The 81934-nt window shown below is 68.5% G+C and carries 75 protein-coding genes; 39 read left to right on the plus strand and 36 right to left on the minus strand.

What is annotated here, in order from left to right:
- The 3 genes from QQK43_RS10965 to QQK43_RS10975 all read left to right on the plus strand — a co-directional run.
- The coding region (locus QQK43_RS10965) for a LysR substrate-binding domain-containing protein (RefSeq protein WP_284307785.1) at nt 1-440 on the plus strand (440 nt) is incomplete at its 5' end.
- Nucleotides 441-647: 207 nt separating this feature from the next.
- Complete coding sequence (locus tag QQK43_RS10970; protein ID WP_284307786.1) at nt 648-1742, plus strand: 3-deoxy-7-phosphoheptulonate synthase; 1095 nt, start codon at nt 648-650, stop codon at nt 1740-1742.
- Between the two features lie 105 nt (nt 1743-1847).
- Nucleotides 1848-2666 (plus strand): SDR family NAD(P)-dependent oxidoreductase, encoded by an 819-nt coding sequence (locus QQK43_RS10975; RefSeq protein ID WP_284307787.1) that lies wholly within the window; start codon nt 1848-1850, stop codon nt 2664-2666.
- A gap of 21 nt (nt 2667-2687) precedes the next feature.
- Here QQK43_RS10975 and QQK43_RS10980 read toward each other — a convergent pair whose 3' ends face one another.
- Together QQK43_RS10980 and QQK43_RS10985 are read right to left on the minus strand one after the other, a co-directional pair.
- Nucleotides 2688-4388, minus strand: a complete 1701-nt coding sequence (locus tag QQK43_RS10980) for an ABC1 kinase family protein (protein ID WP_284307788.1) — start codon at nt 4386-4388, stop codon at nt 2688-2690.
- A 153-nt stretch (nt 4389-4541) separates the two neighbouring features.
- Nucleotides 4542-6035 carry a M48 family metalloprotease gene (locus tag QQK43_RS10985; protein ID WP_284307790.1) on the minus strand — a complete coding sequence of 498 codons (1494 nt, stop codon included), beginning with the start codon at nt 6033-6035 and terminating at the stop codon, nt 4542-4544.
- A gap of 101 nt (nt 6036-6136) precedes the next feature.
- Here QQK43_RS10985 and QQK43_RS10990 point away from each other — a divergent pair, with 101 nt between their 5' ends.
- The 4 genes from QQK43_RS10990 (at nt 6137) to QQK43_RS11005 (ending at nt 9142) form a co-directional block, all read left to right on the plus strand.
- On the plus strand, nt 6137-6322 hold the full coding sequence (locus tag QQK43_RS10990; protein WP_284307791.1) for a hypothetical protein: 186 nt from the start codon (nt 6137-6139) through the stop codon (nt 6320-6322).
- Between the two features lie 180 nt (nt 6323-6502).
- Nucleotides 6503-7342 (plus strand): undecaprenyl-diphosphate phosphatase, encoded by an 840-nt coding sequence (locus tag QQK43_RS10995; RefSeq protein WP_284307792.1) that lies wholly within the window; start codon nt 6503-6505, stop codon nt 7340-7342.
- Between the two features lie 10 nt (nt 7343-7352).
- A complete protein-coding gene (locus tag QQK43_RS11000; RefSeq protein WP_234266300.1) occupies nt 7353-8681 on the plus strand; it encodes a hemolysin family protein in 1329 nt (442 codons plus the stop codon).
- Nucleotides 8681-9142, plus strand: coding sequence for a hypothetical protein (locus tag QQK43_RS11005; RefSeq protein WP_284307793.1), 462 nt, complete (start codon nt 8681-8683; stop codon nt 9140-9142). Before QQK43_RS11000 ends, QQK43_RS11005 begins: the two co-directional genes overlap by 1 nt.
- A gap of 10 nt (nt 9143-9152) precedes the next feature.
- On the opposite strand, the gene minE is transcribed toward QQK43_RS11005, so the two are convergent.
- The 10 genes from minE to QQK43_RS11055 form a co-directional block, all read right to left on the minus strand.
- Nucleotides 9153-9413 (minus strand): cell division topological specificity factor MinE, encoded by a 261-nt coding sequence (gene minE, locus QQK43_RS11010; RefSeq protein WP_234266302.1) that lies wholly within the window; start codon nt 9411-9413, stop codon nt 9153-9155.
- 2 nt (nt 9414-9415) lie between these two features.
- Complete coding sequence (gene minD / locus QQK43_RS11015) at nt 9416-10231, minus strand: septum site-determining protein MinD (RefSeq protein ID WP_284307794.1); 816 nt, start codon at nt 10229-10231, stop codon at nt 9416-9418.
- Between the two features lie 50 nt (nt 10232-10281).
- A complete protein-coding gene (gene minC, locus QQK43_RS11020) occupies nt 10282-11061 on the minus strand; it encodes a septum site-determining protein MinC (protein WP_234266304.1) in 780 nt (259 codons plus the stop codon).
- Nucleotides 11062-11534: 473 nt separating this feature from the next.
- Complete coding sequence (locus QQK43_RS11025) at nt 11535-14210, minus strand: bifunctional acetate--CoA ligase family protein/GNAT family N-acetyltransferase (RefSeq protein ID WP_284307795.1); 2676 nt, start codon at nt 14208-14210, stop codon at nt 11535-11537.
- 266 nt (nt 14211-14476) lie between these two features.
- The gene (locus tag QQK43_RS11030) at nt 14477-15166 is read right to left on the minus strand and encodes a glycosyltransferase family 32 protein (RefSeq protein ID WP_284307796.1); all 690 of its coding nucleotides are present in this window, start codon (nt 15164-15166) and stop codon (nt 14477-14479) included.
- 5 nt (nt 15167-15171) lie between these two features.
- Entirely contained in the window at nt 15172-15825 is a 654-nt protein-coding gene (locus QQK43_RS11035; protein WP_234266307.1) for a glycosyltransferase family 32 protein, read from the minus strand.
- 109 nt (nt 15826-15934) lie between these two features.
- Nucleotides 15935-17149: a 5-demethoxyubiquinol-8 5-hydroxylase UbiM gene (ubiM, locus tag QQK43_RS11040; protein WP_284307798.1), complete on the minus strand. Its 1215-nt coding sequence runs from the start codon at nt 17147-17149 to the stop codon at nt 15935-15937.
- A 132-nt stretch (nt 17150-17281) separates the two neighbouring features.
- The gene (locus QQK43_RS11045) at nt 17282-17890 is read right to left on the minus strand and encodes a Spy/CpxP family protein refolding chaperone (protein WP_284307799.1); all 609 of its coding nucleotides are present in this window, start codon (nt 17888-17890) and stop codon (nt 17282-17284) included.
- Between the two features lie 128 nt (nt 17891-18018).
- The gene (gene cueR / locus QQK43_RS11050; RefSeq protein WP_284307801.1) at nt 18019-18522 is read right to left on the minus strand and encodes a Cu(I)-responsive transcriptional regulator; all 504 of its coding nucleotides are present in this window, start codon (nt 18520-18522) and stop codon (nt 18019-18021) included.
- A complete protein-coding gene (locus QQK43_RS11055) occupies nt 18519-18719 on the minus strand; it encodes a heavy-metal-associated domain-containing protein (RefSeq protein WP_234266311.1) in 201 nt (66 codons plus the stop codon). Before QQK43_RS11055 ends, cueR begins: the two co-directional genes overlap by 4 nt.
- Nucleotides 18720-18841: 122 nt before the next feature.
- Here QQK43_RS11055 and QQK43_RS11060 point away from each other — a divergent pair, with 122 nt between their 5' ends.
- The 4 genes from QQK43_RS11060 to QQK43_RS11075 all read left to right on the plus strand — a co-directional run bounded on the left by QQK43_RS11060 (nt 18842) and on the right by QQK43_RS11075 (nt 23642).
- A complete protein-coding gene (locus QQK43_RS11060; protein ID WP_284307804.1) occupies nt 18842-21178 on the plus strand; it encodes a heavy metal translocating P-type ATPase in 2337 nt (778 codons plus the stop codon).
- 125 nt (nt 21179-21303) lie between these two features.
- On the plus strand, nt 21304-21900 hold the full coding sequence (locus QQK43_RS11065; protein ID WP_234266313.1) for a hemerythrin domain-containing protein: 597 nt from the start codon (nt 21304-21306) through the stop codon (nt 21898-21900).
- Between the two features lie 101 nt (nt 21901-22001).
- Nucleotides 22002-22388 (plus strand): hypothetical protein, encoded by a 387-nt coding sequence (locus QQK43_RS11070; RefSeq protein WP_284307805.1) that lies wholly within the window; start codon nt 22002-22004, stop codon nt 22386-22388.
- Between the two features lie 192 nt (nt 22389-22580).
- On the plus strand, nt 22581-23642 hold the full coding sequence (locus QQK43_RS11075) for a PfkB family carbohydrate kinase (protein ID WP_284307806.1): 1062 nt from the start codon (nt 22581-22583) through the stop codon (nt 23640-23642).
- Nucleotides 23643-23680: 38 nt separating this feature from the next.
- Here the strand turns inward: QQK43_RS11075 and QQK43_RS11080 are convergent, their stop codons facing one another.
- The gene (locus tag QQK43_RS11080) at nt 23681-24289 is read right to left on the minus strand and encodes a LysE family translocator (RefSeq protein ID WP_284307807.1); all 609 of its coding nucleotides are present in this window, start codon (nt 24287-24289) and stop codon (nt 23681-23683) included.
- An 18-nt stretch (nt 24290-24307) separates the two neighbouring features.
- Nucleotides 24308-25891 (minus strand): YadA-like family protein, encoded by a 1584-nt coding sequence (locus QQK43_RS11085; RefSeq protein ID WP_284307808.1) that lies wholly within the window; start codon nt 25889-25891, stop codon nt 24308-24310.
- Between the two features lie 422 nt (nt 25892-26313).
- Between QQK43_RS11085 and QQK43_RS11090 the strand changes: the two genes are divergently transcribed.
- Nucleotides 26314-27096, plus strand: coding sequence for a GntR family transcriptional regulator (locus tag QQK43_RS11090; protein WP_284307809.1), 783 nt, complete (start codon nt 26314-26316; stop codon nt 27094-27096).
- An 18-nt stretch (nt 27097-27114) separates the two neighbouring features.
- Here QQK43_RS11090 and QQK43_RS11095 read toward each other — a convergent pair whose 3' ends face one another.
- Nucleotides 27115-27411 (minus strand): SemiSWEET transporter, encoded by a 297-nt coding sequence (locus QQK43_RS11095; RefSeq protein WP_284307810.1) that lies wholly within the window; start codon nt 27409-27411, stop codon nt 27115-27117.
- Between the two features lie 72 nt (nt 27412-27483).
- The gene (gene gstA / locus QQK43_RS11100) at nt 27484-28095 is read right to left on the minus strand and encodes a glutathione transferase GstA (protein WP_284307811.1); all 612 of its coding nucleotides are present in this window, start codon (nt 28093-28095) and stop codon (nt 27484-27486) included.
- Between the two features lie 176 nt (nt 28096-28271).
- On the opposite strand from gstA, the gene speB reads away from it, so the two are divergent.
- Together speB and QQK43_RS11110 are read left to right on the plus strand one after the other, a co-directional pair.
- Nucleotides 28272-29204 carry an agmatinase gene (speB, locus tag QQK43_RS11105; protein WP_284307812.1) on the plus strand — a complete coding sequence of 311 codons (933 nt, stop codon included), beginning with the start codon at nt 28272-28274 and terminating at the stop codon, nt 29202-29204.
- Between the two features lie 11 nt (nt 29205-29215).
- Complete coding sequence (locus tag QQK43_RS11110; RefSeq protein ID WP_284307813.1) at nt 29216-30532, plus strand: NAD(P)/FAD-dependent oxidoreductase; 1317 nt, start codon at nt 29216-29218, stop codon at nt 30530-30532.
- Between the two features lie 501 nt (nt 30533-31033).
- Here QQK43_RS11110 and QQK43_RS11115 read toward each other — a convergent pair.
- From QQK43_RS11115 to QQK43_RS11140, 6 genes are all read right to left on the minus strand, one after another.
- Nucleotides 31034-31462: a hypothetical protein gene (locus QQK43_RS11115; protein WP_284307814.1), complete on the minus strand. Its 429-nt coding sequence runs from the start codon at nt 31460-31462 to the stop codon at nt 31034-31036.
- The gene (locus tag QQK43_RS11120; RefSeq protein WP_284307815.1) at nt 31459-31701 is read right to left on the minus strand and encodes a hypothetical protein; all 243 of its coding nucleotides are present in this window, start codon (nt 31699-31701) and stop codon (nt 31459-31461) included. The genes QQK43_RS11115 and QQK43_RS11120 overlap by 4 nt, the downstream gene beginning before the upstream one ends.
- Nucleotides 31702-32228: 527 nt before the next feature.
- A complete protein-coding gene (locus QQK43_RS11125) occupies nt 32229-33236 on the minus strand; it encodes an ABC transporter ATP-binding protein (protein WP_284307816.1) in 1008 nt (335 codons plus the stop codon).
- Complete coding sequence (locus tag QQK43_RS11130; RefSeq protein WP_284307817.1) at nt 33229-34848, minus strand: ABC transporter permease; 1620 nt, start codon at nt 34846-34848, stop codon at nt 33229-33231. Before QQK43_RS11130 ends, QQK43_RS11125 begins: the two co-directional genes overlap by 8 nt.
- A 73-nt stretch (nt 34849-34921) precedes the next feature.
- Entirely contained in the window at nt 34922-35938 is a 1017-nt protein-coding gene (locus tag QQK43_RS11135; protein WP_284307818.1) for an extracellular solute-binding protein, read from the minus strand.
- A gap of 31 nt (nt 35939-35969) precedes the next feature.
- Nucleotides 35970-38147: a TonB-dependent receptor domain-containing protein gene (locus QQK43_RS11140; RefSeq protein ID WP_284307819.1), complete on the minus strand. Its 2178-nt coding sequence runs from the start codon at nt 38145-38147 to the stop codon at nt 35970-35972.
- 302 nt (nt 38148-38449) lie between these two features.
- Here QQK43_RS11140 and copM point away from each other — a divergent pair, with 302 nt between their 5' ends.
- Nucleotides 38450-38851, plus strand: a complete 402-nt coding sequence (copM, locus tag QQK43_RS11145; protein WP_234266319.1) for a CopM family metallochaperone — start codon at nt 38450-38452, stop codon at nt 38849-38851.
- A gap of 13 nt (nt 38852-38864) precedes the next feature.
- Here copM and pdxR read toward each other — a convergent pair whose 3' ends face one another.
- Nucleotides 38865-40349 (minus strand): MocR-like pyridoxine biosynthesis transcription factor PdxR, encoded by a 1485-nt coding sequence (pdxR, locus tag QQK43_RS11150; RefSeq protein WP_234266320.1) that lies wholly within the window; start codon nt 40347-40349, stop codon nt 38865-38867.
- Between the two features lie 154 nt (nt 40350-40503).
- Between pdxR and QQK43_RS11155 the strand changes: the two genes are divergently transcribed.
- From QQK43_RS11155 to QQK43_RS11200, 10 genes are all read left to right on the plus strand, one after another.
- Complete coding sequence (locus QQK43_RS11155) at nt 40504-41304, plus strand: gamma-glutamyl-gamma-aminobutyrate hydrolase family protein (protein WP_234266321.1); 801 nt, start codon at nt 40504-40506, stop codon at nt 41302-41304.
- A 66-nt stretch (nt 41305-41370) separates the two neighbouring features.
- A complete protein-coding gene (locus QQK43_RS11160; protein WP_234266322.1) occupies nt 41371-42732 on the plus strand; it encodes a glutamine synthetase family protein in 1362 nt (453 codons plus the stop codon).
- A gap of 123 nt (nt 42733-42855) precedes the next feature.
- Entirely contained in the window at nt 42856-44295 is a 1440-nt protein-coding gene (locus QQK43_RS11165) for an aspartate aminotransferase family protein (RefSeq protein ID WP_284307822.1), read from the plus strand.
- Nucleotides 44296-44443: 148 nt separating this feature from the next.
- Entirely contained in the window at nt 44444-45613 is a 1170-nt protein-coding gene (locus QQK43_RS11170; RefSeq protein WP_234266355.1) for an extracellular solute-binding protein, read from the plus strand.
- A gap of 83 nt (nt 45614-45696) precedes the next feature.
- Entirely contained in the window at nt 45697-46791 is a 1095-nt protein-coding gene (locus QQK43_RS11175; protein WP_284307823.1) for an ABC transporter ATP-binding protein, read from the plus strand.
- 129 nt (nt 46792-46920) lie between these two features.
- On the plus strand, nt 46921-47841 hold the full coding sequence (locus tag QQK43_RS11180) for an ABC transporter permease (RefSeq protein WP_284307824.1): 921 nt from the start codon (nt 46921-46923) through the stop codon (nt 47839-47841).
- Nucleotides 47838-48701 (plus strand): ABC transporter permease, encoded by an 864-nt coding sequence (locus QQK43_RS11185; RefSeq protein WP_284307825.1) that lies wholly within the window; start codon nt 47838-47840, stop codon nt 48699-48701. The genes QQK43_RS11180 and QQK43_RS11185 overlap by 4 nt, the downstream gene beginning before the upstream one ends.
- Before the next feature lie 157 nt (nt 48702-48858).
- Complete coding sequence (locus QQK43_RS11190; protein ID WP_284307826.1) at nt 48859-50337, plus strand: aldehyde dehydrogenase; 1479 nt, start codon at nt 48859-48861, stop codon at nt 50335-50337.
- Nucleotides 50338-50469: 132 nt separating this feature from the next.
- On the plus strand, nt 50470-51756 hold the full coding sequence (gabT, locus tag QQK43_RS11195) for a 4-aminobutyrate--2-oxoglutarate transaminase (protein ID WP_284307856.1): 1287 nt from the start codon (nt 50470-50472) through the stop codon (nt 51754-51756).
- A 65-nt stretch (nt 51757-51821) separates the two neighbouring features.
- Nucleotides 51822-53162, plus strand: a complete 1341-nt coding sequence (locus tag QQK43_RS11200; RefSeq protein WP_284307827.1) for a type III glutamate--ammonia ligase — start codon at nt 51822-51824, stop codon at nt 53160-53162.
- Nucleotides 53163-53246: 84 nt separating this feature from the next.
- Here QQK43_RS11200 and QQK43_RS11205 read toward each other — a convergent pair whose 3' ends face one another.
- From QQK43_RS11205 to QQK43_RS11215, 3 genes are all read right to left on the minus strand, one after another.
- Nucleotides 53247-54020: a class II aldolase/adducin family protein gene (locus QQK43_RS11205; RefSeq protein WP_234266329.1), complete on the minus strand. Its 774-nt coding sequence runs from the start codon at nt 54018-54020 to the stop codon at nt 53247-53249.
- A 202-nt stretch (nt 54021-54222) separates the two neighbouring features.
- Complete coding sequence (locus tag QQK43_RS11210) at nt 54223-54411, minus strand: YgaP family membrane protein (protein ID WP_284307828.1); 189 nt, start codon at nt 54409-54411, stop codon at nt 54223-54225.
- A 173-nt stretch (nt 54412-54584) separates the two neighbouring features.
- On the minus strand, nt 54585-55250 hold the full coding sequence (locus QQK43_RS11215; RefSeq protein WP_284307830.1) for a Crp/Fnr family transcriptional regulator: 666 nt from the start codon (nt 55248-55250) through the stop codon (nt 54585-54587).
- A gap of 151 nt (nt 55251-55401) precedes the next feature.
- Here QQK43_RS11215 and QQK43_RS11220 point away from each other — a divergent pair, with 151 nt between their 5' ends.
- The 3 genes from QQK43_RS11220 to QQK43_RS11230 all read left to right on the plus strand — a co-directional run bounded on the left by QQK43_RS11220 (nt 55402) and on the right by QQK43_RS11230 (nt 57225).
- Nucleotides 55402-55956, plus strand: a complete 555-nt coding sequence (locus QQK43_RS11220) for a cytochrome b (RefSeq protein WP_284307832.1) — start codon at nt 55402-55404, stop codon at nt 55954-55956.
- Nucleotides 55957-55981: 25 nt separating this feature from the next.
- On the plus strand, nt 55982-56548 hold the full coding sequence (locus tag QQK43_RS11225; protein ID WP_284307857.1) for a YceI family protein: 567 nt from the start codon (nt 55982-55984) through the stop codon (nt 56546-56548).
- Nucleotides 56549-56652: 104 nt separating this feature from the next.
- Nucleotides 56653-57225 carry a YceI family protein gene (locus tag QQK43_RS11230; RefSeq protein ID WP_234266334.1) on the plus strand — a complete coding sequence of 191 codons (573 nt, stop codon included), beginning with the start codon at nt 56653-56655 and terminating at the stop codon, nt 57223-57225.
- A 174-nt stretch (nt 57226-57399) separates the two neighbouring features.
- Here the strand turns inward: QQK43_RS11230 and QQK43_RS11235 are convergent, their stop codons facing one another.
- A complete protein-coding gene (locus QQK43_RS11235; RefSeq protein ID WP_284307833.1) occupies nt 57400-57672 on the minus strand; it encodes a YkgJ family cysteine cluster protein in 273 nt (90 codons plus the stop codon).
- 51 nt (nt 57673-57723) lie between these two features.
- Between QQK43_RS11235 and mprF the strand changes: the two genes are divergently transcribed.
- A complete protein-coding gene (mprF, locus tag QQK43_RS11240) occupies nt 57724-60318 on the plus strand; it encodes a bifunctional lysylphosphatidylglycerol flippase/synthetase MprF (protein WP_284307834.1) in 2595 nt (864 codons plus the stop codon).
- Nucleotides 60315-61709, plus strand: coding sequence for an AcvB/VirJ family lysyl-phosphatidylglycerol hydrolase (locus QQK43_RS11245; protein WP_284307835.1), 1395 nt, complete (start codon nt 60315-60317; stop codon nt 61707-61709). The genes mprF and QQK43_RS11245 overlap by 4 nt, the downstream gene beginning before the upstream one ends.
- Nucleotides 61710-61735: 26 nt before the next feature.
- On the opposite strand, the gene QQK43_RS11250 is transcribed toward QQK43_RS11245, so the two are convergent.
- The 5 genes from QQK43_RS11250 to QQK43_RS11270 are packed head-to-tail and all read right to left on the minus strand — an operon-like array spanning nt 61736 to nt 65107.
- Nucleotides 61736-62326, minus strand: coding sequence for an NADPH-dependent FMN reductase (locus QQK43_RS11250; protein WP_284307837.1), 591 nt, complete (start codon nt 62324-62326; stop codon nt 61736-61738).
- Nucleotides 62327-62371: 45 nt separating this feature from the next.
- Nucleotides 62372-63007 (minus strand): LysE family translocator, encoded by a 636-nt coding sequence (locus tag QQK43_RS11255; protein WP_284307839.1) that lies wholly within the window; start codon nt 63005-63007, stop codon nt 62372-62374.
- The gene (locus tag QQK43_RS11260; protein WP_284307840.1) at nt 63004-63549 is read right to left on the minus strand and encodes an anthrone oxygenase family protein; all 546 of its coding nucleotides are present in this window, start codon (nt 63547-63549) and stop codon (nt 63004-63006) included. Before QQK43_RS11260 ends, QQK43_RS11255 begins: the two co-directional genes overlap by 4 nt.
- A gap of 13 nt (nt 63550-63562) precedes the next feature.
- Nucleotides 63563-64465 (minus strand): DUF6920 family protein, encoded by a 903-nt coding sequence (locus QQK43_RS11265; RefSeq protein WP_234266341.1) that lies wholly within the window; start codon nt 64463-64465, stop codon nt 63563-63565.
- A 54-nt stretch (nt 64466-64519) separates the two neighbouring features.
- Nucleotides 64520-65107 (minus strand): Crp/Fnr family transcriptional regulator, encoded by a 588-nt coding sequence (locus QQK43_RS11270; protein WP_284307841.1) that lies wholly within the window; start codon nt 65105-65107, stop codon nt 64520-64522.
- A gap of 135 nt (nt 65108-65242) precedes the next feature.
- On the opposite strand from QQK43_RS11270, the gene mnmG reads away from it, so the two are divergent.
- The 6 genes from mnmG (at nt 65243) to QQK43_RS11300 (ending at nt 71401) form a co-directional block, all read left to right on the plus strand.
- Entirely contained in the window at nt 65243-67240 is a 1998-nt protein-coding gene (gene mnmG / locus QQK43_RS11275) for a tRNA uridine-5-carboxymethylaminomethyl(34) synthesis enzyme MnmG (RefSeq protein ID WP_284307843.1), read from the plus strand.
- The gene (rsmG, locus tag QQK43_RS11280; RefSeq protein WP_284307844.1) at nt 67237-68013 is read left to right on the plus strand and encodes a 16S rRNA (guanine(527)-N(7))-methyltransferase RsmG; all 777 of its coding nucleotides are present in this window, start codon (nt 67237-67239) and stop codon (nt 68011-68013) included. Before mnmG ends, rsmG begins: the two co-directional genes overlap by 4 nt.
- Before the next feature lie 486 nt (nt 68014-68499).
- The gene (locus QQK43_RS11285) at nt 68500-69114 is read left to right on the plus strand and encodes a LysE family transporter (protein WP_284307845.1); all 615 of its coding nucleotides are present in this window, start codon (nt 68500-68502) and stop codon (nt 69112-69114) included.
- A 20-nt stretch (nt 69115-69134) separates the two neighbouring features.
- Nucleotides 69135-69905 (plus strand): ParA family protein, encoded by a 771-nt coding sequence (locus QQK43_RS11290; protein ID WP_234266346.1) that lies wholly within the window; start codon nt 69135-69137, stop codon nt 69903-69905.
- 24 nt (nt 69906-69929) lie between these two features.
- Nucleotides 69930-70478, plus strand: coding sequence for an RBBP9/YdeN family alpha/beta hydrolase (locus tag QQK43_RS11295; protein WP_234266347.1), 549 nt, complete (start codon nt 69930-69932; stop codon nt 70476-70478).
- A 2-nt stretch (nt 70479-70480) separates the two neighbouring features.
- Nucleotides 70481-71401 carry a ParB/RepB/Spo0J family partition protein gene (locus QQK43_RS11300; RefSeq protein ID WP_284307847.1) on the plus strand — a complete coding sequence of 307 codons (921 nt, stop codon included), beginning with the start codon at nt 70481-70483 and terminating at the stop codon, nt 71399-71401.
- A 111-nt stretch (nt 71402-71512) separates the two neighbouring features.
- Here the strand turns inward: QQK43_RS11300 and QQK43_RS11305 are convergent, their stop codons facing one another.
- The 3 genes from QQK43_RS11305 to QQK43_RS11315 all read right to left on the minus strand — a co-directional run bounded on the left by QQK43_RS11305 (nt 71513) and on the right by QQK43_RS11315 (nt 75819).
- On the minus strand, nt 71513-72355 hold the full coding sequence (locus QQK43_RS11305) for a CsgG/HfaB family protein (protein WP_234266349.1): 843 nt from the start codon (nt 72353-72355) through the stop codon (nt 71513-71515).
- Between the two features lie 72 nt (nt 72356-72427).
- Nucleotides 72428-73030, minus strand: coding sequence for an SEL1-like repeat protein (locus tag QQK43_RS11310; protein ID WP_284307849.1), 603 nt, complete (start codon nt 73028-73030; stop codon nt 72428-72430).
- 125 nt (nt 73031-73155) lie between these two features.
- Nucleotides 73156-75819: a YadA-like family protein gene (locus QQK43_RS11315; RefSeq protein ID WP_284307850.1), complete on the minus strand. Its 2664-nt coding sequence runs from the start codon at nt 75817-75819 to the stop codon at nt 73156-73158.
- A gap of 108 nt (nt 75820-75927) precedes the next feature.
- Between QQK43_RS11315 and QQK43_RS11320 the strand changes: the two genes are divergently transcribed.
- The gene (locus QQK43_RS11320; RefSeq protein WP_284307851.1) at nt 75928-79407 is read left to right on the plus strand and encodes an ATP-binding protein; all 3480 of its coding nucleotides are present in this window, start codon (nt 75928-75930) and stop codon (nt 79405-79407) included.
- On the opposite strand, the gene QQK43_RS11325 is transcribed toward QQK43_RS11320, so the two are convergent.
- Nucleotides 79399-80823 (minus strand): FAD-binding oxidoreductase, encoded by a 1425-nt coding sequence (locus QQK43_RS11325; RefSeq protein WP_284307852.1) that lies wholly within the window; start codon nt 80821-80823, stop codon nt 79399-79401. The two genes, QQK43_RS11320 and QQK43_RS11325, sit on opposite strands and share 9 nt — an antisense overlap.
- Before the next feature lie 110 nt (nt 80824-80933).
- Between QQK43_RS11325 and QQK43_RS11330 the strand changes: the two genes are divergently transcribed.
- Complete coding sequence (locus QQK43_RS11330) at nt 80934-81497, plus strand: cob(I)yrinic acid a,c-diamide adenosyltransferase (RefSeq protein WP_284307854.1); 564 nt, start codon at nt 80934-80936, stop codon at nt 81495-81497.
- Complete coding sequence (locus QQK43_RS11335) at nt 81494-81844, plus strand: hypothetical protein (protein ID WP_284307855.1); 351 nt, start codon at nt 81494-81496, stop codon at nt 81842-81844. The genes QQK43_RS11330 and QQK43_RS11335 overlap by 4 nt, the downstream gene beginning before the upstream one ends.
- Nucleotides 81845-81934: the final 90 nt, after the last annotated feature.

Consider the following 81934-nt stretch of genomic DNA (forward strand, 5'->3'; position numbering starts at 1 on the left):
GCCGGCTGGGCGCGCTGCGCTGGTGGATCTGCGCCAGCCCGGCCTGGATCGCGGCGCACGGCCCGGTGGCGCACCCGGACGCGCTGCTGGGGCACGCCTGGCTGGGCTTCGTGCGCGAGCGCCCCTGGCTGCGCCTGGACATGACCGGGCCCGACGGCGCCGCGCGCGAACTGCGCATCGAACCGCGCCTGTCGAGCAACAACCAGCTGTCGATCCAGCAGATGTGCGCCGCGGGCCTGGGGCCGGCGCTGCTGGGCAGTGCCGACGCCCACGACGACGTTGCCGCCGGCCACCTGGTCCGCCTGCTGCCCGAATGGACGCTGCCGGCGCTCGACATCAGCGCCGTGACCCCGCAACGCGACACCCAGCCGGCCAAGGTGCGGCTGGCGGTCCAGGCGCTGCAGGCGTATCTGCAGAACCTCGCTGGCGTGGAAAGCTGACAGGCCGCGGAGGCTCCGGGTTGAGGCCGGCAACCTCTGTGTCGCCAAAGAGCGCGCCGCGACGCCCGAAGGGAAGTTCAAAGTCCAGGGCACCCGTGGAACCGGCTCTGCCGGGCCACAGGGTGCGTCCCCCTCCAAGCGTCTGAAAGACGCGCCAGAGAGGGGGAAGCCGCCTCCGGCGGCGCAGGGGGTGGACAATCCACCCCCATGCCCCACGTCCACACCGCCCCCCCGCCGTCCACCCACGACACCACCCGCATCGACGATCTGCGCATTGGCGCGGTGCGTCCGCTGATCACCCCCGCGCTGCTGCAGGAATGGCTGCCCACGCCGCCGGCCACGCAGCAACTGGTCGAGACCAGCCGCGCCGCGCTCGCGCGCGTGCTGCACGGCCAGGACGACCGCCTGATCGTGGTCGTGGGGCCGTGCTCCATCCACGATCACGGCCAGGCCATGGACTACGCCCGGCGCCTGAAGGAACAGGCCGACGCGCTGGCCGACGAGCTGCTGGTCGTGATGCGCGTGTACTTCGAAAAGCCGCGCACCACCGTGGGCTGGAAGGGCTACATCAACGACCCGCACCTGGACGGCAGTTTCGCCATCAACGAAGGGCTGGAGCTGGCGCGCCAACTGCTGCTGGACGTGCTCGATGTCGGTCTGCCGGTGGGCACCGAGTTCCTCGACCTGCTCTCGCCGCAGTTCATCTCCGACCTGGTGAGCTGGGGCGCCATCGGCGCGCGCACCACCGAAAGCCAGAGCCACCGCCAGCTGGCCAGCGGCCTGAGCTGCCCGGTGGGCTTCAAGAACGGCACCGACGGCGGCATCAAGGTGGCGGCCGACGCCATCGTCGCGGCCCAGTCGGCCCACGCCTTCATGGGCATGACCAAGATGGGTCAGGCGGCCATTTTTGAAACCCGCGGCAACGCCGACTGCCACGTCATCCTGCGGGGCGGCAAAGCGCCCAACTACAGCGCCGCCGATGTGCAGGCCACGTGCGAACTGCTGGCCAAGGCCGGCCTGCGCGAGCAGGTGATGATCGACCTCTCGCACGCCAACAGCAGCAAACAGCACCGCAAACAGATCGAGGTGGCCACCGACGTGGCGGCACAGATCGCGGCCGGCGACGCGCGCATCACCGGCGTGATGATCGAAAGTCACCTCGAAGAAGGCCGCCAGGACATCGTGCCCGGCCAGCCGTTGCAGCCCGGCGTGAGCGTGACCGATGCCTGCATCAGCTTCGCGCAGACCGTGCCCGTGCTGCAAGGCCTGGCCGCGGCGGTGCGCGCACGTCGCCAGCGCTGAGCGTCCCCCACCGTCCCCCTGTCAGGACCGACAGGGGTGGCGCCCCGTCGGGTGGAAGGACTGCGCACAATGCCGCGCGATCCATACCAAACAGACAGGGAAACCATGCGCCAGACCACCGACACCTCTTCATGCCTGCAAGGCCGGACCGCCCTCGTGACCGGGGGCGCCCGGGGTCTGGGCGCCGGCATGGCCCAGGCCCTGGCTGCGGCCGGTGCGGCCGTGATGATCGGTGACCTGCTCGAAACCGAGGGCCGGCAGATGGCCGATCTGCTGCGCGAAACGGGCGCGCGTGCCGCCTTCGTGCACCTGGACGTGACCGACGAGGCCCACTGGCTGGCGGCCGTGGCCAACACGCACAGCCAGCTGGGCGGCTTCGACATCCTGATCAACAACGCCGGCGTGGAAGAAACGGCGCTGCTCACCGAGCTCGACCCCGAGGCGCTGCGCCGCATGCTCGACGTGAACGTGCTGGGCACGGCGCTCGGGCTCAAGCACGCGCTGCGCGCGATGCGGCCCGGCGGCCTGGCGGGGCAGGGCGGCGCGGTGGTCAACGTGGCCTCGGTGGCGGCCACCATCGCCTTCCCCGGCATCGCCGGCTATTCGGCCACCAAATCGGCGGTGGACCGGCTCACCCGCGTGGCCGCCATGGAGTCCGGCCGGCTCGGCCACGGCGTGCGCGTGAACGCGATCTACCCCGGCCTGGTGCCCACCAACATGGGCCAGAAGCTGGCCGCCGATGTGGTGGACGCCGGCCTGTTCCTGTCGGTCGACGCCGCGGTGGGTGCCATCGTGCAGCAGACCCCGCTGGGCCGCCTGGGCACGGTCGCCGACATGGCCGACGCGGTGGTGTTCCTGTGTTCGGACGCGGCGCGCTTCATCACCGGCGCCGGGCTGCCGGTGGACGGCGGCATGGGCATGTGACGCCTACGACCGACCCGCGGATCAGTCGCCGCCGATGTCCTTGCCGCGGCTGCTGCGCCAGATGGCCCGCACCAGCCACAGCCCGCCGATGAAGGCGCTGCTGAAGCCCAGGAAGCCGAAGGCCGGCAGGCCGAACAGTGTCGGGCCGCCCTGCACGGTCATCACGATGGACGAGCCGATGATGAGCGCGGCGATCACCAGCGCCATGGCCATGCGGTTGGCCGCGCGGTCGATCTGGTCGCCCACACGCCGCAGGTGGGTGACGTCGATGCCCACGTGCAACCGCCCGCGCCGCGCATTGCGCAGCAACCGCGTGATGTCGGCCGGCAACTGCTCGGCCACCGACAGCGTGCGCCGCAGGGTCTGCCAGGCGCGGTGGGCCAGCACGCGGGGCTGGTAGCGTTCGCGCAGCACCTGCTTGAGCAGGGGCAGCGCCTCGCTGGTCATGTGGAAGTCCGGGTCGAGTCCGCGGCCCATGCCTTCGAGCGTGATGAAGGCCTTGATCAGCAGCGCCAGGTCGGACGGCAGGCCCAGCTGGTGACCGCGCAGGATCGCCGTCACGTCGGCCAGCATCTGACCGAGGTTGAGTTCGGCCAGGGGCGCGCCGTGGTACTGGTCGACGAAGGCCTCGATCTCGGTCTCCAGCAGGCCGAGGTTGACCCCGTGATCGTCGCCGGCCCAGTCGAGCAGCACGTCGGCCACGGTCTGGGGATGGCGCTCGACCAGGCCCATGAGCAGTTGCAGCAGTTCGTCGCGCCGGCGTTCGGACAGGCGCCCGACCATGCCGAAGTCGATGAAGGCGATGCGGTTGCCATCGAGGTAGATCACGTTACCGGGGTGTGGGTCGGCGTGGTAGAGGCCGTCCTGCACGATCATCTTGAGCACGGCCTGGGCACCGCGCTGGGCCAGTACCTGGCGGTCCAGCCCCCGGGCGTCCAGCTCGCCGAGGTCCTTGCCCGCCACGCCGGTCACGCAGTCCTGCACGTTCACCCGGGCGCTGGTGTGCGCCCAGTGCACCCTGGGCACCACGATCCAGGGCAGGGCCGCCATGTTGGCCGCGATGCGCTCGGCGTTGCGGCATTCGCTGGCCAGATCGAGTTCGCGCTGGAGCGAACGCGCCAGCTCGCGCACCAGTTGCTGGGGCCGGTAGGGCTTGAGCGCGGGCATCTCGGCTTCGGCCACCGCGGCCAGGCGCTGCATGAGTCGCAGGTCGGCTTCGATGATGCGGTCGATGCCCGGCCGCCGGATCTTGACCACCACCTCGGTGCCGTCGTGCAGCGTGGCGCGGTGCACCTGGGCGATGCTGGCCGCCGCCAGCGGCTCGGTCTCGAAGTGCGCGAACACCGTTTCGGGCTCCCCGCCCAGGTCTTCGCGCAACTGGGGTCGCAGCAGTTCGAATGGCAAGGCGGGCACATTGCTGTGCAGTTTTTCGAATTCGGCGATGTATTCGGGGCCGAACAGATCGGCCCGCCCGGCCAGGATCTGGCCCAGCTTGACGAAGGTGGGGCCCAGCTCTTCCAGCGCCAGCCGCAGCTGCACGGGCGGCTCGATCCGGGCCAGGTCGGCCGCATGGTCCCACTTGAGCGCGTGGCCCGCCCGCTCCAGCGAGTCGGCCAGTCCCAGCCGGCGCACGCTGTCGCCAAAGCCGTGCCGGATGAGCACGCCCAGAATCTGGTTCAGGCGCCCCATGTCACGGGCCGCGCCAAGGGTTTCGATCAGCATGAATCGATGATAGCGAGCCCTTCGGGGGGCAGCGATCCGCGCCAGCGGCGGAGCGTGGGGGCTACAGGAATCCAGCGCCGGGCCGCTCCCAAGCTGGATTCGCGCCCCCTCGGGGGCAGCGACCCGCGCCAGCGGCGGCGCGTGGGGGCTACTTCATTCCACCACCACCGTCTTGACCAGCCGGCCCGCCGGCGGATCGGCCTGGCCGTAGGTGCCGTTGATGAGCTGCAGCCGTTCGCGGGACACCGCCGCGCGCCGCGCCAGCTCGGCAAAACCGCCGGCCGGCAGGGCCACGGTGCGGATCTGCCAGGGGCGCGCCTGCTGCCGGTCGGCAGCGCTGAGTGCGCGGAAGCTCTTTTCCGCCGCCATCATGCCGGCGGCCTGCCGTTGCAGGGCATCGGCGCTGGCCGCAAGATAGAGCAGCGCGTAGGTGGCGTTCTTCGGCCCGCTGACCAGGGTCACGTCCACGCCCTGCGACTGGCCGTTCGGCAACCGGGCGGTGCCGGAAAAATGGGTCGCTGCCAACCCGTTGATCTGCCCGCGCGTGGTTTTGCCGTTCTGCGGATTGAAGAGCTTGCGCAGCATCTCGTCGTGGGTGGTGCCGGCGTCCCGGGGCACACCGACCAGGCGCAGGGCCGCATCACCTTGCGGGCTGACGATGTTCAGCGCATCGCTGCCATTGACCAGCCGCCAGCCGGGCGGGGCGGTCAGGGCGAAGCCCAGGGGCACATGGTAGAAGTCCTGGCCCCGTACCAGACCCTGTTCCGGCCCGTCGCCGTAGCGCAGACCCTCCAGCGCCTTCAGGAAGCGGCGGCGGCCTTCGTCACCGCCGCCGCGGTCGCTGCTTTCATAGGCCAGGGCTTTCTGTTCGATCGCGCGCAGGCGCTGGTCGTTGCCGGGGTGGGTCGACAACCAGTGGCTGGCGCTGGGTGCCGGCAGGCCGGCAGCCCGCGCCTCGTCGGCCTGGAAGGTTTCCTGCCGCTGCAGCACGCGGATCACGTCGATCATGCGCCGCGGGTCGTAGCGGGTGCGCGCGAGGTATTCGGCCCCCAGCGCGTCGGCTTCGAGTTCCTGCTCCCGGCTGTAGCCCGCCACGTAACCCGCCGCCACGCCCTGGGCGGCCTGGCCGATGAATTCGGTGCTGCCCTGGACGCCGGCCGCGTTCTCCAGCACCGCGGCCAGCAAGGTCGCGGCCAGCACGCCCAGGCCGGCGTGCTGCTGGCGTGTGGCGCGCTGGGCACCGTGGCGGGCGGTGACGTGGCCGATCTCGTGCCCGAGCACGCCGGCCATTTCGGCCTCGTTGTCCATGTGGGCCAGGATGCCGCGCGTGATGTAGACATAGCCGCCGGGCAGCGCGAACGCGTTGATCTCGGGGCTGTCGAGCACGGTAAAGGTCCAGCTCAGGCCCGCCCGGTGCGACTGGGCCGCCAACCGCTGGCCGACCTCGTTCACATAGGCTTGCAGCGCCGGATGGGCATAGGCCCCGTATTCCTTGAGCACCCCTTCGTGGGCCTTGCGGCCTTCGGCCAGCTCGGCGCGCTCGTCCATGACGGTGCGCTCGGTGCGACCGGTGACCGGATTGACCACCGGCGTGCCGCAGGCGGCCAGCAGGACGGCAGACAGGCAGAGGACCAGAACCTTGCGCATGCAGAAGGGCTTCGGTGAAGACGGACAACGGGGACGCTTCATGATAGCCAAGCGGGGCCTGCCCGGCGCCGGCCATGGGCACCCCTACAATAGTCTTCACCATGTACCACGGGTTCAGCGTGATTTTTGCCCGGCACTTCGTGCCCGGTGCAAGCCTGTTCGCGCCGGGCACCAGCCCCGATGTTCCGGCCCAGCGCTCCGGCCGGACGGCTTGTGGGCCGACCCGGCCCCACGACCCCGGCATCGGCGGGCCCTGCCGACCGACCGGCATGCCGCCCATGGCCTGACACAGCGCCCGGCATGCCGGGCTTTTCGCGGCCGGCCCGCATCTTGCTGCCTTGCCGGCTTTCCTGTCCGACCCCGGGTCGGGCGTTTTCCAGAGGTGACATCACCACCATGAACCCTGCCAGTACGTTCGCCGGCGCCCAGCCGGCGGATTCCGAGCCTCCTTCGACGGAGGCCTCCTCATGAGCCAGTCCCTGGGCTGGGCCGAAGCGGCCTTTCTGGGACTGGTTCAAGGACTCACCGAGTTCCTGCCCGTCTCCTCCAGCGCCCATCTGCGCATCATCGGCCCCTTGCTGCCTTCCGGTGGCGACCCGGGCGCCGCCTTCACCGCCATCACCCAGATCGGGACCGAAGCCGCGGTGCTGCTCTATTTCCGCCACGACATCCTGCGCATCGCCCGGGCCTGGTTCGCTTCGCTGGTGCCGGGCGCCCGGCGCGGCGATCCGGACGCGCGCATGGGCTGGCTGATCCTGATCGGCACGCTGCCGATCGCGCTGCTGGGCCTGATGTTCAAGGACGCCATCGAAACCAGCCTGCGCAACCTCTACATCACCGCCACCATGCTGATCGGTTTTGCCCTGGTGCTGGCGGTGGCCGACCGGGTGGGCGCCAAGCAGCGGCCGCTGTCGAAACTGAGCTGGGGACACGGCCTGTTGTTCGGCCTGGCCCAGGCCATGGCGCTGATTCCCGGGGTGTCGCGCTCCGGCGGCACCATCACCGCCGGCCTGCTGCTGGGCTACACGCGCGAAGCCGCGGCCCGTTACTCCTTCCTGCTGGCGATCCCGGCGGTGCTGGCCTCGGGCTTCTACCAGCTCTACCGCAGCTGGGGCCAGCCGTCCGCCGTGGCCGCCGGCCCCACGCTGCTGGCCACGCTGGTGGCCTTCGGCGTGGGCTATGCGGTCATCGTCTGGTTCCTCAAGCTGGTCAGCACGCGCAGCTATCTGCCGTTCGTGATCTACCGCGTCGCGCTGGGTGCCCTGGTCTTCGTGCTGCTGGGCCTCGGCATCCTGTCCCCGCTCTGACCACCGCGCCATGGAAATCCTGATTCTTCTGGCCCTGATCCTGCTCAACGGGGTGTTCGCCATGTCCGAGATCGCGCTGGTGACGGCGCGCAAGGCCCGGCTGCAGAAACTCATCGACGAGGGCGATACGGCCGCGGCCGCCGCGCTCAAGCTCGGCGAGGACCCAACGCGCTTCCTCTCCACCATCCAGATCGGCATCACCTCGATCGGGGTGCTCAACGGGATCGTCGGCGAGGCAGCGCTGGCAGCCCCGCTGTCGCAGTGGCTGCTCGGTCTGGGCATGGCCGAAAGGGCCAGCCAGATCACCGCCACCGGCCTGGTGGTGATGCTGATCACCTATTTCTCCATCGTGGTCGGCGAACTCGTGCCCAAGCGCATGGGCCAGTCGAACCCGGAAGTGCTGGCGCGGCTGGTGGCCCGGCCGATCAACTGGCTGGCCACCGCCACCAAGCCGTTCGTGCTGCTGCTGTCGGTGTCCACCCGCGCGCTGCTGCGCCTGCTGGGGGTGAAGGAAAACCAGGTCAACGCGGTGACCGAAGAAGAGATCCACGCCATGCTGGCCGAAGGCACGACGGCCGGCGTGATCGAGTCGCACGAACACGCCATGGTGCGCAACGTGTTCCGCCTCGACGACCGCCAGATCGGCTCGCTCATGGTGCCGCGCTCCGACGTGGCGGTGCTCGATCTGGAAGAAAGCTTCGAGATCAACATGGCGCGGGTGGAAAGCGCCGACCACGCCCGCTTTCCGGTGGTGCGGGGCGACTGGGACCACCTGGCCGGCGTGATCAACGCACGCCAGTGGCTGCTGACGGCGCTGCGCTCCAACCAGCGCGACATGACGCAGCAGACACTGGAAGAACCGCTGTACGTGCCCGAGACCATCACCGGCATGGAACTGCTGGACAACTTCCGCCAGTCCGGCGGCGAGATGGCGTTCGTGATCGACGAATACGGCGAGGTGCAGGGCATCGTCACGCTCAAGGACCTGATCGAGGCCATCACCGGTGAATTCATGCCGCGCGACCCCGACACCTCGTGGGCGGTGCAGCGCGAAGACGGCAGCTGGCTGCTCGATGGCCACATCCCCGTGCCCGAACTCAAAGACCGGCTCAAGCTCGACGAAGTGCCCGACGAGGAGCGCGGACGCTACCACACGCTCAGCGGCATGATGATGCTGCTCACCGGCCGCCTGCCTCACATCGCCGACAAGGTCAGCTGGGAAGGCTGGTCGTTCGAGATCGTCGACATGGACGGCCGCACCATCGACAAGGTGCTGGCCACCCGCCTGCCTACGGACGAAGCGGACCCGGAAGGCACCGAAGGGGCTTCGGAAGGGTGATGAACGCCGGCCCGCTCGTCCGCACGGCACTGGCCCTCGGGGTGGTGCTGGGACTGGCCGCCTGCGCCGATGGCTATCCCAGCGACAACACCTCGCTGGCGCTGCATTTCGGCATGGACGGCGCGGAGATCGAAACGGCCATGAACCACATCGGCAGCCAGCGCTACCTCAAACAGCGCTGGGCCTATGCGTTGACCGATCGCTGTTCGTTGCAGGCCGGTGAAGTGCCCGGTCTCATGGGATCGGCCACCGAGCCCGTGGTGCTGGACCTGCGCCACGTGGCGGTGTCGATGGAAAAGACCGTCGGGCCCAGGGGCCACCGGGTCTGGGTGACGCCGGCCCCCGACAGCAGCGAGGCTGTGCCGCTGATCGAAGGCGCCCACTGGAGCGACGCCTCGCAGATCAAATGGCTGGTGGAATTTGCCCGCAGCCGCTGCCTGCGCCCGCAGCGGGCGTCCTGACGGCGCTGTCTCAGCGCCGTTCGGGCAGCTCGATCTTGACTTCCAGCACTTCCAGATCGTCCTGGCGTTCGAGCTGGACCTTGATGTCGTCCGTGTTGATCTGGATGTACTTGCCGATCACCGCGACCAGTTCCCTCTGCAAGGCGGGCAGGTAGTCGGGTTCGGCGGCGCTGCGTCCGCTGCGCTCGTGCGCCAGGATGATCTGCAGCCGTTCCTTGGCAACGCTGGCGGTCTTCTTTTTTTCGCCCAGGAAGAAGGACAGGAAAGACATGCTCATTTGCTCCCGAACAGGCGCTTGAAGAAGCCGGGTTTTTCGGCGTCGATGAAGCGCAGGGGTTTGTCGGCCCCCAGGAAGCGGTCGATCACGTCGCTGTAGGCCTCGGCCACGTCGCTGCCCTTGAGGTGGATGGCCGGCGTGCCCTGGTTGGAGGCCTGCAGCACGCTCTCGCTCTCGGGAATCACGCCGATGAGCTGGATGCGCAGGATGTCCTGGATGTCTTCCAGGCTGAGCATCTGGCCGTCGGCCACGCGGTTGGGGTTGTAGCGCGTGATCAGCAGGTGTTCCTTGATCGGTTCCTTGCCGTCGATCGCGCGCTGGGTCTTGCTGCCCAGCATGCCCAGGATGCGGTCGGAATCGCGCACCGAGGACACCTCGGGGTTGGTCACCACCAGCGCCTCGTCGGCGTAGTGCATGGCCATGAGTGCGCCGGTCTCGATACCGGCCGGCGAGTCGCAGACGATGTAGTCGAAGCCCATGCCCGACAGGTCGGTCAGCACCTTGTGCACGCCTTCCTGCGTCAGCGCGTCCTTGTCGCGCGTCTGGCTGGCCGCGAGGATGAACAGGTTTTCGCAGCTCTTGTCCTTGATCAACGCCTGGTTCAGGTTGGCTTCGCCGTGGATCACGTTGATCAGGTCGTAGACCACGCGGCGTTCGCAGCCCATGATGAGGTCGAGGTTGCGCAGGCCGACATCGAAGTCGATGACGGCGGTCTTGTGCCCGCGCAGGGCGAGGCCGGCGGCAAAGCTGGCGCTGGTCGTGGTCTTGCCCACGCCGCCTTTGCCGGAAGTGACGACAACGATCTTGGTCATGATGCGGGTCTTTCTGGATCGGAAATGCGGTCAGGAATGCGGAATGGCCTTCAGGGCGCGATCGGGTCGATCACCAGCTTGTCCCCCTCGGGGCCGCTGAGCAGCCGCACCTGGGCCGGTTTGCCCTGGACCGCGGCGGGCAGGGGGGTGTCGCTGGTGCGGTAGATGCCGGCGATGGAAATCAGCTCCGGGTCCATGGCCAGCGCGAAGATGCGCGCCTCGCCATTGCCGCGCGCGCCGGCGATGGCCTTGCCACGCAGGGGCGCGTACACATGGATGTGGCCGTCGGCGATCACCTCGGCGCCCGGGTTGACCATGGCCATGACCACCAGGTCGCGCCCGCGGGCATAAACCTGCTGGCCCGAGCGCAGCGGCCGGTCGACCACCAGGGCGCCTGGCGCGGGTGTCGGCGGGGCCACCACCACAGGGGCTTCGACCGGCGTCGCCGCCACCGCAGCCGCCGGTGGTGTGGCGGCCTGGGCCCTTTGCACCACGGCGTCGTCGGCCACCACCAGGCCCGCCAGGGCAGCGGCGGCCATCTGGGCAGCGTCGCCGCCCCGAACGCCCAGGGGATGCAGACGGTACGGGCGCAGCAGTGCCAGCAAGGCCGGGAAGTCAATCGCCGCACCCGGTTCGGCAGCCTGCAGGGGCGACAGATCGATCACCAGCGGATCGTTGTCGAAAAAGTCGGGCATGTCCCCGAAGCGCTGCTGCAGTTCCGTGGACAACCGGCCGAGGTCGGCCGACTTGAGCAGCAAGGCCACCAGCGGCAGATGGGCGCTCTTGATCTCGAACGTGGCGGGCGCCTGGGCGGCCAGGGCAACGGACATGGCGGATGCGGGTGGTGGACCGGTCGGGCCGGTGATCAGGCGGGGAGGGTGCGGCCGGCAGGCCACACCAATGCCCGGCAGTTTACCAGCCGGGTCTGTGCCTGCTGCGGGCGGCCACGCGGCTTTGTCACTCCCTGTGTCCAGCGCCTCCATCCGTCAGGCACCCGGTTTCGGCCCGGGTTTTGCACAAGTCTGTGGATAAAAATCGCATAACCACTATGTTATTCACAGGTCAGTGGAAAACCCGGGCCTTGTCCCCGTTCGTGAACCCCACCATCCGGTGTGGACTGCACACCCTTGCCACCAGCACAGAGGATTGATTCATAAAGTGAAATTGGACTTGTCCACAGAAAAAGGCGCCCTCTACTACTCCTACTAATTTAAATATTGAATAACCTAGGTAAATAACAAAAGAAAAAGTCCGGACGAAAAAAAGCCGCCCGAAGGCGGCCCGGAAAGGGTCTTTGCGCGCCTCAGAGCGCGTGCGTGACGAGTTTGAAGTCGGGGTCTTCCGGAAACGGCCGGATATCGAAGCCCAGACCCCGCATCAGCTTGAGCATGCTGGGGTTGTTGGCCAGCACCAGACCCTCGATCTGGGCCAGGCCCTTGTCGCGTGCTTCTTCCATGATGCTGAGCATCAGCCGCGAACCCAGGCCCTTGCCGTTGAAATCGTCGGCCACCAACAAAGAGAACTCGCAGGTGGACTGGTCCGGGTTGGTGATGTAGCGCGACACGCCCACGATGCGCACGGTCTCCTGGATCGCGCCATCACTGCCGACCTGGCGGTCCCGGTGCACCGCCACCAGGGCCATTTCCCGGTCGTAGTCGATCAGCGTCAGGCGCGCCAGCATCGACGTCGGCAGTTCGTTGAGCGCCGAAACAAAACGGAAATAGCGGCTTTGTGGGCTCACGGACCTGACCAGGTCCTGCAGCATCTGGGCATCGTCCGGATGGATCGGGCGGATGGTGTATTCACCGCCGCCACGCATGGGCCAGATCTGCTCGTAACGGGCCGGGTAGGGCAGGATCGCCAGGTGGGCGTAGTTGCGGGCCGTGGCCGGCGCGCTTTCGATCACGATGCGTGCGTCCACCGCCACCGCGCCCGATTCGTCGACGATGATGGGGTTGATGTCCATCTCACGCAGTTGGGGCAGCTCGCACACCATTTCCGAAACGCGCAGCAGCACGTGTTCCAGCGCTTCGCGGTCCACCGCGGTGGCACCGCGCCAGGCCTTGAGGGTTTCAGCCACGCGGGAGCGTTCGATCAGGCGCCGCGCCAGGAACTGGTTGAGCGGCGGCAGCTCCATCGCCTGGTCGTTGAACAGCTCGATCATGGTGCCGCCGGCGCCAAAGGCGATGACGGGGCCGAAGGGTTCGTCGGCCTTGAGGCCGATGTAGAGCTCGCGCCCGCGCCGGCTGTTCGCCATTTTCTGGATCGTCACGCCGTTGATGCGGGCCTGCGGCAGCAGCCGGCTGACACCCTGGATCATGGTCTGGTAGACGTCGCGCACCGCGGTGGCGTTCATCACGTTGAGCGCCACGCCATTGACGTCGCTCTTGTGGCTGATGTCGGGCGAGTCGATCTTGAGCGCCACCGGGAAGCCGAGCTGGGTGGCGATCATCATGGCCTCGGTGGCGTTGCGCGCCAGCAGGGTCTGCGTGACCGGGATGTGGAAGGCCGACAGCAGGGCCTTGGACTCCATTTCGGTGAGCACCTTGCGGCGCTCGGTCAGCACGTTTTCGATCAGCAGGCGTGCGCCTTCGATGTCGGGCTTGGCCAGGGCCGACAGCGGCGGCGGCGTCTGCTGCAGCAACTGCTGGTTCTGGTAGAAGCTGGCGATGTTGCCGAAGGCGCCCACGGCGGCTTCGGGCGTGCGGAAGCTGGGAATGGCGGCGGCCACCAGGGCCGAGCGCGCGTCGGTGACCGAAGCGTCGCCCATCCAGCACGAGAGCAGCGGCTTGCCCAGGCGCGATTTGGTTTCGGCCAGCACGTTGGCCACTTCGGTGGCGTCCACGCCGACCTTGGGCGAATGCACGACCAGGATGCCGTCGATGCTGCGCTCCTGCCCGGCGGCCTCGATGGCCGCGCGGTAGTGGGCGGGCGAGGCCTCTTCGGACAGGTCCATCAGGTCGACCAGCGAGGCCAGCGGCGGCAGCTCTGGCTGCAGCCTGGCCGCGCTTTCGGCCGACAGCACACCCAGGTCCAGCCCGATTTCGCTGATCCAGTCGGCCGCCAGCACGCCCGGGCCGCCGCCGTTGGTGATGATGGCCAGGCGTTTGCCCACCGGGCGGTAGCGCGAGGCCAGGCATTTGGCGGCCGAAAACAGCTGCACGAAGGACCGCACGCGCACCGCGCCGGCGCGGCGCAGGGCGGCGTCGAACACATCGTCGCTGCCCACAATGGTGCCGCTGTGGGTCTGGGCTGCCACGTTGCCGGCCTTGCGACGCCCGGCTTTGAGCACCACCACCGGTTTGGCGTTGGCGGCGGCGCGCAGCGCGCTCATGAAGCGGCGCGCGTTGGCAATGCCTTCCATGTAGACCACGATGCTGTGTGTCTGCGGGTCGTTGGCCAGGAAATCGAGCACCTGGGCGATGTCGACCGCGGTGTTGGGGCCGAGCGAGACCACGGTGGAAAAGCCGACGGCGTTCTGGCTCGCCCAGTCGAGGATCGACGCCGTGAGCGCACCCGACTGCGACACCAGCGCCAGCGGCCCCGGGGTCGCCAGTGGCCCGACGGTGCTGGCGTTGAGGCCCGCGCGCGGGCGCTGCAGGCCCAGGCTGTTGGGGCCCAGCAGCTGCATGCCGTGGCGCTTGGCCACGCGGTGCATGTCCTTGGCCAGATCGGTGGGGGTGCCGCTGCCGATCACCAGCGCCGCCTTGCACTTGATGCGGCCCGCCACTTCCAGGGCCTGCACCGCTTCGGCCGGGGGCAGCGCGATGATGGCCAGGTCGGCGCGGGTCTGGGCCAGATCGGCCAGCGTGCCCGAGACCTGGATATCCAGGAACACGAGCCGGCCGGTAAAACGCTGGGTGGTCAGGGCTTCGACCAGCACACGCGCCTGCGCCGTCTGCTGTTCCGGCGCGTCCCTGCTGGCGAACACGGCCACGTTGTCGGGCTGGAACAGGGGGGTGAGGTAGTGTTTGTCCATGGGTCAGTCTGCACCGAGGGGTGCGAGGATGGGGACGTTAAGGGCGCTCGGCCGTGGGCGGCGCTGTGAAGGTGGTGCCGGGTCGTGGCGGTCGCTGCGGGCGGGATGAAAGGAACTGGGGGGCATGCGGGGCTCTGGGCGCCGTGGTGGCGGGTCGCCGGACCGGTGTGGGGCCGTCCGTGCGGTCCCCGGCCAATCTAGGGGCGAACGCGGCCGCCTGCCTTGACCCAGCACAAGCGCCGGGTGCGCAAGCGGTGGCCGCGCTGTCAATGCCACCAGGAACCCCAGTAGTGGTGGCGGGCGTAGGCCTGCCCATGCTGGGTCGATGACAACTGGGCCTCGCCGATGCGGCCGTCGGCTTCCTTGACCAGGGGGTAGAGCAGCGCCGGCGGCAGGATGGCAACCCCGGCGGCCGGCCCGAAGGCTTCACAGGCCCGGGTCAGCATGAAAGGCCCGGTGCTGTGCAGCACATGGCTGAATCCGGCATCGCGCTGGCGGTGGCGCACTTCATCCAGGGGCAGCTGTTCGCACACCCGCTGCAGCAGGGGATGGCCGGGAACGCTGGCCATAAAGGCGTTGGAGACGATGGCGGCCATGCCGTGGGTTCGGGCATGTTCCTCGGGCTCGGTGCCCGCCACGAACTGGCGGTCCAGCAGCAGGGGTTCGATGTTGCGCAGGCATTCGAAGTCGAGATCGACGAACACGCCGCCGTGGTGGCGCAGGATGAAATAGCGCGCAGCGTCCACGCGCTGGATGGCGTGTGGATAGCTGTCGTAGACGGGCAGGAAGCCGGGCACCTCGCGGCGGATGAAATCGCGGTTCATCGCGTCGGTCCAGAGCCGGTGTTCCCAGTCGGGATGGTGCTGCTTCCAGCTCGCGGCATGGGCCTGCATGGCGGGAGGAATCTGTTCGGTCTTCCACGTCTGGTGGAGGATCCGGGGAATCTGCGCGGCCATGCGGGTCAGTGTGCAAACCCGGTGCGCCAGGACCCTTCGTGCCGGTGCACCGCGTATGGGCCGAAGTGGCAGGCCGGTTGCGGACTGCAGCGTTTGGGGCAGGGCAGGCCGGGGTCGGGCAGCAGGTGCAGGTCCGGGTGCTCGTGCCGGTGGGCGTGAAAGAAGTTGGTGAGGTGGCCGGGGCCGGTGGTCTCCAGCACGTCCATCTCCGTGCGCACGGGCTGGTCGTGTCGGGCCAGTGCCGCCAGGGCGAACTGCCACAGGAAAGGGTGGCCGGGCCGGGCGCCGAACAGGTAGTTGGCGATGCGCACCGCGTGGCGGTGTTCCGGCACCTGCATTTCCCGCTCCAGCAGGACTTTCTCGACGCCCAGGACCAGACCGTGGCTCAGCAGGTCGTCCAGGGGCTGGAGCAGGGTGACGTCGGAATCCAGGTAGAAGCCGCCGTGTGCGTGCACCAGCAGCAGGCGCAGCACATCCAGACGCTGGATGTGGCGCGGAAACCGTTCATAGGCCGGCAGCAGGCCGGGGTGGTGGCGGGCCATGAAGGCTGCCGCGTCGGTGTCGTCCCAGAGGCGCAGGTCCCAGCCGGGCGGGATCTCGGGAAAACGGGTCTTGTCGGGGGTGATGACGTGAAGGATGCGGGGAATGGCGTCGGGCATGTACGTCGGTTCCGGGCGATGCGGCAATCGGGCACGCCAAGATAGGGCATGTGGCGCTTCCCCGCAACCGCCCGGTGTCTTTTCGGAGATCGCCGCACGCAGGGCGGTGTCAGTGCAGCCCGGTCAGCGACGCGGCAACGGCCCGCTTGAAAGGGGTGAAGCGCTCGCCCAGGTCCACCAGGGCCTGGCGCAGCAGGCGTGCCGGGGCTTCTTCGCGGGTGTAGAGCGAGGCCACGGCGTGGGTGGCCAGGTACAGGCCCCGGCTGGCGTGGCGGTGGGTGCGTTCGTAGCTGCGCAGCAGCGCCGGGTCGGCGATGTCGCGTCCGCCTGCGTGGGCCTGGCGCAGCAGGCGCGCCAGGGTGTCGATGCTGCGCAGGCCGAGGTTGAAGCCGTGGGCGGTGACCGGGTGCATGCCCACCGCCGCGTCGCCGACGGCGGCAAAACGCTGCGACACCAGCCCGCCTGGCCAGACGCCCACCAGCGGGTACGCGTGGCGTGTGCTGGCCAGATGCATGGGGCCGAGCTGGTGGTGGAAGCGTTCGGTCATGGCCTGGCCGAACGCGGCAGCTTCCATCGTCAGCAGCGGTTGCAGCGCCTGGTGTGGCAGGGTCAGCACCGCCGATGAGCGGGGGCGACCGGTGTCCGGGCAGGGGTTCATGGGCAGCAACGCCAGGGTCTGGCCGTGGTCGAACCACTCCCAGGCGGTTTCGTGGTGGGGCTGCTCGTGGGTCATGGCGCAGACCAGCATGGTCCGGCCGTAGTCGTGCAGTTGCGCGGAAATGCCCACGGCGCGGCGGGTGCTGGAGTGGCGGCTGTCGGCCGCCACCAGCAGGCGGGTGTGCAGCGTGCGGCCGTCCGAGAGCGTGACCTGGCAGCGGTCGCCGCGGGTGTCGATCGGGCCGACCTGCAGGCCGTCGATGAGCTCGGGCGGTGCGCCACTGTCGTCGGCGGGCGCGAGCGCGGCTTCGAAGGCGGCGCGGCGGATGTGGTGGTTGCCCACGAGGTAGCCCAGTTCGCTGCGCGGGCTGAGCTGGTGGCTGATGACCATGCGGCCCTGGCGCCGGCCCGGTCCGCCGTTGAGCACCAGGGCGTCACGCAAGGGGGCGACGGCACCCGTTTCCAGGTGTTCCCAGATACCCAGTTGCCGCAACAGGCCGGCGCTGTGCTGGGTCAGCGCGATTTCCCGGCCATCGAAGGCCGGCGCCTGCAGCGCCGCAACCGTCTGGGATTCGACCAAGGTGACCCGAAGGCCGCTGCCTCGCAGGGCCCGGGCCAGACTGAGACCCGCCGGCCCGGCGCCGGTGATGAGTACGTCGCAATGCATGATGGGCCCGCACTGTATAGGTGCATGCTGGTGGGGGGCTTGACCAAGGTCAAGCTGCCCGACCTCGGGGCAGGCATGAAAAAGCCCCGCAGACCGGGGCCTGCGGGGTGGTGGGCGGGATCGGGCCCGGTGTCAGCTCCGGGGAGCGGGCATCGGCGCCGGACCTTCGCCCGGGTGGCCCGGGTGGCGGCCCTGACGGTGTTGCGGGCCGTGGCCCTTGAAGCCGGCCTGGTGGAACGGGCGGGCTTGCTGGTCGAACACCTGCTTCTGTTCGGCCGTGAGCTGGCCGTAGAAGCTGCGGGTGGCGTCGATGCGCTGGGTGAAAGCGGCATCGCGTTCGGCCTTGAGGGCGGTCATGCGGTCCAGCCGTTCCGGCGTGGTGAGCTTGGCCCAGTCCTGCGGAGCCTCGGGCGGTTGCGCAGGTCGCTGCGGGGTGGTCCGGGCCACGAATGCGGCCCAGGCGGCTTCCTGTTCCGGCGCCAGCTTGAGTTCGGCCTTCAGCTTGGCCTGGTGCTCGGCACGCATCTTTTCCATTTTCTGCAGGCGCTCGCCGCGCTGGGCGTGGCGGGCTTCCCGGCGGGGTTGCGCCGGCTTGGCGTCCGGGCTGGCCTGGGCCGCTTGCGGCACCGGCGTGGCCGGGGGCTGCGTGGCCGCACCCTGGGCGATGGCGGTGGCGGACAGGCCGGCGATGGTGGTGGCCAGCACGGTGGCGATGAAGGATCGGGTGAGAGTCGGTTGCATGATCGCTCCTGAATGGGGTGGAAGAACCGGTCGTTGCGGGTTTCAGCGACGACGTGGGTTCAGTGTCCGGCGAACGTGTAAACGCGAAGGCACCCGCATGCTGCTGCGGTGTAAAGATTTGTGCCGTTTCAGGCGTGGCCGAGGTCGTCGAGGATCGGACAGTCGGGCCGGTCGTCGCCGGGACAGTGGCACAGCAGCGTGTCCAAGCTGCGCTGCATGGCCTGCAGGGCCGCGATGCGCTGGGCCAGCTCGTCGTGGTGGCGCTGCGCGATGCGCTTGACGGCGGCGCTGCTGCGGCGCCGGTTGTGCCAGAGTCCGACCAGTTCCGTGATGGCGTCGAGACTGAAGCCCATGTCGCGCGCGCGTCGGATGAAACGCAGCGTGTGCACATCGGCCTGGCCGTACTGGCGGTAGTTGCCGTCGGTGCGGGTCACCGCACCAAGCAGCCCCAGGGCTTCGTAGTGGCGCAGCATCTTGGGGGAAATGCCCGACAACCGGGCAGCCGTGCCGATCGGCACCGGCCAGCGGGCCACGGCCGGCAGCGGGGTGTCTGCCGACGGGCCGGATGTGCTGTCCACCGGCCCGCTGGCATCGTCGTGAACGGACACGGCGCGGCGGAGCGGCGGGGTCATGCCGCGACCGTGTAGCCCTCTTCGCGGATGGCCGCGGCCACCGCCTCGCGCGACTGGGGTGTGTTGACCTCGACCAGGTTCTGGCTGCGGTCGATGCGAACTTCGGCCTGCGGATCGAGGGTCTTGATGGCGGTCTGCACGGCACGTTCGCAGTGGCCGCAGGTCATGCCTTGCACGGTGAAGGTTTGGAGGGACATGGAAAATCTCCTTGAAAAGGGCATCATCTTCAAGTCTGACACGGTGTCAATGTCAAGCCCGGCGGTTCGGAAACATCTGGTGGCTTGACCTTCCCATGGGGGTAAAGCTTATGCTGACTCCCATGAATGCCTCCACACCCGAAATCATCGCCGAAGGACTGCCCATCGATCTGGGGATCGGCGGCATGACCTGCGCCTCCTGCGTCACGCGGGTCGAGAAAGTGCTGCGCAAACAGCCCGGCGTGCGCGATGCCACCGTGAACCTGGCCACCGAATCGGCCCGTGTCGTGCTCCAGGGGCCCGCCGATGCCGAAGTGCTGGCCCGTCTCCGCCGCGCGGTGCGCGACGCGGGGTACGAGCCCCGCGCCCTGGACGATGGCGCCCTGGACGACGTGCCCCGCTGGTTCGGCCTGCCGGTGGACGTGCTGCCCGTGCTGGCCGGGCTGCTGCTGTCGGCACCCCTGGTGCTGCCCATGGTGGGCGATCTGCTGGGCCGACACTGGATGCTGCCGGCCTGGGCGCAGTTCCTGCTCGCCACGCCGGTGCAGTTCGTGCTCGGCGCGCGTTTCTACAAGGCCGGCTGGCACGCGCTCAAGGCCCGCACCGGCAACATGGAACTGCTGGTGGCCATCGGCACCAGCGCGGCCTGGGGCCTGTCGACCTGGTTGTGGTGGCGCGCCGCGCCCGACAGCATGCCGCACCTGTACTTCGAGGCCTCGGCCGTGGTCATCACCCTGGTGCTGCTGGGCAAATGGCTGGAAGCGCGCGCCAAGCGCCAGACCACCAGCGCGATCCGGGCCCTGCAGGCCCTGCGTCCCGAACGCGCCCGGCTGCTGCCCGACGGCGTGCGCCGCACCGAGGTGACCGAGGTGCCGGTGGACGAATTGCTGCCCGACGACCGCATCCAGGTGCTGCCGGGCGAGCGGTTTCCGGCCGACGGCGAGGTGGTGGAAGGCCAGACGCAGGCCGACGAATCCATGCTCACGGGCGAGTCGCTGCCCGTGCCCAAGCAGCCCGGCGACGCGGTCACCGGTGGCGCGCTCAATGGCGAAGGCGCGGTGCTGGTGCGGGTGCGCGCGGTGGGCGCGCAGAGCATGCTGGCGCGCATCATCGCGCTGGTGCAGGACGCCCAGGCGGCCAAGGCGCCGGTGCAGCGGCTGGTGGACCAGGTGGCGGCGGTGTTCGTGCCCGTGGTGCTGGGCATCGCCGCCCTCACGCTGGCGGGCTGGCTCTGGACCGGCGCACCGCTCGAAGAGGCTTTGCTGCACGCGGTGGCGGTGCTGGTGATCGCCTGCCCCTGCGCGCTGGGGCTGGCCACGCCGGCGGCCATCATGGCGGGCACGGGCGTTGCGGCACGGCACGGCATTCTCATCAAGGACGCGCAGGCGCTGGAGATGGCCTACCGGGTCGACACCGTGGCCTTCGACAAGACCGGCACCCTGACCGAAGGTCGGCCGCGCCTGCGCCTGATCGAAGTCCTGCCCGGGGTTGATGAAATGGCGGTGCTGCAGGCCGCGGCAGCGCTGCAGGCGCAGAGCGCCCATCCGCTGGCCCATGCCGTCATGGACGCCGCCCGCAACCGCGGCGTGGTGGTGGCGCCCGATGCCGCGCAGTCGGTGCAGTCGGTGGTCGGGCGGGGCAGTCTGGGCCAGGTCCAGGGGGTTTCGCTGGCGCTCGGCAGCGTGCGCTGGATGGGTGAACTCGGGGTGCCGCAGGCCGAACTCGGTCCGGTGGTGCAGAACCTGCAGACATCCGGGGCCACGGTGTCGGTGCTGGCCAGCGAGCGCGACGGGGTCTGGCGGGCGCTGGCGGTGCTGGCCTTCGGCGACGAACCCAAACCCGGTGCCCGCGCGGCGCTGGAACGCCTGCGTGCCCAGGGCCTGCGCCTGTGCATGGTCTCGGGCGACAACGCCGGGGCGGCCCGCGCCATGGCCGAAACCCTGGGCCTCAAGCCCGCCGCGCTCGAAGAAGGCGGGGAGGTGATTGCCGACGTGCTGCCTGGCGACAAGGCGGCCGTGATCCGCCGGCTGAAGGCCGGGGGCTTCGCCCCCCTTGCCGGCGTTCCTGAGGCGGTGGCGTCCGATGCGCCGGTCCACACCGTGGCCATGGTGGGCGATGGCGTGAACGACGCCCCGGCGCTCGCCGCCGCCGATGTCGGCATGGCCATGAGCCACGCCCAGGGCGGCAACGCCGACGTGGCCATGCACGCGGCCGGCATCACGCTGATGCGGGGCGACCCGGCGCTGGTTGCCGCGGCGCTGGACATCTCGCGCCGCACGGTGCGCAAGATCCGCCAGAACCTGTTCTGGGCCTTCGCCTACAACGTGGCCGGCATTCCGCTGGCAGCGCTGGGCTTCCTCAGCCCGGTGGTGGCGGGGGCGGCGATGGCCCTGAGTTCGGTCAGCGTGATGAGCAACGCGCTGCTGCTGCGGCGCTGGCGGCCACCGGAAGCGCGCTGATCCGGGGACGCTGGCGAGCACGGCTTGACGCACGTCAAGCCCGTCAGCAGTCGGCTGGGGGATAGTCCACAGGTTGGCCGACCGATCGGTCGGCTCTGGCGAACTGACCGGTAGCGGAGACACCCATGACCCCCGAATCCCTGCGCGTGATCCGCGAAGAACACGCTTCCCTGGCTGCCATGCTGCAGTCGCTGCTGCAGATGATCCGCCGCGGCCCCCTGCACGACGGCAAGGACGACACCGCGCTGTATTTCGACGTGCTGCGGGCCATGCTGTTCTACATCGACGAATTTCCCGAACAGCACCACCACCCCAAAGAATCCGACCTGCTGTTCCCGCGCGTGGCGCGGGCGGCACCGCACACCCTGGCCGCGATCGACCAGCTTGAACGCGACCACATGCAGGGCGAGACGCGGGTGCGTGCGCTGATGCACCTGCTGCTGGCCTGGGAACTGCTGGGCGAGTCGCGCCGCCAGGCCTTTGTGGACGAAGCCACGCGCTACGTGGACTTCTACCTCGAACACATGCGGCTGGAAGAAACCGTGGTCCTGCCCGAGGCCGAAAAACACCTTTCGGCGGCCGACTGGCAGGCGCTCGACGCGGCCTTCGCCACCAACCCCGACCCTTTGAACCCGCGTTTGGCGCGCGACCCGCAGTTCGATCGCCTGTTCACGCGCATCGTGATGAAAGCGCCTGCGCCCGTGGGGCTGGGCGATTCCTGACCCCAGCGCCCTGGTGCGGGGCTTGATGGCTGTCAAAGGCCGTGGGCGCAGATTGTGGGAACCTTGGTACCTCACGGTTCCCAGCGCTTGCCGCTCCCACCATGGTCCGCATTGCCTCTTCCCCCGACCGGCGAATGCCGTCGGTGGAGCACGATCTCCAGTTGCTTGAACAACTGCTGTGCCGCCTGCCCGACGAGGGCGGCTCCGGGGCTTTTTTCGACGTGTTGCAGGCGCTGGTGATCGATGCCAAGGGCCCGGCCACCGTCGAAGCGGTGACCACCTTGCAGCAATGGAAAGACGGCCCCGGCCATCCGCACGACCGGGTCCCCCGCCTGCTGGCCTGGTTGCGGGACTGGGGATACCTGTCGGGCGATACCGGTCGCCGCTTCAGCGACCTGCTGGCCGAAGCGGCCTGGCGCTACCAGCAGCTGTTCTGGCAGGAGGCCGAAGCCGATCCGGGTGATGGCGGGGGCCGCAACCCCGGGTGAACCTCGATGGTCGGGTGCTGATCCGGCCATGACAATGACACGCAGGGTGCGTGACTTCCGATTCGTGTGCGGCGCTTCACCCAGGTGTTTGCTGAATGCCAGATCCAGGGGCCTGACGGCAACGGTCGCGCCGGTATTGAAGGTCACTGGGTACAGTACCTGCTCCCCGGGAGAGCTTGCAGAGGAGGTGCCATGGATACGCAGGGTTCGGTGTTTGTTCTGGGCAACCACGTTCAGGCCTGCTGTTGGCATATGGATCGCCTGCCGCGTGCGGGGGAGACGTTCCAGGCGAACAGCCTGACCATCGAGCCTGGTGGCAAGGGGCTGAATGTGGCCCTCGGTCTGCACCGGCTGGGACAGCATGTCCATCTGGTCCTCGGTTGTGGGCGTGATGCCGCAGGTGATGCTGTCGTGCAGTTGCTGCGCGAAGAGGGCTTGGACCTGTCCGGCGTGTTTCGCTTTGACGGTATGTCCGGTTGGGGAGCTGGTTTCATCGCCGCCGACGGACACAACGCGATTGCCGTCTACCCCGGGGCCAACCTGTTGTTGCGGGCCGAGCACGTGTGTGCTGTCGAGGCTTCCTTGATGGCGTCCGACCTGGTGTATGGGCAGTTCGAAACCTCGATCGAGGCGGTGGAACAGGCTTTTGCCATGGCTCACGGGCGCGGCATCTGCACGGTGCTCAATCCGTCGCCCTGGCAACCGGTTCCGGAACGCATCCGGGCCGCAACCCGGGTGATCATCGCCAACGAGGGCGAGGCCGCTGGCTTGTTGGCGTTGTCCCCGCTTTGTACCCAGACCGTGGCCGACTGGGCCTTGGTGCAAGACTGGCTGAGGGCGGGCGTTGCGGATGTCTGGGTCCAATGGCCGGCGCTGGAGGTGTTGGTGGTGACCCTGGGCGGTTTGGGAGCGTGTGTCTGGCCGCGGCCGGCGCATGGCGGCCGCAGCGAGGCCATTTTCATGCCTTCGCTGCCGGTTGAAGCCCTCGACACGGTGGGGGCGGGCGATGCCTTTGCCACCGGCTGGCTGGTGCGATGGTTGTCCTTGGGCAAGCCCGACTGGCATTCCTGCGGTGTCATCGAGCAGTGCCTGCGCTTTGGCCACATCATGGGTGCGCACATGGTGGGGACGGTGGGTGTCCTGCAAGGCCTGCCTTCGCAGAGCACGCTCGCTGCCGTCCAGACAGCCTTGTGCACTGCCGCGCCCCAGTGTTTTTCAGAGGCGAGCGGGGGCATCGGGTCTCAACCCGCGTGACACCCGTGGCGGGTTCCGGGCCATGAACGCCAGCGTGTTCAGAGCATGACGAGCAAGAGACCGAACAGGACAAACAATGTGCCGCTGATGCGGGAGATCAGCCGGGCGCTGTGTTCGGATCGGAGCCAGGGACGTGCTCGGTGGGCGGCGGCCGCGTAGGCGGCGTGGATCAGGATGTCAAGCAGGCTGTAGGTCAGTGTCAGCAGCAGGAATTGCGGGAAAACAGGCTTCTGCGGTGTGATGAACTGCGGAAACATGGCCAGCATGAAAAGCACCGCCTTGGGGTTGGTCAGTTGCAGCAGAACGCCCTCCATGAAGCGACGCCCGTGGCTCTGGCGGCTCGTCCCGGAGCGGGGCGACGACAGTCGCGCGAGCGTCCACCAGCGGTGCATGCCCAGGTAAACCAGGTAGGCGGCTCCCATGAACTTGAGGGCGGCCATGGCGGCGTCTGAAGTCTTCAACGCCGCACTCAGGCCGCTGGAAGCAATCACACCGATCAGCATGGCGCCGATGGCCAGACCCAGGATGCCACTGGCTGCCCCGCGCAGGCCGTGGTGCATTGCGTTGCCCAGTGTCATGGCCACGCCGGGTCCCGGGCTGAGAACGGCCAGCGATGCCACCAGGAGAAAGCTGGCAAATTGTTCCATGGCCAGCTGCCCAAGGTGTCAGAACCGCCAGCCGGCACCCAGCCGCACCAGGTTGCGTTTGCCGCCCGAGGCACCGATGCCGCCATTGAGCGTGACGCGGCCGATCTGGCGGGCAAAGGCCACGCCCACAGCGGTCTGGCCGCCGTAGCTGGCCACCCCTGCATTCAGCGTGGTTTCCCCATCGGCCGAGGGCGCCATGGGCACCATGGCCGCGGCCTGGGCAATGCCGGCGAAGGCTTCCTTGCGCAGGCTGGCGATCTGGGCGTTGGTGTATTGCACCGAGGTATCCAGTGTGCGTGCATCGCCGGTGTCGGCGTAGGCCTGTGCCTGCTCCAGGGTTCTGGCGTCGCCGGTGTCGGCATAGGCCTGCGCCCTGCGCAGCGTGCGCGCATCACCGGCGTCGGCATGGGCCTTGGCCGCGCGCAGCGTGGCCGCGTCGCCTGCCTGCATCTGGTCCACGTTCACGGCATCGGTGCCGGCCGTGCCCGCCGCCACGTTCTGGACACGGTTGCCACCCATATCCACCGAACTGCCCGCTCCCACGCTCAAACCGCCCTGGGCACTGACCATGCCGCTGAACTCGGGTGCGTCGGCCATCTGGATTTGCACCTGGTTGCCCGTGACGACCGTTCGCACGTTGTTGCCGCTGTAGCTGCCCGCCGTGGTCGATCCGCCCACGATGTTGAAGGTTTCACCCAGCCGGGTCTCGTGGCTGCCTGTGTTGCCACCGAAGGTGATGGGCGTATCGGCCACGGTATCGAGCTGCGCTTTGTTCACGGCATCGGTGGCCGCTGTGCCTGCCGCGACGCCATGCACCTGGTTGTTGCCTATCTGCACATTGGTGCCGGCTTCAATGGTGAGGTGATCGGCCACATTCAGACCCCCGTTGGCACCGACTTCGCCACTGAAGCTCGGGTTGTCGACCACATGAACCCGCAATGTGTTGGAGGCCGCGTCATAGGTGACGGCGGTGTTGGTGCCGTTGTTGACGTTCACCGTCTGCCCCGGCGCGATGGTGTCCACCGCACCCCCGTTGGCGGAAACGCCCCACCCTGCGCTGGCCTGTGCAGCGACGGCGTCCAGCTGTCTTTTGTTTACAGCGTCTGTGGGATCGACGCCATCGGCGACGTCGGTGATGGCATTGTTCTGCATGCTCAATGCGCCAGTGATTGCGGTCGTTCCCAGCAGCAGGTTGGTGTCTGTGCCCCCAGGAACGCCCTCGCGCACGAGCAGGCCGCGGGTCTGATTGCCGGAGGCGTCGTACAGACCCAGTCGGGTCTGGTTCTCGTAGATTTGCAGACCGCTGGTCAGCGAACCGCCGGGGGTGCGCGAGCCCATCACGATGCGATTTCCTTCGAACTCTGCCGCTGTCTGGGCCGTGGTGGCTCCACCGGCGTCGATGGCGGTGGACTGGATCAATATCCCGCCAGGGAGGCCAGGATTGGGGGTTCCCGCATCCACATCGCTGCCATTGATGACAGTGGCTTCCTGGACCGACGGCCTGCTATCGGTGACGTAGATGTAGCCAGTGCCGGATTGGCCCCAGGCCGTGCCGGTCATGGCCGCGATGCCCCACAGGCCAAGCCTGATCCATGGGTTCAAGGGGGGGGGGGCGGTGGGAGAAACGGCACGGAGATGACGGCGTTCGGACGGTGAGACAGCGTTGTTCATGGTCTTTTCCTGATGGGTGTCGGGGTTTTTCAGGGAGGTGGTTTTTTGCACCGGCGCGGGCTGCCCGGCCATCGGGGCGGCATCAAGGGGGCTTGTTGTCGGGGTGGGTGAACGGATGGCCCGCACCGTGCACGCGCCGACGAGTTCCTGGGTGATGCCGGTGACCCGGATTGCTTGGGATCTGGGTGAGCATGGTTGGTTAAATGGATATGTTTAATATATCCATAATGTATTTTTAAGCCCATTTGATGTACAGGGAAAACCCTTGTTTTTTGGGTCTCATCCCTTGCAGAACGCTGGCGGTGAGGTAACCTGCCGGGTTTTCTGGCAGGGGCCTCGAGAGGTCAAGAAAATTGGATACGACCAATGAACCGAAACCGTGGCCGCCCGGGCTGGATGCCGCGGATCTGCGCGAATCGGCCGGCGAGATGCTCTGGCGGCGCCTGCATGCGCGCCTGAGCGAGTTGCTGACGGCGGGACATTGGTTGCCAGGCCAGTCGTTGCCTTCCGAGCGCGAACTGGCGGCACAGCTTGGCGTGAGCCGTATCACGGTCAAGCGCTGCTACGACGAACTGCGGCGCGAAGGCTGGCTGGGCCGTGGCTCGGGGCGCGGTGGCAGTCTGGTGCAGGCAGCGGCGGTGAAGGTGCATGCGCCGCTGGGCCGGCTCAAGGGGTTTACCCAGGAGATGCGCGAATTGGGCAAAACACCGTCCACGCGCGTTCTTCAATTGGAGACGGTGCGCGACCGCATGATTGCGTCGGTGTTCGAGCGGCCTTCGAACGCGGCCTTTCTTCATGTGGTGCGGTTGCGTTTCGGCGACGACGTGCCGATGACGCGAGAGAACGCCTGGTACGACCTGACACTGGCGCCGGCCATGGCGCAGTGGGATGGCATGGACTCGGCCTACGACTGGTTGCGGGTGCAGTGCGGGCTGGTGCTCAGCGGTGCCCAGCAGTCGGTGGAGGCCGTCCTGAGCACCGAGGAGGAGGCGCGCGACTTCAACCTCGCGCAACCGCTGCCTTGTCTGCTGTTCAAGCGCAAGACGCGCGCCGGCCCACAAGGCTTGCTGGTGGAGTATGTGGAAGGCCTGTTCCGGGGCGATGCCTACGCCTACCAGATGGCGTTGGCGGTGTGAGGGATTGGGGTCGCGGCGTCAGTGCGCGCGATCCCGGAAGGTCAGTTTCATGATCACGATGGCGCCTGTGAGCACCACCATCACGGCATTGGCGACGGTCAGGGGCAGGTCGCCGATCAGGATGCCGTAGGCCAGCCACATGGCCAGGCCGATGGTCAGAATCAGGAAGGTGGGCAGCGAGATGCCGCTGACGTCCCGGGTCTTCCAGGTGCGCCAGACCTGTGGCACGAAAGACGATGTGGTCATGAAGGTGGCGGCGAGGCCGAAAAGTTCGAGCGGGGTCATGGCGTCTTCCGTGGTGGACAGCGAGGCCATCATCTCCTATGAAAGGCCTTCAATGCAAGTCCATTGTCATATCCATTGACCCCGCTCTTCGCGGGCCCCGGTTTACTTCGCCAGGCCTTCGGCCTTGAGCGCCGCCTGCACGGCCGGCCGGGCCGCCACCCGGGCGCGGAAGGCCTGCAGGTGCGCCAGGTCGGCGATGTCCACGCCCACCGCGCCCGCCCAGTTGGTGACGGTGAACAGGTAGGCGTCGGCGACGCTGAAGGTGTCGCCCAGCAGATGGGGCTTGCCGGCGAGTTCACCGTCGACCCATTGCAGCCGCTGGCGCAGGCGGTCCTTGGCCAGTTGCTTGGCTTCGGCCGGCATGGCCGGGTTGAACAGCGGCGAAAAGCCCTTGTGCACCTCGGTGCCGATGAAGGTGAGCCATTCCATCAGGCGGTAGCGGCCCAGCGTGCCGTAGGCCGGTGCCAGGTTTTTCTCGGGCACTTTGTCGGCGATGTACTGCACGATGGCCGGGCCTTCGCGCAGCTTCTCGCCGTCGGGCATCACCAGCAGCGGCACGTAGCCCAGCGGGTTGATGGTGTAGTAGTCCGTGCCGTCGGGCAACTGGTGGGTTTTGGTCGGGGCGGGAATGGCTTCGAAGGGCAGGCCCGATTCGTGCAGCACGATGTGGGGCGAGAGCGAACAGGCGCCGGGCGAGTAGTAGAGCTTGAGCATGGATGTCTCCGGGAGGGATGGGGGGAAAGCGAAGCGATCCTATCGGGCTTGCGGATTCTTTGCAGTCCACGGGCCTGGCCCGGTGGCTGGATGCGCAAGTGGTTCTGTGAAATGGGGCTTTTCGCGGTATCTTTCCAGCCACTTGGGCCCGAATCGCCCGCCAACCCCTTTGTGCCATGGCCACCGGTCACTTCGCTTTTGCCAACAACAGCAACCGCTTTCTCGCCTGCGAGCCGCTGACCGATCAGCCGTTTGCGGTGGCCGGCGTGCCCTACGACGGCGTCGTGACGAACCGGCCGGGCGCGCGTTTCGGGCCGCAGGCCATCCGCGCCGCGAGCCTGATGCTGTGCGACGGCATCCACCCGGTGTTCGACGTCTCGCCATTGGCCCATGTGGGCGATGCGCTGGACATGCGCCTGCCCAACGCCTCGCCGCTGCCCGAGGTGCGTGCCCACATCGAGCGCCAGGCGGCCGAGCTGATGGCGAAGCACCACTGCGTGTTCCTGGGCGGCGACCATTCGGTCACGCTCTCGCTGCTGCGCGCGGCGAAGGCGTTGTACGGTCGCGGCGAGCCGCTGGCCTGCGTGCATTTCGACGCGCACTGCGACACCTGGAGCGACCACTTCGGCGAACCCTCGGGCCACGGCACCTGGACGTATGAAGCCGTCCAGGAAGGTCTGATCAGCGCGCCGCACACGGTGCAGATCGGCATCCGTTCCAGCGGAGAACGCGCGGCGCGCGAGTACGTGGCCGACCAGGGTGGGCAGATCTTCACCGCGCGCGCCCTGCGCGGCCTGGACGGTGCGGCGCTGGCGCCGGTGCTGGCGGCCATCCGCGAGCGCATCGGTGAGCGGCCCTGTTACCTCACGCTCGACATCGACGTGCTCGACCCGGCCTTTGCGCCCGGCACCGGCACGCCCGAACCGGGCGGCCTGACCAGCGCGCAGGTGCTGACCTTCCTGGAAGAACTGGCCGGGCTGAACTGGGTGGGCATGGACTGTGTGGAGGTGGCGCCGGCCTACGACCACGCTGAACTCACCAGCAATGCGGCCGCCACCTTTGTCTGGACCTACCTGGCAGGCCAGGTGGCCCGCCGTCAGCGCGGCTGAAAGGAAACCCCATGTTCAAGCGTTCCCTGATCGGCTCGGACACCCAGCTCAACCGCCTGAGCTATTACGAGGCCAGCGTGCAGCGTCCGCCCTTGCAGCCGCCGCTGCAGGGCGAGGTAGAGGCCGACGTGGTGGTGGTCGGCGGTGGTTTCGCCGGCCTGTCGGCGGCGCTGGAGATGGCGCAGCGGGGCCTGTCGGTGGTGCTGCTGGAGGCCGACCGCGTGGGCTCGGGCGCCAGCGGGCGCAACGGCGGACAGGTGATCGTGGGCTACGCGAGCGGGCAGGAGCCATTCGAGCAGCAGCTTGGCGCCGCCGACGCGCAAACCGCCTGGAACCTCTCGGTCGAGGCGGTGGACCTGGTGGAGCGCCGCATCGCCGAATACGGCATCGATTGCGACTGGCAGCGCGGCTACCTGTACGTGGCCGACGCGCCGCGCAAGGTGCAGGCGCTGCGCAACGAGGCCGAGAGCCTGCGCCGGCAGGGCATCGATTGCGACTGGGCCGAAGGCGCCGACGTGCGCCGCCTGATCGACAGCCCGCGCTACCTGGCGGCCGCATACGAAAGCCGTTCCGGCCACCTGCACCCACTCAAGTACGCGCTGGGTCTGGCGCGCGCGGCCGAGGCGGCGGGGGTGCGCATTCACGAAGGCTCGCCGGTGACCGCGCTGGAGCGCGGCGCCACGCTGGTGGCGCGCACCGCGCAGGGCCGCGTGAAGGCGCGCTTTGGCGTGTTGGCGGGCAACTGCATGCTGCCCGAATACGGCCCGGCTGTGGCGCCCGACATCGCGCCGCGCATCATGCCCGTGGGCACCTACATCGTCGGCACCGCGCCGCTGGACGAAGCGCTGTGCCGGCGCCTGATTCCCAGCAACGCGGCGGTGTGCGACAACAACTTCGTGCTCGACTACTTCCGTTTCAGCGCCGACCGGCGCATGCTGTTTGGCGGCCGCGTGAGCTATACCGCGCTGACGCCGCCCGATCTGCGCAGCACCATGGCGCGCCGGATGGCGCAGGTGTTTCCGGATCTGCGCGACGCGCCGGTCGATTACGTGTGGGGCGGCTTCGTGGACATCAGCATGAACCGCGCGCCCGACTTCGGGCGGCTGGGCGACAACCTCTACTACCTGCAGGGATTCAGCGGCCATGGCGTGGCGCTGACCGGTCTGGCGGGCCAATTGGTGGCCGAGGCGGTGGCGGGGCAGGCTGGGCGTTTCGACGTGTTTGCGCGCCTCAAGCACCACGCCTTCCCGGGCGGCAAGCTGCTGCGCACGCCGAGCCTGGCGCTGGGCATGCTCTGGTACCGGATGAAAGACGTGATGGGGGGGTGATCGGCCCTGGTTCCGGTCCGGGTCCGAGCGTCTGCCCACCCGCGGGTGCTGCGCAGACGCCAGGGGGTCTCTCGGTGCCGGTGGCAGCGATGCCCGGCCCGTGCGAGGCCGCGCCGTGTGCCTGGCCAGTCGCCGGTGTCGCGCCTTCTCAGGGCCGACCTGGCGCTGGGGCGAAAAGGGGACAGGGTCTGGGGTTTCACCCCCGTCTGACGGCGTGGCTTGGGCACGCTCCCGCCGGTCCCAGAGGGTGCGCACAGGCGCACCGGCCTCACGAGCGAACGGGTCTCACGGGCAGGCGCTGATGGCCATGCCCCCCAGCGGTCGTTGTGTGCGGCGCGATCTACGGGCGCATTGAGGGTGGAGGCACGCCGGTTCGTCACGCCCAGCCACTGGCGCCTGGGCGCCTGTCGACGCCCAAGCGCTGGAATGTGCTCGCGCTCCCGCTGTTAATGCCTTTAACGTTTCGCATCGGGCCAGCGATGGAGCGCGGGCAAATGCCATTCACACCCGTTCTGCCAATCCACCGTAAGAGACGACGCACGACAATCTGCCTGCAGTGGCGGCGATCGCAAATCCGGCACTAAACTGGTTCGGATTTTCGGTCACTTGATAAACCAGTGCTGCCGTACCGCCGCTGCCATCCGAGTAGGTGGTGGTGAACCCAGCGTCGTCCGCGTCGACTTCGCCATGCAAATCGATATCGCTCAGTTTCACCGAAATTTTTCGCCCGTCCTGACGCACAGTGGGCGTAAATTGCAACTGATAGGGAAGGCCCGTTAGGCACGTATCGGAAAACTTTTGCAATGTCAGGGTGTAATTGCCCGAAAATCGGCCGCCGTCCCCATCACCGCCGCCGCAGGCCGTCAGGAGTCCAGCGGACAACAGGAGGCCGATGGCGATACGCTTGAATGGCGTTTTTGCGAAGGTCATGGCCGGCCCCCCGTCTGCTGGTAGGCGGGTTTGATCAATTTTGCCGCCAGATTCTCGACGGCTGTTTTGGCGCTGTTCGCGTCGGCCGCCGGGGTGCTGGCAGAGGGAGCCGTGCTTTTTCTCAATACAAGCTGTTTTTTGGCCGCTTCTACCGCTTGGGATTCTGCTGTGCCTGGGCTCGCGTGAATAGCGCCGGCGGAAAGGCATATTGATAAATAAAAGATAACCCTGATGTTCATGTTGATCCCATTTTGGTAAGAGCAGCCTCGGAAATGAATGCCTGCGTCAATGACAAATCGGTCGCATCGACCGTATAAATGTAATGAAGTGTTTTATTAAAATTGTCGCGTCTGTGACAGGGCAAGCATTCGGGTTTCCGATGGGCGCCAGCGCATGCAATGGGCCTCAAAGCCTGTCCCGTGCGTGGGGGCGCGCGAAACCCTGCATCGGCGGTTCGATGCGCTGTTGCGCCCGGCCGGCATCGTCTGCACGAACCCGACGTGCGGGGTCCGATGGAGGTAGGCCCTGAAGGGCCACCCCGGGCACGGCGGCTTGTGGGCCCCTATCGGCGTGGTGCCGACGCGGGCCCGGTGCACAGGGTGAAGGGCACAGCGGGCAACGGCCAACGTCCCATGACGGGGGATGCGGGCGCACGCGCTGCTGCGCGGTAAAGACGCCGTGGTGCTGGCCGACGCGGGCGATCCGCGTGTGGACCCGCGTCCACCGATGGGGTGGGGCCCTGCGCAAGGGGCGGTCGAAGGGGCTTTCAGCCCCGCGGCATCAAGCCCACGGTGGCGCCGATCTCGTGCGGCTGGCTCATGCCGCCGTGCACCAGCACCGGGGTGCCGTCCACCTGCACGGTGTAGAGGAAGTGGCTGCCGCGGAAGACGCGCTCGGTCACGGTGCCGTGCACGGCGCTGCCGGCGTCGATGCGCAGGTCCTCCGGGCGCACCAGCACCTGGGTGGTGCCGTCGGCGTCGAAGTGGGGGGCGTCGGCCGGCACCGGGCCGGCCACGGTTTGCCAGGGGCCGCCAGCGCCGGCTGCTTGCGCGGGCAGCAGCACGCCTTCGCCGATCAGGCGCGCTACCTCGGGGGTGGCGGGGCGGTGGTAGACGTCGAAGGCGCTGTCCCACTGGTGCAGGCGTCCGCCGACCATGACGCCGACGGCGTCGGCCATCGCGAAGGCTTCGTGCTGGTCGTGCGTGACCATCAGCGCGGTGGCGCCGGCCTGGCGCAGGATGGCCCGGATTTCGCGCGCGATGGCCACGCGCAGGCTGGTGTCGAGGTTGGAGAAGGGTTCGTCCAGCAGCAGCAGGGCCGGCTGCGGGGCCAGCGCGCGCGCCAGCGCCACGCGCTGTTGCTGGCCGCCCGAGAGTTCGTGCGGCCAGCGTTTTTGCAGGCCCTCGAGCCCGACCAGGGAAAGCATTTCGGACACGCGGCGCTGGCGCTCGGCGGCGCTCAGCCGGCCCAGGCCGAAGGCCACGTTGCCCTGCACGTTCAGGTGCGGGAACAGCGCGTGGTCCTGGAACACCATGCCGATGCCACGTTCGCGCGGCGGCAGGTGGTGCTCGGCCGAGGCCACAGTGCGGCCGGCCAGCGCGATGCGGCCGGCGCGCAGCGGCTCGAAGCCGCCGATGGCGCGCAGCAGCGTGGTTTTGCCGCAGCCCGAGGGGCCGAGCAGGCAGCCGATTTCGCCCCGGGGCAGGGCCAGAGAGACGGCCTGGACGACGTCGGTGCGGCCGTAGCCGAGGGTGACGCGGTCGACTTCAAGCATGGGTGTCGTCATGGGGAGCAGCGGTCGAGGTGGGCTGGCGCTCGGTCTGGGCTACCAGCAGCGCCACGGGCAGCAAGCCGACGAGCACGATGGCCAGTGCGGGCAGCGCGGCCTGGTCCCACAGGGATTCGGTGGTGAGCTGGAACACGCGCACGGCCAGGGTGTCCCAGCCGAAGGAGCGGGTCATGAGGGTGATGGGCATTTCCTTCATGACGTCCACCAGCACCATCAGAAAGCCCGAGAGCAGGCCGGTGCGCAGCAGGGGCAGGTGCAGGCGGCGCAGGGTCTGCCCGGTGGTCAGGCCGAGCGAGGCGCAAGCGTCTTCCTGGCTGCGGCTGATGCGTTGCATGGCGCTGTCGGTGGCCTGGTGGGCCACGGCCACGAAGCGCGCCGACAGCGCCAGCAACATGGTGGCCAGCGTGCCTTTGAGCAGGGTCAGGCCTTCGTAGCCGAGCGGGCGCAGCAGGGGCAGCAGCTGGTCGTCGAGCCAGGCGATGGGCACGAACACGCCCACGGCCAGCACCACGCCTGGGAAGGCGTAGCCGATCACCGCCAGCCGCACCAGCCAGGCGGTGCCGGCGTCGGCGTGCAGGCGGCGCAGCCAGGACAGCAGCAGCGCCAGCACGGTGGTGATGCTGGCGGTGGCCAGGGCCAGTTGCAGCGAGTTCCAGGCGAAGCCCCAGTAGCGCTCGTCGAGGTCTTCGCGCCAGACGCTCAGCGACCAGGCGACGATCTGGACCATCGGCACCACGAAGGCGACCGCCAGCACCGCGGCGCAGGCGGCGAAGGCGCCCCAGCGGGCGCGGCCGCGCAACGCGATGCGGCCCTGGCGGCTGGCGGCCGTGTGGTAGCGCTGGGCCTCGCGCGAGCGCTGTTCGGCCGCGATCAGCAGCAGCACCACCAGCACCAGCAGCGCGGCCAGTTGGGCCGCCGCGCCGAGGTTGTGCAGATCGAACCAGGCTTTGTAGAGCGCGGTGGTGAAGGTGTCGAAGTTGAACACCGCCACGGCGCCGAAGTCGGCCAGCACCTCCATCAGCACCAGTGCCAGGCCGGCGATGATCCAGGGCCGCGCCATGGGCACGGCCACGCGCAGCACCGCGCCAGTGGCCGAGTGGCCGAGCGACTGCGCCGCTTCCATGGCGCGCCGGCCCTGGGTCAGGAAGGCGCTGCGGGCGAGCAGGTAGACGTAGGGATAGAACGCACACACCAGGGCCAGCGTCAGCCCCCAGAGGCTGCCCCGGATTTCGGGGAACCAGCGGCTGGAGCCGAACACGGCCCGGATCGCGCTTTGTACCGGGCCGGCGAACTCGAACAGCCCCATCTGCACGAAGGCCAGTACGTAGGCCGGAAAGGCCAGCGGCAGCACCAGCGCCCAGGCGAACACGCGCCGGCCCGGGAATTCGTACAGGGTGGTCAGCCAGGCCAGCGGCACGCCGATGAGTAGCACGCCGGCGGCGACCAGCGCCATGAGCAGCGCGGTGTTGGCCAGCACGCGCGGCAGCACGTACCGCCACAGGTGTTGCCAGACGTCCGACTGGGGCGTGAGCGCGAGCGCCACCACCACGCCCAGGGGAATGAGCGTGAGCAGGGCGATGGCCCCCACAGCGGCCATGCCCCTCCAGGGCCGTTTGAGCGGCCGAGGGAGGGGCATGGCGGGTGAGGGGCTGGCCGTCGTCAGGTCGGTATCAGCGGTAGCCAACGCGGTCCAGCAGGCGGATGGCGGCGGCTTGTTTGGAGCCGATGTCGGCCGCGTTCAGCGGGCTGGGCACGAACTTGCCCCAGGCTTTGACGATGGGATCGGCCTCGGCCTTGGGGTTGATCGGGCTCTCGAAAGTGCCGTGCGTGTAGGCGTTCTGAACGGCTTGGCTGGACAGCCATTCGAGCAGCTTGCGCGCGCCATCGGGGTTCTTGGCGTGCGCGGTCACGCCAGCGCCCGAGAGGTTGACGTGCGCGCCGCCTTCACCAGTCCCCTGGTTGGCCCAGAAGAGCTTGACCTTCTGGTTGAAGTTGGGCTCCTTGGACAGGATGCGGCCGTAGTAGTAGGTGTTGGCGATGCCCACTTCGCACTGGCCGGCCTCGATGGCCTTGAGCAGGCTGTTGTCGTTGGTGAAGACGTCGGTGGCCAGGTTGGCGACCCAGCCCTTGGCGATTTCCTCGGCCTTGGCTTCGCCGTGTTTGGCGATCATCATGGCCGTGAGCGACTGCGTGTAGGTCTGCTTGCTGGTGCGCAGGCACAGCTTGCCCTTCCACTTCGGCAGCGCCAGGTCTTCGTAGGTGGACAGGTTCTTGGGATCGACCTTGCCCTCGGCGTAGAAGATGGTGCGCTCGCGTTGCGACAAGCCCCACCAGCGGCTACCCGGGTCGCGGAAATTGGCCGGCACGTTGGCGTCGAGCGCGGACGATTCGACCTTGCGCAGCAGGCCGCGTTCGGCCGCGTTCCAGAGGTTGCCCATGTCGACGGTGATCAGCACATCGGCCGGCGAGCTGGCGCCTTCGGCCGCCAGGCGCTCGGCGAGCGAGCCGCCGCGGTCGGTCAGCAGGTTGATCTTGACGCCGGTTTCCTGGGTGTAGCGGTCCAGCGTGGGCTTGAGCAGTTGTTCGATGCGCGACGAATACACGGTCACCGCCTGCTGGGCCAGCGCCTGCGAGGTCAGGCCCAGGGTGGTCAGGCCGGCGGCCAGGGCGAATTTCAAGCTTTTCAAAACGGAATCTCCTGATGCGGTGCGGGGGAAATCAGAACGTCACGTTGGCCTTGAGCCAGAGCGTGCGGCCGGCCGGCGCCGTGCCCTTGGTGGCGGAGGTGGTCTTGTAATAGACGCTGCCCAGCACGGTCTCGCCGGCGCTGTTGGTCCAGGCCTTGTACTTGTCGAAGTCCTTGTCGAACAGGTTGTAGAGGTTGGCACTCAGCGTGACGTTCCTGCTCAGCTTGTACGACGTGCCCAGGTGGAACAGCGAATAGGCTTGCAGGTCGCCCAGCGCGAGGTATTCGCGGCGGTTGTCGCCGGTGAGCTGGGTGGCATCGCCGTCGAAGCGGCGGCTTTCGCCGCGGTATTCGCCGCGCAGCCAGACGCTCCAGCGTTCGCCCGGTGTCCAGTTCAGCTGGGCCGACGCCACGTGTTCGGCGGTGTCGCTGAGCTGGCCGCTCTTGCGGCCGTTGACGATGGCTTCGCTGTCGGTCCAGGTGTAGTTGACGCCCAGCGACCACTGCTTGTTCAGCGCAAACTTGTTGCCCAGCTCCAGACCCCAGGTCTTGCCTTCGTCGATGTTGATCGAGTACGTGGCGGTGGGGTTGACCGAGCAGCTGGAGATCCACACATTGCTGCAGTCGCCGCCGCTGCTGATGCGGTCCTTGATGCGGTTGTGGAACAGCGTGGCCGAGCTGGTGATGCCGCGCTGGTTGTCAAAGGCCACGCCCAGTTCGGTGCTGGTGCTGGTCTCGGGCTTGAGCGTGGGGTTGCCGATGCTCAGCACCGTGCCCTGGCCGCTGACGTTGTTCATGCCGTCGATGAGCTGGTTCACGCGCGGGGCCTTGAAGCCCTGGCTGACGCCGCCCTTGACGGTCCAGTTCGGGTTGGCGGTCCAGACCAGGTAACCGCGTGGCGAGAACTCGCCGCCGAACGCGTCGTGGTGGTTGTAGCGCCCGCCCAGGGTGGCGGTGAGGCTGTCGCTCAGCCGCCATTCGTCTTCGGCGAACAGGGCCCACATGGTCTGGCTGTAGCGCTGGCTCAGCAGACCGTCCTTGAGGTCGGCATCCCACCACTGGGCACCGGTGGTGAGCACGTGTTGCTCTCCCAGCGGGGTGACCAGCTTGGTGTCCAGCACCGTGTCGGTGGCTTTGAGTTCGCGGGCGGTGCCGGCGCTGGGATCGCGGGCCGGACGGGCCGCCGTGGGAATGGTGCGGCCGATGGTTTCGGTGACGTTGCGCGTCAGGCTCGATTCGATCAGGCCGATGCCCAGCCGGCTGGTGTGGCCGATGGCCACCTGGTCGCGGTTGAAGCGCATGAAGTCGCGGTAGCCCGACGCCGTGGGGGTCGTGGCGCCGGTGGCGCAGTTGACGTAATCGCGCGTGCCCAGGCGGCAATCTTCGTTGTTGTACCAGGTGCGGTCCTGCTCGACGTCGAGCCACAGATCGTGCGACTTGCTGGGGGTGAGCGTCAGCTTGGCGCCGACGGCATGCTGGCGGCTCTCGCCCGGGCGCGGATCGCGGCCCGTTCCCTGGATGATGCGGTCGGACGCGTCGCGGTCGTAGACGTTGCCGCGCACGGCCAGGCCCAGCGTGTCCGGAACCAGCGGACCGCTGGCGTACACGCTGAGCTTGCGCTGATCGCCTTCGCTGCTGGCGCCGGGAATGCCCACTTCCAGGCCGGCGCTGCCGCTCCAGGACTTGGCCACCTTGCGCGTGATGATGTTGACCACGCCGCCCATGGCGTCGGAACCGTACAGCGTGGACATGGGGCCGCGGATGATTTCGATGCGCTCGATGGCCGAGAGCGGCGGCACGAAGCTGGTGTGCGCGGCGCTGAAGCCGTTGGGCGTGACGTCGCCGGCCGCGTTCTGGCGCCGGCCGTCGATCAGGATCAGCGTGTATTCGCTGGGCATGCCGCGGATGCTGATGTCCAGCCCGCCGGTCTTGCCGGTGGTGCCCAGCACGTCGACGCCTTCGACCCCCTGCAGCGCCTCGGCGAGATCGCGGAACGGGCGGCTTTCCAGTTCGCTGCGCGTGACCACCGAGATGGACGCCGGTGCCTGTTTCAGGTCCTGCTCGAAACCGGAAGCGGTCACCACCACCTCCGACAGGACGGTTTCGGTCTGGGCGCTGGCCAGGCTGGCGCAGGCACCCAGGGCCGCGAACACGGTCACGCGCAGGGTGAACGGAAGCGCGCGAACACGCGGGCGGGCGGAGGGGGTCATGCTCAAACTCCTCAAGGACAGAAAGGGAGCCGGTTCGCGGTGCCAGGCCATCGGGCCTGTCCGGACGGCGGGGCCAAAGGCCCAGACGGTTGCACTTAATTTCTTAAGTTAAGCGAATGTAAACGAGAAACATTCTTTTTTGCATTAAAGCCCGAGCGCACCTCCCGGGTTTTCCCTTGCTGTTGCGGCGGATGGCGCCCTCTGTGGTGCTGGTGCTGGCGGGCGTGGCCGGGCCGGTGGTGCAACTTTCTGCCAGGGCAGGGTTCTGATGGGCGTCCCTTTTTTTCTGGCTGGAGGCCTCTGTGTCCGTTGCTTCGACCGTTTCCCGTGTTCCGGCCCTGGTGGCCGCTGTCCTGCTCACCGTCCACGGCGCTGCGGCCTGGGCCCAGACCGATCACGCCGGGCACGGCGCCCCGGCGGCGGCCGCGCAGAAGGCCGCACCTTCGTCCCAGGAGTTCCAGGCGGCCAACGACCGCATGCACCGCGACATGGGGGTGGCGCTCACGGGCGATGCCGACCGCGACTTTCTCGCCGGCATGATTCCCCACCACCAGGGGGCCATCGACATGGCCGAGGTGGTGCTGCGCCACGGCAAGGACGCGCGCGTGCGCCAGCTGGCCGAAGAGATCATCCGCGCCCAGAAGGCCGAGATCGCGCAGATGCAGGCCTGGCTGCGCGAGATGCCGGCCGCGCCGACACGCTGAGTTCGCCGGCTGTTCAGCCGGCCCGGGCCAGGGCGTCGCGCACCACGGCCGCCAGCTGGCGACCGGCCGGCCCGATGCCGGCCATGGGGGCGTAGCCGTAGCCGATGACCAGGCCCTGCAGGTCCTGGCGGCGCAGGCAGTAGGCCGACAGCGGCCGCACCGTCAGCCCTTGCTGGGCCAGCCGCTGGGCCAGTTGCCGGTCGTTCACGCCCGGAGGCAGGCGCAGGCACAGGTGCAGGCCCTGGTCGGCGCCGCTGATGAAGGTGTCGCCCGCGAGCACGGGGCGCAGCGCGTCGAGCAGGGCCCCGCGCCGTTCGGCGTAGCTCTGCCGGGCCCGCCGCAGCGCGCTGCTGAAGTGGCCCATTTCGATGAATTCGGCCAGCGCGGCCTGCAGCGGCATCTGCCCCGGGCGGTTGAAGTCGTAGTGCGCCTGGCGGAAGGCGTCGGCCAGCGGCTTGGGCACCACCAGGTAGCCCAGCTTGATGCCGGGGTAGAGCACCTTGGAGAAGGTGCCCATGTAGAACACCCGGCCGTCGGGATCGAGGCCTTCCAGGCTGGACAGCGGCGGGCCGCTGAAGCGGTATTCGCTGTCGTAGTCGTCTTCCAGGATCCAGGCGTTGTGCGCGCGCGCGGTGGCCAGCAATTGCTGGCGCCGCGGCAGCGACATCACGGCTCCGGTCGGGTACTGGTGCGAAGGCGTCACGTAGATCAGGCGTGGCGGGTGGGCGTCGTCGGGCCCGCCGGGCCGGATGCCTTGATCGTCCACCGTCACCGGGTGCAGCTGCAGTCCGGAGGCCATGAAGGCTTTGGCCGCGCCCCAGTAGGCCGGGTCCTCCACCCAGACGGTGTCGCCGTGGTCGGCCAGCAGGCGCGCGCACAGCTCGATCGACTGCTGGGTGCCGGTGGTGACGATGACCTGGTCGGCGTCGAGCTGCACGCTGCGGAACACGCGCAGGTAGTCGGCGATGGCGCGGCGCAGCGGCGCGTAGCCCCCGGAGTCGTTGTAGTCCAGCATGTCCGGGTAGGTCATGCGCCAGTGCTTGTTCTGCAGCCGCTGCCAGAGCGTGAGCGGAAAGGCGCTGAAGTCGGCAATGCCGGGCGTGAAGGGCTGGACCTCCAGCTCGCTGGCGCGGAAAGCGGCGGTGAGCGCCTCGCCCCGGCGTGAGAGCCGGGCCATGGGCGCGGGGGCCAGGCCCAGGCCGGGGCGGCGCAGCGGGTTGCCGCCGGCGCGGGGCACGGAGTCGTTGACATAGGTGCCGCTGCCGACCCGGCTGGCCAGATAGCCTTCGACGCTGAGCTGGTTGATGGCGGCCACCACGGTGTTGCGCGACAGGCCCAGATCCTGCGCCAGGTCGCGGCTGGAGGGCAGCCGCTCGCCGGCCCCGAGCTTGCCTTCGAGCATGGCGCGGCGCAGCGCCTCGTAGAGCTGGCGGTGCAGCGGCAGGGCGTCGCGCGCGCCCAGGCGGTTCATTTCGGCCAGCAGGTACTCGGACAACATGTCTGTGGATTTCCGTGCGGAGCAGGAGGTCGGGGTGCCGGCCCGGACGCGGATCGGTGCCGGGATCGCGTCAAATGGCACCATAAGGTGGCATCAACTGGCTCTGATTGTGATCCAATTTGCAGAACAGAATGGTTTCAGTCTTGGAGACACCATGAAAAACCCGCCTTGCATGGTCTGGCTGCCGGCCGATCACCGACTCATGGGCGACCATGGGCACCAGATGCCCTTTCTGGTGCTGGGTGACAAATACGCCCGCGCCGTCAAGGTGGGGGCCGAGGCCCAGCCCGTCATGTTTCCCCTGGCCGACACCGGGCAGATTCAGGAACTGCTCTCGATGGTGGACGGCGTGATGCTGACCGGTTCGCCGTCGAACGTGCACCCTTCGCATTTCGACGAAGCCGTCGCCGACCCCAGCCTGCCGCTCGATCCGGCGCGCGACCAGCTCACGCTGGCGCTGGTGCGGGCCTGCGTGCACGAAGGCGTGCCGCTGCTGGGCGTGTGCCGCGGCTTCCAGGAAATCAACGTGGCGCTGGGCGGCACACTGCACCAGCGGGTGCACGAGGTGCCGGGCCTGATGGACCACCGCGAGCCCAAGACCGCCCCGTTCGAGGTGCAGTACGCACCCAGCCACCCGCTGCGGCTGGTGCCGGGCAGCGTGTTCGAGACCTGGGCTGGCGGCAGCGAGGTCATGGTCAATTCGCTGCACGGGCAGGGCATCAACCGCCTGGCCCCGGGTCTGGACGCGCTGGCCCATGCGCCGGACGGTCTGGTCGAAGCCTTCGGCGTGCGCGGCGCGCGCACCTTTGCCTACGCGGTGCAGTTCCACCCGGAATGGCGCTGCTGGGAAACCCCTTTCTACGGGGCCATCTTCGAGGCGTTCGGGCGGGCCTGCCGCTCGCGCCAGAGTCTGCGCCTGCAGGCGGCCGACCTGGCGCGCCATACCCCCGCCTGACTCCGTCCGCAGATCGGGCAATATCGCGTCACCGACCAACCCAAACAGCCAAACAGGAACCCGCATATGTCCAGCCCCCAGACCTTCAACGACCTGGAGCAATGGCTCAACCAGCACCGCGTGACCGAGGTGGAATGTCTGGTGCCCGACCTGACCGGCGTGGCACGCGGCAAGATCCTGCCGCGCGAGAAGTTCACCGAAGACCGGGGTATGCGGCTGCCACAGGGCATCGTGGGCATGGGCGTGACTGGCGAGTTTCCTGAAAGCGGACCCTATTACGACGTGGTCGACCCGACCGACCGCGACATGCAGCTGCGGCCCGATCCCTCGACCGTGCGCATCGTGCCCTGGGCCGTCGATCCGACCGCGCAGGTGGTGCACGACTGTTTCGACCACCAGGGCAAGCTGGTGCCGTTTGCACCGCGCAGCGTGCTGCGCCGCATCTGCGACCTGTTCGACGCGGAAGGCTGGGAGCCCGTGGTGGCGCCCGAGCTGGAGTTCTACCTGACCGCACGCAACACAGACCCCAACACCCTGCTCAAGCCGCCCATCGGCCGCAGCGGCCGCGCCGAGACCTCGCGCCAGGCCTATTCCATCGACGCGGTCAACGAGTTCGACCCGCTGTTCGAAGAGATCTACGACTACTGCGACAAGATGAATCTCAACGTGGACACGCTGATCCACGAGGTGGGCGCGGGCCAGATGGAGATCAACTTTTTCCACGCCCACCCGCTGGGCCTGGCCGACGAGGTGTTCTTCTTCAAGCGCACCGTGCGCGAGGCCGCGCTGCGCCACGACATGTACGCCACCTTCATGGCCAAGCCCATCGCGGGCGAGCCCGGCAGCGCGATGCACGTGCACCAGAGCATCGTCGACAAGGCCACCGGCAAGAACATCTTCAGCAACCCGGACGGTTCGCCCTCCGAGGCCTTCTACCACTACATCGGTGGCCTGCAGCGCTACATCCCGGCGGCCATGGTGCTGGTGGCGCCCTACGTGAACAGCTACCGGCGCCTGAGCCGCCACACCGCCGCGCCGATCAACATCGAATGGGGTCACGACAACCGCACCGTCGGCATCCGTTCGCCCATCTCCACCCCGGCCGCGCGCCGCATCGAAAACCGCGTGATCGGCGCCGACGCCAATCCCTACGTGGCCATGGCCATGACGCTGGCCTGCGGCTACCTGGGCATGAAGAACAAGATCAAGCCCAAGTCGGAGATGAAGGGCGACGCCTACCTCTCGCCCTACGCGCTGCCGCGCAGCCTGGGCGAGGCGCTCGACTGGCTGCGCCGCGAGACCGACCTGCACGAGGTGCTGGGCAAGGAGTTCGTGACCATCTACACCGAGATCAAGGAACTGGAATTCGAAGAATTCATGAAGGTGATCTCGCCCTGGGAGCGCGAACACCTGCTGCTGCATGTTTGACCCCCGCGCCGCAGGGAAGGCCCCCCCGCAGCCTTTGGCGTCACCCCCAGGGGCAACGCTGGCGGCTCCGGCGGAGCCGGTTCCGCGGCGTTCTCGACGAATACATCCCGAAAGTGAGACCCTATGAACACTTCCACCCTCATCGCTCCGCCAGCGCTGGTGCAGCGCGCTGAAAAGCAGGACACCCAGGCCATCCAGGCGCTGGACAGTGCGCACTTCATCCACCCGTTCACCGACCACGGGGATCTGGCCACGCGCGGCGCGCGGGTGATCACACATGCCGACGGCATCTATGTCTGGGATTCGGAAGGGAACAAGATCCTCGACGGCATGAGCGGCCTGTGGTGCGTCAATGCCGGTTATGGCCGCAAGGAGCTGGCCGATGCGGCCTACCAGCAGCTGATGACGCTGCCGTTCTACAACAGCTTCTTCCAGACCACCAACGTGCCGGCGGTGCAACTGGCCGCCAAGCTGGCGGCGCTGGCACCGAAGGTGGGCGACCGCTCGTTCAACCACGTGTTCTTCAGCAGCAGCGGCAGCGAAAGCAACGACACCAACGTGCGCATGGCGCGCCGCTACTGGGACCTGCTGGGTCAGTCCCAGCGCAAGGTCATCATCAGCCGCCACAACGCCTACCATGGCTCCACCATGGCCGGCGCCTCGCTGGGCGGCATGAGCGGCATGCACGCGCAGGGCGATCTGCCGATTCCCAACATCACCCACATCGACCAGCCCTACTACTTCGAGAACGCCCGCGGTGGCGAGAGCAAGGCCGACTTCGGCCTGCGCGCCGCGCGCTGGCTGGAAGAAAAAATCCTCGAAATCGGGCCCGAGAAGGTGGCCGCCTTCATCGCCGAGCCGGTGCAGGGTGCCGGCGGCGTGATCATCCCGCCCGAAACCTACTGGCCCGAGATCCAGCGCATCGTTGACCAGTACGGCATCCTGCTGATCTGCGACGAGGTGATCTGCGCCTTTGGCCGCCTGGGCCACTGGTTTGCCTACGAGAAGTTCGGCATCAAGCCCGACCTGGTGACCTTCGCCAAGGGCGTCACCAGCGGCTACATCCCGCTGGGCGGTGTGATGGTGGGCAACCGCGTGGCCGAGGTGCTGATCGACAAGGGCGGCGAGTTCAACCACGGCTACACCTACAGCGGCCACCCCGTGGCCTGTGCCGTGGGCCTGGCCAACCTGAACCTGATGGAGCGCGAGAACCTGCCGGGCCGGGTGCGCACCGAAACCGGGCCGTATCTGGCCACGCAGTTCGAGGCGCTCAAGGACCACCCGCTGGTGGGCGACGCTGAGACCTGCGGCTTCGTGGCAGGCCTGGTGCTGGTCAAGGACAAGGCGAACAAGCAGATGTTCGACCCGGACCGGGCGGTGGGCATGATCTGCCGCGGCCACTGTTTCCGAAACGGCCTGATCATGCGCGCCGTGGGCGACCGCATGATCATCGCGCCGCCGCTGAGCATGACGGTGGCGCAGATCGACGAAATGATGGGCCTGATCCGCCGCTGTCTGGACGCGACGCTGGCCGATGTGCGTGACCAGGGCCTGTTGGCGTGAATAGAATGCGTCTGCAGTGCGTTTCGCCCCATTTTGGGGACAAGGTTGGTCCGCGACTTGCTATTTCAGCGTACAAGTGCACGACCGACTTCGCTGCGCCGATCTCTGGTTTCCACCCCCATCCTCTCCTGGAGTGTTCGTCATCATGATGAAAAAGCATGTCCTGGCCCTGGCCATCTCCGCTGTCCTGCTGGCCGCCTGCGGCAAGAAGGAAGAACCCGCACCGGCGCCGGCCCCGGTCGAGACCACCGCTGCAGCACCGGCCGCTCCCGCCGGCCCGGTGCTCGATGACGAGAAGGTCCTCAACATCTACAACTGGCCCGACTACATCACGGAGACCATGATTGCCGATTTCGAGAAGGAAACCGGCGTCAAGGTGAACTACGACACCTTCGAGAACAACGAAGCGCTGCACGCCAAGCTGGTGGCCGGCAACTCGGGCTACGACATCGTGATCCCCACGGCCGGCTTCGGCAAGAAGCAGATCGACGGTGGCCTGTACCAGGAAATCGACAAGACCAAGATCCCCAACTACGCCAACCTCGATCCCGAGTTCATGGCCAAGATCGCGGGCGTCGATCCGGGCAACAAGCACTTCGTGCCCTGGGCCTGGGGCTTCACCACCGTGGGCATCAACAAGCAGAAGGTGGAAAAGGCGCTGGGCGGCATGCCGATGCCCGAAAACGCCTGGGACCTGGTCTTCAAGCCCGAGTACGCCAACAAGCTCAAGGGCTGCGGCATCATCTACCTGGATTCGCCGAGCGAAATCCTGCCGGTGGCGCTGCACTACGTCGGCAAGCCCGCGTACAGCGAAAACCCCGAGGACTTCAAGGAAGCCGGTGCCATGCTGGCCAAGGTGCGCAAGGACGTGCGCCTGTTCTCCAGCACCATGATCGACGACATCGCCGGCGGCAAGGGCTGCGCCTTCATCGGCTGGTCGGGTGACATCAACATCGCGGCAGACCGCGTCAAGGAAACCGGCGGCAAGGACGAGATCGTGCCGCTGCTGCCCACCGGCGGTGGCCTCGTGTTCATCGACACCATGGCCATTCCGAAGGACGCCAAGCACCCGAACAACGCGCTGGCCTTCATGGACTTCTACCTGCGCGCCGAAAACGGTGCCGCCATGGCCAACGAGATGAACTACCCCACGGGCAACAAGGCCGCGCTGCCGATGATCAAGGACGAGGTCAAGGGCAACAAGACCATCTTCCTGTCGGACGAAGACACGGCGCGTCTGATCCCCACCGGCGGCTTCTCCAACGAAGTGTCCGGCGTGGTCAACGACACCTACAACGCCTTCAAGCGCGGCAAGTAAGTCGCAGCACCGGGAGCGGGCTGTTCAATCCCTGGGGTTGAGCAGCCCTTTTTTTATCGATCGCACGAGAAACGGACACCCACATGGCTGAGCAAGCAGGCTTTCTGGTCACCGAAAAACTGGTCAAGCGTTTCGACGAAGCGGTGGCCGTGGACGAAGTGTCGCTGTCCATCGGCAAGGGCGAGATCTTCGCGCTGCTGGGCAGCTCGGGCTGCGGCAAGTCGACCCTGCTGCGCATGCTGGCCGGTTTCGAGACCCCCACCAAGGGCCGCATCCTGCTCGGTGGCCAGGACGTGGCGCGCATGCCGCCCTACGAGCGCCCCGTCAACATGATGTTCCAGAGCTATGCGCTGTTTCCGCACCTGAACATCTGGGAAAACATCGCCTTCGGCCTCAAGCGCGAGGGCCTGCCCAAGGACGAGATCCAGAAGCGCACCGACGAGATGCTGGCGCTGGTGCAGCTCTCGCCCTACGCCAAGCGCAAGCCGCACCAGCTCTCGGGCGGCCAGCAACAGCGCGTTGCGCTGGCACGCAGCCTGGCCAAACGGCCCAAGCTGCTGCTGCTGGACGAGCCGCTGGGCGCGCTCGACAAAAAGCTGCGCGAGCAGACCCAGTTCGAGCTGGTCAACATCATCGAGAAGGTGGGCGTGACCTGCGTGATGGTGACGCACGACCAGGAAGAGGCCATGACCATGGCCAGCCGCATCGCCATCATGAGCAAGGGCCGCGTGCTGCAGGTGGGCACGCCGCAGCAGATCTACGAATACCCGGCCAACCGTTTCGTGGCCGACTTCATCGGCAACGTCAACCTGTTCGAAGGCCAGCTCACGGTGGACGAGCCCGACCGCTGCGCCGCCAGCACCAGCATCGGCGAGATCAGCATCGGCCACGGCATCAGCGGCTCGCTGGGCATGCCGGTGGCGGTGGCGGTGCGGCCCGAAAAGATCAGCATCGCCAAGACCCGGCCCGCGCATGTGCAGGTCAACCTGTTCTCCGGCCGGGTCAAGGAAATTGCCTACTTCGGCTCCTACAACACCTACATCCTGCTCACCCCGCAGGGCACGAAGGTCAAGATCACCGAGCCCAACGGCTCGCGCCACGAAATGCTGGGCATCACCTGGGAGGACGACGTGTTTTTCTGGTGGGAGGACATGGACGCGGTGGTGCTTCGGGACTGATGGTCCCCCCCGCGCCGCGCCTCCGGCGCGTCACCCCCTCAAAGGGGCGATGCGGGTGACCCGGCAAAGCCGGTTCCACCGCATCTTCGTCTCAGGTCTTTTCTTTCGGTCGATTTTTCGGAGCAGATGATGGCCTCTTCCTCTCTCCCCGTCCCCGGCAAGCGCTTCGTCATCGGGGTGCCTTACGCCTGGTTGTTCATCTTCTTTTTCCTGCCGTTCCTGATCCTGCTGTACATCAGCTTCGTGGACATGGGCACGGACATCCACCCGTTCAAGCCGATCTGGGACACCACCACCGGCCTGCTGCACCTGAAGTACGAAAACTACTTCTCGATCTTCCGCACGGAAGAGGGCGCACCGCTGTTCAAGACGCTGTATGTCGACGCCTACCTGCGATCAATCTGGTACGCGCTGCTGACGGCGATCTTCTGCCTGGTGATCGGCTACCCCTTCGCCTACTTCCTGGCGCGCTCGCCGGCCAGTGTGCGGCCGGCGCTGCTGCTGATGGTGATGCTGCCGTTCTGGACCTCCTTCCTGTTGCGTGTTTACGCCTGGAAGGGCATCCTGGCCGATCAGGGCGTGCTCAACCGCTTGCTGATGACCATCGGCCTGACGTCCGAGCCCATCCCCATGCTCTACACCAACGTCTCCATGCTGGTGGGCATGACGTACGTGTACCTGCCCTTCATGGTGCTGCCGCTCTACGCCAACCTGGTGAAGATGGACTTCCGCCTGCTCGAAGCGGCCTACGACCTGGGCACCTCGCCTTTCAAGGCCTTCTGGCTCATCACGGTGCCGCTGTCCAAGGCCGGCATCATCGCGGGCTTCATGCTGGTGTTCATCCCCTGCGTGGGTGAATTCGTGATCCCCTCGCTGCTCGGCGGGCCGGAAAACCTGATGATCGGCCGCGTGGTGTGGGACGAAATGTTCACCGCCAACGACTGGCCCAAGGCGACCGCGCTGGCGGTGGTGATGATCGCGCTGATCGTCGTGCCGCTGGCCGTCTATTACCACTACACCGGTGACCGCAGCGAAGGGGGCAAGGCATGAAGGCATTCCTCGAAAAACACTTCGGCAAGTTCTGGCTGGCGGTGGTCTATGGCTTCCTGTACCTGCCGCTGCTGTTCATGATCGTGTTCTCGTTCAACAGCACGCGGCAGGACGCGCGCTTCACTGGCTTCTCGCTGCGCTGGTACGAGGCGCTCACGCGCGACACCAAGATCGTCGAGGGCTTCTGGCTGTCGCTCAAGGTAGCGGCCATCACCGGCGTGCTCTCGGCCACGCTGGCCACCTTCGCGGCCTTCGTGCTGGTGCGCTACCGGCGCTTCCTGGGCCGCACCGTGTTCAGCGGCATGGTCAACGCGCCGCTGGTGATGCCCGAGGTGGTGATCGGCCTGTCGCTGCTGCTGCTGGCGGTGGGCGCGCAGAATGCCTTCGGCTGGCCGCAGCGCGGCATGCTCACCATCATCCTGGGCCACACCCTGCTGGGCATGGCCTACGGCGTAGTGGTGATCCAGAGCCGCCTGCAGGAAATGAACCGCAGCCTCGAAGAAGCCGCCATGGATCTGGGCGCCAAGCCGTACCAGGTGTTCTTCCTGGTGACCCTGCCCAATGTGTTCCAGGCCATCCTGGCGGCCTTTCTGCTGGCGTTCACGCTGTCGTTCGACGACGTGGTGATCGCCGAATTCCTCTCCGGCCCGGGCGTGAACACGCTGCCGCAGGTGATCTTCGGCTACGCGCGCCGCGGCATCAACCCGACCATCTACGCCGCCGCCACGCTGCTGATCACCACCGTGACCATCGTCATCGTGGCCTATGCGGTCTGGGTGGCGCGCGCCACCCGCAAGCGCGAACGCGAGATCGCCGCTGCCGCGCGGGCCGAAGTTGCGGCCCTGAGCGGCGTCAAATAAGGCAGGGGTTTTGCGGCGACGGGCCGGTCGGGCGTGATGCCTGCCGGCCCGTCGCCTTTGGCCGGCACTGGACGCGTGGCGCGGGGCCAAAGTGGATGGTTCCTGAAGGCGGGAATCGGCGTAGCATGGTGCCAATTTTCCGAGGAGATCCCTGCCCATGACCGACACCGCCGCCCCGACCTTCGACGGCCGCGCCCTCATCAACGGTGAGCGGATGGCCGCCCGCGATGGCCAGACCTTCGACTGCCTCTCGCCGGTCGACGGTCGCCTGTTGACGCAGGTCGCGCGCTGCGGCCAGGCCGACATCGACGCCGCCGTGGCCGCGGCCCGCGCTGCTTTCGAAGACCGCCGCTGGGCCGGCAAGGCGCCCGCGCAGCGCAAGCGCGTGATGATCCGGTTCGCCGAGCTGATCCAGGCCAACGGCGATCTGCTGGCGCTGACCGAGGCGCTCGATATGGGCAAGCCGGTCAAATACGCCAAAGGGGTGGACGTCAACAGCGCCGCCAACTGCATCCGCTGGTACGGCGAGGCGGTGGACAAGGTCTACGACGAGATCGCGCCCACGCCCGACACCGCGCTGGCCCTGATCACGCGCGAGCCGGTGGGCGTGGTCGGCGTCATCGTGCCCTGGAACTACCCCATGATCATGGCGGCGTGGAAGATCGCGCCGGCCCTGGCCGCGGGCAACTCGGTGGTGCTCAAGCCTTCGGAGAAAAGCCCGCTGACCGCGCTCAAACTGGCCAAGCTGGCGCTGGAAGCCGGCATCCCGCCGGGCGTGTTCAACGTGGTACCAGGCTTTGGCCCCGAGGCTGGCAGCCCGCTGGCGCTGCACATGGACGTGGACTGCATCGCGTTCACCGGCAGCACGCGCGTGGGCAAGCAGATCCACGTGATGGCCGGCCAGAGCAACCTCAAGCGCGCGTGGACCGAGCTGGGTGGCAAGTCGCCCAACATCGTGTTCGCCGATTGCCCCGACCTGGACAAGGCGGTGGAAGCCGCGGTGGGCAGCATCTTCTTCAACCAGGGCGAGAGCTGCAACGCACCTTCGCGCCTGTTCGTCGAAGCCTCGATCAAGGACGCCTTCCTGGAGAAGGCCTTAAAGCTGGTGCCGCAGTACCAGCCGGCGAATCCGCTGGACAAGAACACCGTGATGGGCGCCATCGTCGACGAGACGCAACTGGCCACCGTGCTGCGCTACATCGAATCGGGCAAGAGCGAAGGCGCCAAGCTGCTGGCTGGCGGCGAGCGCGTCGCGCCCGTGGCCGGCGGTTGCTACGTGCAGCCCACCATCTTCGACGGCGTGACCAACAGCATGACGATCGCGCGCGAAGAGATCTTCGGCCCGGTGCTGTCGGTGCTGAGCTTCACCGACGCGGCCGACGTGGTGAAGCAGGCGAACAGCAACATCTACGGCCTGCAGGCCGCCGTGTGGACGCGCGACATCAACAAGGCCCACGGCGTGGCGCGCGCGCTGCGCGCCGGCACGGTGCACGTCAACAGCTACGACGAAGACGACATCACCGTGCCCTTCGGCGGCTTCAAGCAGAGCGGCGTGGGGCGCGACAAGTCGCTGCACGCCTTCGACAAGTACACCGAGACCAAGACCACCTGGATTCGCATCGACAGCCCTTTGTGAACCGGGGTGTGGCGGGCCCGTCACGCCCGCGCAGGCAGGCTTCCAGCGCGCCGGATGCCGCTGTCACCGCTGGATGCCCGCCTGCGCGGGCATGACGAAACCTTCTTTCGAATGGAGCTTTCCATGAACGCCATGAACGACCTCAAGACCGATCACACCAACGCCGCCTGGCATGCGCGCCGGCAGGCGGCCACGCCGCGCGGCGTGGGCGTGATGGGCGACTTTTTCATCGACCACGCCAAGAACGCCGAGTTCTGGGACATCGAGGGCCGCCGCTTCATCGACTTCGCAGGCGGTATCGCGGTGCTCAACACCGGCCACGTGCACCCCAAGGTGCAGGCCGCCATCGCCGCGCAGCTGCAGCGCTTCACGCACAGCTGCTACCAGGTGGTGCCGTACGCCGAGTACGTGACGCTGGCCGAACGCATCAACGCGCTGGTGCCCGTGGCGGGTCCGGCCAAGACGGCGTTCTTCTCCACCGGCGCCGAGGCGGTGGAAAACGCCATCAAGATCGCGCGCAGCGCCACCGGCCGCAGCGGCGTGATCGCCTTCGGCGCGGCCTTCCACGGCCGCAGCCTGTTCTCGGTCGCGCTGACCGGCAAGGTCGTGCCCTACAAGGTCGGCTTCGGCCCGTTCCCGCCCGAGATCTACCACGTGCCGTTCCCGGCCGAAGGCGCTTCGCTGGCCGAAACGCAGAAGGCGATGGAGCAGGTGTTCAAGTGCGACATCGAACCCTCGCGCGTGGCGGCCATCATCTTCGAGCCGGTGCAGGGCGAGGGCGGCTTCAACCCCATCAGCCGCGAGGCGGCGCAGTGGCTGCGTGCGCTGTGCGACCAGCACGGCATCCTGCTGATCGCTGACGAGGTGCAGACCGGCTATGGCCGCACCGGCAAGCTGTTCGCCATGGAGCACTTCGGCGTCCAGCCCGATCTGATGACCATGGCCAAGAGCCTGGCCGGCGGCACCACGCTGTCGGCGGTGTCGGGGCGGCAGGCGGTGATGGACGCGCCCGCGCCGGGGGGGCTGGGCGGCACCTACGCCGGCCACCCGCTGGCCGTTGCGGCGGCCCATGCCGTGCTCGACGTGATGGCCGAGGAAAAGCTGCCCGAACGCGCCCAGGTGCTGGGCGACAAGCTGGTGGCGCACCTGAAGGCGCAGCAGGCCCGGCGCCCGCGCATCCGCGACGTGCGCGGCCTGGGCGCCATGGTGGCCTGCGAATTCACCGACGTCAGTGGCGCGCCCGATGCTGACCTGACCAAGGCGGTGCAGACGGCAGCGCTCCGGCGCGGCCTGCTGCTGCTGACCTGCGGCGTGTACGGCAACGTGATCCGCTTCCTGTTCCCGCTGACCATCGAAGACACCGTCTTCGACGAGGCGCTGGGCATCCTGGACGCCGCGCTGGCCGAAGCGCTGGGCTGATCGCCCGACCCTCACCAGCCGGGCCCTGTCCCGGCTTTTTTGTGCCACTGGCTGAACGGATGCCCATGAGCGCTGCCGCCGACCTGAACGACCAGATGCGGGCCCTGCAGGCGCAGGGCATCCATTCGGTGATGACCACCTTCACCGACCTGCACGGCGTGCCCAAGGGCAAGCTGGTGCCGCTCGATGGCCTGCCCGCCGCCGTGACCACGGGCGCCGGCTTTGCCGGCCCCAGCATCTGGGGCACCGGCCTGCCGCGCATGGGCGCGCGCAGCGAGTACTTCGGCCGTGTGCAGCCCGAAAGCCTGCGCCCGCTGCCCTGGCTGCCGGGCGTGGCGCACGCCGTGTGCGACGGCTTTGCGGGCGGCGAACCGCTGGCCACCTGCTCGCGCCAGATGCTGCGGCGCCAGCTGGCACGCCTGCGCGAACGCGGCTGGACCTTCCACGTCGGCATCGAGCCCGAGTTCTTTCTGCTGCGGCGCGGTGCCGACGGCCGCTGGCAGGTGGCCGATGGCGAAGACCGGCTGGGCAAACCCTCGTACGACCTCAAGGCCCTGGTGCGCAACCATGGTTTCCTCGACGACATGCGCGGCCACCTGGCCGCGCTCGGTTTCGCACTGCAGCAGATGGACCACGAGGACGCGACCGGGCAGTACGAGATCAACTACCGGCACGATGAGGCGCTGGCCGCGGCCGACCGCTTCCAGCTCTTCAAGCTCACCGCGCACAGCGTGGCCGCCCAGCACGGCGCGGTGTTCTCGTGCATGCCGAAACCGCTGGCGCATGCGCCCGGCAGCGGCCTGCATTGCCACATCAGCCTGACCGACGCCCAAGGCCACGCGGTGATGGCCGATCCGGCCGGCCCCATGGGCCTGAGCACCACCGGCCTGCGGTTTGCCGCCGGCCTGCTGGACCACGGCGACGCGCTGGCCGCGCTGTGCGCGCCCACCGTCAACAGCTACAAGCGCCTGGCGGTGAGCGACAGCGCCTCGGGCACGACCTGGTCGCCGGTGTGGAAGGCCGTGGGCGAAAACAACCGCACCTGCGTGCTGCGCACCGTGGAGGGCCGGCTGGAATGGCGCCTGCCCGACGCGTCGTGCAACGTCTACGCCGCGCTGGCGGCCACGCTGGCCGCCGGGCTGGACGGTATTCACCGCGCGTTGCCCGCCCCCGAAGCCTGCGACGACGATCTCTATCAGCGCCACGCCGATGGCGGGCCCCTGCCGCCGCGCCTGCCGCGCGATCTGCACGCCGCCTGTGCGGCCCTGCGCGCCGACGACACGCTGCGCGACGCGGTGGGCACCGCCTTCTGCGACCAGTTCCTGGCGCTCAAACAGGCCGAGTGGGACGCCTACGCGCAGCAGGTGAGCGACTGGGAGCAGCAGCGCTACGCCGACGCGTTCTGAGCCGCAGCGACAGCGCCCGCCCGGCGCCTCCGACCGGCTCCCGCGTCCGTCATGCCCGCGTCCGCGGGCATCCAGGCCGACCCCTCAGGTCTTGTAGGAAGCGTCCGCGCGGTCCAGCTTGCGCAGCAGCGCCGGCCAGGCCAGCATCGCGCCCTGACCGGCGGTCGCGATCTTCATCACCTCGGCCATGCCGGCGAGGATGCGCGGGTCTACCGGGGTGAGTTCACCGCCACCCGCCAGCGCGTCGATCTGGATGCGGCAGGTGTTCTCGAAGGTGTACATCGAGAGGAAGGCGTCGGGGATCGAACTGCCCACGGTCAGCAGGCCGTGGTTGCGCAGCACCAGGAAGTTGGCGCTGCCGAGGTCGGCCTGCAGGCGTGGCTTCTCGTCGGGGCGGAAGGCCACGCCCTCGTAGTCGTGGTACGCCAGCGAGGCCAGCACGAAGGTGCTTTGCTGGCTGATGGGCAGGATGCCGGCCTTCTGCGCGCTGACCGCCACGCCCGCGCGGGTGTGGGTGTGCAGCACGCACTGCACCTCGGGCCGCGCCTCGTGCACCGCGCTGTGGATCACGAAACCGGCCGGGTTGACGGGGAAGGGCGAGTCGTGCAGCTTGTTGCACGCCATGTCGACCTTGACCAGGCTGGACGCCGTGATCTCGTCGAACATCAGGCCGTAGGGGTTGATCAGGAACTGGTGCTCGCCGCCCGTGACGCTGTCGGGCAGCTTGGCGCTGATGTGGGTGAACACCAGGTCGGACCAGCCGTAGGCGGCCACGAGCCGGTAGCAGGCCGCGAGGTCGCAGCGCAATTGCCACTCTTCGGCACTGACCGAGCCTTGGAGTGAGGGGATATCGAGCATGCCGTGTCTCCTGCGCCGCGTCGGGGGTGCGCGGCTGTGCGCGACATGGTCGCGCGCAGAGGGCATGCGGGCTGTCGCAGGACGGACAAGCTATGTGTCCGGAGCGAAGTGCCTTGATCCAGCGATCACGGCAGAACCGGCTTTGCCGGGCCGCACGTGATGTCCCCCCTCTGGGGGGAAGCCGCGCAGCGGCGCAGGGGGGTTACTTGGTCTTGCAGGTGTTGAAGCCCAGGATCGCGTAGGGCGGGCACCAGCCGATCAGGCCGGTGAGCAGCGGCACCACGCCGATGTAGCCCCACAGGCCCACGGTGCCGGTGGCCGCTGCCGCGATCAGGGCCAGGCCGATGACGATGCGCAGGGTGCGGTCGATACCGCCAACGTTCTTGGTCATGTTCAGCTTCCTTCTGAAGAAATGGGCAATGGCCGACCGATGCTGCGGCGTTGTGCCAACGGCGGCTTCAGCCACCACAGCCCGGCGGGCCGGGGTCGGGTGTATTGGAAGGGGACGGGGCGGCAAGGGTCTGTGACTGCGGTCACACGGCGTTGGGTCGCCCGCCGCTCACCTCAGCGCCCCGCCCCCTGCGCCACCTCGCGCAGCGCGGCGCTGTCGCGGATGGTGATGCATTCGCGCGAGAGTTCGACCAGCCCCTCGCGTTCAAAGCGGTGCAGCAGCCGGGTGACGATTTCGCGCACGGTGCCCAGTTCGTCGGCCAGGGCCTGGTGGGTGGCGCGGACCTGGGTGCCGTGGCCGAGCAGGGTGGCGGCCAGGCGGCTGTCGAGCCGCTGGAAGGCGACGGCTTCGATCAGCGCGGTCAGCTCGGCCATGCGCGAGGCGTACAACCCGAGCACGAACTGGCGGAACACGGGGTCGGCCAGCGCGGCCTGGAATTCCGCCGGTCGCAGCAGGGCCAGGGTGGCGTGGGCGGTGGTGGTGCCGCGCGCGCCCAGCGCTTCGCCGCCGAACAGCGCGGCCGAGGACACCAGGCACAACTGGCCGGGTTGCACGCGGTAGAGCTCCAGTTCGCGGCCGTTGGGGGCACTGCGGCAGACCTTGACCTCGCCGCTGACGACCATGGGGAAGCCCTGGCAGGCGTCGCCTTCGCGGAACAGCACGGTGCCGGCCGGCACCTGCAGCAGGGGCAGTTGCCCGGCCAGCGCCGGCAGCCCCGACAGGGCCGGGTAGAGCGCGATCAGGGACGCGGCATCGGTGGCGTTGGGGGCGGTGGACATGCGGCCATTGTAGGCAGCGGGTGGGCGCTGAAGGTGCCGGTCATGGTGGTCTGCGATCCGAATGAGACGGGTTGGTTCATTCGAATTTTTTGAATACCGGATTCAAGCGCGTGCGCTCTGGCGTGCAGGGGTTTTCCCTAAACTGCGCCGCATGAATTCGCCCGCTACCCGCACGCGTTACAGCACCCCGGCCATCGCGCTGCACTGGCTGCTGGGCCTGGCGCTGATCGGCGCCTTTGTCGTCGGGCTGTACATGACGGGCCTGCCGTTTTCGCCGCAGCGCCTGAAGCTCTACAACTGGCACAAGTGGGCCGGGGTGGTGATCCTGACGCTGTCGTTCGTGCGCCTGTTCTGGCGCCTGACGCACCGCCCGCCCCACCTGCCGATGGTGGTCGAGGCGGCCATGCCGCCCTGGCAGCGACTGGCCCACCACGCCACGCACCATGGCCTGTACGTGCTGTTTTTTGCCGTGCCGCTGCTGGGCTGGGCGTACAGCTCGGCGGCCGGTTTTTCCATCGTGCTGTTCGGCGCGCTGCCGCTGCCCGATTTCGTGCCGGTGAGCGAGACGCTGGCCGAGGCGATCAAGCCCTGGCACAAGCTGTCGGCCTTTGCGATGGCGGCGCTGGTGCTGCTGCACGTGGCCGGTGCGCTCAAGCACCACTTCATCGACCGCGACGGGCTGCTGTCCCGCATGAGCCCGCGCTGACCCGTTTTCTGGAGAGTTTTTGATGATGCCTGCCCGTTTCCTGTGTTCCCTGGCCCTGGTGGCCGCCGTCTGCACGCCGCTGGCCGCGCAGGCCCAGCAGGCGCTGGTGCCGGCGCAGAGCGAGATCAGTTTCACCAGCCGCCAGATGGGCGTGCCGGTGGACGGCAAGTTCAAGAGCTTCAGCGCCCAGGTGGCGTTCGACCCGGCCAAGCCGGCGTCGAGCAGCATTGCCTTCACCGTCGACACCGGCAGCGCCGACATCGGCCGCGAGGCGAATGCCGAAATGCCCAAGGCGGTGTGGTTCAACGTGGCGCAGTTTCCCAAGGCCACGTTCCAGTCCAGCAGCATCAAGCGCCTGGGCGCCACCCAGTACGAAGTGGCCGGCAAGCTCAGCATCAAGGGCGTGAGCAGCGACGTGGTGGTGCCCGTGACGCTGGCACAGAACGGCGCCACCACCGTGGCCACGGGCGCGTTCCCGATCAAGCGCCTGGCCTTCCGCATCGGCGAGAAGGAGTGGGCCGACACCTCGATGGTGGCCGACGAGGTGCAGGTGAAGTTCAAGATCGCCCTGACCGGCGTGGGCAAGCTGTAAAACCCTGCGCCGCTCCGCGTCTTCCCCCTGAGGGGGGCCCTCGATGTCAGTCACGCCTTCCGGGGCTTTTGTTTCTTTTCAACCGCAATCAAGGAGTGCTTTCCATGCGCCGTTCCCTGTCCCTGCTGGCCGCCACGGCCGTGCTGTCCACCACCGGTTTCGCCCAGGCCGCCGAGTACGCGATCGACCCGACGCACACCTTCGCGACCTTCGAGATCGGCCACTTCGGCGCGACCACCAACCGCGGTCGCTTCGACAAGAAGGACGGCAAGATCAGCTTCGACAAGGCCGCCAAGACCGGCGCGGTGGACATCAGCTTCGACGTGGCGTCGGTGAACTCCGGCACGCCCATGTTCGACAAGCACCTGGCCAGCGCCGAGATCCTGAACGCCGAAAAATTCCCGAAGGCCCGCTTCGTCTCGACCAAGTTCGTTTTCACCGGTGACAAGGTCAGCGCGGTGGAAGGCAACCTGACGCTGCTGGACAAGACCCAGCCCGTGACCCTCAAGGCCAACCAGTTTGCCTGCTACGACAGCCCGATGCTCAAGCGCGAAGTCTGCGGCGGCGACTTCGAGACCACCATCGATCGCACCGCTTTCGGTGTGAACTACGGCGTGGACTGGGGCTTCCCGAAGAACGTGCGCATCGTGATGCAGGTCGAGGCGGTGAAGCAGTAAGCCCCCTGCGCCGCTGTCGCGGCCTCCCACCTGCTGTGCGGGGGAACCCCGCCTGTGGCCCGGCAGAGCCGGTTCCACAGCGTGTGCTGGTGGGGGAATTTCGCGCCGGATGGTTTGCAAAAGGCCCGCTTAGGTGGGCCTTGTGCTTTTGGGGGCGCTGGATTTTGGGTGACTTCAGGGGCGGGTGGCCTGTTCCAGATGCCGCAGGAAGTGCAGGGCGTGTTCGCGTGTGTCGCCGCACATCTCGCGGCTGGGTGGCAGCGAGCCGCACACCGCCGGCCGTTCGGGCCGGCCGAAGAGGCGGCAGCGCAGGGCCTCGTCCAGGTGCGGACAGGGGACGCCGGCCGGTTTGCCCTGGGGCCAGCCGGGCATCGGGCTGCTGATCGACGGGGCGATGCAGCAGGCCCCACAGCCGGGGCGGCATACCGGTTTTTCGGGGGAAGACATGGCAAGATTGTCGGCCGTCGGGACACCGGCGGTGTCGTTTTCTGAGGTGCCATGCCCGCCGACCGTTCTGTTGTTCCCTTGCCCGCGATGCCGGCCCCCGAGGCGCTGACCGCGCGGCTTACCCGCTGGCGTTTCTGGCTGGGCCTGGGCCTGGCCCTGCTGCTGGCCGCGCTGCTGGTGGAAGCGGCGCACAAGGTCATGACCGAGCTGAGCTACGGCGCGGTGGTGGCCGCCGCCCGGGCCACGCCGGCCGGGGTGCTGCTGGCGTCGGTGCTGGCCACCGGGCTGAGCTTCCTGGCGCTCACGCTGTACGACCGCTCGGCGCTGCAGTACGCCGGTGCGCGCCTGCCGTACCGGCTGGTGGCGCAGACCTCGTTCATCGCCTACGCGCTGTCCAATACCGTGGGCCTGGGCGTGCTCACGGGCGGTGCGGTGCGCCTGCGCCTGTATGGCGCGGCGGGGCTGGAGGCTGGGCAGATCTCGCGCGTGATCGCCTTCAACGCGGTGGGGTTCACCGCCGGCATCGCGGTGGTGGGCGCGGCGGCGCTGGTCTGGCGCGCCGGCGCGGTGGCCGGCATGCTGGGCTGGCCGCCCGATCTGCTGCGTGCGGCCGGGGTGGTGACGCTGCTGGCCGCCGCCGCGGCGCTCGGCGCTTTCTGGCGCGGCGGCACCTGGAAACTGCGGGGCTGGTCGGTGCGCCTGCCCAGCGCTTCGCTGGCGATGCAGCAGTTGCTGATTTCGGCGCTGGACGTCACGGCCGCCGCCGCCGCGCTGTGGGTGCTGCTGCCGGCCGGGTCGGTGGCCTTTCCCACCTTCGTGGGCTTTTACGCGCTGGCGATTGCGGTGGGCGTGATCAGCCACGTGCCGGGCGGCCTGGGCGTGTTCGAGGCCGTGCTGCTGCTGGCGCTGGGCCAGCAGGTGCCGGCCGACCAGCTGGTGGGCGCGCTGGTGCTGTACCGCGTGATCTACCACCTGCTGCCGCTGGCCCTTGCTTTGCTGCTGCTGGTGGCCGCGTCGTGGCGGCGCGGGGCGGCCACGCCGCTGGTGCGTGCGGCGGCGGCGCTCTCGCCCCTGCTGCTGTCGGCCTTCACCTTCGTGATCGGGGTGCTGCTGCTGGTATCGGGGGTGACGCCCGCCACCGAAGACGCCACCGCGCACCTGCAGCGCTTCATGCCGCTGCCGGTGGTGGAGGCGGCGCATTTCCTGGGCAGCGTGATCGGGCTGGCGCTGCTGTTCGTGGCGCGCGGCATGCTGCTGCGGCTGGACGTGGCCTGGTGGGCCGGGCTGGTGTTGGCGCTGGCCAGCCTGGTGCTGTGCCTGCCCAAGGGCATCGCGGTGTCGGAGGCGGTGCTGCTGGGGCTGCTGGCCGTGTCGCTGGCGCTCTCGCGCCGCCACTTCAACCGGCGCGCGGCGCTGTTCTCGCTGGCGTTTTCGCGCGGCTGGCTGCTGGCGGTGGCGGCGGTGGTCGGCGCCGTGGCCGCGCTGCTGTTTTTCGTCTACCGCGACGTGCCCTATGCCGACCAGGTCTGGTGGCAGTTCGAGTTCGACGCCTACGCCCCGCGCTCGCTGCGTGCCATGGTGGCGGTGGCGCTGCTGACGCTGTGCGTGGCGCTGGCGCACCTGCTGCACCGCGCGCCGCCGCCGCTGGCGCGTCCCGACGCGGCGGCCCTGGCGCAGGCCCAGGCCATCGTGGCGGCGCAGGACAGCGCCGGCGCCGGGCTGGCGCTGATGGGCGACAAGAGCCTGCTGTTCGCCGAGTCGGGCCAGGCTTTTCTGATGTACGCGCGCAAGGGCCGTTCGTGGGTGGCGCTGTACGACCCGGTCGGCCCGCGCGAGGCCTGGCCGGAGCTGGTGTGGCGCTTCGTGGAGCTGGCGCGCGAATCGGGCGGGCGCCCGGCCTTCTACCAGGTGCGGCCGCAGGCGCTGCCGGTCTATCTGGACGCCGGGCTGCGCGTCTACAAGCTGGGCGAATGCGCCAGCGTGGACCTGGCCAGCTTCAGCCTGGAGGGCAAGCGCCGCGCCAACCTGCGCCACGGCGTGGCCCGAGCGCAGCGCGACGGGCTGGCCTTCGAATGGCTGCCGGCGGGCGCAGCGGGGCCGGTGTTCGGCGCGCTGCAGGCGGTGTCGGACGACTGGCTGGGCCAGCACCAGGCGGCGGAAAAGGCGTTTTCGCTCGGCGCCTTCGAGCGCGGCTATGTGGAGCGCCAGCCGGTGGCCGTGGTGCGGCACGAGGGCCGGATCGTGGCCTTCGCCACCCTGCTGGTGACCGGGCAGGCCGCCGAGGCCGCCGTGGACCTGATGCGCCAGCGGCGCGACGCACCCAAGACCACCATGGACTTCCTGTTCACGCAGATCATCCTGCAGCTGAAAGCGCAGGGTGTGGCGTGCTTCAACCTGGGCATGGTGCCGCTGTCGGGCATGGCCGGCCACCGGCTGGCACCGGGCTGGCAGCGCCTGGGCCGGCTGCTGTTCAATCACGGCGAAAATTTCTACAACTTCCAGGGGTTGCGGGCGTTCAAGGAAAAGTTCGACCCGCTCTGGGAGCCCCGTTACCTGGCCGCTCCGGGCGGCCTGGCCCCTTTTCTGGTGTTGTCCGACACCGCCGCGCTGATCGCGGGCGGCTGGCGGCGGGTGGTGAGCAAATGAAGATGGTTGGATGGCTGGGGTCGCTGCTGCTGGTCGTGGCCCTGCAGCCCGCCGTGGCGCAGGAAACCCTGTCGCACGGCCGGTTCAAGAACGTGCAGCTTTACCGCCCGCCGGGCGAGGTCAAGACCGTGGCCCTGCTGTTTTCGGGCGAGGGCGGTTGGGGGCCGCAGGGCCCCGGCCCGGCGGCCCAGGTGCTGCTGGACACCGGCGCGGTGGTGGCCGCGATCGACACGCCGGCGCTGCTGGCCAACTTCAACCAGGACGGTGGCGGCTGTGTGGTGCCCGAAGGCGACGTGGAAAACCTCTCGCGCTTCGTGCAAGGTTATGCGCGCCTGCCGGCCTACTTTCCGCCAGTGGCGGTGGGCGTGGGCGCCGGCGGTTCGCTGGCCTACGCCATGGCGGCGCAGGCGCCCGAGGGCACCTTTTCCGGTGCTGTGTCGATCGGTTTCTGCCCCAGCCTGCCGCTGACCAAGCCGCTGTGCAAGGGCGAAGGCACGCATTTTCGGGTGATCAAAGAAAAGTCAGCGCTTGCTCTCTTGCCGGATGAGGCGATGCGGACACCCTGGCTGGCGCTGCACGGTGCGGCCGACCGGGTCTGCCCGGTGGCGGCGACCCAGGCCTTCGTGGCCAAGGTGCCGAGCAGCCACTGGGTCAGCGTGCCGGGCGTCGGCGACGACGTGCTGGCCGCGCCGGCCGGGCTGGCCAGCTTCCAGGTGGCCTACCGGCGCATGGCGACCGAGGTGACGACGGCGCGGCTGAGCGCCGAAGCCGGGGCCGAGGTGGGTGATCTGCCGCTGGTCGAAGTGCCGTCGTCGGCACCGTCCGATGCCTTCGCGATCCTGGTCTCGGGCGACGGCGGTTGGGCCGGGCTGGACAAACGCGTGGCCACGCTGCTGGCAGCCCAGGGGCTGCCGGTGGTGGGTTGGGATTCGCTGCGGTACTTCTGGTCGGCGCGCACGCCGCAGGGCTTTGCCGACGATCTGGGGCGCACCATCCGGGCCTACGCGCGGCAGTGGAAAAAGACCCGGGTGGTGCTGATCGGTTATTCGCAGGGCGCCGACGTGCTGCCTTTTGCCGTCAACCGCCTGCCGGCGGCGGCCCGCGCTCTGGTGGCACAGACCGTGCTGCTCGGGCCGGGTGAGCGGGCGTCGTTCGAGTTCCGGCTGACCAACTGGGTTTCGCGCGACACCAAAGGGTTTCCGGTGGCGCCCGAGCTGGGCGGCGGCTTCACGGCGGCGAACGCGACCTGCATCTACGGCACCAGCGACCGCGAGGCGATCTGCCCGAACCTGCCGGCCGGACAGATCACGCAGGTGCCGCTCAAGGGCGACCACCATTTCGGTGGCGACTACGACGGCCTGGCCGACCAGATCCTGCGGCGCAGCCGCTGACGAAGCGGCCCCGAGCGGCCAGGGCTTCAGGCGGCCAGGCGGGGGGCGGCCCAGAGCACCTGGTCGATCACCGCCTGCACGCCCTGGCGGGCGCCTGCCGACGCCAACTGGCCATTGGCGTCAAAAGCTTCGTGGGCCTTGGCCAGCGCAAACTGCTTCGGGGTCGTCCAGCACTGCAACTTCATGAGCATGGGGGTCAGGTGCGACAGGCTGCTGATGCCGCCCAGTCCGCCGGGGGACGCGGCCAGCAGGCCCACGACCTTGCCCGCGAACGGCTTCAGGCCGTTGGCCCATTCGTCGTTGCCGGTGACCGGGCGCGAGGCCCAGTCCAGCGCGTTCTTGAGCAGGGCCGGATAGCCGCCGTTGTATTCGGGCGTGCTGATGATCCAGGCCGGGTGGGCGTGCAGCGTCTGCTTGAAGCGGATCACGTCGGCCGGCGTGCCCTGGGCTTCGAGGTCGCCGTTGTAGATCGGCAGGTCGAAGTCCGAGAGGTCGAGCAGCGTGACCTGGGCACCGGCGGCCGTGGCCAGATCGGCCGTGGCTTTGGCCAGCTTGCGGTTGAGGGAGTCGGCGCGGGTGCTGCCGGAGAAGACGAGGAGGGGGGTGGGGGTGTTCATGCGGGGATTGTGGCAGCCGGGTCGCGCAGGATTCCTGCGTGGGGTCTAGGGCGCATCCCGCCTCCACAGCGCCATGCCGCCGGCCAGCACCAGCAGTGCCAGGCCGCTGGCCTGGTCGATCCGCCGCTGGGCACCCGCCCCGAAACGGCGGGCACCCGCCGCACCCGCCAGCGCGTACCCGAGCAGCACCGCGCCGTCGATGCCGGCGAACACCACCGCCAGCAGCGCGTACTGCGGCCCCAGCGGTTCGTTGAGGGCTATGAAGGACGGCAGCAGGGCTGAAAAGAACAGGTAGCCCTTGGGGTTGGTCGCGGCGACGGTGAAGCTGCGGCGGAACACGGCGGCGGGGCGTTCGCGGCGGGCGGCGGCGGTGGCTTCGTCATGGGGGGCCGATGCGGCTTCCTGTGTGTGCAGCAGGCGCCAGCCCAGCCAGGCCAGGTAGGCCACACCGGTCCAGCGCAGCAGCTCAAAGGCGGCGGCCGAGGTGGCGAGCAGGCTGCCCAGTCCGGCGGCCACGGCGGCGATGAGCACCGCGTCCGACAGCACCGCACCGCCCACACCGGGCAGGGCCGCGCCCACCCCGTGGCGCGCGCCATGGTTCAGCGCCAGCAGGGTGGTGGGGCCGGGTGTGGCCACCGTGACCAGGGCCAGCGTCGAAAACAGGAGCATGGAGTCGTTCATGGGCGTGGCTTCTTGGGGGGTGAAGGACGCTGCAGGCGCAGCACCAAGGTGCACAGGCCGCCCACGAACAGCGCCAGGCTCAGGCCGCTGCGCCACAGGTTGGCCCGGTTCCAGGCGTCGCGCACGTCGGCCCAGTCGGGCGGCAGGTTGGCCGCGGTCCACGATTCCGTGAGGTGGTTGAGGGGCAGGTTGACCTCCCGCGTGAACAGCACGATGCCCAGCGCGTAGGCCAGCACGGTCAGCGCCAGCAGCCGCCACCAGGCGCTGGGCCGTTCGGACCAGGCCATGGCGAGCGCCAGCAGACCCAGTGGCACCGGACCGAAGAAGCAGACGAAGAACCCGGCATGCCGCACGTTCCGGTTGAACGCCGACTGCACCTGTGCATAGGTCGGGCCGTCGAGTTCGAGCGTGGCGAGGTTGACGTTGGCGCTGTAGGTGGCGAAGAAGCCGGCCATCAGGCCCAGCAGCAGCACGGCCAGCAGCTGGGCGGCAAGCGAGAGGTTGTTCGGCGATGACGGCCTGGGGTGGGCGGTTGGGTGCATGGTGGGCGGCGGTTCAGGGCTGGGTGAGCAACTGCCATTGGGTGATCCGGCCGTCCCAGAACGGGAGAATCTGGCCCCGGGCGGCGCGCGAGATGACGAAGCGGGTGGGGATGCGGACCCCGCCGATGAGCTGGTAGTCGCTGCGGCGGACGTGTTCGCCCGAGCCGTGATAGGGCGTGCCGAGGTCGCCGTCCTCCTCTGCGGCCATCGAGGCGATGCCGCCGTCTGGGCCAAAGCGCACGCGCATGCCCACGGTCTGGCCCCGGTGGCTGACCACGGCCCGCGCACTGTCTGTGTCCACGGGCTCCCAGTGGATCGCCCCGCCGGGCAGCAGGGCCTGCGGGTAGGTCGGGCTTTCGAGCAACCAGCGGCGCAGAGAGATGCGGTCGAGCTGGGGCGAGCCGGTTTCGTTGACCACGGTGAGCGCCGAAAGGATGCGGGCCTTCATCTCCATGCGGCCGTCGACATAAGCGTCCCAGGCGCGGGCCCAGACGCCGGGGGCCACCGGTGTGCGGGCATCGAACATCAAGGCCGGTACCCGGATGCCGGCGGTCTGGTGGGCGCTGGTCGGGTGAAAGCGCTCGCTGCCGGGGCGGCGGAACTGCCCCTCCATGGTGAACTGCACGGCGTGTCCTGGCACCGGTCCGCCGGGAAAGGCGAACCGGAGATAGCGTTGCACCGGTGCCGGGAGGTCGCGCAGTGCCTCGGGCCAGGGGACTGGTCGCGCCTCGCCCGTTGGCGTGGCGATCTGTGCGGCGGCCAGCACCCGCTGGTGGTGTTGCTGGATCTGCGCCTCGGTGCGCCAGTGCGCAACTCCCAGCACGGCGGTGGTGCCCGCACTCAGCAGGACCGCGGCCAGGAGCAAGCGCCTTGGCCAGAGACGGGCCGGGGGGAGGGGGTTCTGGGATGGCGGCATGGTGTGCTCCTTGGGGGGGAGCCACCACTGTGAGCCTGGCGGCGCGGTGGCGCCTTAACCCGGGTTCAGTCGCCGCCGGATGCGCGAGAGCGCCACATCGGTGATGCCCAGCCAGGAGGCGAGCTGGCGCAGCGGGATGCGGGCGAGCCAGTCCGGGTGTTCGGTCCGCAGGGCCAGGTAGCGTTCGGTGGCGGTCAGTTGCAGGAAGGCGTGTTCGCGCGCCATCTTGTCTTGCAGCAGAGCGGCAAGCACGCGGTGTTCCAGCGCCTGCCAGGGGGCGAAGCCTGCGGTGGCGGTGGCCCAGCCGCCCCAAGGCAGGGCCCAGACCCGGCTCGGTTCCAGCGCCTCGACCCAGAAGTGCACCGGCTGCTCGCGCAGCGCCGGGGTGATCGGCCAGACCAGGGCACCGTCCAGATAGAAGTTCTTGTTGGCGGCCTGGCCGTCGCGGTCGAGGTAATACAGGCGCAAGGCCCCGCGCTCCAGCCACCAGAGGTGTTGCCAGTGCCCGCCTTCGTGCAGCAGGGCTTGGCCTTTGGCCAGGGCGACCGGTTGTGCCTGCCGACACAGGACAGCCGCCGCCGGCGGCAGTGGGCCGAGCGCGGCACTCAGGTGCTCGATCAAGGGGTGGGGGACTGGGGGCATGTCTGCAGGCGCCGGGGCTTGATGGGACAATAACGGGTTCGCGCGGGCCGGGGCAGGCCCGCCGCCACTGTTTCACGTGAAACAGTCTTTGCATTGTCGGGCTGGCCGGGATCGCCGCCGCCCTGGAGCACCCTCATGTTGTACCCACAGGAATTTGACGTCATCGTCGTCGGCGGTGGCCATGCCGGCACCGAGGCCGCGCTCGCGGCCGCGCGCATGGGCTGCGCCACGCTGCTGCTCACCCACAACATCGAGACGCTGGGCCAGATGAGCTGCAACCCCAGCATCGGTGGCATCGGCAAGGGCCACCTGGTGAAAGAGGTGGACGCGCTGGGCGGGGCGATGGCCCTGGCCACGGACGAGGGCGGCATCCAGTTCCGCATCCTCAACAGCAGCAAAGGGCCGGCCGTGCGCGCCACCCGCGCCCAGGCCGACCGCATCCTGTACAAGGCCGCGATCCGCCGCATGCTGGAGAACCAGCCCAACCTCTGGCTGTTCCAGCAGGCGGTGGATGACCTGATGGTCGAGGGCGACCGGGTGGTGGGTGCGGTGACGCAGGTCGGCATCCGTTTCCGCAGCCGCACGGTGGTGCTGACTGCGGGCACCTTCCTGGACGGCAAGATCCACGTCGGTCTGAACAACTACGCCGCCGGCCGGGCGGGTGATCCGCCGGCCGTGTCGCTCAGTGCGCGGCTCAAGGAGCTCAAGCTGCCGCAAGGCCGCCTGAAAACCGGCACGCCGCCGCGCATCGACGGCCGAACGATTGACTGGTCCAAATGCACCGAGCAGCCCGGCGACGGCGTGCGCGGCGGCATGAACCCCGACCTGCCGGTGCCGGTGTTCAGCTTCATGGGCAACACTGCCATGCACCCCAGGCAGATTCCCTGCTGGATCACCCACACCAACCAGCGCACGCACGACATCATCCGCTCCGGTTTCGACCGCAGCCCCATGTTCACCGGCAAGATCGAGGGCGTCGGCCCGCGCTATTGCCCGAGTGTGGAAGACAAGATCAACCGCTTCGCCGACAAGGACAGCCACCAGATCTTCCTGGAGCCCGAGGGCCTGACCACGCACGAGGTCTACCCCAACGGCATCAGCACCAGCCTGCCGTTCGACATCCAGTACGACCTGGTGCGCAGCATGGCCGGGCTGGAAAACGCCCACATCCTGCGGCCGGGCTACGCCATCGAATACGACTACTTCGACCCGCGTTCGCTCAAGGCCAGCTTCGAGACGAAGCAGATCCAGGGCCTGTTCTTCGCCGGTCAGATCAACGGCACCACCGGCTACGAGGAGGCCGCAGCCCAGGGTCTGTTCGCCGGACTGAACGCCGCGCTGCAGTGCCAGGGCAAGGACGCCTGGCTGCCGCGCCGCGACGAGGCCTACCTGGGGGTGCTGGTCGACGACCTGGTGACCCAGGGCGTGACCGAGCCCTATCGCATGTTCACCAGCCGGGCCGAGTTCCGCCTGCAGCTGCGGGAGGACAACGCCGACATGCGCCTGACCGAGCAGGGCCGGGTGATGGGGCTGGTGGATGACGCCCGCTGGGACGCCTTCAGCCGCAAGCGCGACGCGGTTTCACGTGAAACAGAGCGTCTGAAATCCACCTGGGTGAATCCGCGCATCCTGGAGGCGGCCGAATCCGAGCGGGTGCTGGGCAAGGCCATTGAGCGCGAATACAACCTGTTCGATCTGCTGCGCCGGCCGGGCGTGTCGTACCCGGATCTGATGGGCATGGGCGAAGGGCGCTGGGCGCCTGCCACCAAGGCGGATGACGCCGACGCCCGTCCCGTGGTTTCACGTGAAACACTGGGCGAGCTGCACGACGCGGTGGTGGAGCAAGTGGAGATCGCGGCCAAGTACTCTGGCTACATCGACCGGCAGAAGGACGAGGTGGAGCGCGCCGCCCACTACGAACACCTGAAGCTGCCGCCCGATCTGGACTACGCCCAGGTCACGGCCTTGTCGTTCGAGGCGCGGCAGAAGCTGGCCAAGCACCGACCGGAAACGCTGGGCCAGGCCTCGCGCATTTCCGGCATCACCCCGGCCAGCATTTCCTTGCTGATGATCCATCTGAAGAAGGGTGGCTTCAAGGGTTTCGCCCGCACCGCGGAAACCCTGGACGCATGAGCGCCGCGAATCTGAAGCCGGCGCTGGAAGCCGGGCTGCGCGAACTCGGGCTGAATCTGTCCGAGGCCCAGGTGGACCAGTTGCTGGCCTACCAGGACCTGATCGCCAAGTGGAACAAGGTCTACAACCTGACGGCTGTGCGCGACCCGCAGGAGATGCTGACGCACCACCTGCTGGACAGCCTGGCGGCCATTCCGCCGCTGCTGCGGCAGATAGGGGCGCAGCCAGGTTTCGCCGCCGGGCCGCCCCAAGGTGAAACAGCCCCTGGACGCGGTGAAGACCAGGGCCCTTCCCGGTCTTGGGTCAGCGACCCGCAGAGCGCTGGAGCGGGGGGGGCTCCTATTCGGCTTCTCGACGTGGGCTCGGGGGGCGGCTTGCCGGGTGTGGTGATTGCCATCACCTGTCCGCAGATCGAGGTGCACTGCGTGGACACGGTGCTCAAAAAGGCAACCTTCATCCAGCAGGTGGCCGCGTCGCTGAAGCTGCCGAACCTGCGGGGGATTCACGCGCGGGTCGAATCGCTGAAGGCGGAGGAGGGCGGCGGGTACGACGTGGTCTGTTCCCGCGCGTTTGCCTCGCTGGTCGACTTCACCACCTGGTCGCGCTCAGCGCTGAAACCCGGGGCGTTGTGGATGGCGATGAAGGGCAAACACCCGTCGGACGAGCTGGCGGCGCTGCCGGCCGATGTGTCGGTGTTTCACGTGGAACAGTTGGCTGTTCCGGGGTTGGAGGCCGAGCGGTGCATTGTCTGGCTGCGGCCTGCTGTCTCTTGAGTTCGGTGTATTTCGCTCATTGACCTCGCGCCAGGCCATTGGCGATGTGCGCGTTCTCCGGCCCACGCTCGCGGGTTGGTCGATGGGTCCGTAGAAACCTTCTCGTCAACCCTGGGCCGGTCCGTCGCCTTGAGGGCAACCGCGAATGGGGCCTGCGCCCGCGCACATCGCCAACGGCCTGTGAGCTGCAACGCGGGTGCACCACCGCTGGTTCACCCGGGTCTCGCTGGAGGGGGCTGTGGCGTGTGGATGGGCGGCGGGACGATTCGCGGTTGCCCACTTGGCGGCTGATAGGCCCGGCGTTGACGAGGCAACGCAAGCGCTCAGACCCATCAGACCGCGAGCTGGACCAGAGCCCAGCCACGCGACGCAGCCCCCTCAGAAGCAACAGTTGAGCGACTCCAGCAGCACTTCACAAACAAAGCCGGTCGAAAGAAAACACCCCTCACGTAAACTCGACCGTCTCCACACCCCAAGAGAGCCACCATGTTCGGCATTGCTGACTACGGCGCCTTCGTCGCCGCCATCGTCCTGTTCCTCGCCATCCCCGGCCCGGGCAACCTGGCCCTCATCACCTCCACTGGCAAAGGCGGCATCCGGGGCGGCATGGCTGCCACCTTCGGCGTCATCGCCGGCGACCAGGTTCTGATGTGGGCCGCCGTCGCCGGCGTGGCCGCATTGCTCGCCGCCTACCCGGCCGCCTTTGCCTTCGTGCAATGGGCCGGCGCCGCCTACCTCGCCTGGCTCGGCTTCAAGATGCTCACCGCCAAACCCGGCGATGCGCCCATCCTCAACATCCGCCCCAGCCAGTTCCTCCAGCAGGCCTTCACCATCACCCTGCTCAACCCCAAGGCCATCGTCTTCTACATGGCCTTCTTCCCGCTCTTCGTCGACCCGGCCCGCCACCAGGGCCTGATCACCTTCGGCGCCATGGCGGCCACCGTCGCGGTTCTGACGTTTCTCTATGGCTTGACCGCCGTCCTGCTCACCCACTTTCTGGCCGAACGCATGCGCGCCAACCCGCGCATCACCCAAGCACTGAACAAGCTGGCCGGCGTCTTCCTCATTGGGTTTGGCGTCAAGCTGGCCATCTCCAAATAAGCAGACCGGGGTTTGACACGATGGCCAAGATTTTTTGTATCGCCAACCAGAAGGGCGGCGTCGGCAAGACCACCACCACCGTCAACCTGGCCGCCGGGCTGGCCAAGATCGGGCAGCGTGTGCTGATGGTCGATCTCGACCCGCAGGGCAACGCCACCATGGGTTCGGGTGTGGACAAGCGCAGCATGGCGCTCTCGGTCTACGACGTGCTGCTGGAGTCGGCCACCGTGGCCGAGGCCGCCATCCTCGCGGACAAGTGCGGCTACCACGTGCTCGGCGCCAACCGCGAACTGGCGGGTGCCGAGGTTGAACTGGTCGAACTGGAACGGCGCGACCAGCGCCTGAAAACCGCGCTCGCCGCGGTCGACGCCGACTACGACTTCGTGCTCATCGACTGCCCGCCCTCTCTGAGCATGCTCACCCTCAATGGCCTGTGCTCGGCGCACGGCGTGATCGTGCCCATGCAGTGCGAGTACTTCGCGCTGGAAGGCCTGACCGACCTGGTCAATACCATCAAGCAGGTGCACGCCAACCTCAACAAGGACCTGCAGATCATCGGCCTGCTGCGCGTCATGTTCGACCCGCGCATCACGCTGCAGCAGCAGGTCAGCGACCAGCTCAAGGCCCACTTTGGCGACAAGGTGTTCAACAGCGTCATCCCGCGCAACGTGCGCCTGGCCGAGGCGCCCAGCTACGGCCTGCCCGGCGTGGTGTTCGACCCGTCGGCGCGCGGCAGCCAGGCCTTCGTGGCCTTTGCCACCGAGATGGTTGAGCGCATTCAATCGATGTGAGCGCCTGCTTTCTCTAAAGGCTCCATGAAACCTGAAAATGTCCTGATCCTTCCCGGCTGGCAGAGCAGTGGTCCCGAACACTGGCAAAGCCGCTGGGAAGTTCTGTACGGCTACCGGCGGGTGGACCAACACGACTGGATGACCCCGCGCCGGGGCGACTGGATTGCCCGGCTGGAAGACGTGATCCTCGGTTGCGACGGCCCGGTGGTGCTGGTGGCCCACAGCCTGGGCTGCATCCTCACCGCCGCCTGGGCCCAGGTCTCGCGCAGTACCGCCCGTGTACAGGGCGCGCTGCTGGTGGCTCCCGGGGATCCGGAGCGCGACGAACTGCGGCCACTGCTGCCGAGCTGGGCCCCCATCGTGCGCGACCGCTTGCCGTTCCCCGGCATCCTGGCCGGCAGCCGCAACGACCCGTATTGCGGCTTCGAGAAAGCCCAGTCGCTGGCCCAGAGCTGGGGCGCGCATTTCATCGACTGCGGCGAATGCGGCCACATCAACGCCGAGTCCGGCCTGGGCGACTGGCCCGAAGGGCGGGCCTGGCTGACCGAACTGACGAACCCGAAAGACAACTGACCATGGTCACCAAGAAACCCAAGGGCCTCGGCCGCGGACTCGAAGCCCTGCTGGGCCCCAAGGTGGCAGAGGGCGCCGCCGCCGCGCCCGCTGCCGAGGGCACGCCCAGCCAGTTGCCGCTGGACCAGATGGTGGCCGGCGTCTACCAGCCGCGCACGCGCATGGACGAGGGCGCGCTCTACGAACTGGCCGAGAGCATCAAGGCGCAGGGCATCATGCAGCCCATCCTGGTGCGCAAGCTGGCCGATGGGCCGCATGCGGGCAAGTACGAAATCATCGCGGGCGAGCGCCGTTTCCGCGCCTCGAAGCTGGCCGGCCTGAGCGAGGTGCCGGTGCTGGTGCGCGACGTGCCCAACGAGGCGGCGGCCGCGATGGCGTTGATCGAGAACATCCAGCGCGAAGACCTGAACCCGCTGGAAGAGGCGCAGGGCCTGCAGCGCTTGGTCAAGGAATTCGGCCTGACGCACGAGCAGGCTGCGCAGGCCGTGGGCCGCTCGCGCTCGGCGGCGTCGAACCTGCTGCGCCTGCTGCAACTGGCCGAGCCGGTGCAGACCATGCTGATGGCGGGTGACATCGACATGGGCCACGCGCGCGCGCTGCTGGCACTGGACAAGGCGGCCCAGATCACGGCCGGCAACCAGATCGCGGCCAAGAAGCTGTCGGTGCGTGAGGCCGAAAACCTGGTCAAGAAGATCGGCGCCGAATTCAATCTGGTGCCGCAAAAACCCAAGAAGGAAAAGTCGCGCGACATCCGCCGCGTGGAAGAGGAGCTGTCCGACCTGCTGACGGCCGAGGTCGAGGTCCGGGTCAAGAAGCGCGTCAAGCGCCACGGCCGGGTCGAGGAGATGGGCGAACTCGCGATCCAGTTCGGCTCGCTGGACGAGCTCAACGGTCTGATCGACAAGCTCAGAAACGAGCGCTGAGCCGCGGGCAAGTCCAAAGAAAAAGGCCTCCAGGTGGAGGCCTTTTTGATGGCGTCGCGCCAGCGTTGTCTCCTGTCAGGAGGGAAGCCGCGCAGCGGCGCAGGGGGGAGCTTAGTTCCCCACCTTGAGCTGGCCGCCACGGCCCAGCCCGCCCTTGACTTCCTGCGCCTTGTAGTTGCGCAGCGAGATCACCATGTTGTTGTAGGCGTCGGTGAACGCGGCCACCGTGGCCTTGCCGGCCGGGGTGCGCGAGAAGCCGCCGAGCGTGCCACCAGCGCTGGGGCCGAAGGCGCCCAGGGCGGCGCCCCAGTTGGTGGCGGTGGAGTTGCCTTCGGAGATGGCGATCTGCACACCCGAGCGGATGTCGAACATGGTCAGGGTCACGACGGAAGCCTTGCTCTCGACCGAGCCGGCCAGGGCCGCCAGGTTGCGGTTGCGGCTGCCCAGCAGGCCACCCAGGCCGGCAGCGATGCCGCCGGTGGCTTCGTTGTCGATGATGATCGCGGGCTCCAGGTAGTAGTCGGCCGCGACGCGCTGGCCCTTCTGCTGGTTGGAGCCGGCGCGGAACTCGCCCGAATTGCGCTGCTTGTCGGTGATGCCGCTGAGCTTGCTTTCGGTGCGGTTGTTGCCGATGGAGGTGATCACGAAGCAGTTGGACTGCTGCACCGCCAGCCGGATCAGCGGTTCGATGTTGGTGACCTGGGTTTCCCGGCCGAAGGAGGCATACCACTCCTTGCCGCGACCATCGTCCACGGCCAGCGTGCCCAGCGGCGCATCACAGCGTTGCAGGGTGCTGTTGGCGTTCACGCTGGTGGCGCCGCCGGCTGCGCCGGTGGCTGCGGTGGCGTTGGTGCCGGTGGAGACGATGCCACCGCCGCCGGGCGTGACGCAGCCGGCCAGGGCCAGGGAAGCTGCCAGCGCAGCCCAGCGGAGGGAAGTAGAGGTCTTGGACATGGATAGGCTTTCTCTTGCTTGACGAACGAAATCGGACGGAGAGGGCAACGGGGCAGCGCCAGCGGCGGCGCGTCAGCGCAGGTACCAGCCGGCGGGGCCCCAGACCCAGTAGTAAGGGGCGCCGCTGTACCAGGCGCCCCAGGATTTGCGATAGGCCTCGCGGATGCGGTAGAGCCGCTGCTCGTCCTTTTTGGCGGCCTGCGCCTCGGGGATGAGCTGGCGGGCACCCTTGTGCCCTTTGCCGGCAGCGCGGGTCAGCCAGGCCTCGGCCTCGGCCGGGTCGGAGCCCATTTCTTCGAAGCCCAGCAGGTACAGGCGGCCCAGGGCGTACTGGGCTTCCACATGGCCTCCGTCGCCGGCCTTGCGCAGCCATTCGATGGCCTGGAAGCTGTTGCGCTCCACACCGTCGCCGCGCAGCAGGCGCAGGCCCAGGTCGTAGGCGGCTTTGGGGTTCTGTTCGGCGAGGCTGGTCAGGGCCTGGAGGCGGCGCTCGGCCTCGGGGTCGGTGGGCGTACCCTGGAACGTGGCGGTTTCGCGGGCCTGATCGGCACAGCCCTGGCTGTTGCAGATGCGCACGGTCGGCTGCTGGGGCGCGGTCTGCTCGGCAGCCGTCTGCGTGGCGCAGCCGGCGACGGACATGGCAGCCAATGACAAGATGGACAGAACGCGGCGCATATCACCTCCTTGGGCGCTTCCTTCCCTGAAACCTAAAAAAGTATACATGGCGCCTCCGGGAAATCCCAAAGGCGCCGCGCTTCTGCCGGTCGGGTCTGCTACAAGTTGTAAGGGCTGGAGGTGAATCAGAACTGCCAGCCGGCGCCGAGCCGCACTAGGTGGCGCTTGCCGCCGCTCACCCCGATACCGCCATTGATGACCACGTTGCGCACCCGGTGCGCCAGGGCCACGCCCAGGGCCATCTGGCCGCCATAGGCCGCCATGCCCACGTTCACGGTGCTCTTGCCTTCGCCGGACGGGGCCATGGGAATCAGCGCCGCGGCCTGGGCGATGCCGGCATGCACGTCCTTGCGCAACTGGCCGATCTGCTGGTCGGTGTACTGGCGGGCCGTGTCGAGGGTGCGCGCATCACCTTCGTCGGCATAGGTCTGGGCTTGCTCCAGGGTACGGGCATCGCCCGCGTCGGCATAGGCCTGCGCCCGTTCGAGGGTGCGGGCGTCGCCGGCGTCGGCGTAGCGCTGGGCCTGGCGCAGCGTGCGCTGGTCGCCCTGGTCGGCGTAGGCCTGTGCCTCGCCCAGCGACTGAGTCTGGATGGCGCGCACCTGCCGGACCGTGGCCGCATCGCTGTCGGCTTCGCCGTCGGCCACGTGCGTGATGCGGCGTTCGTTGCCGGTGCTGCCCACCGACAGCGTGTTGTCGGCCGAGGTGGTCGAACCGTTGCCCAGGGCGATCGCGTTGGTGTGGGTGGCCTGGGCGTTGTGGCCCACCGCGACGCTGTAGTCGCCCGTGGCGGCGGCGTTGTCGCCCAGCGCCGTGGTGCGGGTGCCGGTCGCTTGGGCCCCGACACCCACGGCCACCGAAGAGCGGGCGGTGGCGCCCGCGCCGATGGCGATGGAATCGGACTGCACGGCCAAGGCCCCCTGGCCCAAGGCGATGCTGTTGGTGGACTGGGCCGTGGCGTCGGTGCCGATGGCGATGGCGCCCGTGGGCGTGGCCGAGGCCCCTTGTCCGACGGCCACGGAGGTGCTGCGCAAAGCGGTGTCGAGCTGGGTGTTGGTGTGCGTCTGGGCCGCGCTCAGGGTGGCCGCGGCCGAGGCGTCCGTGTAGGCCTTGGCATTGGTCTCGGCCTGTGCCGCAACGGTGTCGGCGTGGGTCTGGGCGGCGTTCAAGGAGGCTGCAGCCGAAGAGTCTGTATATGCCTTGGCATTGGTCTCGGCCTGTGCTGCAACGGTGTCGGCATGGGTCTGAGCGGCACTCAGGGTGGCTGCGGCCGAGCTGTCGGTGTAGGCCTTGGCGTTGGCTTCGGCCTGCGCGGCGACGGTATCGGCGTGGGTCTGGGCGGCGCTCAGGGTGGCTGCGGCTGAGGCGTCCGTGTAGGCCTTGGCGTTGGTCTCTGCCTGTGCCGCAACGGTATCGGCGTGGGTCTGGGCGGCGCTCAGGGTGGCTGCGGCCGAGGCGTCCGTGTAGGCCTTGGCGTTGGTCTCTGCCTGTGCCGCAACGGTATCGGCGTGGGTCTGGGCGGCGCTCAGGGCGGCTGCGGCCGAGCTGTCGGTGTAGGCCTTGGCGTTGGCTTCAGCCTGTGCGGCGACGGTGTCGGCGTGGCTCTGGGCCGCGCTCAAGATGCCAGCGGTGGCACTGTCGGTATAGGTCTTGGCGTTGGCCTCGGCCTGTGCGGCGACGGTGTCAGCGTGGGTCTGGGCGGCGCTCAGGATGCCGGCGGTGGCGGCGGTGATGCTGCTTTGCATCTGGCCTAGGTTCACCGCGTCGGTGGCGTTGGTGCCGTTGGCCACATGGGTGATGCGGCGCTCGTTGCCCGTGCTGCCCACCGACAGCGTGTTGTCGCCCGAGGTGGTGGAGCCGGCGCCGATGGCGACCGCATTGGCGTGGGTGGCCTGGGCGTTGGTGCCGATGGCGACCGCGTTGTCGGTGCTGGCCTGGGCGTTGGTGCCGACGCTGATGGTGTGACTGGCCGTGATGTTCGACCCCGCGTCCGTGCCCAGCGCCAGGTTGCCATCGCCGCTGACCGTGCGGCCCGCACGGGTCCCGATGGCGGTGTTGTCGTTGCCGGTGACCCGGCCGCCCGCGCTGTAGCCGTTGGCGGTGTTGCGGTCGCCCTTGACGATGTTGCCGCTACCGTCGCCGGTGGCGGTGTTGCTGTTGCCGGTGACGCCCGAGCCGGCGCCCAGGCCGGTGGCGGTGTTGCGGCTGCCGGTGACGTTCCAGCCAGCTTCCGTGCCGCTGGCGGAATTGAAGCTGCCGTTGACGTTCCAGCCGGCGTCGGTACCCACGCTCGAATTGGCGTTGCCGGTGACCTTGTAGCCGGCGTCGGTACCCACGGCGGTGTTGCGGTTACCGGAGATTTCGGTGCCGGCGCGGGTGCCGAGCGAGGTGTTGCTGTTGCCGGTGATCTTCTGGCCCGCATCCACGCCGAAGGCGGCGTTCTGGTTGCCGTTGACGGTGAGGCCGGCGTTGCGCCCGACGGCGGTGTTGTCGGTGCCGGTGGTTTCCTGCCCCGCACGGCCACCCACGGCCACGTTGCCCTCGCCGCTGGAGCCAACGCCTGCGGCGAAGCCGACCGCGACGCTGTGCACGCCATTGGCATTGGCCAGGCGGCCACAGGCCAGGGCGCCGACGCCCGATTCGGTGGCGGTGTCGCTGCAGTCCGCCCAGGCTGGCGCCTGGTGCAGGGTCAGCGCCAGCGCGGCGGCCGCGATGGCATGGCGGACAGGTTGGCCGACGAAGGCCCGGGAAGACGGCGGCAGTTGGCGGTTGGTGGCTGGGCAGCCCATGGTGTGGTCCTTTGATCGTGCGTCGGTATTGGCGACCAGGACCGTTAGACAATCGTGAGAAAATGGGCACGAAGTGGCTCATTGGCCACAAACTGAGGCCTCGCCGCCGTGCCCGAAATCGCTGTTCCCGCCCTCGGTTTGTGCCTGCTCGGTCCGCCGCGCCTGGTGATCCGGGGCGACGATGTGTCCCGGCGCGTCAAGTACCGCAAGGCCTGGGCCCTTTGGGCCCTGCTGGGCACCACACGCGGGCAGGTGCATGCCCGGGCGGTGGTGGCGGAATGGTTGTGGCCCGGCCGTCCGGCACCGGCGGCCAAAGCCAATCTGCGGCAGGTGCTGGCCGAGTTGCGCGCCTGGCTCGCTGCGGCCGGGCTGGGGCACTGCCTGGTGGGTTCCGCCCAGACGATCGGTCTGGCCCCCGACGATCGCCTCGTGGTGGATGCCGAGCAGCTCCAGCGCTGGGCCCGGGCCAGCCGGCCCGCCGAGCCGCCGGACTGGAATGCCCTGCCGGACGACGACGTGCTGGACACCCTGCCGGATGGCGGTTTCCTGCAAGGCCTGGAGTTGCCGCCCATGCCGGATGGGACGGAGTGGCTGCCGTACATGCGCGACACCTGTGCCGATGCCTTGCTGCAGGTCCTGGCTTTCAAGGCCCGGCGCGCCGCCGCGCAGGGGCGTCTGCACGGGGCCGTCGTCACGGCCCGCCGGTTGCTGCTGCTGGCGCCGGCGCAGGAGAGTCACGCGGTGTTGCTTGCCGAGCTGTTGCAGCGGCAGGGGCAGCCGTTGCAGGCGCAGCAGGTGGTGCACCAGAGCATCGGGAAGATCGAAGAACAGCTCGGGCTGGAACCGTCGGACCTTCACGAACTGGCGCGGCCTGCCGACGAGGCGTTCGCGCGGTCGGTGCCCACGACCATTCCCGAGTGGCGCCGGGTGACGGGCCTCTACAGCGACATTCCCCAGGCGCACGCCACCGACGAGCAGGCCGTCGAGGCCTGGGGGCGGATCTGGGACGCCATGGCGCGTCGTGCCCACGGTCTGCCGATCGCTGTGCCCGGCCTGGGCTGGGCCGCCGTGTTCGGCCTGAGCGACGCGGGCCCGGAACCCGCCCGCAGCGCCGGTGACATGGCGCGGCAATGGATGGCCCTGGGCCTGAGCGAACAGGTGCGGGCGGGCGTGGCCGATGCGCGGGTGCTGGTGCGCCCGGGCCTGGGCGCGCGCTGGCTGGTGGGGGACGCGGTCCACGCGGCGATGCGCGTCTGCTGGCAGTCGGGCTGGGGCGAGTGGCTGGCCACCCAGGACGTGGTGCTCGCGGCGCGCGAGACGGGCTTTTCAGGCGCCCGGTCGGCGCAGGACCCGCACCTCTGGGTCGGGGGCGTCGACCGGCATCCGCCCGCGCACGCTGCTGCGGGTGCCGATTTGCCCCTGGTGGGCCGCCAGCGCGAACTGGCTTGGTTGCGCGCGCGGTGGGCGGCGGTGGCGGCATCGGGCGCCAGCGCCGTGCTGATCCAGGCGCCGGCGGGCTATGGCAAATCCCGCCTGGTGCGGGCGCTGGAGGAACAGGTGGCCGGTTCGGGCGGCCATGTGCTGCGCATGGCCTGCGGCTGGCAGATTCAGGAGCACCCGATGATGCCGTGGCGGGTGGCGCTGGGCGCGGCAGAGCCGGCCCAGGCGCTGCGCGGGACCGATGACCGGCAGGTGCTGCGCACGCAGGTGCTGCGGCTCGTCACGCAGCGGGCTTTGCAGCGGCCGCTGCTGATCAGTCTGGAAGACCTGCACTGGGCGGACCAGGCCACGCTGGACTACCTGCCCGTGCTGCTGCAGCAACTGCAGGGACTTCCCGTGCTGCTGGTCATGTCGGCGCGGCCGATGCCGGCCGGCGGGCGGCCCGCGTTCGCGCGCACGCTGGCGCTGGAGGTGCTGCCGCCGGAAGCCGCGCACCACCTGCTGCAGGCCACCGAGGCCGCCGCGCACCTGGATGCCGGTGAGCGCGACCGCCTGGTGGAATCGGCCGGCGGGGTGCCGCTGATCCTGCAATGGCTGGCCCGGAGCCGGACCGCGCCGCCGCGCACGCACGCCGGCATCGAGGCGCTGGTGCAGGACCAGCTGGACGCGCTCGGTCCGGGCCGGGTGGTGTTGCGCGCCGCCTCGGTGCTGGGCGAACGCTTCGACCTGCCGACGCTGCAGGGCCTGCTGCCCCGGCATGCGATCCGCACCGCGCTCACCCGCGCCAGCCACCTGCATCTGGTCCGCGCTGTGGGGCGCGACGGGTGGGTGTTCGGGCATGCGCTGGTGCAGGGCGTGGTGTACGAGGGCATCCCTCCCGCGCAGCGGCGCCGGTGGCACGCGCAGGCGGCCAACCACCTGCAGGGCCACGATCCCGTGGTGGCGGACCAGGTGGCCCGCCACTGGGAGGCCGCGCAATCCTGGGCCGAGGCGGCCCACTGGTGGCGCCTGGCCGGCGACACCGCGATCGAACGCGACTTTGCGGCGGACGCACGGATCTGCTACGAGCGCGCCATCGATGCGGTGGCGCGTCTGGCGCCGCACCGGCAGACGGTGCTCAAGCGCGCTGCCCTGCAGGTCCAGGTGGGGCATTGCCTGCACATGACCGAAGGCTTCGGGTCCACGGCGGCCTGGCGCGTGTTCGGCAGCGTGGACGATGCCCTGGGCGCCCTGCCGGAGGGCGGTGCGGAAGTCCTCGATCTGCGGTTTGCCGCGCTCGCCGGGCGCTACATGGGCAGCAGTTCGCAAGGGGTGGTGGGCGGCCTGGACCTGGCCCGCCAGCTTGCCGACATGGCCGAGACGCCCGAACAAGGGCTCATGGCGCGCTACGCCCAGGGCAACTCGCTGTTCTGGCTGGGGCGTTTTGCCGAGTCGCGGCAAGCCTTGCAGGAAGCCGTGACCTTGTCCGACCGGCTGTCGCTGCACCACCGTCTGCTCTATTGCAGCGACGACCCCGCGCTGGTCTGCCGGGCGTTTCTGGCCTGGCTGTGCTGGTTCGAAGGCGATGCGGCGGGCCTGTCGCACTGGGCCGAGGCTTTGCAGCAGCGGCTGGACGGGCCGCAGCGGCCGCACACGGTGTGCTTCGCGCTCACCCTGCTCAGCTGCGCTCACTGGTGCCAGGGCGACTGGACGGCGTTGCACGCGGGCGCCGCGCGGATCCACGCGCTGGCGGGGCAGTTCCGTTTTCCGCTCTGGGAAGGCGTCAGCAGCCTGTTGCTGCTGTGTGGACAGGCCCGGCAGGGGGCCCTGCAGGACGCCGATGCGCTGCACGCGGCGGCGCACCGCATGCGGGGCGCCTACCAGGCCGGGATCACCACCTCGCGCTGGATGGTGGCCGAGGCCCTGATGGCACAGGGCCTGCACGAACAGGCCATGCCGCTGCTGACACAGGCCTGCGGCGAGGCCCTGCACCACGAAGACCAGTACTGCGTGCCCCAGATGCACTGGCTGCTGGCCGAGTGCCACCGCCGCAACGGCGATGTGCCGCGGGCGCGGGCCCTGCAGGCCCAGGCGCGAAAAAGCGCCCGGGGCATGGGCGCCGAGGGCCTGCTGCGCCAGTGGCAGCAGGCGGGTGCGGCCTCAGAGTGAAAAGATCTTGCCCGGGTTGAGGATGTTGTCCGGGTCGAGCGCGCGCTTGAGGGTGCGCATCATCTGGATGGCGCCGTCGCCCGCTTCGGTGCGCAGGAAGTCCATCTTGTGCAGGCCCACGCCGTGCTCGCCGGTGCAGGTGCCTTCCAGGCTCAGCGCGCGCGCCACCAGCTTGTGGTTGAGTTCCTCGGCCAGCGTGTGTTCTTCGGGCTTGTCCGGGTCGATCAGGTAGCCGAAGTGGAAGTTGCCGTCGCCCACGTGGCCAACGAGGAAGTAGGGCAGGCCGCTGGCGTCGGCTTCGGCCACCGAATCGAGCAGCGCGTCGGCCAGGCGGCTGATGGGCACGCAGGTGTCGGTGCTGATGGCGCGGCAGCCGGGTTTGCTCTGGATGGCGGCGAAGTAGGCGTTGTGCCGCGCGGTCCACAGGCGCGTGCGTTCCTCGGGCGTGGTCGCCCATTCAAAGGCGTTGCCGCCGTGTTCGCTGGCGATCTCCTGCACCGTCTCGGCCTGTTCCTTCACGCTGGCGGGTGAGCCGTGGAATTCCATCAGCAGCATGTTCTCTTCGCGCAGACCCAGCTTGCTGTGCGCGTTGACCATGCGCACGGAATTGGCGTCGATCAGTTCGCAGCGCGCGATGGGCACGCCGAGCTGGATCACCTGGATCACGGTGCGCACGGCGGCCTCGATGCTGGGGAAGGAGCAGATCGCGGCCGAGATCGCTTCGGGCAGCGGGTAGAGCTTGAGCGTGATTTCGGTGATCACGCCCAGCGTGCCTTCGCTGCCCACCATCAGGCGCGTGAGGTCGTAGCCGGCGCTGCTTTTCTTGGCGCGTGTGCCGGTGCGGATGGCCTCGCCCTGCGCGGTCACGACTTCGAGCGCCAGCACGTTTTCGCGCATGGTGCCGTAGCGCACGGCGTTGGTGCCGCTGGCGCGGGTGGCCGTCATGCCGCCGATGGAGGCATCGGCGCCCGGGTCGATGGGGAAGAACAGGCCTTCGTGTTTGACCGCCTCGTTCAGCGCCTTGCGCGTGATGCCCGGCTGCACGGTCACGGTCAGGTCTTCGGCGTTGATCGAGAGCACCTGGTTCATGCGGCTGACATCGATGCTGATGCCGCCCTGCACCGCCAGCAGGTGGCCTTCGAGCGAAGAGCCCACGCCGAAGGGGATGACCGGCACCTTGTGTTGCGCCGCCAGCGCGACCGCGTCGGCCACGTCCTGCGTCGACTCGGCAAACACCACGGCCGCGGGCGGCGGCACGTCGTAAATGGACTCGTCGCGCCCGTGCTGTTCGCGCACCGCCAGGGCGGTGGAACACTGCGCACCGAAGCGCTTCTGCAGCGCTTCGATCACCAGGGCGGGCGTTTCGCGCAGCCGGAGTGTGGGCGCCAGATGGACGTGCTTGACGGGGGCGTTCATGGGTGTCTCCTGTGGCGTGCCAGGAGGGACTGGCACGCAGATAATGGGCCATTATCGACGCTGATCTGTCTGCCCGCCAGGCAGTGATGGCGCTTCCAGGAACCACCTTCATGGGCAACCGACTCACACAGATCGCCACCCGCACCGGCGACGACGGCACCAGCGGCCTGGGCGACAACTCCCGTCTGCCCAAGCACCACCTGCGCTTCCAGGCCATGGGCGACGTGGACGAACTCAACTCGCACATCGGCCTGCTGCTGTGCGAAACGCTGCCGGCCGAGGTGCGCACGCTGCTGGTCGAGATCCAGCACCAGTTGTTCAACCTCGGCGGCGAGCTGTCCATCCCCGGCTACGAACTGCTCAAGGCCGACGCGGTGCTGGCGCTGGACGAAGCGCTGGCCACGCACAACGCCCAGTTGCCGCGGCTGCAGGAATTCATCCTGCCGGCGGGCACGCGCGCGGCCGCGCAGGCGCACGTGTGCCGCACCGTGGCGCGCCGGGCCGAGCGCCAGATCGTGGCGCTGGGGCAGGAGGACACGGTGCGGGACGCGCCGCGCCAGTACCTCAACCGCCTGAGCGACCTGATGTTCGTGCTGGCGCGTGTGCTCAACCGCATGGACGGCGGCGACGACGTGTACTGGCAGAGTGCGCGGCTGGCGCAGGGGGCCGATTGAAAACCGGGTGGTGGGCGCTCGCGGCCGCCACCCTGTCCGGTGGCCCGGCGTTGGCGCGCGCACCGTCGGCGCCCGGCCCGGTGCAGACCGTGCGCTGGGTCTGTGAAGCGGTCTACCAGCCCTCGCGCGCGGTCTGGCCGCGCACCGTCGAACTGGCGCATGACGCCCAGCGCGTGACCGCGGTGCGCATCGACGGGCAGGCGGTCTACACCTTCCTGGTCGAAGGCACCACCGTGTTCACCTCGCAGGACAACGAGCGCATCCAGTTCGACACCGCCGCCCTGAGCTGGCGCAGCGATTTCCGGGGCCTGGCCCAGTCGCAGGGCCGCTGCGAACCCACCGACTGAGTAACCGTCTTGGAAGTCAAGCGCTGTGAAGCGATTTGTCCCAAGGTTTGCCAGTTCGGACCATGGCATTGAGCGTGGTCAGCAGCTTGC

This window comes from Hydrogenophaga electricum, from assembly GCF_030160815.1.
Classification (GTDB): Bacteria; Pseudomonadota; Gammaproteobacteria; order Burkholderiales; family Burkholderiaceae_C; genus Hydrogenophaga; species Hydrogenophaga electricum.

Bases quoted from the DNA above. Each gene is read 5' to 3' on its own strand.
- QQK43_RS10970 (WP_284307786.1), top strand. From the start codon at position 648: ATGCCCCACGTCCACACCGCCCCCCCGCCGTCCACCCACGACACCACC.
- QQK43_RS10975 (WP_284307787.1), top strand. From the start codon at position 1,848: ATGCGCCAGACCACCGACACCTCTTCATGCCTGCAAGGCCGGACCGCC.
- QQK43_RS10980 (WP_284307788.1), bottom strand. From the start codon at position 4,388: ATGCTGATCGAAACCCTTGGCGCGGCCCGTGACATGGGGCGCCTGAAC.
- QQK43_RS10985 (WP_284307790.1), bottom strand. From the start codon at position 6,035: ATGCGCAAGGTTCTGGTCCTCTGCCTGTCTGCCGTCCTGCTGGCCGCC.
- QQK43_RS10990 (WP_284307791.1), top strand. From the start codon at position 6,137: ATGTACCACGGGTTCAGCGTGATTTTTGCCCGGCACTTCGTGCCCGGT.
- QQK43_RS10995 (WP_284307792.1), top strand. From the start codon at position 6,503: ATGAGCCAGTCCCTGGGCTGGGCCGAAGCGGCCTTTCTGGGACTGGTT.
- QQK43_RS11000 (WP_234266300.1), top strand. From the start codon at position 7,353: ATGGAAATCCTGATTCTTCTGGCCCTGATCCTGCTCAACGGGGTGTTC.
- QQK43_RS11005 (WP_284307793.1), top strand. From the start codon at position 8,681: ATGAACGCCGGCCCGCTCGTCCGCACGGCACTGGCCCTCGGGGTGGTG.
- minE (WP_234266302.1), bottom strand. From the start codon at position 9,413: ATGTCTTTCCTGTCCTTCTTCCTGGGCGAAAAAAAGAAGACCGCCAGC.
- minD (WP_284307794.1), bottom strand. From the start codon at position 10,231: ATGACCAAGATCGTTGTCGTCACTTCCGGCAAAGGCGGCGTGGGCAAG.
- minC (WP_234266304.1), bottom strand. From the start codon at position 11,061: ATGTCCGTTGCCCTGGCCGCCCAGGCGCCCGCCACGTTCGAGATCAAG.
- QQK43_RS11025 (WP_284307795.1), bottom strand. From the start codon at position 14,210: ATGGACAAACACTACCTCACCCCCCTGTTCCAGCCCGACAACGTGGCC.
- QQK43_RS11030 (WP_284307796.1), bottom strand. From the start codon at position 15,166: ATGGCCGCGCAGATTCCCCGGATCCTCCACCAGACGTGGAAGACCGAA.
- QQK43_RS11035 (WP_234266307.1), bottom strand. From the start codon at position 15,825: ATGCCCGACGCCATTCCCCGCATCCTTCACGTCATCACCCCCGACAAG.
- ubiM (WP_284307798.1), bottom strand. From the start codon at position 17,149: ATGCATTGCGACGTACTCATCACCGGCGCCGGGCCGGCGGGTCTCAGT.
- QQK43_RS11045 (WP_284307799.1), bottom strand. From the start codon at position 17,890: ATGCAACCGACTCTCACCCGATCCTTCATCGCCACCGTGCTGGCCACC.
- cueR (WP_284307801.1), bottom strand. From the start codon at position 18,522: ATGACCCCGCCGCTCCGCCGCGCCGTGTCCGTTCACGACGATGCCAGC.
- QQK43_RS11055 (WP_234266311.1), bottom strand. From the start codon at position 18,719: ATGTCCCTCCAAACCTTCACCGTGCAAGGCATGACCTGCGGCCACTGC.
- QQK43_RS11060 (WP_284307804.1), top strand. From the start codon at position 18,842: ATGAATGCCTCCACACCCGAAATCATCGCCGAAGGACTGCCCATCGAT.
- QQK43_RS11065 (WP_234266313.1), top strand. From the start codon at position 21,304: ATGACCCCCGAATCCCTGCGCGTGATCCGCGAAGAACACGCTTCCCTG.
- QQK43_RS11070 (WP_284307805.1), top strand. From the start codon at position 22,002: ATGGTCCGCATTGCCTCTTCCCCCGACCGGCGAATGCCGTCGGTGGAG.
- QQK43_RS11075 (WP_284307806.1), top strand. From the start codon at position 22,581: ATGGATACGCAGGGTTCGGTGTTTGTTCTGGGCAACCACGTTCAGGCC.
- QQK43_RS11080 (WP_284307807.1), bottom strand. From the start codon at position 24,289: ATGGAACAATTTGCCAGCTTTCTCCTGGTGGCATCGCTGGCCGTTCTC.
- QQK43_RS11095 (WP_284307810.1), bottom strand. From the start codon at position 27,411: ATGGCCTCGCTGTCCACCACGGAAGACGCCATGACCCCGCTCGAACTT.
- gstA (WP_284307811.1), bottom strand. From the start codon at position 28,095: ATGCTCAAGCTCTACTACTCGCCCGGCGCCTGTTCGCTCTCGCCCCAC.
- speB (WP_284307812.1), top strand. From the start codon at position 28,272: ATGGCCACCGGTCACTTCGCTTTTGCCAACAACAGCAACCGCTTTCTC.
- QQK43_RS11110 (WP_284307813.1), top strand. From the start codon at position 29,216: ATGTTCAAGCGTTCCCTGATCGGCTCGGACACCCAGCTCAACCGCCTG.
- QQK43_RS11115 (WP_284307814.1), bottom strand. From the start codon at position 31,462: ATGACCTTCGCAAAAACGCCATTCAAGCGTATCGCCATCGGCCTCCTG.
- QQK43_RS11120 (WP_284307815.1), bottom strand. From the start codon at position 31,701: ATGAACATCAGGGTTATCTTTTATTTATCAATATGCCTTTCCGCCGGC.
- QQK43_RS11125 (WP_284307816.1), bottom strand. From the start codon at position 33,236: ATGCTTGAAGTCGACCGCGTCACCCTCGGCTACGGCCGCACCGACGTC.
- QQK43_RS11130 (WP_284307817.1), bottom strand. From the start codon at position 34,848: ATGGCCGCTGTGGGGGCCATCGCCCTGCTCACGCTCATTCCCCTGGGC.
- QQK43_RS11140 (WP_284307819.1), bottom strand. From the start codon at position 38,147: ATGACCCCCTCCGCCCGCCCGCGTGTTCGCGCGCTTCCGTTCACCCTG.
- pdxR (WP_234266320.1), bottom strand. From the start codon at position 40,349: ATGTTGTCCGAGTACCTGCTGGCCGAAATGAACCGCCTGGGCGCGCGC.
- QQK43_RS11155 (WP_234266321.1), top strand. From the start codon at position 40,504: ATGAAAAACCCGCCTTGCATGGTCTGGCTGCCGGCCGATCACCGACTC.
- QQK43_RS11160 (WP_234266322.1), top strand. From the start codon at position 41,371: ATGTCCAGCCCCCAGACCTTCAACGACCTGGAGCAATGGCTCAACCAG.
- QQK43_RS11165 (WP_284307822.1), top strand. From the start codon at position 42,856: ATGAACACTTCCACCCTCATCGCTCCGCCAGCGCTGGTGCAGCGCGCT.
- QQK43_RS11170 (WP_234266355.1), top strand. From the start codon at position 44,444: ATGAAAAAGCATGTCCTGGCCCTGGCCATCTCCGCTGTCCTGCTGGCC.
- QQK43_RS11175 (WP_284307823.1), top strand. From the start codon at position 45,697: ATGGCTGAGCAAGCAGGCTTTCTGGTCACCGAAAAACTGGTCAAGCGT.
- QQK43_RS11180 (WP_284307824.1), top strand. From the start codon at position 46,921: ATGGCCTCTTCCTCTCTCCCCGTCCCCGGCAAGCGCTTCGTCATCGGG.
- QQK43_RS11185 (WP_284307825.1), top strand. From the start codon at position 47,838: ATGAAGGCATTCCTCGAAAAACACTTCGGCAAGTTCTGGCTGGCGGTG.
- QQK43_RS11190 (WP_284307826.1), top strand. From the start codon at position 48,859: ATGACCGACACCGCCGCCCCGACCTTCGACGGCCGCGCCCTCATCAAC.
- gabT (WP_284307856.1), top strand. From the start codon at position 50,470: ATGAACGACCTCAAGACCGATCACACCAACGCCGCCTGGCATGCGCGC.
- QQK43_RS11200 (WP_284307827.1), top strand. From the start codon at position 51,822: ATGAGCGCTGCCGCCGACCTGAACGACCAGATGCGGGCCCTGCAGGCG.
- QQK43_RS11205 (WP_234266329.1), bottom strand. From the start codon at position 54,020: ATGCTCGATATCCCCTCACTCCAAGGCTCGGTCAGTGCCGAAGAGTGG.
- QQK43_RS11210 (WP_284307828.1), bottom strand. From the start codon at position 54,411: ATGACCAAGAACGTTGGCGGTATCGACCGCACCCTGCGCATCGTCATC.
- QQK43_RS11215 (WP_284307830.1), bottom strand. From the start codon at position 55,250: ATGTCCACCGCCCCCAACGCCACCGATGCCGCGTCCCTGATCGCGCTC.
- QQK43_RS11220 (WP_284307832.1), top strand. From the start codon at position 55,402: ATGAATTCGCCCGCTACCCGCACGCGTTACAGCACCCCGGCCATCGCG.
- QQK43_RS11225 (WP_284307857.1), top strand. From the start codon at position 55,982: ATGCCTGCCCGTTTCCTGTGTTCCCTGGCCCTGGTGGCCGCCGTCTGC.
- QQK43_RS11230 (WP_234266334.1), top strand. From the start codon at position 56,653: ATGCGCCGTTCCCTGTCCCTGCTGGCCGCCACGGCCGTGCTGTCCACC.
- QQK43_RS11235 (WP_284307833.1), bottom strand. From the start codon at position 57,672: ATGTCTTCCCCCGAAAAACCGGTATGCCGCCCCGGCTGTGGGGCCTGC.
- mprF (WP_284307834.1), top strand. From the start codon at position 57,724: ATGCCCGCCGACCGTTCTGTTGTTCCCTTGCCCGCGATGCCGGCCCCC.
- QQK43_RS11245 (WP_284307835.1), top strand. From the start codon at position 60,315: ATGAAGATGGTTGGATGGCTGGGGTCGCTGCTGCTGGTCGTGGCCCTG.
- QQK43_RS11250 (WP_284307837.1), bottom strand. From the start codon at position 62,326: ATGAACACCCCCACCCCCCTCCTCGTCTTCTCCGGCAGCACCCGCGCC.
- QQK43_RS11255 (WP_284307839.1), bottom strand. From the start codon at position 63,007: ATGAACGACTCCATGCTCCTGTTTTCGACGCTGGCCCTGGTCACGGTG.
- QQK43_RS11260 (WP_284307840.1), bottom strand. From the start codon at position 63,549: ATGCACCCAACCGCCCACCCCAGGCCGTCATCGCCGAACAACCTCTCG.
- QQK43_RS11265 (WP_234266341.1), bottom strand. From the start codon at position 64,465: ATGCCGCCATCCCAGAACCCCCTCCCCCCGGCCCGTCTCTGGCCAAGG.
- QQK43_RS11270 (WP_284307841.1), bottom strand. From the start codon at position 65,107: ATGCCCCCAGTCCCCCACCCCTTGATCGAGCACCTGAGTGCCGCGCTC.
- mnmG (WP_284307843.1), top strand. From the start codon at position 65,243: ATGTTGTACCCACAGGAATTTGACGTCATCGTCGTCGGCGGTGGCCAT.
- rsmG (WP_284307844.1), top strand. From the start codon at position 67,237: ATGAGCGCCGCGAATCTGAAGCCGGCGCTGGAAGCCGGGCTGCGCGAA.
- QQK43_RS11285 (WP_284307845.1), top strand. From the start codon at position 68,500: ATGTTCGGCATTGCTGACTACGGCGCCTTCGTCGCCGCCATCGTCCTG.
- QQK43_RS11290 (WP_234266346.1), top strand. From the start codon at position 69,135: ATGGCCAAGATTTTTTGTATCGCCAACCAGAAGGGCGGCGTCGGCAAG.
- QQK43_RS11295 (WP_234266347.1), top strand. From the start codon at position 69,930: ATGAAACCTGAAAATGTCCTGATCCTTCCCGGCTGGCAGAGCAGTGGT.
- QQK43_RS11300 (WP_284307847.1), top strand. From the start codon at position 70,481: ATGGTCACCAAGAAACCCAAGGGCCTCGGCCGCGGACTCGAAGCCCTG.
- QQK43_RS11305 (WP_234266349.1), bottom strand. From the start codon at position 72,355: ATGTCCAAGACCTCTACTTCCCTCCGCTGGGCTGCGCTGGCAGCTTCC.
- QQK43_RS11310 (WP_284307849.1), bottom strand. From the start codon at position 73,030: ATGCGCCGCGTTCTGTCCATCTTGTCATTGGCTGCCATGTCCGTCGCC.
- QQK43_RS11315 (WP_284307850.1), bottom strand. From the start codon at position 75,819: ATGGGCTGCCCAGCCACCAACCGCCAACTGCCGCCGTCTTCCCGGGCC.
- QQK43_RS11325 (WP_284307852.1), bottom strand. From the start codon at position 80,823: ATGAACGCCCCCGTCAAGCACGTCCATCTGGCGCCCACACTCCGGCTG.
- QQK43_RS11330 (WP_284307854.1), top strand. From the start codon at position 80,934: ATGGGCAACCGACTCACACAGATCGCCACCCGCACCGGCGACGACGGC.